The sequence below is a fragment of the Zhengella sp. genome (assembly GCF_041397485.1).
GTDB lineage: Bacteria > Pseudomonadota > Alphaproteobacteria > Rhizobiales > Rhizobiaceae > Zhengella.
On record NZ_JAWKWO010000004.1, the window covers coordinates 1 to 110409 of the forward strand.

Annotated in this window: 112 protein-coding genes, 1 tRNA gene and 1 pseudogene; 55 read left to right on the forward strand and 59 right to left on the reverse strand. The window is 63.8% G+C overall.

The features are described from left to right. Positions 1-274: 274 nt before the first annotated feature. Positions 275-1303 carry an IS110 family transposase gene (locus R3D65_RS12505; RefSeq protein WP_371275578.1) on the reverse strand — a complete coding sequence of 343 codons (1029 nt, stop codon included), beginning with the start codon at positions 1301-1303 and terminating at the stop codon, positions 275-277. 115 nt (positions 1304-1418) lie between these two features. Further along, positions 1419-2291, reverse strand: coding sequence for a LysR family transcriptional regulator (locus tag R3D65_RS12510; RefSeq protein ID WP_371275579.1), 873 nt, complete (start codon positions 2289-2291; stop codon positions 1419-1421). A gap of 160 nt (positions 2292-2451) precedes the next feature. Here R3D65_RS12510 and R3D65_RS12515 point away from each other — a divergent pair, with 160 nt between their 5' ends. The 4 genes from R3D65_RS12515 (at position 2452) to R3D65_RS12530 (ending at position 6318) form a co-directional block, all read left to right on the forward strand. Further along, positions 2452-3171 carry a putative quinol monooxygenase gene (locus R3D65_RS12515; protein ID WP_371275580.1) on the forward strand — a complete coding sequence of 240 codons (720 nt, stop codon included), beginning with the start codon at positions 2452-2454 and terminating at the stop codon, positions 3169-3171. Between the two features lie 546 nt (positions 3172-3717). Further along, on the forward strand, positions 3718-4113 hold the full coding sequence (locus tag R3D65_RS12520) for a DUF3489 domain-containing protein (protein WP_371275581.1): 396 nt from the start codon (positions 3718-3720) through the stop codon (positions 4111-4113). Positions 4114-4117: 4 nt separating this feature from the next. Continuing rightward, on the forward strand, positions 4118-4630 hold the full coding sequence (locus R3D65_RS12525) for a DUF2924 domain-containing protein (RefSeq protein ID WP_371275582.1): 513 nt from the start codon (positions 4118-4120) through the stop codon (positions 4628-4630). Then, on the forward strand, positions 4627-6318 hold the full coding sequence (locus R3D65_RS12530; protein ID WP_371275583.1) for a recombinase family protein: 1692 nt from the start codon (positions 4627-4629) through the stop codon (positions 6316-6318). The genes R3D65_RS12525 and R3D65_RS12530 overlap by 4 nt, the downstream gene beginning before the upstream one ends. A gap of 231 nt (positions 6319-6549) precedes the next feature. Here R3D65_RS12530 and R3D65_RS12535 read toward each other — a convergent pair. Next, a tRNA-Ile gene (locus tag R3D65_RS12535) sits at positions 6550-6626 on the reverse strand. A gap of 110 nt (positions 6627-6736) precedes the next feature. On the opposite strand from R3D65_RS12535, the gene R3D65_RS12540 reads away from it, so the two are divergent. Next, positions 6737-7465 carry an SIMPL domain-containing protein gene (locus tag R3D65_RS12540; RefSeq protein ID WP_371275584.1) on the forward strand — a complete coding sequence of 243 codons (729 nt, stop codon included), beginning with the start codon at positions 6737-6739 and terminating at the stop codon, positions 7463-7465. Positions 7466-7526: 61 nt separating this feature from the next. Here R3D65_RS12540 and R3D65_RS12545 read toward each other — a convergent pair whose 3' ends face one another. The 4 genes from R3D65_RS12545 to R3D65_RS12560 all read right to left on the reverse strand — a co-directional run bounded on the left by R3D65_RS12545 (position 7527) and on the right by R3D65_RS12560 (position 9581). Further along, the gene (locus tag R3D65_RS12545) at positions 7527-7883 is read right to left on the reverse strand and encodes a hypothetical protein (RefSeq protein ID WP_371275585.1); all 357 of its coding nucleotides are present in this window, start codon (positions 7881-7883) and stop codon (positions 7527-7529) included. 162 nt (positions 7884-8045) lie between these two features. Beyond that, the gene (locus R3D65_RS12550) at positions 8046-8636 is read right to left on the reverse strand and encodes a GNAT family N-acetyltransferase (protein ID WP_371275586.1); all 591 of its coding nucleotides are present in this window, start codon (positions 8634-8636) and stop codon (positions 8046-8048) included. Then, a complete protein-coding gene (locus R3D65_RS12555) occupies positions 8626-9042 on the reverse strand; it encodes a ketosteroid isomerase-related protein (protein ID WP_371275587.1) in 417 nt (138 codons plus the stop codon). Before R3D65_RS12555 ends, R3D65_RS12550 begins: the two co-directional genes overlap by 11 nt. 89 nt (positions 9043-9131) lie before the next feature. Further along, positions 9132-9581 carry a YcgN family cysteine cluster protein gene (locus R3D65_RS12560; RefSeq protein ID WP_371275588.1) on the reverse strand — a complete coding sequence of 150 codons (450 nt, stop codon included), beginning with the start codon at positions 9579-9581 and terminating at the stop codon, positions 9132-9134. 158 nt (positions 9582-9739) lie between these two features. Here R3D65_RS12560 and R3D65_RS12565 point away from each other — a divergent pair, with 158 nt between their 5' ends. The 3 genes from R3D65_RS12565 (at position 9740) to R3D65_RS12575 (ending at position 14301) form a co-directional block, all read left to right on the forward strand. Next, positions 9740-11869, forward strand: a complete 2130-nt coding sequence (locus R3D65_RS12565) for a DUF294 nucleotidyltransferase-like domain-containing protein (RefSeq protein WP_371275589.1) — start codon at positions 9740-9742, stop codon at positions 11867-11869. A gap of 100 nt (positions 11870-11969) precedes the next feature. Then, positions 11970-13559 (forward strand): OmpA family protein, encoded by a 1590-nt coding sequence (locus tag R3D65_RS12570; RefSeq protein ID WP_371275590.1) that lies wholly within the window; start codon positions 11970-11972, stop codon positions 13557-13559. A gap of 364 nt (positions 13560-13923) precedes the next feature. After that, complete coding sequence (locus R3D65_RS12575) at positions 13924-14301, forward strand: hypothetical protein (protein WP_371275591.1); 378 nt, start codon at positions 13924-13926, stop codon at positions 14299-14301. A 70-nt stretch (positions 14302-14371) separates the two neighbouring features. Here the strand turns inward: R3D65_RS12575 and R3D65_RS12580 are convergent, their stop codons facing one another. The 6 genes from R3D65_RS12580 to dnaG form a co-directional block, all read right to left on the reverse strand. Beyond that, on the reverse strand, positions 14372-14659 hold the full coding sequence (locus R3D65_RS12580; RefSeq protein ID WP_371275592.1) for a hypothetical protein: 288 nt from the start codon (positions 14657-14659) through the stop codon (positions 14372-14374). Between the two features lie 70 nt (positions 14660-14729). Then, positions 14730-15152, reverse strand: coding sequence for a secondary thiamine-phosphate synthase enzyme YjbQ (locus tag R3D65_RS12585; protein WP_371275593.1), 423 nt, complete (start codon positions 15150-15152; stop codon positions 14730-14732). A gap of 2 nt (positions 15153-15154) precedes the next feature. Beyond that, a complete protein-coding gene (locus R3D65_RS12590; protein ID WP_371275594.1) occupies positions 15155-15433 on the reverse strand; it encodes an HlyU family transcriptional regulator in 279 nt (92 codons plus the stop codon). A 107-nt stretch (positions 15434-15540) separates the two neighbouring features. Next, positions 15541-16128, reverse strand: coding sequence for a hypothetical protein (locus tag R3D65_RS12595; RefSeq protein WP_371275595.1), 588 nt, complete (start codon positions 16126-16128; stop codon positions 15541-15543). A 177-nt stretch (positions 16129-16305) separates the two neighbouring features. Next, on the reverse strand, positions 16306-18336 hold the full coding sequence (rpoD, locus tag R3D65_RS12600; protein ID WP_371275596.1) for an RNA polymerase sigma factor RpoD: 2031 nt from the start codon (positions 18334-18336) through the stop codon (positions 16306-16308). 330 nt (positions 18337-18666) lie between these two features. Next, entirely contained in the window at positions 18667-20592 is a 1926-nt protein-coding gene (dnaG, locus tag R3D65_RS12605; RefSeq protein WP_371276032.1) for a DNA primase, read from the reverse strand. A gap of 242 nt (positions 20593-20834) precedes the next feature. Here dnaG and R3D65_RS12610 point away from each other — a divergent pair, with 242 nt between their 5' ends. After that, entirely contained in the window at positions 20835-21047 is a 213-nt protein-coding gene (locus R3D65_RS12610) for a DUF2061 domain-containing protein (RefSeq protein WP_371275597.1), read from the forward strand. A gap of 69 nt (positions 21048-21116) precedes the next feature. Here the strand turns inward: R3D65_RS12610 and R3D65_RS12615 are convergent, their stop codons facing one another. After that, positions 21117-21566, reverse strand: coding sequence for a GatB/YqeY domain-containing protein (locus R3D65_RS12615; RefSeq protein WP_371275598.1), 450 nt, complete (start codon positions 21564-21566; stop codon positions 21117-21119). A gap of 326 nt (positions 21567-21892) precedes the next feature. On the opposite strand from R3D65_RS12615, the gene carA reads away from it, so the two are divergent. Then, the gene (gene carA, locus R3D65_RS12620) at positions 21893-23095 is read left to right on the forward strand and encodes a glutamine-hydrolyzing carbamoyl-phosphate synthase small subunit (protein ID WP_371275599.1); all 1203 of its coding nucleotides are present in this window, start codon (positions 21893-21895) and stop codon (positions 23093-23095) included. A 92-nt stretch (positions 23096-23187) separates the two neighbouring features. Here the strand turns inward: carA and R3D65_RS12625 are convergent, their stop codons facing one another. The 3 genes from R3D65_RS12625 to R3D65_RS12635 all read right to left on the reverse strand — a co-directional run bounded on the left by R3D65_RS12625 (position 23188) and on the right by R3D65_RS12635 (position 27196). Continuing rightward, on the reverse strand, positions 23188-24753 hold the full coding sequence (locus tag R3D65_RS12625; RefSeq protein ID WP_371275600.1) for a hypothetical protein: 1566 nt from the start codon (positions 24751-24753) through the stop codon (positions 23188-23190). Between the two features lie 348 nt (positions 24754-25101). Next, the gene (locus R3D65_RS12630; RefSeq protein ID WP_371275601.1) at positions 25102-26034 is read right to left on the reverse strand and encodes a neutral zinc metallopeptidase; all 933 of its coding nucleotides are present in this window, start codon (positions 26032-26034) and stop codon (positions 25102-25104) included. A 97-nt stretch (positions 26035-26131) separates the two neighbouring features. Next, positions 26132-27196, reverse strand: a complete 1065-nt coding sequence (locus tag R3D65_RS12635) for a DUF6622 family protein (RefSeq protein ID WP_371275602.1) — start codon at positions 27194-27196, stop codon at positions 26132-26134. Positions 27197-27303: 107 nt separating this feature from the next. On the opposite strand from R3D65_RS12635, the gene R3D65_RS12640 reads away from it, so the two are divergent. The 4 genes from R3D65_RS12640 to R3D65_RS12655 all read left to right on the forward strand — a co-directional run bounded on the left by R3D65_RS12640 (position 27304) and on the right by R3D65_RS12655 (position 32376). Further along, the gene (locus R3D65_RS12640) at positions 27304-28116 is read left to right on the forward strand and encodes a LytTR family DNA-binding domain-containing protein (protein ID WP_371275603.1); all 813 of its coding nucleotides are present in this window, start codon (positions 27304-27306) and stop codon (positions 28114-28116) included. Positions 28117-28290: 174 nt separating this feature from the next. Then, complete coding sequence (carB, locus tag R3D65_RS12645) at positions 28291-31776, forward strand: carbamoyl-phosphate synthase large subunit (RefSeq protein WP_371275604.1); 3486 nt, start codon at positions 28291-28293, stop codon at positions 31774-31776. Positions 31777-31835: 59 nt separating this feature from the next. Next, entirely contained in the window at positions 31836-32090 is a 255-nt protein-coding gene (locus tag R3D65_RS12650) for a type II toxin-antitoxin system CcdA family antitoxin (RefSeq protein ID WP_371275605.1), read from the forward strand. Positions 32091-32142: 52 nt separating this feature from the next. Continuing rightward, a complete protein-coding gene (locus R3D65_RS12655; protein ID WP_371275606.1) occupies positions 32143-32376 on the forward strand; it encodes a CcdB family protein in 234 nt (77 codons plus the stop codon). A 21-nt stretch (positions 32377-32397) separates the two neighbouring features. Here the strand turns inward: R3D65_RS12655 and R3D65_RS12660 are convergent, their stop codons facing one another. The 4 genes from R3D65_RS12660 to R3D65_RS12675 all read right to left on the reverse strand — a co-directional run bounded on the left by R3D65_RS12660 (position 32398) and on the right by R3D65_RS12675 (position 35367). After that, complete coding sequence (locus R3D65_RS12660) at positions 32398-32706, reverse strand: hypothetical protein (protein WP_371275607.1); 309 nt, start codon at positions 32704-32706, stop codon at positions 32398-32400. A gap of 104 nt (positions 32707-32810) precedes the next feature. After that, on the reverse strand, positions 32811-33437 hold the full coding sequence (locus R3D65_RS12665) for a glutathione S-transferase family protein (protein ID WP_371275608.1): 627 nt from the start codon (positions 33435-33437) through the stop codon (positions 32811-32813). Positions 33438-33516: 79 nt separating this feature from the next. Beyond that, positions 33517-34371: a hypothetical protein gene (locus R3D65_RS12670; RefSeq protein WP_371275609.1), complete on the reverse strand. Its 855-nt coding sequence runs from the start codon at positions 34369-34371 to the stop codon at positions 33517-33519. A gap of 30 nt (positions 34372-34401) precedes the next feature. Continuing rightward, entirely contained in the window at positions 34402-35367 is a 966-nt protein-coding gene (locus R3D65_RS12675; protein WP_371275610.1) for an EAL domain-containing protein, read from the reverse strand. Between the two features lie 226 nt (positions 35368-35593). Between R3D65_RS12675 and R3D65_RS12680 the strand changes: the two genes are divergently transcribed. Together R3D65_RS12680 and R3D65_RS12685 are read left to right on the forward strand one after the other, a co-directional pair. Next, on the forward strand, positions 35594-36796 hold the full coding sequence (locus R3D65_RS12680; protein ID WP_371275611.1) for a pyridoxal phosphate-dependent aminotransferase: 1203 nt from the start codon (positions 35594-35596) through the stop codon (positions 36794-36796). Positions 36797-37456: 660 nt separating this feature from the next. Further along, complete coding sequence (locus R3D65_RS12685; protein WP_371275612.1) at positions 37457-39517, forward strand: elongation factor G; 2061 nt, start codon at positions 37457-37459, stop codon at positions 39515-39517. Here R3D65_RS12685 and R3D65_RS12690 read toward each other — a convergent pair. From R3D65_RS12690 to trxB, 3 genes are all read right to left on the reverse strand, one after another. Then, positions 39442-41730 (reverse strand): DegT/DnrJ/EryC1/StrS family aminotransferase, encoded by a 2289-nt coding sequence (locus R3D65_RS12690; RefSeq protein ID WP_371275613.1) that lies wholly within the window; start codon positions 41728-41730, stop codon positions 39442-39444. The genes R3D65_RS12685 and R3D65_RS12690 overlap by 76 nt on opposite strands. Before the next feature lie 579 nt (positions 41731-42309). Further along, the gene (locus tag R3D65_RS12695; RefSeq protein WP_371275614.1) at positions 42310-43206 is read right to left on the reverse strand and encodes a LysR family transcriptional regulator; all 897 of its coding nucleotides are present in this window, start codon (positions 43204-43206) and stop codon (positions 42310-42312) included. A gap of 127 nt (positions 43207-43333) precedes the next feature. Then, positions 43334-44308: a thioredoxin-disulfide reductase gene (gene trxB / locus R3D65_RS12700; protein WP_371275615.1), complete on the reverse strand. Its 975-nt coding sequence runs from the start codon at positions 44306-44308 to the stop codon at positions 43334-43336. A gap of 230 nt (positions 44309-44538) precedes the next feature. Between trxB and R3D65_RS12705 the strand changes: the two genes are divergently transcribed. Next, positions 44539-45024 (forward strand): Lrp/AsnC family transcriptional regulator, encoded by a 486-nt coding sequence (locus R3D65_RS12705; RefSeq protein WP_371275616.1) that lies wholly within the window; start codon positions 44539-44541, stop codon positions 45022-45024. A gap of 34 nt (positions 45025-45058) precedes the next feature. Next, positions 45059-45910: an FkbM family methyltransferase gene (locus R3D65_RS12710; RefSeq protein WP_371275617.1), complete on the forward strand. Its 852-nt coding sequence runs from the start codon at positions 45059-45061 to the stop codon at positions 45908-45910. A gap of 54 nt (positions 45911-45964) precedes the next feature. Here the strand turns inward: R3D65_RS12710 and R3D65_RS12715 are convergent, their stop codons facing one another. Next, positions 45965-46831 carry an FkbM family methyltransferase gene (locus tag R3D65_RS12715; RefSeq protein WP_371275618.1) on the reverse strand — a complete coding sequence of 289 codons (867 nt, stop codon included), beginning with the start codon at positions 46829-46831 and terminating at the stop codon, positions 45965-45967. Positions 46832-46965: 134 nt separating this feature from the next. Between R3D65_RS12715 and R3D65_RS12720 the strand changes: the two genes are divergently transcribed. Then, positions 46966-47805 carry a glycosyltransferase family 2 protein gene (locus R3D65_RS12720; RefSeq protein ID WP_371275619.1) on the forward strand — a complete coding sequence of 280 codons (840 nt, stop codon included), beginning with the start codon at positions 46966-46968 and terminating at the stop codon, positions 47803-47805. Positions 47806-47854: 49 nt separating this feature from the next. Here R3D65_RS12720 and R3D65_RS12725 read toward each other — a convergent pair whose 3' ends face one another. From R3D65_RS12725 to R3D65_RS12745, 5 genes are all read right to left on the reverse strand, one after another. Then, positions 47855-48625, reverse strand: a complete 771-nt coding sequence (locus R3D65_RS12725) for an FkbM family methyltransferase (RefSeq protein ID WP_371275620.1) — start codon at positions 48623-48625, stop codon at positions 47855-47857. A 230-nt stretch (positions 48626-48855) separates the two neighbouring features. Next, positions 48856-49713, reverse strand: coding sequence for a glycosyltransferase family 2 protein (locus R3D65_RS12730; protein WP_371275621.1), 858 nt, complete (start codon positions 49711-49713; stop codon positions 48856-48858). Then, positions 49710-50768 carry a glycosyltransferase family 4 protein gene (locus R3D65_RS12735; protein WP_371275622.1) on the reverse strand — a complete coding sequence of 353 codons (1059 nt, stop codon included), beginning with the start codon at positions 50766-50768 and terminating at the stop codon, positions 49710-49712. Before R3D65_RS12735 ends, R3D65_RS12730 begins: the two co-directional genes overlap by 4 nt. 21 nt (positions 50769-50789) lie before the next feature. Further along, positions 50790-51263 (reverse strand): transcription elongation factor GreA, encoded by a 474-nt coding sequence (gene greA / locus R3D65_RS12740; protein WP_371275623.1) that lies wholly within the window; start codon positions 51261-51263, stop codon positions 50790-50792. Positions 51264-51440: 177 nt separating this feature from the next. Next, on the reverse strand, positions 51441-51989 hold the full coding sequence (locus R3D65_RS12745; protein ID WP_371275624.1) for a hypothetical protein: 549 nt from the start codon (positions 51987-51989) through the stop codon (positions 51441-51443). Between the two features lie 163 nt (positions 51990-52152). On the opposite strand from R3D65_RS12745, the gene R3D65_RS12750 reads away from it, so the two are divergent. From R3D65_RS12750 to R3D65_RS12770, 5 genes are all read left to right on the forward strand, one after another. Beyond that, complete coding sequence (locus R3D65_RS12750) at positions 52153-53271, forward strand: PQQ-dependent sugar dehydrogenase (RefSeq protein ID WP_371275625.1); 1119 nt, start codon at positions 52153-52155, stop codon at positions 53269-53271. Positions 53272-53297: 26 nt separating this feature from the next. Beyond that, positions 53298-53783 (forward strand): DUF1499 domain-containing protein, encoded by a 486-nt coding sequence (locus R3D65_RS12755; RefSeq protein WP_371275626.1) that lies wholly within the window; start codon positions 53298-53300, stop codon positions 53781-53783. 109 nt (positions 53784-53892) lie between these two features. Further along, entirely contained in the window at positions 53893-54777 is an 885-nt protein-coding gene (locus R3D65_RS12760; RefSeq protein WP_371275627.1) for a DMT family transporter, read from the forward strand. 101 nt (positions 54778-54878) lie between these two features. After that, positions 54879-55625 carry an extensin family protein gene (locus R3D65_RS12765; protein ID WP_371275628.1) on the forward strand — a complete coding sequence of 249 codons (747 nt, stop codon included), beginning with the start codon at positions 54879-54881 and terminating at the stop codon, positions 55623-55625. A 39-nt stretch (positions 55626-55664) separates the two neighbouring features. Further along, complete coding sequence (locus R3D65_RS12770; RefSeq protein WP_371275629.1) at positions 55665-56033, forward strand: thiol-disulfide oxidoreductase DCC family protein; 369 nt, start codon at positions 55665-55667, stop codon at positions 56031-56033. Positions 56034-56048: 15 nt separating this feature from the next. Here the strand turns inward: R3D65_RS12770 and R3D65_RS12775 are convergent, their stop codons facing one another. From R3D65_RS12775 to R3D65_RS12785, 3 genes are all read right to left on the reverse strand, one after another. Next, positions 56049-56438 (reverse strand): acyl-CoA thioesterase, encoded by a 390-nt coding sequence (locus R3D65_RS12775; RefSeq protein ID WP_371275630.1) that lies wholly within the window; start codon positions 56436-56438, stop codon positions 56049-56051. Positions 56439-56658: 220 nt separating this feature from the next. Next, on the reverse strand, positions 56659-57054 hold the full coding sequence (locus R3D65_RS12780) for a cytochrome c family protein (RefSeq protein WP_371275631.1): 396 nt from the start codon (positions 57052-57054) through the stop codon (positions 56659-56661). Between the two features lie 162 nt (positions 57055-57216). Further along, positions 57217-57969: an SDR family oxidoreductase gene (locus R3D65_RS12785; protein WP_371275632.1), complete on the reverse strand. Its 753-nt coding sequence runs from the start codon at positions 57967-57969 to the stop codon at positions 57217-57219. Between the two features lie 318 nt (positions 57970-58287). Here R3D65_RS12785 and R3D65_RS12790 point away from each other — a divergent pair, with 318 nt between their 5' ends. After that, complete coding sequence (locus R3D65_RS12790; protein WP_371275633.1) at positions 58288-58515, forward strand: hypothetical protein; 228 nt, start codon at positions 58288-58290, stop codon at positions 58513-58515. Between the two features lie 238 nt (positions 58516-58753). Here R3D65_RS12790 and msrA read toward each other — a convergent pair whose 3' ends face one another. Further along, complete coding sequence (gene msrA, locus R3D65_RS12795) at positions 58754-59266, reverse strand: peptide-methionine (S)-S-oxide reductase MsrA (protein ID WP_371275634.1); 513 nt, start codon at positions 59264-59266, stop codon at positions 58754-58756. Positions 59267-59386: 120 nt separating this feature from the next. Between msrA and R3D65_RS12800 the strand changes: the two genes are divergently transcribed. Next, positions 59387-60184 (forward strand): hypothetical protein, encoded by a 798-nt coding sequence (locus R3D65_RS12800; protein WP_371275635.1) that lies wholly within the window; start codon positions 59387-59389, stop codon positions 60182-60184. A gap of 149 nt (positions 60185-60333) precedes the next feature. Here the strand turns inward: R3D65_RS12800 and R3D65_RS12805 are convergent, their stop codons facing one another. Beyond that, positions 60334-61341, reverse strand: a complete 1008-nt coding sequence (locus R3D65_RS12805) for a hypothetical protein (RefSeq protein WP_371275636.1) — start codon at positions 61339-61341, stop codon at positions 60334-60336. 315 nt (positions 61342-61656) lie between these two features. Between R3D65_RS12805 and istA the strand changes: the two genes are divergently transcribed. From istA to R3D65_RS12840, 7 genes are all read left to right on the forward strand, one after another. Continuing rightward, a complete protein-coding gene (istA, locus tag R3D65_RS12810) occupies positions 61657-63156 on the forward strand; it encodes an IS21 family transposase (RefSeq protein ID WP_371275637.1) in 1500 nt (499 codons plus the stop codon). Continuing rightward, on the forward strand, positions 63153-63929 hold the full coding sequence (gene istB, locus R3D65_RS12815; protein ID WP_371275638.1) for an IS21-like element helper ATPase IstB: 777 nt from the start codon (positions 63153-63155) through the stop codon (positions 63927-63929). Before istA ends, istB begins: the two co-directional genes overlap by 4 nt. A gap of 164 nt (positions 63930-64093) precedes the next feature. Then, on the forward strand, positions 64094-66934 hold the full coding sequence (gene uvrB / locus R3D65_RS12820; RefSeq protein ID WP_371275639.1) for an excinuclease ABC subunit UvrB: 2841 nt from the start codon (positions 64094-64096) through the stop codon (positions 66932-66934). Continuing rightward, positions 66931-67509 carry a DUF922 domain-containing protein gene (locus R3D65_RS12825; RefSeq protein WP_371275640.1) on the forward strand — a complete coding sequence of 193 codons (579 nt, stop codon included), beginning with the start codon at positions 66931-66933 and terminating at the stop codon, positions 67507-67509. The genes uvrB and R3D65_RS12825 overlap by 4 nt, the downstream gene beginning before the upstream one ends. Before the next feature lie 298 nt (positions 67510-67807). Beyond that, positions 67808-68281 (forward strand): hypothetical protein, encoded by a 474-nt coding sequence (locus tag R3D65_RS12830; protein ID WP_371275641.1) that lies wholly within the window; start codon positions 67808-67810, stop codon positions 68279-68281. Further along, positions 68274-69305, forward strand: coding sequence for a serine/threonine-protein kinase (locus R3D65_RS12835; RefSeq protein WP_371275642.1), 1032 nt, complete (start codon positions 68274-68276; stop codon positions 69303-69305). Before R3D65_RS12830 ends, R3D65_RS12835 begins: the two co-directional genes overlap by 8 nt. 959 nt (positions 69306-70264) lie before the next feature. Beyond that, positions 70265-70432: a hypothetical protein gene (locus R3D65_RS12840; protein WP_371275643.1), complete on the forward strand. Its 168-nt coding sequence runs from the start codon at positions 70265-70267 to the stop codon at positions 70430-70432. Positions 70433-70553: 121 nt separating this feature from the next. Here R3D65_RS12840 and R3D65_RS12845 read toward each other — a convergent pair whose 3' ends face one another. The 3 genes from R3D65_RS12845 to lgt form a co-directional block, all read right to left on the reverse strand. Continuing rightward, positions 70554-70823, reverse strand: a complete 270-nt coding sequence (locus R3D65_RS12845; protein WP_371275645.1) for a YARHG domain-containing protein — start codon at positions 70821-70823, stop codon at positions 70554-70556. An 81-nt stretch (positions 70824-70904) separates the two neighbouring features. Continuing rightward, entirely contained in the window at positions 70905-72011 is a 1107-nt protein-coding gene (locus R3D65_RS12850; protein WP_371275647.1) for a class I SAM-dependent methyltransferase, read from the reverse strand. Next, positions 72008-72859 (reverse strand): prolipoprotein diacylglyceryl transferase, encoded by an 852-nt coding sequence (gene lgt / locus R3D65_RS12855; protein WP_371275648.1) that lies wholly within the window; start codon positions 72857-72859, stop codon positions 72008-72010. The genes R3D65_RS12850 and lgt overlap by 4 nt, the downstream gene beginning before the upstream one ends. A 150-nt stretch (positions 72860-73009) precedes the next feature. Here lgt and R3D65_RS12860 point away from each other — a divergent pair, with 150 nt between their 5' ends. The 3 genes from R3D65_RS12860 to R3D65_RS12870 all read left to right on the forward strand — a co-directional run bounded on the left by R3D65_RS12860 (position 73010) and on the right by R3D65_RS12870 (position 74476). Next, positions 73010-73291, forward strand: coding sequence for an accessory factor UbiK family protein (locus R3D65_RS12860; protein ID WP_371275649.1), 282 nt, complete (start codon positions 73010-73012; stop codon positions 73289-73291). 323 nt (positions 73292-73614) lie between these two features. Then, positions 73615-74121, forward strand: a complete 507-nt coding sequence (locus R3D65_RS12865) for a YbjN domain-containing protein (protein WP_371275651.1) — start codon at positions 73615-73617, stop codon at positions 74119-74121. Positions 74122-74125: 4 nt separating this feature from the next. Further along, the gene (locus tag R3D65_RS12870) at positions 74126-74476 is read left to right on the forward strand and encodes a tRNA-binding protein (protein WP_371275652.1); all 351 of its coding nucleotides are present in this window, start codon (positions 74126-74128) and stop codon (positions 74474-74476) included. 64 nt (positions 74477-74540) lie between these two features. Here R3D65_RS12870 and R3D65_RS12875 read toward each other — a convergent pair whose 3' ends face one another. Continuing rightward, complete coding sequence (locus R3D65_RS12875; RefSeq protein ID WP_371275653.1) at positions 74541-76202, reverse strand: phosphoethanolamine transferase; 1662 nt, start codon at positions 76200-76202, stop codon at positions 74541-74543. A 152-nt stretch (positions 76203-76354) separates the two neighbouring features. Here R3D65_RS12875 and R3D65_RS12880 point away from each other — a divergent pair, with 152 nt between their 5' ends. From R3D65_RS12880 to R3D65_RS12890, 3 genes are all read left to right on the forward strand, one after another. Beyond that, the gene (locus tag R3D65_RS12880) at positions 76355-77794 is read left to right on the forward strand and encodes a TrkH family potassium uptake protein (protein WP_371275654.1); all 1440 of its coding nucleotides are present in this window, start codon (positions 76355-76357) and stop codon (positions 77792-77794) included. A 242-nt stretch (positions 77795-78036) separates the two neighbouring features. Further along, positions 78037-78249: a cold-shock protein gene (locus R3D65_RS12885; protein ID WP_099306216.1), complete on the forward strand. Its 213-nt coding sequence runs from the start codon at positions 78037-78039 to the stop codon at positions 78247-78249. 148 nt (positions 78250-78397) lie between these two features. Beyond that, positions 78398-78898: a BA14K family protein gene (locus R3D65_RS12890; protein WP_371275655.1), complete on the forward strand. Its 501-nt coding sequence runs from the start codon at positions 78398-78400 to the stop codon at positions 78896-78898. Positions 78899-78961: 63 nt separating this feature from the next. Here R3D65_RS12890 and R3D65_RS12895 read toward each other — a convergent pair whose 3' ends face one another. After that, positions 78962-79603 carry an MBL fold metallo-hydrolase gene (locus R3D65_RS12895; RefSeq protein WP_371275656.1) on the reverse strand — a complete coding sequence of 214 codons (642 nt, stop codon included), beginning with the start codon at positions 79601-79603 and terminating at the stop codon, positions 78962-78964. 133 nt (positions 79604-79736) lie between these two features. Continuing rightward, on the reverse strand, positions 79737-80627 hold the full coding sequence (locus R3D65_RS12900; RefSeq protein ID WP_371275657.1) for a branched-chain amino acid aminotransferase: 891 nt from the start codon (positions 80625-80627) through the stop codon (positions 79737-79739). Between the two features lie 174 nt (positions 80628-80801). Between R3D65_RS12900 and R3D65_RS12905 the strand changes: the two genes are divergently transcribed. The 3 genes from R3D65_RS12905 to R3D65_RS12915 all read left to right on the forward strand — a co-directional run bounded on the left by R3D65_RS12905 (position 80802) and on the right by R3D65_RS12915 (position 83590). Continuing rightward, the gene (locus R3D65_RS12905) at positions 80802-81341 is read left to right on the forward strand and encodes a MarR family winged helix-turn-helix transcriptional regulator (protein ID WP_371275658.1); all 540 of its coding nucleotides are present in this window, start codon (positions 80802-80804) and stop codon (positions 81339-81341) included. 41 nt (positions 81342-81382) lie between these two features. Continuing rightward, a complete protein-coding gene (locus R3D65_RS12910; protein WP_371275659.1) occupies positions 81383-82099 on the forward strand; it encodes a response regulator in 717 nt (238 codons plus the stop codon). Between the two features lie 90 nt (positions 82100-82189). Then, a complete protein-coding gene (locus tag R3D65_RS12915) occupies positions 82190-83590 on the forward strand; it encodes an ATP-binding protein (protein WP_371275660.1) in 1401 nt (466 codons plus the stop codon). A gap of 18 nt (positions 83591-83608) precedes the next feature. Here the strand turns inward: R3D65_RS12915 and R3D65_RS12920 are convergent, their stop codons facing one another. Then, positions 83609-84013, reverse strand: a complete 405-nt coding sequence (locus R3D65_RS12920) for a cytochrome c (RefSeq protein ID WP_371275661.1) — start codon at positions 84011-84013, stop codon at positions 83609-83611. A gap of 177 nt (positions 84014-84190) precedes the next feature. Next, positions 84191-85666, reverse strand: a complete 1476-nt coding sequence (locus R3D65_RS12925; RefSeq protein WP_371275662.1) for a YdiU family protein — start codon at positions 85664-85666, stop codon at positions 84191-84193. 137 nt (positions 85667-85803) lie between these two features. Between R3D65_RS12925 and pgeF the strand changes: the two genes are divergently transcribed. From pgeF to R3D65_RS12950, 5 genes are all read left to right on the forward strand, one after another. Next, complete coding sequence (pgeF, locus tag R3D65_RS12930) at positions 85804-86601, forward strand: peptidoglycan editing factor PgeF (protein ID WP_371276033.1); 798 nt, start codon at positions 85804-85806, stop codon at positions 86599-86601. Further along, positions 86601-87752, forward strand: coding sequence for a M24 family metallopeptidase (locus tag R3D65_RS12935; RefSeq protein WP_371275664.1), 1152 nt, complete (start codon positions 86601-86603; stop codon positions 87750-87752). Before pgeF ends, R3D65_RS12935 begins: the two co-directional genes overlap by 1 nt. A gap of 51 nt (positions 87753-87803) precedes the next feature. Then, positions 87804-88340: a hypothetical protein gene (locus R3D65_RS12940; RefSeq protein ID WP_371275665.1), complete on the forward strand. Its 537-nt coding sequence runs from the start codon at positions 87804-87806 to the stop codon at positions 88338-88340. Between the two features lie 163 nt (positions 88341-88503). Continuing rightward, entirely contained in the window at positions 88504-89436 is a 933-nt protein-coding gene (locus R3D65_RS12945) for a ribose-phosphate pyrophosphokinase (RefSeq protein WP_371275666.1), read from the forward strand. Positions 89437-89445: 9 nt separating this feature from the next. Further along, a complete protein-coding gene (locus tag R3D65_RS12950; protein ID WP_371275667.1) occupies positions 89446-89931 on the forward strand; it encodes a GNAT family N-acetyltransferase in 486 nt (161 codons plus the stop codon). Between the two features lie 64 nt (positions 89932-89995). Here R3D65_RS12950 and R3D65_RS12955 read toward each other — a convergent pair whose 3' ends face one another. Continuing rightward, entirely contained in the window at positions 89996-90406 is a 411-nt protein-coding gene (locus tag R3D65_RS12955; RefSeq protein ID WP_371275668.1) for a hypothetical protein, read from the reverse strand. A 327-nt stretch (positions 90407-90733) separates the two neighbouring features. Between R3D65_RS12955 and R3D65_RS12960 the strand changes: the two genes are divergently transcribed. The 3 genes from R3D65_RS12960 (at position 90734) to ychF (ending at position 93441) form a co-directional block, all read left to right on the forward strand. Beyond that, positions 90734-91375: a 50S ribosomal protein L25/general stress protein Ctc gene (locus R3D65_RS12960; RefSeq protein ID WP_371275669.1), complete on the forward strand. Its 642-nt coding sequence runs from the start codon at positions 90734-90736 to the stop codon at positions 91373-91375. 42 nt (positions 91376-91417) lie between these two features. After that, positions 91418-92161 carry an aminoacyl-tRNA hydrolase gene (pth, locus tag R3D65_RS12965; protein ID WP_371275670.1) on the forward strand — a complete coding sequence of 248 codons (744 nt, stop codon included), beginning with the start codon at positions 91418-91420 and terminating at the stop codon, positions 92159-92161. A gap of 176 nt (positions 92162-92337) precedes the next feature. Next, complete coding sequence (ychF, locus tag R3D65_RS12970) at positions 92338-93441, forward strand: redox-regulated ATPase YchF (RefSeq protein WP_371275671.1); 1104 nt, start codon at positions 92338-92340, stop codon at positions 93439-93441. Between the two features lie 12 nt (positions 93442-93453). Here ychF and R3D65_RS12975 read toward each other — a convergent pair whose 3' ends face one another. The 3 genes from R3D65_RS12975 to R3D65_RS12985 form a co-directional block, all read right to left on the reverse strand. Continuing rightward, on the reverse strand, positions 93454-94152 hold the full coding sequence (locus R3D65_RS12975) for a DUF599 domain-containing protein (RefSeq protein WP_371275672.1): 699 nt from the start codon (positions 94150-94152) through the stop codon (positions 93454-93456). A 564-nt stretch (positions 94153-94716) separates the two neighbouring features. Further along, positions 94717-94929: a DUF2892 domain-containing protein gene (locus tag R3D65_RS12980; RefSeq protein WP_371275673.1), complete on the reverse strand. Its 213-nt coding sequence runs from the start codon at positions 94927-94929 to the stop codon at positions 94717-94719. Between the two features lie 126 nt (positions 94930-95055). Then, positions 95056-95694 carry a Crp/Fnr family transcriptional regulator gene (locus tag R3D65_RS12985; protein WP_371275674.1) on the reverse strand — a complete coding sequence of 213 codons (639 nt, stop codon included), beginning with the start codon at positions 95692-95694 and terminating at the stop codon, positions 95056-95058. 85 nt (positions 95695-95779) lie between these two features. Between R3D65_RS12985 and R3D65_RS12990 the strand changes: the two genes are divergently transcribed. Together R3D65_RS12990 and R3D65_RS12995 are read left to right on the forward strand one after the other, a co-directional pair. Next, complete coding sequence (locus tag R3D65_RS12990; RefSeq protein WP_371275675.1) at positions 95780-96247, forward strand: MaoC family dehydratase; 468 nt, start codon at positions 95780-95782, stop codon at positions 96245-96247. Continuing rightward, complete coding sequence (locus R3D65_RS12995) at positions 96247-96723, forward strand: MaoC/PaaZ C-terminal domain-containing protein (protein WP_371276034.1); 477 nt, start codon at positions 96247-96249, stop codon at positions 96721-96723. The genes R3D65_RS12990 and R3D65_RS12995 overlap by 1 nt, the downstream gene beginning before the upstream one ends. A gap of 59 nt (positions 96724-96782) precedes the next feature. Here the strand turns inward: R3D65_RS12995 and R3D65_RS13000 are convergent. The 8 genes and pseudogenes from R3D65_RS13000 to R3D65_RS13035 form a co-directional block, all read right to left on the reverse strand. After that, positions 96783-97322: pseudogene (locus R3D65_RS13000) on the reverse strand (adenine phosphoribosyltransferase); the annotation flags it as partial. Between the two features lie 131 nt (positions 97323-97453). Next, a complete protein-coding gene (locus R3D65_RS13005) occupies positions 97454-98317 on the reverse strand; it encodes a cytochrome c1 (protein WP_371276035.1) in 864 nt (287 codons plus the stop codon). Between the two features lie 27 nt (positions 98318-98344). After that, positions 98345-99646 (reverse strand): cytochrome bc complex cytochrome b subunit, encoded by a 1302-nt coding sequence (locus R3D65_RS13010; RefSeq protein ID WP_371275676.1) that lies wholly within the window; start codon positions 99644-99646, stop codon positions 98345-98347. A 20-nt stretch (positions 99647-99666) separates the two neighbouring features. Continuing rightward, the gene (gene petA / locus R3D65_RS13015; RefSeq protein WP_371275677.1) at positions 99667-100230 is read right to left on the reverse strand and encodes a ubiquinol-cytochrome c reductase iron-sulfur subunit; all 564 of its coding nucleotides are present in this window, start codon (positions 100228-100230) and stop codon (positions 99667-99669) included. A 205-nt stretch (positions 100231-100435) separates the two neighbouring features. After that, on the reverse strand, positions 100436-100714 hold the full coding sequence (locus tag R3D65_RS13020) for a DUF6665 family protein (RefSeq protein ID WP_371275678.1): 279 nt from the start codon (positions 100712-100714) through the stop codon (positions 100436-100438). A 42-nt stretch (positions 100715-100756) separates the two neighbouring features. After that, positions 100757-101806, reverse strand: a complete 1050-nt coding sequence (locus tag R3D65_RS13025; RefSeq protein ID WP_371275679.1) for an ATP-dependent carboxylate-amine ligase — start codon at positions 101804-101806, stop codon at positions 100757-100759. A gap of 17 nt (positions 101807-101823) precedes the next feature. Continuing rightward, positions 101824-103707 (reverse strand): ABC transporter ATP-binding protein, encoded by a 1884-nt coding sequence (locus tag R3D65_RS13030; RefSeq protein WP_371275680.1) that lies wholly within the window; start codon positions 103705-103707, stop codon positions 101824-101826. Beyond that, positions 103704-105596 carry an ABC transporter ATP-binding protein gene (locus tag R3D65_RS13035; RefSeq protein ID WP_371275681.1) on the reverse strand — a complete coding sequence of 631 codons (1893 nt, stop codon included), beginning with the start codon at positions 105594-105596 and terminating at the stop codon, positions 103704-103706. The genes R3D65_RS13030 and R3D65_RS13035 overlap by 4 nt, the downstream gene beginning before the upstream one ends. A 104-nt stretch (positions 105597-105700) precedes the next feature. Between R3D65_RS13035 and R3D65_RS13040 the strand changes: the two genes are divergently transcribed. After that, on the forward strand, positions 105701-106159 hold the full coding sequence (locus tag R3D65_RS13040; RefSeq protein ID WP_371275682.1) for a tRNA (cytidine(34)-2'-O)-methyltransferase: 459 nt from the start codon (positions 105701-105703) through the stop codon (positions 106157-106159). A 6-nt stretch (positions 106160-106165) separates the two neighbouring features. Here R3D65_RS13040 and R3D65_RS13045 read toward each other — a convergent pair whose 3' ends face one another. Further along, positions 106166-106423, reverse strand: a complete 258-nt coding sequence (locus tag R3D65_RS13045; RefSeq protein WP_371275683.1) for a hypothetical protein — start codon at positions 106421-106423, stop codon at positions 106166-106168. Between the two features lie 105 nt (positions 106424-106528). Here R3D65_RS13045 and hemF point away from each other — a divergent pair, with 105 nt between their 5' ends. Further along, positions 106529-107443, forward strand: a complete 915-nt coding sequence (gene hemF, locus R3D65_RS13050) for an oxygen-dependent coproporphyrinogen oxidase (RefSeq protein ID WP_371276036.1) — start codon at positions 106529-106531, stop codon at positions 107441-107443. A 106-nt stretch (positions 107444-107549) separates the two neighbouring features. Then, entirely contained in the window at positions 107550-107735 is a 186-nt protein-coding gene (locus R3D65_RS13055) for a DUF1059 domain-containing protein (protein ID WP_371275684.1), read from the forward strand. A 45-nt stretch (positions 107736-107780) separates the two neighbouring features. Here the strand turns inward: R3D65_RS13055 and R3D65_RS13060 are convergent, their stop codons facing one another. From R3D65_RS13060 to R3D65_RS13070, 3 genes are read right to left on the reverse strand one after another with little or no spacing between them, the layout of a single operon-like run. Further along, a complete protein-coding gene (locus tag R3D65_RS13060) occupies positions 107781-109058 on the reverse strand; it encodes a CCA tRNA nucleotidyltransferase (RefSeq protein ID WP_371275685.1) in 1278 nt (425 codons plus the stop codon). Continuing rightward, entirely contained in the window at positions 109055-109690 is a 636-nt protein-coding gene (locus tag R3D65_RS13065) for a CoA pyrophosphatase (RefSeq protein ID WP_371275686.1), read from the reverse strand. The genes R3D65_RS13060 and R3D65_RS13065 overlap by 4 nt, the downstream gene beginning before the upstream one ends. Continuing rightward, positions 109687-110325 carry a DUF1285 domain-containing protein gene (locus R3D65_RS13070; protein ID WP_371276037.1) on the reverse strand — a complete coding sequence of 213 codons (639 nt, stop codon included), beginning with the start codon at positions 110323-110325 and terminating at the stop codon, positions 109687-109689. The genes R3D65_RS13065 and R3D65_RS13070 overlap by 4 nt, the downstream gene beginning before the upstream one ends. Positions 110326-110409: the final 84 nt, after the last annotated feature.

The following is a 110409-nucleotide window of genomic DNA, read 5'->3' on the forward strand; positions in this document are numbered from 1 at the left end:
CGGGTCATGTATGGATGCCCCCGTTCATGCAAGGCTCTCTTCGAACGATTTGGACGTGTGATCGGGTGCGGTCATGTATCAGGCCTTTCGTTGCGGCACGAATACGACCGCTGGCCGGTATGGAGCTACGCGGACCTGGTGCAAATCAGTTCTACGAGCTCGTGGCTCACTGACCCGGATGCATTCCCAGACCCACTCTCACCGATCTTTGTCCTTACCGTTCGCTGACCTCCTCACACGCCGACGATCCGTGCTCACAGCAGCGCAGCGTTTGCTATGCCGCAGCCAGCCCGGATTCCTTGTAGCTCTCGTTCTTCGTCATCATTGCCCAGATCGACCGAGCCATCTTGTTGGCTAGCGCGATCGCAACGAGCATGCGTGGCTTGCGCGCCAACATACGCGCCAGCCATGAGTTCTCGGGAGGGGCTTTGCGGCATGCCCATCGGATCACGGTCATCGCGCCGATGATCAGAAGCCGCCGGATATCGCGTTGGCCCATCTTCGAGGTTCGCCCGTGTTGTTGCTTTCCGCCACTCGAATGCTGCTTGGGCACCAGCCCGAGCCAGGCCGCAAAGTCTCGCCCTTTCCGGAATGTGCTCATGGTTGGGGCGAAAGCTTCGATCGCCATGGCGGTGATCGGCCCCATCCCAGGCATCGACATCAGTCGGGCCGAGGCCTCGGAGCGCTTTGCTTCCGATCTGAGCGTCTTCTCCAAGCCGGCAATACGAGCGGAGAGCACCTCGATCTGCTCAAGATAAAGCCGCGCGGTTTCCACGACGACGAGTTCGAGGCCAAGGTTGCCTTCCTCGATGATCTCCGACAGCAAGGCCAGGTTCGCAATTCCCTGTGGCGCAATAACTCCATGCTCAGCCAGGTGAGCGCGAAGAGCGTTGATAAGCTGCGTTCGCTGGCGGACAAACAGATCGCGCGTCCGGAAGATCATGGAACGGGCTTGCTGGCTCTCGGTCTTTGGAACAACGAACCGCATCGAGGGGCGGAGCGCCGCCTCGACAATGGCCTCGGCGTCTGCCGCATCGTTCTTGTGTCGCTTGACGAAGGGCTTCACGTAGGCCGGTGGGAGCAGGCGAACTTCGTGACCGAACTTGCCGATCTCACGTGCCCAATAGTGCGCTGTCGCGCATGCTTCCATGGCAACAATGCACTTCGGCAGCTCCGTAAAGAAGGCGAGGACCTGTCCACGCGACAGCTTCCGACGCAAGACAACCGCGCCATCGCTTCCAGCGGCGTGCACCTGAAACACTCGCTTTGCCAGGTCCAAGCCGACAATGCTAATTTCCTTCATGGATGCTCTCTCCTCTCAGTGACGTTCAACGCACATCACTCTGGCACATTGCGATGCCGTCGGGAGGGGGCATCCACTCCATCAGTTCTCAGTGGAAATCAACAGACCGACCTCACTACGCCGGCGTGCGCGTCATCTCACGGATCAGATCATTTGTCTCTGGTCTCGTCGTTTGGTGCCGATATCGAAGGGCCAAAACAGTTCTTGATATTTCAAGGCCATCGATGGGTTTCGACACAAGGCCCATGTCCGAAGGAATAGCGGTGGCTGGCAGGATCACCGCACCTGACCCTTGCCGAGCAAGTTCAACTAGCCAATCCACGCGATTTGACCGATAGGCCGCGTAGAGTTCGTTACCATGATCCGCGCAGGTCGCATGCAAAGCATCCCGCATTTCGCAATTTAGTCGGTCAAGCATGTCAGTTTTAGCAAGAGTCGAAAGAGAAATCGCATCTAGTTCAGACAACGGGTGCGACTTTGACACCACTACCTTGTAGTCCTCATCATAGAGATGATCTATGCGATAGAGGTCTTCGCTGACCTTCTCTGTTGTGACGACAACGTCAAATTCACCATCTCGCAACCCAGCAAGAAGCTCGGAAGATGACGCAACGATCAGTTCGATTTCGGCTTGCGGCAATCGCGTACGAGTACGCTCCAAAGCTGCCGAAATCCTGTTGTGGCCAATCGTTTCGCCTATACCGACAGAGATTGGAACCCGCTCCAAGCGCATATGACGGACCGCCTCGGCCTTAGCCTGTCGCGTTTCATCATGAACCGTCTGCAACCTTGGCTGCATGAGTTTTCCGAGTGCCGTAAGCCTGCATCCCGCACGGTCCCTGACAAACAGGTCACCTCCAAGCTCGTCTTCAAGTTTCTTGATCGCAGTCGTCAAGGAAGGTTGGGAGACATTGGAGGCACTGGCCGCATGGGTGAAGTTCCGGTGCTCGCAGACAGCGAGAAAATACCTGATCTGGTTCATTTCCATCGCCGCATTCTCCGTCACATTTCGGCTCAGGTCATCAAAACAACTTCTATAGCCCATGTCTATCAAAGAATAGAATTTCGGAATTGGAGCCCGGCGCATCCGGCATGGGACAAGAGTGCATCGAAACCAAACACGATGCACTTCAAATCAGGGGACGATTATGAAAACGCAAATCCTTCAGACATTCGCCGCACTGGCTCTGATCACAACTTCTGCAACTGCACAGGACAACCCAATGGAAAATCACACTGCCAGCTACATCGCCATGCCCGCCGCCGAAGGCCAGACCGGAGCCTTCGCGGAGTTTCTGGCTGGTGCCGCACCTATCGTGGGAGAAACAGAGCCGGGCACTGTACTTTGGTTTGCTCTGCAAGCCGACGATACGCTCGCAATCTTTGACATCTTCGTAGATGAAGAAGCACGCGACGCTCACTTCTCAGGAGCGGTTGCTGCGGCTTTGAACCAAAACGCCGACACGTTGGTCGACGGAGGATGGGACGACGGTGTTGTCGCGAATATCAACAACTCCGATGTCCTGTCGGCAAAAGCGCCGGTTGATCTCTACACGGCAACGACCGCAACTTACATCAAGCTCGAAGCTGCTCGAGGTAAAGGCCCCGAATTGGCAGCCTTGCTGACCGCCGCCGGCCCCATCGTTGCAGATACCGAACCCAAGACATTGTTCTGGGCGGCGCTGCAGATTGACGAGAACAACTTCGCCATCTTCGACATTTTTGCCGACAACTCTGGCCGCGAAGCGCACTTTGCCGGACAAGTCGCCGGACTCCTGAATGAAAAGGCTTCAGAATTGGTCTCAGGCGGATGGGACGACGGTGTGGTGGCAAACGTTCACAATTTCGACATCCTCGCTACCAAGTAATCTCGAGGTGACTTGAGAAAGAAGTGCCCGGTGAAACCCATCGGGCGCTTTGCTGTTTGAATTTAGATTCACGCCAAAGCGGCCATTCGAGTAACCGCAGCGAAAGCCGCTCCGTCCGCTCTGCAGACCTTCATGTCATCCAAGCCGAACTTCCGCCCTCCTCCCTATCAGGACGTTGCTGCCGAGCGAGGCCAAGGGCTGCTTACGGGAGCTTGGTTCCAAATGGGGAACGACCGGAATGGGGGCGCGAAGCGGAAGTTCGTTGTCACCCCGCCAAACGGCGGTTTCTGGCTTTCAGCAACTCGCAGGCCGCAAATTCGAAAGATCTTCCCCGAACGGCTGTCAGGCGCTTCATTCTCTCCCCGACAAGGGCCAGCTTCTTACACTTTCACGTCTTCGCGACTGGACTTCTGCACACACGCGAGCATTGCTGTCGGTGCGGCGTTCCGCGGTCGATTGACCGTGGCGCCCCCTCCCTGCCCGGTCACGGGCTTTCGTCGGTACGGGCACCGGATGGTCCGGTGTCGGAAGCGAAGGAGAAAGCCCATGGCAAGGATTGCGAGAAAGACCCAGGTCGCCGACGAGAATGCTGCTGAAGGACTGTCCGAACGCCCTGTCTCGGTTATGAAGGCGCCTGGCCGTGTCTCGGCGCCGCGGCAAAGGCGGGTTCAGGGCCGATCCACGGGGTCGCCGAAGCCGTCTTCGAATGCGCCGTCACCAAAACCCGAACGTCTGGCGACCAAGACCGACCAGGTGCTTCAAGCCCTGCGCAGCCGCAAGGGCGCGTCGATTGAAGATCTCATGAAGCTCACCGGATGGCAGCCCCATTCCGTCCGCGGGTTCCTGTCAGGCACCGTCAGGAAGAAGCATGGTCTGGACTTGGTAAAGCAGACGGACAAGGCTGGGGTTGCCCGCTATTCGATTTCATCGGAGCCCGTGTGATCCGATGGCCAGGTCAGACAGGATCGAGAAGGAGGTGGCTGGGATCAGCCGCCTCCAGCGCGATGAGCTGGTCGCACTCTGGATCACCGCTCATGGCCACCCACCACCCAGGGGCGTGAAGCGGGGCTTGCTGGAACGCTCCGCCGCCTGGCACCTGCAGTCCCGTCGCCTCGGCAGCCATTCGAAAGCCGTGCGCCGGTTTCTGAGACAGGGCATCGCTTCCCTTGCCACGACTGATGAGGCGGTGTTGAAGGACACGGACAGCGGTGTGTCCGGGAGCGCGAAACCGGCTGCCTCGGATCCAGTCGCACGCCCTGCCCCGCCGCCTGCCTTGCCGGCGCTGGCCTCCGGCACCCGGCTCGTCCGCACATGGAACGGACGTCCCCATGTCATCGATGTGGTCGAAGACGGCTTTGTCTTTGAAGGCAAGACCTTCCGATCGCTCAGCGCCATCGCCCGGCGCATTACGGGCACAAGGTGGTCAGGGCCGCGCTTCTTCGGGATTGCAGGCCGATGAGCGCCCGACAGCTCCGTTGCGCGGTCTATACCCGCAAGTCGACGGAGGAAGGCCTCGACCAGGACTTCAATTCCCTCGACGCCCAGTTCGAGGCCTGTGCTGCCTTCATTGCATCACAGGCAGGCCTGGGCTGGAAGGGTGTCCGCGAACGCTACGATGACGGTGGCATCTCCGGAGCCACGATGGAACGCCCTGCCCTGCGGCGCTTGCTGGACGATGTCCGTCAGGCCCGTGTCGATGTCATCGTCGTCTACAAGATTGACCGGCTCACCCGGTCGCTGGCTGACTTCGCCCGCATCGTCGAGACCCTCGATCAAGCTGGTGCCTCTTTTGTCTCCGTCACCCAGCAGTTCAACACGACGACCTCCATGGGCCGGCTGACACTGAACGTACTGCTCTCGTTTGCCCAGTTCGAACGGGAGGTCACAGCAGAGCGCATCCGCGACAAGATCGCGGCATCGAAGAAGAAGGGTATGTGGATGGGCGGGACCGTGCCCCTTGGCTACCGCGTCGAGAACCGGAAGCTCCAGGTGAACGAAGAGGAATGCGCGACCGTTCGCTATCTCTTCCATCGCTACCTGGAACTCAAGTCGGTCCGCCTGCTGGTCGAGGATGCACGATCCAGGGGGCTTCATGCGCGACCGGTCAAACGCCGAGATGGATCGGTGAAGGTCACGGCCCCCTTTGGCCGCGGCAATCTCTACCACCTGCTGTCCAACCCGATCTATGTCGGCAGGATCCGTCATCGGGACAAGGTCTATGATGGCGAACACCAGGCCATCATAGACAAGCCCCTGTTCGATCAGGTGCAGGCATCGCTTGCGGCGGGAGCAGGGGAACGGCGGTCGCCGACCAACCGCACCGATAGTCATCTGCTGACCGGTCTGATCTTTGATGAGGACGGCAATCGTATCCGGACAGCTCATACAAACAGGAAGGGCGTGCGCTATCGCTACTATGTCTCGCAGCACCTGGTTGACCAGCGCCGCGATGGATCAGAAGGCTGGCGGCTTCCAGCAGACAGGCTTGATGCGACAGTTGAGCAATGCCTCGTTCAGTTCTTGCAAAACAGTCCGATGCTGTCAGAAGCGATTGAGCTGTTGGCGCCAACCGGGATGGTCCATTCCGGCATCCTCAAAGCCGGAGAGCTGGCATCGACCTGGATCGAACAATCCCGCTCGAAGCGCAAGACACTGGTGCAAACGATCGTGCAGCGCGTCGACATCACACCGGGAGCGCTGCGCATCACGATTCATCCAACAGACCTGGTCGAGCTTCTGCTTGGCCGTCGTGTTGAACCCGTACCGGATCACGGCCCCATCACACTTGAGCGTCCATTTACGCTGCGCCGTCGCGGTGTCGAAACACGCCTGGTGCTGACCGATGGCTCGGCCTCCAATCCGGAACCCGATCCGGCACTGATCAATCTGGTTCTTCGCGCCCAGGCCTACCTGGCCGCACTCACCGATGGCGCCAGCCGATCCATGGCTGATATCGCCAGGGCCCATGGCACGACACCATCAGAGATCAGCCGCATACTTCCCCTCGCCTTTCTGTCGCCAGGCATCACCGCTCAGATCGTCTCTGGCAAGCATCCAGCGGGCCTCACCGCCCAGCGCCTGTCCCGTCTTCCCGACCTGCCGCTTTCCTGGTCGGCCCAGGATGATTTGCTCACGCGGTTCGGCTGAGAAAAATCCTCTTCCCTCACACGTCCCGAACAGTTCTGATCGAATCGTCGATCGCGCCCGCAAACACTTGGGCACGAAACAGGCCCGACAGAGACTTTGGGAGAAATGCCACCGGAAACCGGCTTCGTCGTCGTCTCTCCGCCAGGTGTTTGCCGACACCACCCGCCAACCCACGGAAAACACGACATGATTCCGAGACCGACCAAAAGAGCGCGAAAACGGAAGACTGAGTGGTGGGCCCGGAGGGACTCGAACCCCCAACCAAGCGGTTATGAGCCGCCGGCTCTGACCAATTGAGCTACAGGCCCGCCGAACCGCTGATTAGTGTCTTTTTCCGCCCGGCACAAGCCGCTTGCGCCGCATTCGCGCTACAATTGGCTGGTGCAACCATGTCCGACATGCCGCCAAGGAGGATTCCATGCCACTGCCTGCTTCCCGCCGCCTCGCCCTTGCCCTCGCTGCCGGGCTTTTCCTTGCCGCGCCCGCTTCGGCCATGGCAGACGAACCCGTACCCCGCATCGCCGTGACCGGCCAGGGCGAGGTCTCGCTCGCACCGGACATGGCCACCGTCTCCATGACCGTCCTGCGCGAGGCCGATACGGCGCGCGCCGCGCTGGACGCCAACAACGAGGCCATGGCCGCGGTCATCGAAGCGATGCGCGAAGAGGGAATAGAGGACCGCGACCTGCAAACCTCCGGCTTTTCCATCCAGCCGCGCTATGTTCTTCCGCGCGCATCCGGAAATGGAGACAGCCCGAAAATCATCGGCTACCAGGTTTCCAACACGCTCACCGTGCGCATTCGCGCCATGGCCCGCCTTGGCGCCATCCTCGACAAGTCGGTCTCGCTGGGCGTCAACCAGGGTGGCTCGGTGAGCTTTTCCAATGCCGACCCGCAGGCCGCCTTGACCGAGGCAAGGCGCAAGGCCGTCGAGAATGCCATTGAAAAGGCCCGGACCCTGGCCGACGCCGCGGGCGTTTCCGTCGGCGCGATCCTGGAGATGTCGGAATTGGCCAGCCGCCCTTACCCGCGCCCCCTGATGGCCGCCATGGCCATGCGGTCGGAGGCGGCCGATGCCGTGCCGCTCGCCGGCGGCGAGAACACCTACACGGTCGATGTCAACGTCACCTTCGCCATCGGCAAATAGGCGCGTCAACGGAAAACGCCGGGGCGTCAACCCCGGCGCTTTCGAAAATGGCCTGCCGCGCTCAGCGAATGCGCGGGCAATGGCGGGTGTTTGCGAAGACCAGTGTGCGGTGATGGCCCCACATGCGGCCGGACACGGCGACCACGCGGCGGTTGGCGAAGCGCACATGGGCGCGGTGCAGGCCGATGCGGCGGGCCTTGCGCACGGCACGGTGCGGGCTGCAGAAGCTGCGGCGTCCGCCCTTGTGCCATCCGCCGTGATGACGGCCATGGCCGAAACGGACCTCGACATGGCCATGCTTGCCGCCGAAGGAAAGCGACGCAGCTTCGGCAGATGTCGTCGTGACAGCCGATGCGCCGGCAATGGCGCCGAGGCCGAGCATGGTCGAAAGGGCGATGGTGCGAACGGTCTTGAACATGGGTTTTCTCCGGGTTTGTCAGGGCTCTTCGGGGCTCCAAGCCCGGTTCCTTCCGGGCATGATCGAAGACTAGAAGAGACGGCCTGAACCCGTTCCGAACCTGCCATTCATGTTTCGTTCATATCGTCAACAGCCCCTCCGCGCAGCACGGAAAAGGCAGGGTCAAGAAAGCGTTTTCTGCCAATATTCCATTGGCTTGGCTGTTTGCGCCGGTTCGCCGGTATCGCGCCAGGAAAAATGCGTGGTGAGCCCCTCGATGCGCGCGTAGCCGCGTTTTTTCCAGAAGGCGTCCAGCGGCATGTAATCGGCAGGCCGCATCGGATGGCCGGCCGGGCGCACCACGGCGGAAAAGACGCAAGCCCCGAAACCCTGCGCGCGCGCCGCCTTTTCGCGCTCATCGAAGAAACGCACGCCGATGCCACGGCCGCGATAGTCCGGCATCAGCACCGACTCGCCGAAATAGAAATAGCGCTCCGGCGAAAGGCCCGCTTTGGCAAAGGGTTCGGCGAATTCGCTGAAATGATCGGCCAGCGGCGAAGCGGTCGCCGCACCAACCAGCCTGCCGCCATCGAAAGCACCGATGACCACGGCGCCCGGCGATTTAAGGTATGTCTGCAAATAGCGGCGTTCATAGGCGGGATCGCCGTCATAGAGATAGGGAAAGGCGCGGAAGACGGTGATGCGCAACCGCGCCAGCTCGTCGAGCGCCCGCTCCACCTCATCTGCCGCCAGTCGGCGCACCTCAACGGTCATCGGAAACCTGGGCGATCCAGTCAGCGAGATTGTAATGGGTCGTCACCCGGCTGATCAATCCGTCGTCCACCTCGAACAGGATGGCCGCCGGCAGCGAATAGGTCTGCCCGTTGGCCGGCGGCAGCCCGTCCGCAGTGGCCAGATAGGTGCCGCGCACGGTGAATTCGGCCGCCGCCCGGCTGCCGCTTTCATTGACCATGATCTCGATGTCGCCCAGCGTCTCCTCGTAGTGCCGGCTCATCATCGCGTTGAACCAGCGGAATTTCTCCTTGCCGATCTCGCGCCCGCCCTGGTTGATGTCATGCGCCACGTCCTCGGCGAGCAGCGCCAGCATGGCCTCGTGGTCGGAGGCGTTGAATGCCTCCAGGTAGCGCCGGACAAGCACGCGGGTTTCGTCTGCGGTCATCTCGTTTTCCTTTCCCGGTCAATCGGCGGTCTGACAATGCCGCAGCCCGCCATCCGGTTCAATTGCCCGCGCACGGCATCGAATCGCGCTCAGGGTTCGTCATCCAGCATGTGGGCGAGATAGGCTTCCGCATCGTCCAGATCCTGCTCATGCGCGCTCACCCGCCCGCGCACCGAAATGCCGGCCTGATGCACCGTCTCGCGCGAGCCGGAAACCAGCGGATGCCACCAGCGCAGGTCCTCGCCTGCGGCGATCAATCGGTAGGCGCAGGTAGAGGGAAGCCAGGCGATGGTGCGCACATTGTCCGGCGTCAATTGCACGCAATCGGACACCAGCGCGGCACGGTTGGCATAGTCGGTGCAGCGGCAGGCGCCGGCATCGAACAGGCGGCACCCCACCGAGGTCCAGTAGATCTCGCCGGTATCTTCGTCCTCCAGCTTGGCAAGGCAGCACTTGCCGCAGCCGTCGCAGAGGCTTTCCCACTCCGCACGGCTCATCGCCTCCAGTTGCTTTGTCTTCCAGAACGGTTCGTCATTCATGGCGCGTGTGTGGAAGCACTGTTGGACTTCGTCAAGGCGGGACAGGCTCGAAGATGAAACTTTCGTCGCCTTGCCCGATCATCTGACTCCGATCAAGGTCGCGCCGGTTTCTCCATGACAGTGTGCGCAAAAGGCTGAGGGGCCGGGAGGGGAAGGCAATGAAACACGTCACGGGCGCAACGCCCCTGTCCATGCTCAACGCGGTGGCGCTGGACACCGAAACGACGGGGCTGGACCCCAAGAAGGCCCGTATCGTGCAGATCGGCGCCGTTCGCATTTCCAACGGCAAGGTCACCCCGTCCGACTGCATGGAAAAACTCGTTGACCCCGGGGAGCCGATTCCCGCGCAATCCACGGCGTTTCACGGCATCACGAACGCCATGGTGCGTCTGGCGCGTCCCTTTCCCGAGGTCTGGCGCGATACGCAGGATTTCATCGGCGCGCGCCTTGTCGTCGGCTACGCCATCGGCTTCGACCTGGCGGTTCTGGAACGTGAATGCGTGCGATCCGGGCAGCGCTGGGTCAGGCCGCGCACGCTGTGCATCCGTCTTCTGGCGCAATTGGCCAACCCGTCGCTGCCGGACTATTCGCTGGATATCATCGCCGCATGGCTGGATGTGAGCATTGTCGGCCGCCACACGGCGCTGGGCGATGCCGAGGCAACGGCGGAAATCTTCATCGCCCTGGTGCCGAAACTGGAAGCGGTGGGAATCAGGACCGTCGGCGAGGCCGAGCGCGCCACGCTGCGCCAGACCGGACAGGGCACGAACAGCGATGCAGCCCGCAAGGCCGGATGGGCGGCACCGGTCATCGACGGTGGCGAGATCGAACTCCAGCGCACGTTCAGCCAGTTCGACCCCTATGCCTACCAGCATCGGGTCGGCGACATGATGAGCAAGCCGCCGGTTGTCGTGGATGGCAGCCTGCCGCTGCGCGACCTCGTCACGCTGATGACCGACCGGCGCATCTCCTCCGTCTTCATTCATCCGCAGGCCGCCCAGGGCCGGCCTGTTCCCGAATATGGCATTGTCACCGAGCGTGACGTGATGCGCGAAATCGCCGCGCGCGGCGCGGAAGCCTTTGGCCGCACCGCCGGCGATCTCATCAAGGGGCCGCTGGCATCCATCCGCGAGGCCGCCTTCGCCTATCGCGCCATGAGTCGCATGGACCGCCTGCGCTTCCGCCATCTGGCGGTGCGTGACAATGCGGGGCGGCTGACGGGCATCGTCTCGGCCCGCGACCTGCTGAAGCTGCGCGCCGGCGCCGCCATCAAGCTGGACGACGCCATCGAGACGGCCACATCCTCTGCGGAAATGGCCGCGGCTTGGGCCACATTGCCCTCTGTCGTGGGCCTGCTGGTCAAGGAGGGGCTCGATGCCCGCCTCATCGCCGAGATCACCAGCGAGGAATTGCGCTCGCTGACCCGCCGTGCCGCCCAGCTTGCCGAGCGGGAAATGCAGGAAGAGGGCAAGGGCGGGCCGCCCTGCCCCTATGCCGTTCTCGTCCTCGGCTCTGGCGGACGTGGCGAAAGCCTGCTGGCCGCCGACCAGGACAATGCCATCGTCTATGCCGAGGGCGCACCGGACGGGCCGGAAGACCAATGGTTTGCCGCCATGGCCGAAAAGATGACGATGACCCTGCATGCCGCCGGCGTGCCGCTTTGCAAGGGCAATGTCATGGCAACCAATCCGGAATTCCGCGGCTCGCTGGAGACATGGAAGAAGCGGATCGACGGCTGGACCGGACGCACCACGCCGCAGGACCTGCTCAATGTCGACATTTTCTTTGATCTCCTGCCGGTCCATGGCGATCTGGCGCTTGGCCATGCCCTTTTCGACCATGCCTGGAGCAAGGGCGGCCCGAAGGCGGTCTTGCCGCGCCACATGGCGGCCAACATTGCCGAGCCGCCCGGCGCCTTCACCCTGTTCGGCGGATTGCGCACCGAGAATGGCCGCCTCGATCTCAAGGCCTACGGCCTGTTCGCCGTTGTGGCGGCAGCCCGCGTCATGGCGCTGGCCCACGACATCCCCGTCCATTCCACGCGCGCCCGGATCGAAGGGCTCATCTCGCGCGAGATCGGCAATGCCGGAGACCTGAAATCGGTCCTGTCGGCCCACGCGGTCCTGCTCAATCTCATGCTGCACCAGCAGAGCCGCGATCTCGATGCCGGCCTGAAGCCCACCAACGCGGTCAACGTGAACATGCTGGATGCCAACCAGAAGGAAGCGCTCAAGACGGCGCTCAAGCAGGTGGCGTCGGTGCCCTCCATGGCGCGGGGGCTGATGTAGCCAAAGGCCATCTTCCCGCCATACATCGGCAGTTTGCGGAACAGATGCCCGTGCAATGGATTTCCTTGTCGAAGGGACCGAACCCGCGAAAGGAAATTGCATGAGACGTCTCGTCCTCCTGGCAACGGCCAGCACCCTCACCGGCATCGCGCCGCTCGCAGCAGCACCGCTTGCACCAACGCAGCCGGCGGTGGCCCAGCAATCCCGGACGCTGCTCTTCGCGCAGAACGATACCGCGAAGGAGGAGGAGAAGGTGCTGGAAAAGCTGGAGGAGCAGCAGCCCGCCACCGAGCCCGAAACCGAGGCCGCGCCCGCCGAACAGGCCGAGGAGCAGCAGCCCGCCGCCGAGCCCGAAGCCGAAGCAGCGCCCGCCGAACAGGCCGAGGAGCAGCAGCCCGCTGCCGAGCCCGAAGCCGAGGCCGCGCCCGCCGAACAGGCAGAGGAGCAGCAGCCCGCCGCCGAACCCGAATCCGGGGCCGCGCCCGCCGAACAGGCCGAAGAGGAGCAGCAGCCCGCCGCCGAACCGGAGGCCGAGACCGCGCCCGCCGAACAGGCCGAGGAGCAGCAGCCCGCCACCGAGCCCGAAGCCGACGCCGCGCCTACCGAACAGGCCGAGGAGCGGCAGCAACCGGTACCCACCCCGGAAGCCAGGCCTGAAGAGAGCGAGCTGGCCGGACAGGAAAGGGACCGTCGCCGCCGCGAGGAACGCGTGCGCATCGACGAACCCATCGAGCCGATCGAAAGCGAGCGCGGCGAACGGATCGAGGACGGACGGGATGTCGCGACGCGCCCGCGCTGGCGTGAGCGCCGGGATGCGCGTGAAGTGCGCGAGTTCGACGACAGGGTGGTGATCCGGCTTGGCGATGGCGGCCTCGTGGTCGAGCGCAGGGACGGGCGCGACGAGCGAATCCGCCGCCGCTCCAGAAATGTCGAGGTCGAGCGTCTGCGCGGCGGCCGGATCCGCGAAACCGTGCACAGGCGCAACGTCTCCATCGTGACGATCTACGGGCGGAACGGCGAAATCCTGCGCCGCTCGCGCATCGGTCCGGACGGGCGCGAAACCGTGCTCTTCTACGTTCCCCGCGACCGCTGGGACAACATGCCCATCGGGCGTGAACGCTGGGACCGTGACTATGGCCTGCCTCCGCTTCGCGTGACGGTGCCGCGTGACCGCTATGTCTGGGAGCCCCGGCGGGCTTCGCCCGAGGACTACTACGAGTTCCTCGAACAGCCGCCGGTCGAGCGTGCCGAACGCCTCTACTCGGTCGATGAGGTGCGCTATTCCGAACGCCTGCGCGACAAGCTCCCCCGCATCGATCTGGAGACGGTGAACTTCGCTTTCGGTTCTGCCCGGATTCGCGAGGAAGACATCGGCAAGCTTCAGGACCTGGCAGATGCCATCAAACGCATCGTCGGCAACAATCCGTCCGAATCCTTCCTCATCGAAGGCCATACGGATGCCGTGGGATCGGAAGTGGCCAACCTTGCCCTGTCCGACAGGCGCGCCGAGAATGTCGCCATCGCCCTGACGGACGTGTTCGACGTGCCGCCGGAAAACCTGGTCACACAGGGCTATGGCGAAAGCGATCTCAAGGTCGAGACCGAAGGCCGTTCGGCGGCGAACCGGCGGGTCACCGTGCGCCGGATCACGCCGCTTGTCGCACCGGGCAACAGCGCCCGCGCCCAGTGAGGGAATGCCCGGCGGGCGGGCGGCGGCTCACGCCGCCTGCCACCATATTGCCCCGAAATGGTCCAAGAGCGCCCATCGCATTTCCACTTTCGATGCCTATCTTCAGACCATCCCTGCCTCATCCCGAATGCAGGCCCTGTCCCTTGCCTGATCGCGGGAGCGAAGCCCGGCCGGTTCTCCCCTCTCCGGCCGGGCTTTTTCATGCCGCCAGCCATGCCGGCCCGCATGCTGCCGCTGTTTCAGTCTTTCACGACTTGTGATCCCTGCCCCGGAACCGCGCCCGCCAAAAAGCCGTTCTTCTCTTCGAGCCTTGCCTCTCAGGCAACGCCACGCAGATGACGATTGTTTTGCAAGGAGACCTTCCATGAACGAGAACCAATCCCCCCGCCGCGACTATCGCGAGACCCGCGCCGAAGCCTCTTCCAGCGGCGCTGGCTGGTTGATCGCCGGGGTGGCGATCGCTGCCCTCGTGGCCGTCGGCGCCTGGATCTATTCCGGCACCACGACAGACACGGTGGCGACCGACGGGACACCTGCAGTGACCGACCAGGTTCCCACAGACACGACCGAAACCGGCTCCGTGACCGGCGAGGAACCGGCGCCGATGACCAATGACGCGCCGGCGGCGACCGATACGGCGCCGATGGATGATGCACCGGCCACGCAGGCGGCACCTGAAACCCCGGCGCAAGGCGACGAAGCCCCCGCCGGCGGCACGGACACCACTCCGCCCGCCCAGTAAAAGTCATTCGCCAGCATCGCACAAAGGCGTCGTCCCACGGACGGCGCCTTTTTCCGTGCCAGGGTGTTGCTCAGTACCGGTTGCCCGGAACAGGGACGGCGGGCTCTGTCTGCGCACTCTGCCGCTTTATGGACCCGGTTGCCATCGGATCGACCGTGGTTGCATCATCGCTGCCCGGCAGCACAGCCCGCCCCGCCATCACGACACCCCGTCCGGCCAGTTTTCCCGCGCCCACCGTGGTTTTCACCGCAGCCTTGGTTACCGCATAGGTTGCCCCCGCACCGACGACCGCAGCCGTGCCACAGCCTGCAAGCGGGGCGCAGGCGGCGAGCGTAAAAAGGATGATAGCCTTGCGCATGAAGCGGCCCCCCGGTTTCGCCGCCCGACATTGCAGGCAACGGATTAAGGCCGCGTTAAGGAAACCGCGATCAGGCAGACAGATGCAGCACGATTTCGCGCCGGTGCGGCTGGTCGCGATGCTCGAACAGGTACAACCCCTGCCACGTGCCAAGCAGAAGACGGCTGTCAGCCACCGGAATGCCCAGCGACGTCTGGGTCAGCGCGGCCTTGATATGGGCCGGCATGTCATCCGGCCCCTCGTCGCGATGAACGATCCAGCGCATGGACGGATCGTCGGCTGGCGGCACGACCCGCGAAAAAAAGCCCTTCAGGTCGCGCCGGACATCGGGATCGGCATTTTCCTGGATCAGCAGCGAGCAGGATGTATGCCGAACGAAGATCGTGAGCAGCCCTTCCGCCGGCGCATTCGCTTGCACGAAAGCGGTTGCCTCAGCCGTGAATTCGTAAAGCCCCTGGCCACGGGTCGCGATGGTGAGCCGCGTCTGCGCCATGATCAGCCGAACAGGTCCTCGCCCTGCTGGTCGATCAGCAGCCGCGCCTTGCGCATGAAGGCATCGGCTGCATCGTCGGATGTGGTGAACATGTCCGCGCGGATGAGCATGTGTTCGCGCCGCCCATCGCCCTCGCCCAGCACGATCAGGCCCTGCAACCGGTACATGCCGCCCTCGGCCTTCGGCATCGGCGTCAGGGCATAACCCTGGTACTCCACCGTTTCCGCCTTGATCGGCTGCGCATCCGCGCCACCGCCGAACAGGCGCTTGAGAAAGGACATGCGCTTGCCTCCTTTGACCGTCTGTCCGGAGCCATACACCAACCGGCCGTGTTTGTGAAACCGCCGGTGGCGGAACGGGCCGGCGCGGCCCGCTCCTTTTCCAGCCGTCAGGCTCCGCGCAGCACCTCATTGCAACGCGACAGCGAGAAGCCTTCGCCGGTCGTGTCACGCAGGATGTTGAAGGCGGTGATCCGCCCTTGCGCGTCGGTGGTGATGGTGGCCTCGCAAAACAGCCTGCGCGTCTGCGCCGGACGGACGAGAACTTGCCCGGGCGGTGTCTGAGGCTGTCCGCCGAAAGCGGCCAGTGCAGCATCGGGATTGAAACGCACGCCCGACGAGCGCGTTTCGGTGCGTGTGACCGTGGTGCCGGGCGCGGGATTGGAGACGGTCGTGGTTGTGGTCGTGTTGCGCGAGCCGAAACCGCCCGAAGCGGGGTTCGGCTTCTGCGGCTGCGGCGCCGGGCGATACTGCGCCGGAATCGTCACGGTCGTCTCGCCGCCGCGCCAGGTGTAGTTGACGCCGCCCGATTGCAGCGCGAATTGCTGCATGGGTGCGCCATGGCGGGCAAAGAACAGTTCGGCCGGTTGCCCGATCCATGTCGTCTGCAGGCTCTGGTTCACCTCCTGCGTCGTTTCGCAACCGGCAAGCATTGCCGATGCGGCGAGAATGGAAAGAAGGGATGTGGTTCGTTTCATGCCGGGGGACCCTGAATGCGTTTTCGTAACGGATGCGCATTTATTCAGACCCCCTTATATGCGAACAAGTGAAATATTGATTTTATCCACGATAACGGCGCCGGCGCTTCACGCGAATGAAAAGACCCGGGCGTTTCCACCCGGGTCCTTGTTTCGTCCACTGCCTTGAAATGGCGCTCAGCTGTCGAGGAAGCTCCGGAGCTTGCGGCTGCGGCTGGGATGCTTCAGCTTGCGGAGGGCCTTGGCCTCGATCTGGCGGATACGCTCGCGCGTCACGGAGAACTGCTGGCCGACCTCTTCCAGCGTGTGGTCGGTATTCATGCCGATGCCGAAGCGCATGCGCAGCACGCGCTCCTCGCGCGGTGTCAGCGAGGCCAGCACGCGGGTTGTCGTCTCGCGCAGGTTGGCCTGGATCGCCGCGTCGATCGGCAGGATGGCGTTCTTGTCCTCGATGAAGTCACCCAGATGCGAATCCTCCTCGTCGCCCACCGGCGTCTCGAGGCTGATCGGCTCCTTGGCGATCTTGAGCACCTTGCGCACCTTCTCCAGCGGCATGGCCAGCTTCTCGGCCAGTTCCTCCGGCGTCGGCTCGCGGCCGATCTCGTGCAGCATCTGGCGTGAGGTCCGCACGATCTTGTTGATCGTCTCGATCATGTGGACGGGAATGCGGATCGTGCGGGCCTGGTCGGCAATCGACCGGGTGATCGCCTGCCGGATCCACCATGTCGCATAGGTGGAGAACTTGTAGCCGCGCCGGTACTCGAACTTGTCCACCGCCTTCATCAGGCCGATATTGCCTTCCTGGATCAGATCGAGGAATTGCAGGCCGCGATTGGTGTATTTCTTGGCGATGGAAATGACGAGGCGGAGGTTCGCTTCCACCATTTCCTTCTTGGCGATGGCCGCCTCGCGCTCGCCCTTCTGCACCTGGTTGACGATCTTTCGGAACTCGCCGATGGAAATGCCGGTTTCCTGGGCAAGGTTCTGGATCTCCGCCCGCAGGTCGTTGATCGGGTCCTTTTCGCTCCTGGCGAAATCCTTCCAGCCGCGCGCCGACAGGTTGGCGATGTGCTTCATCCAGTTCGGATCGAGCTCATTGCCTTGGTATTCCTTGAGGAATTCCTCGCGCTTGACGCCATAGCTTTCCGCCAGCCGCAGCAGGCGGCCCTCGTTCTGCACGAGGCGCTTGTTGATGTCGTAAAGCTGCTCGACAAGGGCCTCGATGCGCTGGTTGTTCAGCGACAGCGACTTGACCGCCGTGATGACGGCGTCCTTCAGTTCCTTGTAGCGGCGCTGTTGCGAGGGCGACAGCGTGCCGGCAGCCGCCAGCCGGTTTTCCACCTGCTGATCCTGCAACTTGCGCAGTTTCTTGTAGGTATCGGCGATCAGGTCGAGCGTTTCCATCACCTGCGGGCGCAACTCGCCTTCCATGGCGGCCAGCGACAGGTTCTGCTCGTCCTCGTCCTCTTCCTCTTCCTCCGGCTGCGCCTCGCCGCCGACATTCGTGATGTCGTCATCGCGCCGGCGCGGCTGGCGGGCCAGGCGCTCCTTCTCCTCGCGTTCCTTCTTCGCCGCCTCGATTTCCTCGGGCGTGGGAACGGCCGGCGCCTGCTTGGCCTCGGGACCGGCATAGGTGGTTTCGAGATCGATGATCTCGCGCAGCAGGATCTTGCCTTCGTTCAGCTCGTCGCGCCAGATGATCAGCGCCTGGAAGGTCAGCGGGCTTTCGCACAGGCCCGCGATCATCGTCTCGCGTCCGGCCTCGATGCGCTTGGCGATGGCGATTTCGCCCTCGCGCGAAAGCAGTTCCACCGAACCCATCTCGCGCAGGTACATGCGCACCGGATCGTCGGTGCGGTCGGCCGGTTCGCGCTTCGTGGTCGTGGCAACGGCCGTGCCCTGCTGGGTCGCGACCTCGTTGGACTCTTCCTCGTCGTCGCCGGAATCCTTGGGCGCGTCGTCCTCGCCCTGCTCGTCATCCTCGACCACCGTGATGCCCATGTCCGAAAGCATCGACATGGTATCCTCGATCTGCTCGGAGGTGACCTCTTCGGAGGGCAGGACGGCGTTCAGTTCGTCCATGGTCACGTAGCCGCGCTTCTTGGCGGCCTTGATCATTTTCTTGACTGCGCTGTCGGTAAGGTCGAGCAACGGCCCGTCGGGCGCGTTGGTCTCGGTCTCAACCTCTTCCTTTTCCTTGGTCGCCATGCTTTCTTCTCTCTGCTCGGCGCGAGTCGCGGTCACGCCGGCCTTGTTTGTCCGTTGTCTGTCGCTGCGTCAGGGTCCGGACACGAATCCGTTCTGTAAAGGTAGGTCGGTCCTTGCCAGTAGCAAGACGCCCGTTAATGCGGCCCTAACCCTGTTCGGCTGCGATGCAGACAATCCGCAATCCCGTGTTTCAGGCCGCACGTCGGATATGGGGCCTTGTCCTGCGCTCTGGTCCAAACTTGTCTGATTCCGGTTTATTTCGCCTGCGTCAACCCCGGCAATGCCATGATTCGGGGCGAAAATGCGAATCAGTTGTTCAGGCCCGGTTTTTCAGGACGATCTGCGCGCCGGTCCACGCCCCGAAGCCACACCGAATCCGTCGATGATCGCTTCCGTCGCGCGGGCCTTGCGCATCTGCTCCTGGATGTCGAGCAACCGGCGGTAATTGGCCTCTGTCGGTTCGTTGGCCAGCGCCAGTTCCGCCGCCTTGAGCTCCTTATGTAAGCCGCGCGCCGACCGGTGCAAGTGGAGCGCCTGAAGGAATCCTTCGCGGGCATCCTCGCTGGCCGCATCGCCCAGCGCCGTCCATTGCCGCGCCCGCCGCGCCAGCATGTCTGCCTGGTCGAGCACATCGCCGAGGCCGGCCGCGCGCACCGCCGCCAGCGTTTCCTCCCGGTCGCCCGTGCGCCCATGCGCCATCGCATCGAACAGCACCGACAACAGCCGGCGCAGGTCCGGGCTGTCCAGTTCGAGCTGGTCGCAATCCTCGAAATGCGCATCCAGCAGGAACGGATGATTGGCCAGCGTCAGCACGAGAACGGTTTCGCGCAGCGGCAGGCCGCCTTGGGCCTGGCGCACCAGCGCCGACCGCGCAAGGCTGTCGGAGACGGCAAGCCGGCTGGACGCGCCGCCCAGCCGCGGCCCGCCCTTCTCGCCCCTGCCCCGGCTGTCGCGCTGCCGGTTGCGCGGCCCGGTTCCGAAAAAGGCCTGCGCCCGCTCGCGCATGTCCTGGAGATAGTGATGGCGCACGCTTTCGTCCTGAATGCGGAAGACCGCGTCGCGCAGCCGCTTCTCCAGTTCCGCCCGGCGCTCCGGCGTGTCGAACACACCGGCGGCCGTCTCGCGCATCCAGATCAGGTCGGCCAGCGGCCGCGCCTCGCGCAGCACCGCCTGCATCGCCTCGCCGCCCTGCGCCTTGATCAGGTCATCGGGGTCCTGGCCCTCGGGCAGCAGCGCAAAGCGCGCTGTGTGCCCCGGCTTGACCGATGGCAGGATCAGGTCGGCGGCCCGCCATGCCGCCTTCAACCCGGCCTGGTCGCCGTCGAAGCACAGCACCGGCTCACCGCTGATGCGCCACAGCAGTTCCATCTGCTCCTCGGTCAGCGCCGTGCCGAGCGGCGCCACCGCATGGCGGATGCCGGCCTGCGCCAGCGCGATGACATCCATGTAGCCTTCCACGGCGACAACCGTTCCAGCTTCCTGCGCCGCGCGCCGCGCCGGCCCGTGATTGTAGAGCACCCGCCCCTTGTGAAAGAGGTCCGTCTCCGGCGAATTGAGATATTTCGCCGGCACATCCGGCGACAGCGCCCGCCCGCCAAAGGCGATCACCCGTCCGCGTGTGTCGGTGATGGGAAACATCACGCGGTCGCGGAAACGGTCATAGGAAACGGGAATGTCCGGGCCGTGAACCACCAGGCCGCAGGCCTCCATCTGCTCCTTCGCCACGCCCTTTGCCGAAAGGAATTCCTTGAGCGCATTGCGGCTGTCGGGGGCATAGCCCAGGCGGAACTCGCGCTGGATGGCGGAATTGAGTTCGCGGCCGCGCAGGTAGGCCCGCGCCTTTGCACCTTCGGCCGCCTGGAGCTTTTCCTCGAAGAATCGCGCCGCCATCTCCATCACGTCGCTCAGGGAAGCGCGCGCCTGCTCGCGGCGCTCCGCCTCCGGGTCGCGCGCCGGCATCGGCACGCCCGCCATTTCCGCGATACGCTCGACCGCTTCGGGAAACGGCATACCGTCAAGCTCTGTCAGGAAGCGGAAATGGTCGCCCGACACGCCGCAACCGAAACAGTGATAACGGCCCTTGCGGTCCTCACAGTGAAAGCTCGGCGTCTTCTCGCCATGGAACGGGCAGCAGGCCCAGAAGTCGCCCTTGCCCGGATTGGACTTCCGGCGGTCGAAGGTCACGCGCGATCCCACCACGGCCGAAATCGGCACGCGATCCCTGATTTCGTCAAGGAAGGATTGCGCAAAACGCATATGGCTCACCTTTCCGCCTCATTGTCCAAAGGCCCTGGGCCGCATGCCAGGAAACGGTTCCGCAAACGGCCTGGCCCGGACCCGTCTGCCCGCGAGCCCGGTGCCAGCGCGTTGTATTCCCCGCATTCCGGCGCTGGGCAAGATATTATTTCCCGCCCGCCATCAAACGCGCAAACAGCGCTCCTGCGCAAGGTGGCAGCGGCTGCTAGGGTTCCGCCGACGTCAACCGGAGGGTCAATGCCTTGGAAACCCATGCCCGCAGCCTCGCCAAGGCCATTTCGTGGCGCGTGACAGGCACGCTGGACACCATGCTCATCTCGCTGGTCATCACCGGCAGCCTGCGTCTTGCCGCCGCCATCGGCCTGACGGAGGTGGCGACGAAGTCATTGCTCTATTACCTGCATGAACGCGCCTGGCTGAAGGTCCCCTTCGGCCGCCGCAGCATGCCGCAATGAGCGGGCAAGCAAAAGGGCCCGGTGCCTGTGGCACACCGGGCCCTTCCGTCAACTGCCGGGACAAATCCGCTATTGAAGCATGTTCTTCGCGATGCCGTTTGCCTTGGCGAAGTCCATCTGACCGGGATAGCGCTCCTTGAGCGTGGCCATGCAGCGGCCCATGTCGCGCAGGCCTTCCGCGCCGATGTCGTCGATGACCTGGCGCACGGCCGTCTTCGTGTCTTCCTCGCAAAGCTGGCGCGGCATGAATTCGCGGATGATGGCGATTTCCTGGCGTTCCTGCTCGGCCATGTCCAGCCGCGCGCCATCCTCGAAGGCCTTGGCCGATTCTTCGCGCTGCTTCACCATTTTCGCCAGGATCTGCAGGATATCCTCATCCGTGACAGGATCCTTGCCGGCACCGCGATTGGCGATATCGCGGTCCGTAACGGCCGCCTGGATGAGCCTGAGCGTGCAGACGCGTCGTTTGTCCTGTGCCTTGAGCGCGTTTTTCAGCGCCGCGGCGATTTCTTCGCGCATGGTGGATTGCCTCCTGTAAAGCGCTGCGAATTTACCGCCGACCGGCGCCGGATGCAAATCGTTTCGAGGCGCAGCAAGTCATTGACTTCAAAGCCTCTTTGTCGAAATTCACAACATTTTCCGATTGACGGCATGCACGCGGGAGCGCCCGCCGGGCGATCCGCGGCCACAGTTTCGCGGCATTTTTCTGCCGTTTACGGGCCACTTTTGTCGTGCGGGCCACATATGGCGCTGGTCCTTTGTCCTTTCAAGGTGTATGGGACCGCAGCCGAAACACCCATATCCCCCAGAGATTGCCCGCCGGCGCCTGACGACGGAGTACAGCCATGACCGCAAACACCCTGCCCTGGACGACCGCCCGTCCGACCGCCCTTCTCGTTCTGGCCGACGGAACCGTCATCGAGGGCCGCGGCCTCGGCGCGACCGGTTCGGTCCAGGCCGAAGTCTGCTTCAACACCGCCCTGACCGGCTACGAGGAAATCCTCACCGACCCCTCCTATTCCGGGCAGATCGTCACCTTCACCTTCCCCCATATCGGCAATGTCGGCACCAACGACGAGGATATCGAGGATCTGACGCCGGCCGGCCGGCATGGCGCCGTCGGCGCCGTCTTCAAGGCCGATGTGACCAACCCGTCCAATTATCGCGCGGCCTCGCATCTCGATGAGTGGCTGACGAAACGCGGCATCATCGCCATGGCGGGCGTCGACACCCGCGCGCTGACGATCCTCATCCGCGAAAAGGGCATGCCGAATGCCGTCATCGCCCATGATCCGGACGGCCGCTTCGACCTGGAGGCGCTGAAGACGGCGGCAAAGGCATGGCACGGGCTTGTCGGCCTCGACCTCGCCCGCGACGTGACCTCCGGCCAGTCGGCCGCCTGGTCGCAGACGCCCTGGGTCTGGGATGAGGGCTATGGCAACCTGTCCGGGGAGCGGATGCACATCGTCGCCGTGGATTTTGGCGTCAAGCGCAACATCCTGCGCCTTCTGGCGGGTCTCGGCGCGAAGGTGACCGTCGTTCCGGCCGGCACATCCGCCGCCGACATTCTCGCGCTCGATCCGGACGGCATCTTCCTGTCCAACGGTCCGGGCGACCCTGCGGCCACCGGCGACTATGCCGTGCCGATGATCCGCGACTTGCTGAAGACGGACATTCCGCTCTTCGGTATCTGCCTCGGCCACCAGATGCTGGCGCTGGCGCTGGGCGCGAAGACCTCCAAGATGCATCAGGGCCATCACGGCGCCAATCACCCGGTCAAGGACCACACCACCGGCAAGGTGGAGATCGTGTCCATGAACCACGGCTTCGCGGTGGATGGCGACAGCCTGCCGGAGGGTGTCCAGGAGACCCATGTCTCACTTTTCGACGGCTCCAATTGCGGTCTCATGCTCACCGGCAAGCCGGTCTTTTCGGTCCAGCATCACCCGGAAGCCTCGCCCGGCCCGCAGGACAGCCATTACCTGTTCCAGCGCTTCGCCAACATGATCCGCGCCCGCAAGGGCGAGCCGGAACTTGCCGAACGCTGAGCCTTCCGCTTCGCGGAGCATGCTTCACGGGCGGTCCGCTGGCGGGCCGCCCGTTTCGATTCCGTCAGGTCGCCATGGTGGCCATGCCGGCGTCAGCTTGCCAGGCGCACCACGGTCATCCGGTCGCGAATCTGTTTGAAGACAGGTTCGAGATCCTCGGCGGACGGACTGTCGAAATAGTGGTCGGCATCCGTTGCGCAAGCGGAAAGAAGTTTTCCCGTATCGCTGTCGTCGACTTCCAGCCGGATCGTGTAGATCTCGATGCCATCGGCCTTGGCATTGGTGCAGGCGGCAAGCGTCTTGGCATTCATCGCCTTGCGCGCATCGTCCACGGAACTGGAGATCCTGACCCCGTCCATCCGTCCATCGGCCACATAGCCCACGCTGCCATAGCCCGAATGCAGGTCATTGTTCAGCAGGCCATAGGAATTGGCGCCGTCGGTCAGCAGGATCAGCACCTTCCTGGCGCCACTTGCGCTGCCCTCGGTGAAAGGCGCACGGTTCGAAAGCAGCCGCCAGCCCCACATCACGCCCTCGGTGATATTGGTCGAGCCATTGGCCTTGTTGGCATTGACCTTGGCCTTGACGGCGGCTGCAGAACTGGTCAGCGGCAACAAGGGTTCCACCTCGCAGCCGTAGCCCGGCCCCTTGGGGTCCGATTCATTGCCATAGAACCTGGAGGGTGACGTATCCATCGTCACCGTCAGGGCCGGATCGCGCTCGATGATGCCGCCCACCTTGTGCAAGCCGTATTTGGCCAGCTTCAGGCTCATCCCCACCGGCGTCTTGTCCAGAACGCTGACGTCGGACTTGATGTAATTGTTGGGATAGCGCGGCCAGCCGCCAGGCCAGCGGTCGTCCGGCTCGTCAATGGCGAAGGTCGGCACGAAAAGCGAGCCGGCATCCGATTTCGTCGGCGCTGTGTCCATCACATCGTGGTCGGCCTTTTTCGTCGGGTCGCGGGTTTCGACGCAGCCGGGCCATTTCACGCCGAGCGCATGATAGACCTCGAAGCGCGACAGGTTGGCTGGCAATTCGTGCTGATCGATCTTGACCTGGCCGTAAATGTCCAACCAGTCGGCGCCCGTTCCCTTCACGACCTTGCCCGTCTCGTCGAAGTCGGGCGCATATTGCGGCCCCACATTGACGAAGGCGGCATAGGGCACCACGGCGAAATTGAGGTTTGACTTGACCGACACCTGCGCCGACATGGCATCGACGAGCGAGTTGACCGCGTTCTTCATCGCTGCCAGCTTTGCCCCCTCCATCGACCCGGTCTGGTCGAGCGAGAATGCGATTTCATAGCGCAGCGGCGCATATTCTGCCACGGCATCCCGCGCGATCCGCCATGTCTGCGTGCCCAGCAGTTCCCCGAAAACGAGGTCCGGCTCCACGGTCGCCGCCACGCGCACCGAATAGCCGTTGCGGTTGACGGTGACCTTCCGCACCTTGTCCTGCAGGTTGGCGCCGACAAATTCCCGCGCGATTGCACGGGCCTTCGCATCCGTGATCGTCATTCCTTCCCGGGCAATGGCCAGCGCAGCGCTGTCCACTGCCTGCTGAAGGCTGCTCGCGCGTTTGGCAAGGTTGGAATAATCGATGGAAACGCCCAAGGCCAGCACGAGCGGAATCGCCAGCGCGCCCGTCATGAGCGCCATGTTTCCATCCGTCGATCCGAGAAACCGTTTCCATACAGTCATCGCTGACCACCTCATTTCCCATGCCCGAAAAGGCCATTCTTCCGGACTTCGGCTGGTGACATGGGCAAGTCAGGCGGGCGATGGCATTCACGCCGCCAGGCGCGAAGGCATCGCATGTCCGCAACCGCTCCTCATGAGCGGCAGTTCCTTCCCGGTCGCATGGTGCGCGGCCGGATAAAGGTTTGCCCTGTTTTCACACTAGGGGAAAAACATTGACATGCCGGCAAGAGTGCCTGGCAATGTTTAAGCATCAACTTAATTAGTTGATAATACCCGCCGGACTGCCGGGCGCGGCCGCAAGGGCGGTCAGACCGGATTGTTGAACGTGTCGCAGGCGGCAAGCTGGCCGCTCTGCAAGCCACGGGCAAACCAGGTCGCCCTCTGTTTGGACGTGCCGTGATTGAAGCTGTCGGGCACGACATAGCCCTGGCTGCGCTTCTGCAGCGTATCGTCGCCAATCTGGTGCGCCGCATTCAGCGCTTCCTCGATGTCGCCCTTTTCCAGAAGGCCCTTCTGCGCCGTGTAATGCGCCCAGATGCCGGCATAGCAATCCGCCTGCAACTCCACCCGCACCGACATGCGGTTGGCCTCTGCCGGGCTCATCGTCCGGCGCATCTGGTTGAAGCGCGGCAGGATACCGGTCAGGTTCTGCACGTGGTGGCCCACTTCGTGCGCGATCACGTAGGCCTGGGCGAAATCGCCGGATGCCTTGAAGCGGCGTGCCAGCTCATCGAAAAAGGATGTGTCGAGATAGACCTTGCGGTCGGTCGGACAATAGAACGGGCCGGAAGCGGCGGAGGCGAACCCGCAGGCCGACTGCACCTGTCCGGAGAAAAGCACCAGCGTCGGTTCCCTGTAGCGCTCGCCCGCCGCTTCGAGAATGCCAGGCCAGGTGTCCTCGGTCTCGGCCAGGATCGTGGCCACGAACCGGCCTGTCTCGTCGCTCGGAGCGCCCGTGCCGGGGGCCGGTTGTGTCTGCTGGCCGGCAATCGGCCCCGAACCGCCCTCAAGTCCCTCAAGCACCTGCAACGGGTCGATGCCGAAGGCCCGGAGCGCGAAGAACAGAACGACGAGGATGATGATGCCGGAAATGCCGCCGCCGCGCCGCCCGCCCATGCCGGAGCCGCCCATGGGGATGCGGATGCGCCCGCCGCCTCGCCCGATACCGCCCCCCGAGCGGCCGCCGCGGCCACGCAGATCCTCGACATTGTCCGACTGTCTGCGGCCTTTCCAGCGCATGGTCTGGCTCCATCGTGTTTTCGCCGTTCCTTAATGCCGCAAAGCCCCGCCCGGTTCAACTGGAACGAAGCCGGCGGCAAGGGGCCGAAACACAGGATCAGGCACGATAGCCCGCTTGCACGAGGGCGCGCATGCCTGCCAGTCCGATGGAAAAGCCGGACACGAGGGCAAGCGGCAGTGCGATTGTCAGGCTGTCGGCGAGAGCCGGGTTGATGTCCCGCGCGGCGCCTGCGGCAAACCGTGACAGGAAAATCACCACGATCAGCACCATGGAGACCCATTCGCCCGGCACGTGAACCCGGTCCAGGTCGTCGACGACGGCGGCGTCACCGCGCCCCACCCGCTCGCCGGCCAGCGACCCGGCGGTCAACGCCGCGACCAGCATGGCCGCCGCCGCAAGCGACGCGCCATTGGCGAAGAACGAGGCAAGCCCGATCCCGCACAGCACGACGGGAAGGATCATCAGCCGCGTCTTGCTGACGATGCGCGGTCGCGACCGGCTCCAGCCCAGCCAGAGCGATGCGGCGAGCAGCGGCCACACCCAGAGCGGGGCGTGCGTGGCAATCTGCGTTACGTCCGGCGCCGCCATCGCATCGTGGCCGGCGCCCAGCAGGAACATCGGCGCCAGCAGCACGGCCAGACCGGTTCCGGCCACCCCCGTCTTTCGCCGCGACAGCCAGTCGAACCGCCCGCCGCGCCTGACATGAACCACCACGGCCCCGCAGATCGCGGCCAGCAGGATCACCAGCGGCCAGGCCGCCTTCGATCCGCCCAGCAGAACCTCGTTCATCAGGCGGCCCGGCACCAGCGTGAACGCCCCGGCAAGGCCGATGGCGCTCCAGTACATGCCGACCACGGCCTTGCGGTGAAACGAGATGCGCCGGGTGCGCGCCGACCAGACCACGAGGCCGCTGCTCACCAGCGTCAGGACCGAGAGCAGGTGGATCGGCGAGAATGGCCCGACCATGCGGATGGTGTGGATGAAGAAGGACGTGATCGACGTCATGACCATCAGCGCCAGCCACACGCGGCCGAGCACCTTGTGCAGCCGTGTGCCCTTGCGCCCGAACAGCATCCAGGCGCCGAGCACGGCGGCGGGGACGACGGTCAGGACATGGATCTGGATGGCCAGCGGCGCGTTGAGGAGCGGGTCGAGGGTCATGGTGTATCTCCGTTGGCAAGGCAATTGCCCGTTGCACTTTCGCCGTCAAGACGCCATGGTCGCCGCTCCACTGCAAAAAGCCATGCGCGGACCGGCCGGAGAACTTCGTGAAAGAGACCATTCTGCAATCCACGCTTCGCGAATTGCAGACGATCCTGGCGAGTCCGCGGCTGTGGCTGGTGTTCGCCGCATCTGTCATCCTCTTCACTGCAACCGGCCCGTTCGGCACGCTGGAAGCGCTCGCCCTGCCTGCCCGCCTCGGCTACTGGCTGATCGTGCAGAGCCTGACATGGCTGGTCGCGCTGCTTTTCGTCGTCTTCTTCAATGCCGCGCTCGAACGCCATGTTGCCCATGCCCTGCCGCGCATGCTCGTCGGCGCCGCGCTGTCGGCCCTGCCCATGGGGCTGGTCCTGCTGATCGTCAATGCAGGCCTGCGGAATGCACCCGTGTCGATGGCCGAACTTGTCTCGGACGTCCTTACCGCGCTGCCCATCGCACTGGTCATGTGCCTTCTGTCATGGCTGGCGCTGGACGGAACCCGCCCTGGTGATTCCGCCGCTCCGGAACCGGCGCTGGATGCGCCACACCCGGCGGCACCGGCACGCCCTGCCCTGCTGGACCGCTTGCCGGCGGAAAAGCGTGGCGCGCTGGTTCGCCTTGAAGTGCAGGACCACTACGTCGTCGTCGTCACCACGCGCGGGCGCGAAATGCTGCTGATGCGCCTTGCCGATGCCATGCGCGAGACCGCGCCGGCCGAAGGCCGCCAGGTCCATCGTTCCCACTGGGCCGCGAGGCAGGGCGCTGAAGCCCTGGAGCGCGAATCCGGCAAGAATGGCCGCCTGTTCCTGCGCATGACGGATGGAATGAAGGTGCCAGTCAGCCGTGCGAACGCCGCTGCCGTGAAAGCATGGCTGGAATAGCGCCGCCGGTTCGCGCGCGCGGCCTGTCGATTCCGTGCCGGAAGCGCCATTTCCGGGGTTCCCACGCGTGACCCTCTCCCCTATAAGGCCCACCTAGCCTTGAGAGAACGAGTCCCGCCGCCGGCCGGTTTTCCGCGCCGGCCTTTGCGCGCGAACGAGAGCCGGAAGACACCCATGCCCAAGCGTACAGATATCAAGTCGATCCTCGTCATCGGAGCTGGCCCCATCATCATCGGCCAGGCCTGCGAATTCGACTATTCCGGCACCCAGGCCTGCAAGGCGCTCAAGGCCGAGGGCTATCGCATCATCCTGGTCAATTCCAATCCGGCCACCATCATGACGGACCCGGAACTGGCCGACGCCACCTATGTCGAGCCGATCACGCCGGAAGTCGTGGCCAAGATCATCGCCAAGGAACGCCCGGATGCGCTTCTGCCCACCATGGGCGGACAGACGGCGCTCAACACTGCCCTTTCCCTGCGCCGCATGGGCATTCTGGAGCGCTACGGCGTGGAGATGATCGGCGCCAATGCCGAGGCCATCGACAAGGCCGAGGATCGCGCCCTGTTCCGCGAGGCCATGGCGAAGATCGGGCTGGAAACGCCAAAGTCGATGCTGGCCAATGCCACCGACGTGAAGGATGCCGACCGCAAGGCGCATGAGGCCAAGCGCGCGGAACTGAAGACCCGCCTTTCCGGCGACGATCTCGACAAGGCGCTCGACGATCTCGAAACCGAATGGAATCTCGGCGAAGGCGACCGCAAGCAGCGCTACATGCGCCACGCCATGGGCATCGCCGCCACCGCGATCGACCAGGTCGGCCTGCCGGCCATCATCCGCCCCTCATTCACGCTGGGCGGCACCGGCGGCGGCATCGCCTATAACGAGGCGGAATTCTTCCAGATCGTGCAATCGGGCCTCGATGCCTCGCCGACCACCGAGGTGCTCATCGAGGAGAGCGTGCTCGGCTGGAAGGAATACGAGATGGAGGTCGTCCGCGACAAGGCGGACAACTGCATCATCATCTGCTCCATCGAGAACATCGATCCGATGGGGGTCCATACCGGCGATTCCATTACCGTGGCTCCGGCGCTGACGTTGACGGACAAGGAATACCAGATCATGCGCAACGCCTCCATCGCGGTGCTGCGCGAGATCGGCGTGGAGACCGGCGGCTCCAACGTGCAATTCGCCGTCAATCCGCAAAACGGCCGTCTCGTCGTCATCGAGATGAACCCGCGCGTCTCGCGCTCCTCGGCGCTCGCCTCCAAGGCCACCGGCTTCCCCATTGCCAAGGTCGCCGCGCGCCTCGCCGTCGGCTACACGCTGGATGAACTGGAGAACGACATCACCGGCGGCGCCACGCCGGCCTCCTTCGAGCCGTCGATCGACTATGTCGTCACCAAGATCCCGCGCTTCGCCTTCGAGAAGTTCCCCGGCGCCTCGCCCACCCTGACCACCGCGATGAAATCGGTCGGCGAGGTCATGGCCATTGGCCGCACCTTTGCCGAATCCCTGCAAAAGGCCCTGCGCGGGCTGGAAACCGGCCTGACCGGCCTCGACGAGATCGAGATCCCCGGCCTTGGCGGTGAGGACGACCGCAATGCCATCCGCGCCGCCATCGGCACGCCGACGCCCGACCGCCTGCGCATGGTCGCCCAGGCGATACGGCTGGGTACCTCGCTCGCCGACATCCACGAGATGTGCCGCATCGACATGTGGTTCCTCGAACAGCTCAAGGCGATCATCGACACCGAGGCGCGCATCCGGGAGCACGGTCTGCCGGACGATGCGCAGAACCTGCGCATGCTGAAATCCATGGGCTTTTCCGATTCCCGCCTTGCCTCGCTCACCGGCGCCGAGGAGGCCGAGGTCAAGGCCCTGCGCGATCGGCTGGACGTGCATCCCGTCTTCAAGCGCATCGACACCTGCGCCGCCGAGTTCGCCTCGCCGACCGCCTACATGTACTCGACCTATGAGACACCCTTTGCCGGCGCGCTCGCCGACGAGGCCCAGGTTTCGGACCGCAACAAGGTAGTGATCCTGGGCGGTGGTCCGAACCGCATCGGCCAGGGCATCGAATTCGACTATTGCTGCTGCCATGCCGCCTTTGCGCTGGCCGATGCCGGCTATGAATCGATCATGATCAACTGCAACCCGGAAACCGTGTCGACCGATTACGACACCTCCGATCGGCTCTATTTCGAGCCGCTGACCGCCGAGGACGTGCTGGAGATCCTGCGCGCCGAACAGGCGAAGGGCACGCTGCATGGCGTGATCGTGCAGTTCGGCGGCCAGACGCCGCTGAAACTTGCCGATGCGCTGGAACGTGCCGGCATACCCATCCTCGGCACGTCGCCCGACGCCATCGACCTGGCCGAGGATCGCGACCGCTTCCAGAAACTGCTGACAAGGCTGAACCTGACCCAGCCGAAGAACGGCATTGCCTATTCGGTGGAGCAGGCCCGCCTCGTGGCCGGCGAACTGGGCTTCCCGCTGGTCGTGCGCCCCTCCTACGTGCTGGGCGGCCGCGCCATGCAGATCATCCATGACGACGCGATGTTGTCCAACTACCTGCTTGGCACGGTGCCGGAACTGGTGCCCGAGGACATCAAGGCGCGCTACCCCAACGACAAGACCGGTCAGATCAACACGCTGCTCGGCCGCAACCCGCTGCTTTTCGACACCTATCTGGCCGGCGCCATCGAGGTGGATGTCGATTGCCTGTGCGACGGCGACAAGACCTTCGTTTCCGGCATCATGGAACATATCGAGGAAGCCGGCATCCATTCCGGCGACAGCGCCTGTTCGCTGCCGGTCCATTCGCTCGGCAAGGACATGGTGGCCGAACTGGAAGCGCAGACCGTCGCGCTGGCCCGCGCGCTCAAGGTCGGCGGCCTGATGAACGTGCAGTATGCCATCAAGGACGGAACGGTCTATATCCTGGAGGTCAATCCGCGCGCCTCGCGCACCGTGCCCTTCGTCGCCAAGACGATCGGCCGCCCGATCGCCAAGATCGCCGCCCGCATCATGGCCGGCGAGAACCTCGACAGCGCTTTCGCCCACTATGGCGACAAGCCGGATGTGAACGCACTCGGCCACATCGCGGTGAAGGAAGCCGTCTTCCCCTTCGCCCGCTTCCCCGGCGTCGACACGCTTCTGGGACCGGAAATGCGCTCCACGGGCGAGGTCATCGGCCTCGACCGCGACTATCACCTTGCCTTCGCCAAGGCACAGCTTGGCGCCGGCGTCGACCTGCCGCGCAACGGCACGCTCTTCGTCTCCGTGCGCGACGAGGACAAGGCCGCCGTCCTGCCCAGCGTCAAGCGTCTGGCCGCGGCCGGGTTCCGTGTCCTGGCCACCGGCGGCACGCAGCGCTACCTGGCCGAGAACGGCGTGGAGGCCGAGAAGATCAACAAGGTGCTCGAAGGCCGTCCGCATGTCGAGGACGCCATCCGCAACCGCCAGGTCCAGATCGTCTTCAACACGACCGACAGCCAGAAGGCGGTGTCGGATTCCAAGTCCCTGCGCCGTGCGGCCCTGATGCAGAAAGTGCCCTATTACACCACGATTGCCGGGGCCGATGCCGTGGCCCATGCCATCGTTGCGCTGAAGGCCGGCAATCTGGAGGTTCGCCCGCTACAGGCCTATTTCGCGTAAGGGCTTTTCCGGCACGGCTGGCAATTGACGCAATTTTCTCATGCGCATAATTTATGCGCATGAAACACGAACGCCCGTCCCGCAAGACCGCCACGAACCTCTCCATCAATGCCCACCTGGTGGAGGAAGCCAGGGCGCTTGGCCTCAACCTTTCCGAAATGGCCGAGCGCGGCATTGCCGAAGCGGTGCAGGCGGAAAAGGAACGCCGCTGGAAGGAAGAGAACGCCGAGGCCTTCCGTCAGCACAACGAATGGGTGGAGAAGAACGGATTGCCCCTGGAAGCTTACAGGACATTCCGGATCGGCCCAGTTTGACCTCTTCTGGAACGATGCGGAATCGTTCTGGCTCGTTGACGTACAGCACGACTTGATTTCGAGCCTGGCAACGCGGGTTGTCATCCCGCTACTTCCTGCTGCATCTGCGCCTCGGCCGATAGAGCGGCTCAACCCCGTGATACGGATCGATCATGCGGACCATGTACTGATGACCGATCAACTGTCAGCGGTACAGCGCTCGCTTCTCGGTGAGGCTAGGGGAAACATCGCCGGCCAGCGCGACCGGATCGTCGCGGCCGTCGATCTTCTCGTCACCGGCATCTGAGCGTCGGCCGGGCCGGCGTCCTCAGTCGTCCTTCAGCCAGACCGGATCCTTGCAGGCCTGGACGGGGCATTCCAGCGTGTCAGCGGTGGGGATGAATTCGGTCTTGGGCACCTGCCCGCGCGGGCAAAACCCGCCATGCTCGACAAACCGGTCGTAGCGGGTGATGCCCGAACCCGATGTCGACGTGTAGCGCAGGATGGCCGCGCCCTCGGCATGGATGATGTCCTGCACCTCGCCGCAGGTGCGATGGTCGATGTTGTACCGGTTGATGGCATGGGCCGGTGCGGTGGCCAGAATGGCGGCTGTCAATGCGAGCAACAAGCGTTTCATCACGAGGACTCCTTTGGACCGGGTCGATGCATCACCCCTTTCCATACAGGATGGCACCTTGCCGGCCAAAGACAAGACAAGGCAGGCCCTCCCTGTGACAAGGATCACGCCGGATTGTCTCCAAGCCAGTCCAGCGGCACATGGGGCGCATCCGCCTCGACCCGGGCCAGCCAGGCGACAATGGCCGGAAAGCGCGCAAGGTCGAAGCCGCCACGGGTGCCTGCACTATGCGTATAGGCATAGAGGGCCAGATCGGCCGCGCTGATCGTCCCGCCCACCAGGAAAGGCGTTTTCTCAAGCTGCGTTTCCATCACGGCGAGATTGCGGTGCCCGGCCTCCAGCAGCGGATCGAGAATTTCCGGCCGCCGCTCGCCCGCCCGGTGATCGTAGCAAAGGATCGCGGCGCGCACCGCGATGGTCGCCTCATGTGAGTTCTGCTCCCAGAACATCCACTGATGTACTTTTGCACGCGCAAACCGGTCATCGGGAAGGAACCGCGTCCCCTCGGAAAGATAAAGCAGGATGGCATTGGACTCCGACAGCAGCCGCCCGTCCTCGAATTGCACCAGCGGCACCCGCCCATGCGGGTTGAGTGCGCGGAACCGGGCGCTTGTCGTGACGCCGGAGCCGTATTCGGCGGCCACGTGACGAAACGGCATGCCCAGTTTGGCAAGCAGAAGCCGCACCTTGTAGCTGTTGCCGGAACTGGGCATGGAATAGAGCGTGAGCATGCGGCGGATGTCCTGTTGATCTGGCCCGACTATGGCCGCCCGGCCGCGCGCAAACCAGTCAGCATTTCTGCTCGATGGTTCAATATTGCTGATCGCGCGACGCCTGGTGCCGTTTCAGCACACGGACATTGCCGCCGGGCCGCCTCAGCGCCGCGGCATTGAGCTCCTGCCATCCGGTGGACTGCCCGGCCGCCACCGCCGGCGCCAGATAGCCGCCCTGAACCCATTGCACACCGGCGCCAAGCGCCACATCCAGTTGAGCCGCCGTGCTGATGCCGGTCATGGAGACCCCGCAGCCGGACTGCCGCACCCGCTCCACCAGGCTTCCCAGCAGGCTTTGCGCCTCCGGCACGTTCTCCAGCCACGCCCCGGACCATTCGGCACCCAGATGCAACATCTGCGCGCCGCTTTCGATGGCCCTTTCAACCGTATCGCCCGGATCTGCGCCCGCCAGCCGCAGGGCGATCCGGATTCCGGCCGCGCGGGCCCGCGCGATTGTCTCCCCGGCATCGCAGGCAACCCGAAGCGGAAGCCGCCAGACGATCTGGTCCGGCATCATGAAGGCGTCGCGGACTGCCGCCAGCATCAGGTCCAGCGTCGCCGGTGCCATGGCCGCCGACATCAGGTGGTCCTCGCAGTAGCAGAGCGTCTCCGGATCGAGGAAGACGAGATTGCAGCGCGCCAATGCCGCCGCCTGCCCCGCGCCCGGTCCCTCGGCCAGACTGGCAAGCACGTGTTGTGCCGTTTCCCTGCCCTCCGGCCGCAGCCGCGCCGTGGCGAAATCCGGCCGCAGCATGCCGCCCTCCACACGGTAGGCCGGCTGGAAAACCGTCTCGAACAGGATCGCACCGAAACGCAGGCGCGCCCGGCCAATGCCGTCGCGCACAAGCATGCCCTTTTCGCGGTCAGGGCCGGGATCACTCATATCGGTCAAGACAGTGGGCCTCCTGCCATCGGCGTCCTGTCATCCATTGCGGACCTTTCGTCCGAAAGCCCGTGTCTGCCGGAAGGGCCGCGCAGGCACGGCATCGCGCGTGATCCGCGCATCCATATTAGCGCGCACGGAAGGATCGGGAAAGGCGGGCGTTCCGGTTGCCGCCGCGCCTGCGCGGGTTGCGTTCTCATCGCCCGCGGCCGCCGTGCGGCTGAACATCGCGAAATCCGTCGGCGCCAGCTGCGGCCTGGCAAGCACGAATCCCTGCACCATGCGCACCATGCTGCTTTCGGCCAGATCGAGTTGCCAGGGCTCCTCGATGCCTTCGAACAGGGTGGTGATGCCCCAGCCATTGAACGTGTCCACCATGGCCTTGAGCAGTTCGAAGCCCGGATCGCTGTCCATCAGGCGGGTGATCCACGCGGCATCGAACTTGACGATCTCGGGCTTGAGGTCACGAATGCGCGACATGTCGGAATGATCGGCGCCGTAGTCGTCCACCGCGATACGAAAGCCATGGGCGCGCAGCGCCGCCACGAAGTTCATCAGCGCCTGGTGCGATGCCGCCTTGTGCTCGGTCACCTCCGCCACGATCCGACCCGCTGCGATCCCGGCCTCGTGCATGGTCAGCCGCATGTCCCGGAGCGAGCGGTCCGTCACGCCACGGTCGCAATAGACCGACGGATCGAAATTGACGAACAGCGATGTTCGCGGATCGAGGCAGGCACCGGCATTGATGAGATGCAGGCTGCGCGTCAGGGTTTCCACCTCAAGCCTGTCCTGCCCGGCGATCGCGCTGAAGAAGACGCCCGGTGCAACGGGCTCGCCGTCACGAAACGGCCGTGCCAGGCCCTCGAATGCAGCGATCTCCAGTTTTCCGCCGTTGAACCGGAAGACCGGCTGGAAGGCCGAGCGAAGCACGAACGGTCCCCACACCCCTTCCGAGGTGCCGTCTTCCATACGGATGACATGGGCCAGTCCAACGCTTCGTGTCATGCCACAGGCGCGCGCCTTTCGCTTGTGCCGGTTTCGGTCCCGGCGCCGGCCAGGCCTTGCCGCTCAGGATAGAGGCCAAGGTTTCACGCGCGGTTAATGGATTTCCCAGCCCTGACAGGCCCGGCGCATGGCGGCCAAGCCTTGAAGTGCGGCGCCCATGAGGCTAAGAGCATGCCGCGCCCCAGCCCGGCGCTATCCTGGAGCCACAATCACTGGAGCCCATGCCATGGCCTTTCTTGCCGACGCCCTTTCCCGCGTGAAGCCCTCTGCGACCATCGCCGTTGCGCAGAAAGCCCGTGAACTGAAAGCCAAGGGACGCGATGTGATCTCGCTTGGCGCAGGCGAGCCGGATTTCGACACGCCCGACAACATCAAGAAGGCCGCCATCGAGGCCATCCAGCGCGGCGAGACGAAATACACGCCGGTTTCCGGCATTCCGGAACTGCGTCAGGCCATTGCCGCCAAGTTCAAGCGCGAGAACAACCTCGACTATGACTGGACCCAGACCATTGTCGGCACCGGCGGCAAGCAGATCCTGTTCAATGCCTTCATGGCGACGCTCAATCCGGGCGACGAGGTGATCATCCCCGCGCCCTACTGGGTGTCCTATCCCGAAATGGTGCTGCTGTGCGGCGGCACGCCCGTCCCCGCCGCCACCACGCTGGAGCGCCAGTTCAAGCTGACGCCGGAAGCGCTGGAAGCCGCCATCACGCCGAAGACCAAGTGGCTCATCTTCAACTCGCCGTCCAACCCGTCGGGTGCCGCCTACAGCCATGATGAACTGAAGGCGCTGACCGACGTGCTGATGCGCCACCCCCACGTCTGGGTGCTGACCGACGACATGTACGAGCACCTCGTCTATGGCGACTTCACCTTCTGCACGCCTGCCGAGGTCGAGCCCGGCCTGAAGGACCGCACGCTCACCATGAACGGCGTCTCCAAGGCCTATGCCATGACAGGCTGGCGCATCGGCTATGCCGCCGGCCCGATGGAACTCGTCAAGGCCATGGACATGATCCAGAGCCAGCAGACCTCCGGCGCATGCTCCATCGCGCAATGGGCATCGGTCGAGGCGCTGAACGGCCCGCAGGACTTCATCCAGACCAACAAGACCATCTTCCAGAACCGGCGCGACCTCGTCGTCTCCATGCTCAACCAGGCCGAAGGCATCAATTGCCCGACGCCGGAAGGCGCCTTCTACGTCTACCCCTCCTGCGCCGGCCTCATCGGCAGGACCGCGCCCTCGGGCAAGGTGATCGCCAACGACCAGGATTTCGTGACCGAACTGCTGGAGAGCGAGGGCGTGGCCGTGGTCCATGGCGAGCCCTTCGGCCTTGGTCCGAATTTCCGCATTTCCTATGCCACGTCGGAAGCTCTGCTGGAGGAAAGCTGCAAGCGCATCCAGCGCTTCTGCGGCAATTGCCGCTGAGCCGCCTCCACACATCCGGTTGCCGCGGCGCCGCCCTCCGGGGCGGCGTTTCGCTTGTGGCAAGGTCAAGCCATATCAAGGGCTTGGGCCGCACCGGTGAAGCGGCCAGGCATGGCCCTGAATCAGCTTGTGAAGAAAGACGGCAGGCACGGCCTGGCAGCACCTGCACGATTTCGACAGGAATGTGCGGACCCGACTTCAAGCCAATGTTTCAATTGCCTTTTTCATGAGAAACTGAATCTGTTTGTGAAGGCCTTGCCACAGCGGGCAAAACCGTTTCCCGCCGCGGGGCGACAAAACGCTCGCCCCTGTGTTGAGGTGGGGCCCATGAACAACTTAAAAGTGTTTTATCGTTATTATACAACTCGCTTTGTCGCCGTCCGAAATCATCGCGTCAGCCAGTTGAACCAGCGCTTCAGGCTGGCCGGCCGGTGGTGCCTGGGGCCGCGTCCTTGCCACGACGTGACTTTCGCCCTTGCGCCAGCAAACCTTTGGTGAAACGATGCCGGAACGCCGGGTTCAACGGCGCGCTGAGCGGCGGCCGGACGTGAGGTTCCGGGAGCGAAGCGGAAGTGCCGTCGCGCACTCGCCCTTCCCGAAATTGCCGCGAAAAAACCGGTCCTCCGCTCGCGTTCAACGCGTGAAAAGGAGGATTGTGCCATGGGTGAACGCGCCGGAAGCAGACGCAAGGGGCCGAAATGCATCGCCATTTGCGGTCCCTTCGCAAGCGGAAAGACGACTCTTCTGGAATCCATTCTGGAGCGGACCGGCGCCATCCAGCGCGCTGCCGAAACCGGCTCCGGCCATACCGTTTCCGACCATTCGCCGGAAGCCCAGGCCCACGCCATGAGCGTGGAGGCCGTAGCCGCGACCACCACCTTCCTGGATGAGGATTTCACCTTCATCGACTGCCCCGGCTCCGTCGAATTCTCCCATGAGGCGGATGCGGTTCTGGCCGGTTGCGACGCGGCCATCGTGGTTGCCGAGGCGGACGAGAAGAAGATTCCGGCGTTGCAGCTTGTTCTCAAGCGGCTGGACGAGATGACAATCCCCCGCATCCTTTTCCTCAACAAGATCGACACCGCCTCCATGCGGGTGCGCGACACCGTGGCATTGCTTCAGCCGGCTTCGTCCTTGCCGCTCCTGCTGCGCCAGATCCCCATCTGGAAGAACGGCATCGCCATCGGCGCCATCGACCTTGCGCTGGAGCGCGCCTATGTCTGGCGTGAACACGCCATGAGCGAGCAGACCGACATTCCCACCGAGGAGAAATCCCGCGAGATCGACGCCCGCTTCACCATGCTGGAAACGCTGGCCGACCATGACGACGCCCTCATGGAGCAATTGCTCGAAGAGATCGAACCGCCGCGCGACGAGGTTTTCGACGACCTGACGGCGGACCTGCGGGCGGGCCATGTCGTTCCCGTGATGATCGGCTCCGCGGCCCATGGAAACGGCGTCCATCGCCTGCTCAAGGCACTGCGCCATGATGCGCCTGACATTTCCGACACCATCGCGCGTCTCGGCATCGAGGGTGACGGGCCGCCGCTCGCCCATGTGATGAAGACCATTCACACGCCCCATGGCGGCAAGCTTTCGGTGGCCCGCGTGCTGCGCGGGCCCTTGTCCGACAGCACCGAGGTCATGGCCAGCAATGGCGCCGATGCGCGTATTTCCGGCATGTATCGCATGCTGGGCAAGAACCAGGGCAAGGTCGGCTCCGCCGCCACGGGCGAAACTGTCGCGCTCGGCAAGCTGGAGGGCGTCGCCACCGGTGCCACCGTCGCACCGGGCAAGCAGGCGCCACAGGCTCTTTCCGGCGTGCCCGCCCCGCAACCCTTTCATTCGGTTGCTATCAAGGCCCGCGATCACAAGGACGATGTGAAGCTTTCCGCTGCCCTTACCAGGCTCTGCGAGGAGGACCCGGCCCTCAGGGTGGAGCAGAGCCCGGGCACCGGCGAAACCATCCTTGGCGGCCAGGGGGAAATGCACCTGCGTGTCACGCTGGAACGGCTGGCGGGAAAATACCAGGCCTCGGTCGATGCCGGCGAGCCGCCCGTGCCCTATCAGGAGACCATCCGCAAGCCGGTGCAGGAGCGAGGCCGCCACAAGAAGCAGTCCGGCGGCCATGGGCAGTTCGGCGATGTGGTTCTGGAAATACGGCCGCTGCCGCGCGGCTCCGGCTTTGAGTTCACCGACACCATTTCCGGCGGTGTTGTTCCGAAGCAGTATATTCCCTCCGTGGAATCGGGTGTGCGCGATTATCTGTCGAGCGGCCCGCTCGGCCTGCCCGTGGTCGACATCGCGGTCAACCTGTCGGACGGTTCCTACCATTCGGTGGATTCCTCCGACATGGCTTTCCAGATGGCGGCGAAACTGGCCATGCGCGAAGCCATGCCCAAGGCATCTCCCGTTCTGCTGGAGCCGGTGATGAAGGTGCGGATCTTCACGCCGTCCGATGCCACAGCGAAGATCACCGCGATCATTCCGCAACGGCGCGGTCAGATCCTCGGCTATGACGGCCGCCCGGATTGGGAAGGCTGGGACGTGGTCGAGGCCATGATGCCGCGCTCCGGGCTGACCGGTCTCATCATCGAATTGCGGTCGCTGACGGCAGGCGTTGCCTCCTACGAGGCCGAGTTCGATCACATGGCCGAACTGACCGGCAGGGCCGCAGACGAGGCGCTCGCCTCCATCCGCGAGCGCGCGGACGCCGCCTGAACCTTGCCCGGCCGCGGCCCCGGCTTGTCCGTGCCGCGGCCGGCCCATGCGCGCACCGCGCCGGCCACGCGATGGGCGTCATCGGCATTCATGGCCGTGTGCAGTGGCAGCCGCACGAGCCGGCGCCAGGCGGCTTCCGCCTGCGGCAGGGCATGGCGTGCCACGCCCAGCCTGCGCCCTTCCCCGGAGAGATGCAGCGGCTTGTAATGCGACATCGCCTGGATGTCCCGCGCCGCCAGGAATGCCATCAGGCGCCGGGCAGCATCCGCGTCGCGCATCATCAGTCCGGCAATATGGTGGTTCGACCGGGTTTCGGAATCCGGCATGATCAGGTCGAAGGGCAGGCCGGCATGCTCGCCGAGCTGTTCCGCATAGATCGCGAACAGCGCCGCCCGCCGCGCCAGGATATCGGGCAAGGCAGCCAGGTTGTCGCGCAGAAGGGCCGCCGGCATTTCCGGCGGGCGGAAACTGGATCCGGGCGAGACCCATTCATAATGGCTGACGCGCCCTGCCTTGCAATCGGAAAAATTCGTTCCCCGCTCCATGATCCGGTCGATGCGCCGCAGCAGGGCCGGTTCCTGTGAATTGACCAGCAGCGCGCCGCCCTGACCGCCATGCACGACCTTCGTTTCATGGAAGGAAAGGCAGCCCATCAGGCCGAGCGTACCCAGCGCCTTGTCACCGCGCAAAGCGCCGGCACCCTGCGCCGCATCCTCGACAATCGCGATATCCCGGCCGTCGGTCATGGCGGCAATCGCCGCCACGTCGACGCTGCCGGCACCGTAATGCACCGGAACGATGGCGCGGGTGCGCGCCGTGATGCAACGCTCCAGGCTGGCCATGTCGGTCATCAGGCTGCGCGGATCGACATCGCAGGCCACGATGCGCGCGCCGGTTCGCGCAAAGGCCGTGGCCGTGGCGGCAAAGGTGAAGCTGGGCACGATCACTTCGTCGCCCGGCCCCAGGTCCAGCGCAAGCGCCGCCACTTCCATGGCCGCAGTGCAGGAATGGGTCAGCCAGACATGCTGCGCACCCGTCAGCCGGCGGATATCGGCCTCCGCGCCCGCTGTCTGCGCCCCGCCTCCGGCCTGCCTTCCGGCAAGCAAGGCATCGCGCAGGTGCCTGCCGGGAACGTCCGCCGCGTGATGCGGCACGTGATAGGCGACGGGACGGGCGGCGGATGTGTCGGGACCGGCTTGCGCCGGTGCCAGCGGCGGCGGTGCCGCGATCGCCTTTCGCTCCGGGAGCCCGCTTGCGGCTGCGCGCAGGCGCTCCGCTTCCCCGGCCAGGATACGGGCCAGTTCGGCATCGAAACCGCTTTCCTGGCGAAAGCCAAGCGCCGCCAGCGCGCGCCCGTCGATACGATAGGCCCGGTCCTGAACGACCCTGTCTGGAACATGACGCGGCCTGAGCGGAACGCCCACCGCCCTGGCAACGCGCGATGCCACCTCCAGCACGTTCAGGCTTTCGCGGGCGGCGACATTGTAGGTGCCGTTCCTTGCCCTGTCATGGGACAGCACAAGGCTGGCGGCGCGGGCAAGGTCGCCGACCGGCAGGAACATCCGCTCCTGCTGCCCGTCGCCCTCGATGGGCAGCGCCAGGCCGGCCAGCGCGAAACCCGCGAAACGCGGCAACAGCTTCTCGAAATGCTGGCGCGTGCCCACCGCATTGCTTGGCCGCAGCATGCGAACGTCCAGCCCGCGGGCGCGCATGCGCTCCACCTCGGCCTCGGCGGCGGCCTTCGAACGCGCATAGGGGCTGGAAGGGTTCAGCGCGGCTGTCTCTTCACAGGGGGCGAAGACCGGGCCGTAGACCTCGTCTGTGCTGAAATGGACGACCCGCGCAACGCCGGCCTCATGGGCCGCCTCCAGCACGATGCGTGTTCCGAGCCGGTTCACCGCATCGAAAAGGCCGGGATCGGCAAACGACCGGCAGACATGGCTCTCCGCGGCCAGGTGAAAGACCGCGTCGGCGCCACGAACGGCGTGAACCACGGTATCCCTGTCGCGGACATCGCCTTCAGTGAAGACCACGCGCCCGCTGCCCATCGCGCTGCAAAGATGGTCCATGCGTCCGGCATAGGTCAGAGCGTCGAGCACGCGGATGTTGGCGTCCGGGAACTGCACCAGCAGGTGATCGACCAGATGCGAGCCGATGAACCCGGCTCCGCCCGTCACCACGACATGTCTCGCTTCGAAACGGTTGCCAGTCATCGTTTCCCCCATTCCGTGCCGGCCTGAAACAGCTTCCGCCCAGCGGTTGAACTTGCCGGGAAGGCTGCAAGAGGCGTGCCTGCCGCAAATGAAAAACCCGGCGCATGCCATGCGCCGGGTTTCCTCAGGTCCGCCATTTCCAGAAATCAACCGGCCCGGCGTCCTCGACGATGCAACGGGCTGGCAAAAAAAAATGGCCGGATGGAAATCCGGCCAATAAATGGAGCTGCCACGAGGACAAACCTCCAGAGGGGAACACTCGGAGACGCCAATGGGAGGAGGAATGCGTCTCTGAGATGACCGGGATATGGACCCTTCCAAGCGGCTTGGCAATGGCGGATTGTGCATTGCACATATGCACTTGCTGCATGGCTTTGCAGTCAATGCATAATTTTTCAACGACTTGAACGTGCAGGGCCGGTCCGCATCGCCTCGAAAAAAGGCAATCGCATAGATCGTTTTCAACCGAAAAGCTGTGGATTGCAGGACAAGCCATGCGCCGGCGCAGGAATCCGTGGCGCGTCGCGGCCATGTTCCGGCCGTGCCTTCAGCGGAGGCAGCCGGCCGGGCGCTTGCAGTTCAGTAGTTCCACTTGCGCGCCTTGGACAGCATGAAATCGCGGAAGACGTTGAGCTTCGCCTGGTTTTTCATGGCTTCCGGATAGCAGAAATAGGTTTCGAACGACGGCACTTCGGTCTGCGGCAGCAATTGCACAAGGCCGCTGTCCTTGCTGACGATATAGTCCGGCAGCATGGCAATGCCCGCGCCGCGCTGAACCGCCCGCTTGATGGAATGAAGGTCGTTCATCTGAAGCACCGCTTCCAGCGGATGGTCGTCCGGCCCCCGCAGCGTTTCCAGCCAGTTGAGGTTCTTCAGATAGGGAATGACCGGCTCGCCGAAGGTGATCAGCCGGTGCTTGTGCAGTTCCGACAGGGATTGCGGCTTGCCGAAACGGTTCACATAGTCCGGCGAGGCCCAGAGATGGAAATGGACGGTGAAAAGCTTGCGCTGGATGAGGTCGGGCTGCGATGGCGCACGCAGGCGAATGGCGCAATCCGCCTCGCGCATGGTGAGGTCGAGTTCCTCGTTTGAAAAGATGAGCTGGAGCCGGATGTCCGGGTAAAGTTCAAGGAATTCGTCGACGCGGTTGGAGAGCCATCCCGTGCCGAGCCCCACCGTTGTCGTCACCCGCAACAGCCCGGATGGCTTGTCGGTCGTCTCGGTCAGCCGGTTGCGCACGCTGTCCAGCTTCAGCATCACGTCCTGGGCGGTGGCAAACAGCATCTCGCCCTGTTCGGTCAGCACGAGGCCGCGCGCATGCCGGTTGAACAGCGGCACGCCCAGATCCTGCTCCAGCGCGCTGACCTGGCGCGAAATGGCCGATTGCGACAGGTTGAGCGTATCGGCGGCATGGGTGAACGAGCCGGCCTGCGCGGCGGCATGGAAAACCCTCAGCTTGTCCCAATCAACAGGCATGCACCCCCTCTACGCCCGGTTATTTCTGATTCCAGGCTGCATCTTTTCGTCGAATTGCATGACGCGCAAGTGAAGCACGTCACGCAACGGACATCCATGCCCTTGACCGGACTGCCTACTCCGCTGACTACTCTGCCGCCTCCAGCGCCACATCTTGCGTTGCCAGCCAGCGCTCGGCCTCCAGCGCTGCCATGCAGCCAAGACCGGCCGCCGTGACCGCCTGGCGGAAAACGTCGTCGGTCACGTCGCCGGCCGCAAAGACGCCTTCCACGCTGGTCCGCGTCGAATCGGCCTCGGTCCACAGATAGCCGTTCGGCTTCTGCTTCAACTTGCCCTCGAACAGCGAGACGGCAGGCGCATGGCCGATGGCCACGAAAACGCCATGCACCGGCATCTCGGTCACATCCCCGGTTTTCGCGTTCTTCAGGCGCACCCCGGTGACGGAGGGCGGCATGGGCGGCTTGGGCTTCTCGCCGACGATCTCGTCGATCACCGTGTCCCAGAGAACGGTGACGTTTTCCTTGGCGAACAGCCGTTCCTGAAGGATGCGCTCGGCCCTGAACTCGTCACGGCGATGGACCACGGTCACATGGTTGGCGATATGCGACAGGTAGAGCGCCTCCTCGACCGCGGAATTGCCCCCGCCGACCACCATCACGTCGCGGCCGCGATAGAAGAAGCCATCGCATGTGGCGCAGGCCGAGACGCCAAAGCCCTTGAACGCCTCCTCGCTCTCCATGCCCAGCCACTTGGCCTGGGCGCCGGTGGCGATGATCAGCGCGTCGGCTGTCCAGTCCTGGCCCGAATCGGTCTTGAGGCGGAACGGCCGGCTGTCGACATCGACCTCCGTGACGAGGTCGTTGACGATCTCCGCACCCACGTTTTCGGCCTGTTTCAGCATCGCCGCCATCAGATCCGGACCCATGACGGGATCGGCAAAGCCGGGATAGTTTTCGACGTCCGTCGTGATCATCAGCTGCCCGCCCTGTTCCATGCCGGCGATCAGCACCGGCTTGAGCAGCGCGCGGGCGGCATAGATGGCCGCGGTATAACCGGCCGGGCCGGACCCGATGACGAGAACATGAGCATGACGCGCGGTCATGGCGACCCCCTTCCTTCAGCGGCGCTTTCAGGGCCGTTGACAATCCACAGACGATGTTTGAGCGTCATCTAAGTGTTTGCCACATTCCCTTTCAAGCCCCGGCGCCCCGCCGCCCACCGGTTTTGCGCTCCGGCGGACATCTCAGGCGTCCGAATGGCGGCTGTTGGCGGCAGGCCGGTTTTGCCCTAGGAAGGAATGCAACGCCACCAATCATCAGGCAGCCACCGCTCATGACCACGACGGCCGACCTCGACCAGACGGACTGGAAGATACTCAAGATCCTCCAGGACGAAGGCCGCATCACCAATGTCGAACTGGCCCGCCGGGTCGGCATTTCCGCCCCGCCCTGCCTGCGGCGCGTCAAGCGGCTGGAGGACAGCGGCATCATCAGGAGCTATCGCGCCCTGCTCGACGCCAAGGCACTGGGCCGGCAGGTGGTCGCCTTCTGCCTTGTCGGGCTTCAGCACCAGACGGAAGCCGGCATCAGGGAATTCGCGGCGCGGGTGAAGGACTGGCCGATGGTGCGCCGGGCCTGGACCATGTCGGGTGAAACCGATTTCCTGCTGCACTGCGTGGCACCGGGGCTGACGGAGTTCCAGGATTTCGTCATCGAGACGCTGACCGCCGCGCCCAATGTCGACACCGTGCGCACCGCCCTGACGATCCGCCAGGTCAAGGACGAGGGCCTGGTCAATATCGACCTGAAAACCGCGTGATGCGGCGCCGTCGGACGACCGGGAAAAGACACACATGCTGAGACACGGCCGCTGGTCAGACTTCGAAACACGCCCAAGCGCCGGAGCGGACCTTGCCTCGCCCTTCGGAACCCATGCCCCGGCTGGATGGCGCAAGACGTTGATCGGCCTGGCACGATCAAGCTTCCTGCGCCGCGGAATGTTCCGCAAGCCCCTGTTCCGCATACTCCAGGGCAAGCGGCAGCGCCCGCTTGACATATCCTTCCGCGATTGCTCGTTTCGCCTTCTCGGCGAAAACCTGATCGAATACGGCATATTGCTGCATCCCGGCTACAACGCGCGGGACATGGCCTTCCTGATGGAAGGCGCGTCTCCGGGCGACGACTTCGTCGACATCGGGTCCAACATGGGGCTCTACAGCCTGCCTTTGGCCCGTTTCACCGGCCCATCCGGCCGGGTGGTTGCCATCGATGCCAATGAGACCGTTTGCGCGCAACTGGCCTTCAACGCCGAGGCAAGCGGGTTGCACAACCTGTCGATTTTCGCCGAGGGTGTCAGCGATCACGAAACCCGCGCCCGCCTGAGCCGCCGCAAGGATGACGTGGCCATCGTCTCGATCCGCGAATCCGATGAGGGCGCGATTCCGGTGCGCCGGCTTTCGTCCATCCTCGATGAAGCAGGGATCGAGCGAATCCATGGTCTCAAGATCGACATCGAGGGACATGAGGACAGGGCGCTGGTGCCATTCTTCCGCAGTGAACCGGAAAGCCGTTGGCCTGCCCGCATCGTCATAGAGACGGCCGGAAACGGCGAGGATTACCCGGGCTGTTCAGTCGAATTCGCGCGTTGCGGCTATCGCCTCGTCGAACGGACCCGCCAGAATTCCTTCTACCTGCGTACCGCGTGAGGCATCCGCCTGCCCGGCTTTCCACCGGGCGGCCCGCTGCGGCCCTGACCCGCACTATGGCAGCAGCAGCACGTCGCATTGCTTGCGGATGGCATGCAGGTCGCGGGCCTTCGTTTCCCGCCGCCCACCGCCATCGAAAACGATGCAACGCCCGTAGTACCTGTCGAGCAACGCGAGCATCGCCTGCACCTGCTCATCGGTGTAGAAAGCCGGCGAATATTCCATGAAAAGCGGCACGCTCCGCTCCAGCAATCCGGTCATCGAGCGGATGGCGACCGGTTCGTAGCCCTCGATATCCATCCAGATGAGCGATACATCCGCCTCCGCCACCCCGGCATCCGCAAGAAGGTCGCCAACGGGTTTCTCCTCCACCGCAACCACGTCGCCACAGGCCGATTCAGGGTGAACCAGCCCGGCATTGCCCGAGTTGCCGGCAATCCGGCGCAAGGCCACGGGACCGGCCTTGTCCCCGGCGGCGAAGGGGCATATCACCGTCACGGGCGACAACCCGTTTTGCGCCACGTTCTGCCGCAACAGGGCGACATTGCGCGGATCGGGTTCGATAGCGACAATCCTGCCAAAGCGTTTGCTCATGCCGAAATATACGGTCTGTGTTCCGATATTCGCGCCGATCTCCAGCAGCGTGTTGCCGTCCGGTGCCAGCAGACGCGCCTCGTCGAGGATCCGGCACACCATTTCCACGCTGTCGCGCGCGAAATCGCCATGGGCGAAGACGTGGCGCCCGATCAGGTCGTCGGCCGGCACCGTCAGGCGATGGTCGCCCAGGTCGAGTGTCAGTTCGCTCACGGTCACGGGCAGCAAATCAAGCAGCAGCTTCCGGCCCCTCGGCCGGTCGAAAACCCGCTTCATCGCGGCACGCCTTTTCCGGCGTATCCACGTCTCGATCGATCTGAGCTTCAAGACCTGTCCTCGCGACAAATGGCTGTCTGTGTCGCTACAGATTATTTCGTGGACATCTTGTTCACAAGCCGGATTGAATCCTGTTTGTTTCCAATTCGGCTGATCCCGTCCCGATCAAAATCCGGAGCGATTTCTTGGATACCATCCCTGGCGTAGAGATTTCCTGCTACATCATCTGCAAGAACGAGGAAAAATACATCGAGGCGGCCCTGCGCAGCGTCGCCTTCTGCCAAGAGATCATCGTGGTCGACAGCGGTTCGACCGACGCCACCGCTGCCATCGTTCAGCGGCTGATCGCCGAGGGCATGCCGATCCGCTGGTTCGTCAAGGAATGGCCCGGCTATTCGGCACAGAAGCAGTTCGCGCTTGAGCAATGCACCCGCGAATGGTGCCTGAGCATCGATGCGGATGAACGGATCGACCCCGACGCCCTGCCGGAACTGGCACGGCGGCTGCCTTCGGCCCGCGAAAACGGCTGGCGGCTCAAGTTCTCGCACTATCTCTACGGCTACGGCTATGCGCCGGAAACAACAGCCTCGCCCATTCTCCGGCTGACACGCAACGGCAAGGCCTTCTACAAGCCGGACCTGCTGGTCCATGAAGGCCTGTCGGTGGAGGGGAAGATCGGGCAATTCCGCCAGCGCGCCATTCTGCACCGGGGTGTGCTGGACACGAAGAACAAGATTGCCAAGGAACTGAACTACGCGGAACTGAAAGCGAGGCAACTGCACGCACGCGGGAAGCGTCCACGCTACGTGCGTCTCGTCTTCAATCCGCTCATCTACTTCCTGCGTGTCTATTTCCTGAGGATGTATGCCCTCGCCGGCTGGCCCGGCTTCGTTCATGCCGCACGGCTGGCGGTCTACTCCTTCACCACCGAAGCCATCCTCTTCGAGATGCACCGCCACGAGGTGCCGCCGGGCGAGGACGATCCCGACGCCATCTTTTTCACCGGACGCGGCACCGGGCCATAAGGCCGTGTGGGCCCTGTTCGCAAGCGGCATGGCGCTGCGAGAGGGGCTGTCAGGCGTTGCCGGCGATCTTGCCCGCCCTCTGGCGGGCCAGGACAACCGTGTCCTCCATTCGGTCGATCTCCGCAAGCCCGCGCTTGCGAGCCACCGAAAGCAGCGCTTTTTCAGTTGTTCCCCATGCGCCATAGGCGTCGGGATGCAGTTCAACGATCATCATACCGACATGATCCAGCATCTCGTGCTCTTCCAGGAACAGGGCTGCCTCGGCCCCCTCGATGTCGCAGACCACGGTGACATTGCCGGGATTGCCGATCCGTGACAGGAGGCGTTCAAGCGTCACCGCCGGGACGGTGATACGCCGCCCGTTTCCCTTTCCCGCTTCCAGCGTATTGGAATGAACGTCGGCACCGAGCAGGAAGACCGCATCGCCGCCACCGGGATAGTAGGCCGCATAGACCACGTCCGTATCGCCCGCGCGGGATCCCCGCTGCGCATTCTTCGCGCAGATGTCGAGGATATCGGGATTGGCCTCGACAACGACATGGCGCGTTCCGGGCGCAAGCCGCGACCGGATCAGCGCCGAAATGACACCCAGTGAGCCGCCCAGTTCGATCACCGGACGATCGGGCGGAAGGTGTTTCAGTATCATTGCCGCTTCGGCGCGTTCATACTTGCCGCGCAAAAGGGCATTGGCAGGCCCCACGCCCGCCACAAGCGGCACGATGACATCCTGTCCATGAAAATCATAGCGCTCGCCATGGCGCGCAACATGCCTGCGCACGCGCCGGGCACGGAAGAAATCGCGAACAAAATTCCAGTCCATGGCGCCCCCACTGCGCAATGGCAGCGGATCATTATATATCCCGCCTGCCCGAGAAGCCGCTCCTGCCAAAACGGCCATGTGATATGGGAATATCGCCATGTATTTCAATTTATCAATACGCTGTTCGTATCATTCGGTCTTGTCGTTTCAAAAAACTCCCGGCGTCGTGACAAATTTTTACTATTGGAAAATCAGAATTTTATTGAGAAACCGTGGCGTCGGGAGTTTGATCAGCGAAAAACGCCGCCATCCTTGCGCGCCGACCATACGCCGGCGATCTGGCCGAAATGCTTGGCCCGCCGGCGGGCCGAAAGCAGGTTGTGGGGCGCCAGCAAGCCGCCCACAGCCAGGGCGAGGCTGACCGCCCAGGGCTTGCCCATGCCATGCTTGGCCTGCGCATAAAGGCGCGAACGCGCCATGTGATAGCCCTTGAAGCGGGCGACATTGGCGCTGCGGCCCGCCGAATGGCCGGACTCGTGCCGCACCTCGGCCTTTGCGGCGAAGCGCAACGGCCCGCAATCGCGCGCCATCCGGAGCGAAAGGTCGTCGTCCTCGTGATAGAGGAAGATCGCCGGATCGAAGCCGCCGACGGTCTCGAAGCAGGCGCGCCGGCAAAACAGGGCAGCGCCCGTCAGCACCGGCACGCTGACATCCTGCGCCGGCAGGCCGCGTTCCAGCCAGGCGGAGCGCGGCAGCAGGACCGAACGGCGCTTGAAACCGGAAGCCCCCAACGGCGCGCGGATATGCGGATTGAAGGCGCTGGCCAGCGGGTTTGCGTCGGCTGCCGCCTCCAGCGCATCCAGCGCACCGGGTTCCAGCGCGGCATCCGGGTTGAGAAACAGCAGGAACTCCGTGTCCGCCAGCGCCGCGCCCGCATTGCAGGCCCGCCCGAAGCCTTCGTTGCGGTGCAGGCGTATCACCTGCGCCCCGGCCGCGTCCGCGATCCTTGCGCTGCTGTCGCCGCTGCCATTGTCGACGATGATGACCGGCACACCCTCCGGCACCGAAGCAAGCATGCCGGGCAGGACGGCGGCGCTGTTGAACACCACGGTCACGATGGTTGTCCGCGGCTCTGCCGTCCCGGTCATTGCATTGTCTCCCAAGACCACAGGCTTTCATAGACAGCCTGCAATCCCTCCGCCTCGCGGGCAAGGGCGAAATGCGCCCGCACATGCAGCAGCGCGGCTTCGCCATGCGCCTGCGCCATTGCCGGTTCAGCCAGGTAGGGCCGGATCGCCGCGCGCAGCGCATCGCCGTCGCCGGCCGGCACCACCGCCCCTGTCCTGCCATCGGCAATCATCTCGGCATAGGCCCCGGCATCGCTGGCCACCACGGCCGTGCCCGATGCCATGGCTTCCAGCGGCGTCAGGCCGAAGCCTTCGTTGCGCGACGGCGCGACATATAGACTGACCCGCCTGTACCAGGGCCGGATGTCCTCCACCTCACCCAGGAAGCGGATGCGCCCGGCAAGACCGGCAGCATCGATGCGTGCCTGCAGCCGGTCGGCGAACGCCTTGTGTTCGGGCGTCACCCGCCCGGTGATGACCGCCGTCCATTCCGGAAAATCCGGCAGAAGCGCGATCATGGCATCGACGAAAAGATCGGTGCCCTTCTGCTCGCGCACGCGCCCGAAGCAGCCGATGGCGCGGGCGCCGGGCAGGCCCGTCACCGCGAATTGGTCATCCGGCCCGCGCCCCGGCCGGAACCGGTCGAGGTCGATGCCGTGCATGTTCACCACATGCGGCACATCGAGATAGGATCCCGATCGCAGGCTGGTCGCCACCACACCGTCCATGCGCCGGATCAGCCATTTGGTGAAAGGCTTGTGGCGGCGCTGCGCGGCGGAAGTGAAAAGCAGCTTGAGCGGCATGCGCAACAGGTCGCGCAGAACGATGCCCGCGATCATCTCGACATTGCGCCGTGCATGCCAGATGCGCCAGCGCCGCCGCGCCGGGCGCCGCCACAGCGCCGGCACCTGCCACCATGCCATGCGCGGCATGTCCGCCGGCAGCCCCGGCCCCAGCGTGACGATGCCAATGCCGGAGCGCGCCTGCTCTGGCACAAGCTGAACCACGGTCGAGGTCACGCCCGAGAGCCGCCGCTTGAAATGCGGCGCGATGACCTCGACGTCCCTGATCCGCATCGCCCCGGCCAGCCTGTCCGCTCAGACGTATTTCACCTCGAGGATCTCGTAGCCTCTCGCGCCGCCAGGCGCATTGACCTCGATGGCGTCACCCGCTTCCTTGCCGATCAGCGCGCGGGCGATCGGCGAGGAAATGGAGATGCGCCCCTGCTTCACGTCGGCTTCCTGGTCGCCGACGATCTGGTAGGACTTTTCTTCCTCGGTATCCTCGTCGACGAGCAGCACCGTGGCGCCGAACTTGATCTTTGATCCGCTCAGCTTGGAGACATCGATGACCTCCGCGCGGGCGACGAGATCCTCCAGTTCGCTGACCCGGCCCTCGTTCAGGCTCTGCGCCTCCTTGGCCGCGTGATATTCCGCATTCTCGGAAAGGTCGCCATGGGCACGGGCCTCGGCGATCGCATCAATGATGCGCGGCCGCTCTTCCTGCTGGCGCCAGCGCAATTCTTCCTTCAGCGTATCGAAGCCCCGTTGCGTCATCGGTACCTTGTTCATGGTCTCACCTGTACTTCGCTCCCGGGCCGGGCTTCCGGCCGCCGGGTTTTCGTTGTGCGGATATGCCCGTTCCCCTCGCGAACGCGCAAAAAGAAAACGGTCACCGGTATGAGCCGGCGAACCGTTCAGACTTCGCGCGAATATAACACTGATTTGCGTATTTTCACGCGAAAAATGTCAGCCGCGCACGGCAGCCGCCGGCAACCGGAGGCCCGTCCCGGATGGCTTGCGCCCCGCCGGTTGCCGGTGCCGCGCCATGGCTGTCACCGCATCGCGCGCCCGCACCGCGTCGCGCAGGCCGGAGACGACCACCCGCCCGCCATCGCCAAGTTCGAGCACGAGACTGCCACTGCCGGTCAGCCGGCCGTTCAGGCTCGTGCGGACGGACAGGCCGGTGATGAAACCGTAGCCGAGCGTTTCGCGCCGCGGCGCGGTGACGCCCTGTTCCACGACAAGGGCATGGGAAAGCAGTTGCACACGCTGCGAGGCAGCGGCCAGCATGCCATGGGCCGCCAGCACCGGGCTGGCGAGGCATCCGCCGAGCAGGGCGAGCCGGGCAATGGGGCTGGTTCCCTGCCCTGCGAGCCACAGCAGGAACCATGTTCCGAGGAAGACCACGGCCACGCCGATGGCCGGAGCCAAGAATGCGGTGTGGGACACGGAAAAGGCGGCGCGCCATTGTGCCGGTTCGACAGGCAGGACCGGGTTGTCATTGACACCCTGCATGCGTGATTCTCCGCTTTCCGTTTCCTGAGAATACACCCTGTGGACACGAAAGGACAGGACCGCCCTTTCCGTCGCCGCCGCCATCACCTTGGCGTGATCTGCGGATGCCAATCTTGCCGGAGAAGGCGTTTTGCCTAACTCTGCTTTCATGAAACCGGATCTCTTGCCCCGATTGCTTGCCGCTGCCGCCTTTCTGGCCGCGACACCTGCACTTGCGCAGACGACAACGCATGACACGTCTGCCGGTCAGGTCACGGCGACCGTCATGACCGACGGCCTGTCCCATCCGTGGGGCATGGCATTCCTGCCCGATGGCGCGGTGCTGCTCACCGAACGCGAGGGCCGCCTGCGCCTGTTTTCCGGCGGCTCCCTGTCGGCGCCCATCGCCGGTGTGCCCGATGTGGCCGATACGGGCCAGGGCGGCCTTTTGGATGTGGCGATCGCCAATGACTTTGCCGAAAGCGGCACCATCTTCCTTTCCTTCTCCGAACCTGGCCGCGGTGGCCAGGGCACCGCCATCGCCCGCGCGCGTCTGGTACGCGACGGCCAGGCACCACGGCTGGAAGACATCCGGGTGATCTTTTCCATGGCGCAGAAAACGGGCACGGGCCGGCATTTCGGTTCCCGGATCGTGCCCGCGCCGGATGGCACCCTGTTTTTCACCATCGGCGACAGGGGCGACAGCCAGCGTGCCCAGGACATGACCGACCACGCCGGTGCGGTTCTGCGCATCAACCCGGATGGGTCTGTCCCGCGGGACAATCCGTGGGCCGGTGAGTCAGATGCCCGCCCGGAGCTCTGGTCAAAGGGCCATCGAAACCCGCAGGGCGCCACCTGGGACCCGGTAACGAATTCGCTCTGGATCACCGAGCACGGCGCACGCGGCGGCGATGAACTGAACCACCCGCGGCCGGGCCGCAATTATGGCTGGCCGGTCATCTCCTATGGCGAGCATTATTCCGGCGCCAGGATCGGCGTCGGCACCGGGGCGCCGGGCTACGAACAGCCTGAATTCTACTGGGTTCCGTCCATCGCGCCTTCGGGCCTGACCGTTTACGATGGCGCCATGTTTCCCGCCTGGCAGGGCGACTTCCTGGCCGGCGCGCTGAAATTCCAGCTCGTGACGCGCGTGAAGCGCGGCGAGGACGGATCGATCGGACCGGAAGAACGCATGTTCGAGGGCGCCTTCGGCCGCATTCGTGACATCGAGGTTGCCGACGACGGCGCCATCTGGCTGATCACCGACGAGGACCCCGGTGAACTCATCCGCATTTCCAGATAGATTTCCGCGACCGCATGAGATCCACCATGACCGTCGTCTACATCCTTCTCGCCATCCTTGTCGTCACCGGGCTGGTTTTCGCAGCCAACCGGAATGCCTTCTGGGAGCGCATTGCCGGGCCGGCCGACCTTGGCCGCTATGATTTCGACAGCGCCCCGCGCAGCCGAACCCCCAACGATGCACTCGCCTGCACACCCGGCCTTTGCGGCAGCGATCCCGACATCGTGCTTGGCGAACACGATGAACCGCCGGAGGCCCTCGTTTCCGCCATTGCCCGCCGCGTGGCCGAAGGGCCGCGTCCGGCCGTGCAGGTGGATGACGGGCGCGACACCGCCTATGCCCGCTTCGTTGTCCGTTCACCGCTGATGCATTTCCCCGACACGGTCGATGTCGAGGCCGTGGAACTGGCCAATGGCCGCACCGGCCTGCGCGCCTATGCCCGCGCCCAGCTCGGCCGCGCCGATTTCGGCGCCAACAGGGCCTATCTGCGCTCCATCCTGCCCGTCGACTGAGCGGGCCGTTCAGCGTTTTCGATGGCAGCCATTGACGGAATTTGATTGACCGGCGCGCCACGGCGGAGGAGACGGGGATCGACGATCCACTGACGGAAATCCGCCGCCCATGACCCGCATTCGCGCCAACCTGCTGCTGCTGACCTCCGGCGCCATCTGGGGCATGGGTTTCGTGGCCCAGTCCACGGCCATGGATGCCATCGGTCCATGGGGCTTCATCGGCCTGCGCTTTGCCGTTGCCACGCTGGCCATGCTGCCGCTGGCGCTGCGCGAGGCGCGCCGCGCCGACCGCCCGCTGTCGCGGGCCGACTGGCGCGCCTTCACGCTGACCGGCCTCTTCTTCTTTGCCGGCATGGGCGCGCAGCAGGTGGGCCTGCTGACGACATCGGTGACCAATGCAGGCTTCCTGACTGGGCTCTACGTCGTCTTCACGCCCTTCCTCGCCATCGCCCTGTTCCGGCAATGGCCGCACCCGGTGATCTGGCCCGCCGCGGCCCTGGCCATGTCCGGCATCTGGTATCTTTCCGGCGGCCGGCTGGAAAGCCTCACGCCCGGCGACTGGCTGGTCGTGCTTTGCGCGCTTTTCTGGGCGATGCAGGTCACGCTGACTGGCCGTTATGTGCTTTCCTCCGGACGTCCGGTCGCCCTCGCCGTCTGGCAATTCGCTCTCAGCGCCGTGCTCGGCCTGTCCCTCGCCCTGGCCTTGGAGCCCTGGAACCTGGCGGCGATCCGCCTCGCCGCGCCAGAAATCCTCTATGCCGGCGTCTTCGCGGGCGGCATCGCGTTTACCATACAGGCCGTGGCGCAACGCCACACCACTGCCCCGCAGGCGGCCATTTTCCTGTCTTCCGAGGCGGTCTTCGCTGCCCTGTTCGGCGCGCTGTTTCTTGGCGAACGCCTTGGCCTGCAAGGCTATGCGGGTTGTGCGCTGATGCTGACGGCCATGCTGGCGGTGGAAATCGTGCCGGCGCTCAAGCGCCGCCGTCCCGCCTGACCTGCCACGCAATGACCTTGAGCGTTAACGCCCGCCGCAAGCCTTCCTTTACCCCGTCATATTAGCGTCTTCGCCGATACCACAGCGGCGGAGCAAGGACGATGGCCAACGACAAGCGGCGCAATGGCAGGCGCCACGCACTGCGCGGGTTTGCCCTGGCCACGATGGCACTGGCGCTGACCGCCTGTTTCGGCGATGACGACGTCCTCCGGCCCATGGTCGGCGTCGACCGGCAGGCCCGCACGGCCTCGCTTTACGGCGGCATGATGAGCCCCGACATGTTCGCGGAGCCGGAGACGATGCCCGCTTCGGAAGAGGCCTGCCGCAGGCGCCTGCGCCGCATGGACGTGACCTTCCGTGACCTGCCGCGCATCAGCGAGGGCGGCGGTTGCGGCATAGCCTGGCCGGTCGAGGTTACCGGCCTGCCGCATGGTGTGAAGCTGAAACCGGCCGCCACCGTGACCTGCGCCATGGCCGAGGCCGTGGCGAAATGGACCGACGAGGAACTCGTGCCGGCGGCACGCTTGCGTTACCTGTCCGGCGTCGACACCATCCGCCAGGGTTCGTCCTATTCGTGCCGGCGCATTCGCGGCTCGGGCACCTTGTCGGCCCATGGCACGGGCAATGCGCTCGATATCATGGACATCACGCTCAACAGCGGCCGCAATGTCGACGTGCGCAGGCCTGGCTTCTTCTCTTTCCGCGAAAAAAGCCTGCTCGCCTCTGTCCGCGAGGATGCCTGCCCCTATTTTTCCACCGTGCTCGGCCCGGGTTATGATCGCGACCACCGCGACCACTTCCATTTCGACCTGATGCAACGGTCGTCGAAGCGCCGGGTGTGCAAGTAGCGCCGCCGGACGGCCTGGCGGCAACGCGAAGGGCGGGAAATGGCGATGATCGAGGTCTGGTATGACGGGCAATGCCCGGTCTGCCGCATGGAAGTGGCCTGGTATGGCCGCATGGACCGGGCCGGCGCGATTGCCTGGCACGACATCACCGCCCTGCCGGACCGCTGCCTTCCGCAGGGAAAGACGCGCGACGACCTGCTCAACCGCTTCCATGTCCGCGACTGCGAGGGCCGATGGCATGTCGGCGTCGATGCCTTTGCGCGGATCTGGCGAGAATTGCCGCTCCTGCGCCACACCGCCTTCCTGTTCCGCATACCGGGGCTGCGCCAGATGGCTGGCGCCGGCTACCGGCTGTTTCTCGCCTGGCAACGGGGCCACCGCCGCCGCCGCGCGGCCCGTCCGGGCTGACAGGTTCGCCCCTTCCTAGCCCTCCGGCGGCACCGGCATCGGCCGTCCCTCGGCATCCAGCGCCACCATGATGAAATCGGCATGGGTAACGCGTTCCATGATGTCGGTGAGATAGCGCTGCGCCCAGGCTTCCACCGCCAGAACCATGGAGGTGCGCCCCACCTTCACGATGTCGATGTAGATGGCCAGGGTATCGCCCACCTTCATCGGCTTGGCGAATGACATTTCCTTGACGGCGGCGGTGACCACACGTCCGCGCGCGCGCTCGGCAGCACGGATACCGCAGGCAAGATCCATCTGCGCCATCACCCAGCCGCCGAAAATGTCCCCGGCCGCATTGGCATCGGCCGGCATGGCCAGCGTGCGCAGCGTCAGTTCGCCCTTTGGCGCGGCTGTGGTCGTCATGTGCTCCATCCCCGTTGACTGCTCGACAGTCAAACTGGGTAGGCAACACGGGCAACAAGGTCAACTGCGTTCGCTGGCCGGCCGGGCGGATACAGGCAGGCGACAGGCGGCGCACCCGAAAGTGCGCCGCCCGGCTCCGGCAGCGCGGCTTCGCCACATCCCCTCATGGGCGGGCGCGCCGGAGCCCCTCCACGCCGGGCGTGCCGGCGTCTGGGCCGGCCTATTCGGCCAGCGATTTCAGATAGGCGACGATCATCTCCTGCTCGGCCTTGTCCTCCACGCCGACATGGCGCATGCGCGTGCCCGGCAGCATGCCGTCATTGTCTTCCATCCAGGCTTTCAGTGACGCTTCCGTCCACATGATGCCGGAATTCTTCAATGCATCGGAATAGGCGAAGCCGTCGACGCTGCCGGCCTTGCGGCCCACCACGCCGGCCAGCGGCGGACCGTAGGTCTTGCCGCCCTTCGCTGCCGGATTGTGGCAGATCTGGCAGCGCTGGCCGAAGAAGAGCTTGCCGGCGGCAACCATGGCATCCTCGGCGAAAGCCGGCTGGGAAGCAGCCAGGCCGGACACGGCAGCCAAAGCGGCCACCAGGTGACGTTTCATCAGTTTCATCGGTTTCCCCTCCCTTTCGGGATCGTGAATCGGACCCCCGCAATCGGGGCCGGCCCCTGTTCCAGGGCCGGCGGCATGCTGCGCCCTCACCGCCGGTGCGGGATTGATCCCGGTCAATTCGGCGGGTGTACTTTGGTGCAAATGCACGCGGGCGGAAGCCGTTCAATCCTGACCGAGCGGCAGCACCTGTCCGGTGACAGCACCCCCGTCGACCACGAATTCGCTGCCGGTCGAATAGGTCGCCTCGCACATCAGGAAGCGGACCAGCCGTGCCACCTCGTCCGGTTCGCCGAAGCGCGGAATCGGCTGCGCGGCCGCCACCTCGTCGCCCATGCCATCGGTCATCGGCGTGCGGATCGGCCCCGGATGCACCGAAACGACGCGGATGCCGTCCGGCGCCAGATCAAGTGCCGCCGCCTTGGTCAACCCGCGCACGCCCCACTTGCTGGAGACATAGGCCGCAAGACCGCCATAACCCTGCAGGCCGGCCGTCGACGATGTGTTGACGATCACCCCGCCGCCGGCCCGCTTCAGCGCGGGCGCGCAGCTGTGGAGTCCCAGGAACACGCCGACCAGATTGACGTCGATCACGTGCCGGTAGGTTTCAGGCGGGCAATCGGCGACACCGCCGACGGCCAGGATCCCGGCATTGTTGAACAATGCGTCGAGACCGCCGAACGCCTCTTCAGCCGACGCGACCGCCGCCTGCCAGTCCGCCTCGCTGGTGACATCGAGATGGCGATAGATGGCATTGCTGCCCAATTCGGCGGCCAGCGCCTCGCCTTCGTCGTCAATGACGTCGGCCAGCATCACTTTCGCGCCACCGCTGGCCATCAGGCGCGCCGTGGCGGCGCCGATGCCGCGCGCGGCGCCGGTCATCAGGATACGCAGTTCGGAAGGGGTTCGAACGGTCATGTTGCTTCTCCGGTTTCGGCCATGCATGTCTGTTCTGCCCGCACAGGAAAACAGCCGCGACATGCCCTGTCATTGACAGAAATCAGTCGGCCGGATCGGCAAGCCAGCCGGGCAGCCGCGCGGCATGCGCAGAAGGTTCCATCAATTGATGCAAGTAACTGAAATATTTTGACAATATATGTATCGGGAGGCGGTGGCGAAGTGATTGCGCGGCCGTCAAACCGCCGCAATCGGCTGGCCGGATCAGCCCCGTTCGCGGCGGCTCCCCGCCCTGCGAACCGCACCAACCCCGCCCACGGGAGAAAAAGGAGTATTCCGATGAAGAAACTCGTTCTGGCCCTCGGCCTGTCCACATTTGCCTTCGCGCCCGTTCACGCGCAGGACGCGGATTTCGCCACCACCGACGCCAATGGCGATGGCATGGTGACAATGGAAGAAGCCACGGCGGCCGGCTATACCTGGTCGCAGGAAGAGTTTTCGGCCGCCGACACGGATGGCTCCGGCGCGCTTTCCGAAGAGGAATTCACCGCCGCCACCGCAGGCTGATCTTCCTCCGGCGTCGCACGTTGAGCCCGCCCCTGCGGGCGAAGCGCCAAGACCCGGAGCACCGGAAAACACGGCGTCGCACGTTGAGCCTGCCCTTGCGGGCGAAGCGCCAAGACCCGGAAACAACGGCACACCCGGAGACCGCGTCACCGAAACCCCAATACGCACGGCGCGGAATCCGGCTGCGAGCCCCGGCGGTCATCCACCGCCGGGGTTTCTCACATGCCTGGAACCGCGCTCACACGGCGGCGCGCCTGGGCAGCACCCAGCCCGGCCGCGGGAAGTGGCAGGTATAGCCGTTGGGATAGCGCTCCAGGTAATCCTGATGCTCCGGTTCTGCCTCCCAGAAATCCCCGGCGGGTTCGACCTCGGTGACGACCCGGCCCGGCCAGAGGCCGGATGCCTCGACATCGGCGATGGTGTCCCGCGCGACCGCTTCCTGCTCCGGCGACAGGAAATAGATCGCGGAGCGGTAGGAGCGGCCGATATCGTTGCCCTGCCGGTTCGGCGTCGTGGGATCGTGGATCTGGAAGAAGAACTCCAGCAGGTCGCGATAGCTGATGCGGGCCGGATCGAAGACGATCTCGATGCCTTCGGCATGGTCGCCGTGGTTGCGGTAGGTGGCATGGGGCACATCGCCGCCGGTATAGCCGACACGCGTGGACAGCACGCCCGGAAGCTTGCGGATGAGATCCTGCATGCCCCAGAAACACCCGCCCGCGAGAATGGCGGTCTCGGTCTTGTCAGTCATGGATGGTTCTCCTGCGTTCCGTATGGAGAGAATTTGGGCCGGCGCCGCGCCTGCGGCAAGAGTGGACCTTGAAACAACCCGCCTTCCGGCGTCAGATAGGCCGAACCGGGGGACGGAAACATGCACATTCGCAAGACCTGGAAGACCTATGACCATTACGCCTTCGGCGGTGTGGCCATCCTGGGAACGGTTTTTGCCATCATCCTGATCGAGGCGGTAATGATGACGCCGCGCTGGGCGGCATGGGAGGCGGAACTGGGCCAGGTCTCCGGTCCGTTCATGAATGTGCTGGGTGTCCTGTTCGGCCTGACCCTCGCCTTTCTGGCGAATGACACCTGGACGGCCCACGACCGCGCACGCGGCGCAGTGCTGCGCGAGGCCGATGCCATCCGCCGCCTTGACATTCTCGCGGAAACCACGCCGCCGGAGACACGGCCTGCCCTGCACGCGGCGATCCGGGCCTATGCGGCGGCGGCCGTGGACGAATGGCCAGCGCTTGCGCATTGCGAGACGTCCGGCGCGGCGGCGGCCGCCGCCGATGACCTGTTGCGCCACGTGGCGTTCGACCGGGCGGGGGGCGGCGCGGGTGGACCCGTGCGCCAGGCGATGATCAATGCCGTGACCGAAGTGCGCGAGAACCGGGACGTCAGGATCGGTCTGAGCCGAACCCATGTGAACCCGCTGAAATGGCTCGGCATGGCCTTTCTCGGCTTCCTGACCTTGCTCTCCATCGCCGCCATCCACGCGACCGACCCTGCCGCGGCCCTCGTGGCGATGATCCTGTTCGGACTGGCCGCCGCGCCAACCGCCGCCATCGTGCTTGTCCATGGCAATCCGTTTCAGCAACCCTCCGCGGTCACCCCGGCACATTTGCAAGCGGCCCTGGCGGGGACAACAAGCCAGTCAGAAAACGGATGACGTCCTGCTGGCCAGGAATTCCTGCCCACGGAAGAATGACGCTTTCATACGCGTCTGCCTTTGAGCGATCCCGCCCGAGCCGGACCTAGTCTGGGCAGATGCCCTCCCTCATGGCCGCAGCGCATGTTCCACGCTGAACGCGCGTTCCTTCAGGAACCGCCAATGCCTGTGATGCCTGCCACGGAGGCATGGACGCCGTTGACGATGGTACCGGTATTCACAGCACCCAGCGCAGTGGTGCTGATGTTCGCGACGGTCCCGTTCAGGCCGGTCAGCGCATTGTTGACATCGCCTTGAACAGCGCCGGCATTGTGCGCCACATTCAACATCAACGTCCCGGTGTCGGCGTTGCCACCGACCGCAACCAGGGCGCTTTCCACCGCTTGTGACGATGCCGTGCGGGCATCATCGACAGCCGATTCGATACCCAGCGTGATATCCCCTGTATTCACTGCACCCAATGCTGTGGTTGCCATGTCGCCGAAATCGATGGCAGGCAAATGGTACGCGATACTGCCCGTAGCGCCAGCGGCTTTGTCCTCAGCCGCAACGGTCATGCCACTGACGACGTTGGTGATACTGCCGTCAATCTTGGAGACGGAATGATCAATGAGCGACGTCGTCGTCACGTCCCTGAACACTTGGAGCAATGCCGTACTCTCGGCATCAGCGGGACGAACCAGGTATGAATTTTTTCCATCACTGTAGACAAGTTCATCGCCGGACAGGATCGCCACCGGATCCAAAGACTGAACAAGATACTTAAAACCACCGACAAAGGCGGGATTAAAAACGAAGAACCCTTCGGTCGGATTTGGCACGTCTACAAGTTCCAGAACACCGCTGCGACTAACGATTAAATCCTGAGAAAAACCAGTTCGAGAAGACGGTATGATCGTGCCCAAATCGCTTTTCTTTATGGGATACATATCCCCACCATTGCTGGATAATACATACCCGAATATCGCGCCCGGATCCGCGCCTTCGAGTGCGATCGTCTCTTGTACGGTAATCGAGTCGTAAATGACCTCAGACATGTTCTCGGCGATGTTCGCATAAACACCATTGACCGGCGCAACATTGCTGACACCATCCACCTGATCGAGAACACGCTCCAGCACGGTTTGCGCATGCGCGGGCAAAGCAAAAGCCAGCATGCTGAAAAGGCCACCTGTTGCAATCACGCGACCAAAACCGCACACACCCATCGAACACCTCAAAATCTACCCCTAAAAACACATATCAAACCTGAAACGACCGACCCCTAACGCAAGCGATCACGTGCTGTAAACACATCGACCCACAAGTCGTATTGTCGATCGCCAATACCATGCCCGCGACGAAATCTATGCGACACCGAGGCTGAGAACGCCGGTGCAAAAATCGCCCACGGAAGCGGCCGGATGATCCGGCTGTTGGCCGGAGTAAAACTCCGCCAGTGGTAGCCTTCTCGCCTTTGGCAGAGGGCGGGGATGAAGGGCGTGGAACTTTATGGACGTGTCAGGCGGGCGGTTTTCGTCGAGGGCATGAGCCGGCGCGAGGCGGCCCGTGTTTTCGGGATCGATCGCCGGACGGTGGAGAAGATGCTGCAGTTCTCGGTTCCGCCGGGGTATCGGCGCAGTAAGCCTGTTCGCCGTCCGAAGCTCGACCCGTTTGTCGAGATTATCGACCGGATCCTGGCGGAAGACAGCGACCGGTCGAAGAAGCAGCGCCACACCTCGAAGCGGATCTTCGAGCGTCTGCGTGACGAGCGCGGCTATGTTGGCGGCATCACGATCGTGAAGGACTATGTCCATGCCGCCCGACAGCGCCAGCGCGAGATGTTCGTGCCGCTGGCCCATCCGCCGGGCCACGCCCAGGTCGATTTCGGCGAAGTGCTTGGCGTGATCGGCGGCGTCGAGCGCAAGATTCATTTCCTGGCGATGGACCTGCCGCATTCCGACGGCTGTTTCGTGAAGGCCTACCCGGCAGAGACCAGCGAGGCCTTCTGTGACGGTCACGTCTCGGCCTTTGCATTCTTCGGCGGGGTGCCTGTTTCGATCCTTTATGACAACACCAGGATCGCGGTCGCCCGCATTCTTGGCGACGGCACCCGCAAGCGGACACGCATCTTCTCGGAACTGATCTCCCACTATCTGTTCGAGGATCGCTTCGGACGTCCTGGCAAGGGCAACGACAAAGGCAAGGTCGAGGGGCTGGTCGGCTATTGCCGTCGCAACTTCATGGTGCCGCTGCCGCGGTTCGCCAGCTTCGACGATCTCAATGCCTGGCTGGAAGCCCGGTGCCGCCGGCGCATGAGCGACAGGCTGCGCGGTCATGGCGAGACGATCGGGGAACGCCTCGAACGCGACCGCGCCCACTTCCAGCCTCTTCCGGCCGTTGCCTACGACGCCTGCGACATGCGCACCGCCCGGGTCAGTTCGCTGTCGCTGGTTCGCTATCGCGGCAACGACTATTCCGTCCCAACCACCTACGGCCATCGCGAGGTTCTCGTGCGCGGCTACGTCCACGAGGTGGTGATTGCCTGCGGCGCCGAGATCATCGCCCGCCATCGCCGTTCCTGGGAGACGGAGGACTTCATCTTCGACCCGCTGCACTACCTGGCGCTGATCGAGCAGAAGACCAATGCCCTCGACCAGGCGGCTCCGCTGGCCGGTTGGGACCTGCCGGAAGCCTTCACCACGCTGCGCCGGCTTCTGGAAGCGCGCCTGGGTAAAAAGGGCAAGCGCGAGTTCGTCCAGGTGCTGCGCCTGATGGAGACATTCTCCGTCGACGATGTCCATGCCGGGATCCGATGTGCGCTGGAACGCGGCACGATCGGGTTCGACGCGGTCAAGCATCTCGTCCTGTGCCGGATCGAACGCCGGCCACCACGCCTCGACATGACGGTCTATCCCTATTTGCCGAAAGCCCGCGTCGAGGTGACGTCGGCGCGGAGCTACATGAGCCTTCTGGCCGGAGCCGGGTCATGAACGATACGCCGCAACTGCTGCTGTCCCATCACCTGAAGGCGCTGAAGCTGCCGACCTTCCTGCGCGAATACGACAAGCTCGCCCGGCAGTGCGCCGCCGAAGGCGTCGATCATTCGCGTTATCTCCTGCGGCTTGCCGAACTCGAGCTGATCGATCGCGAACGGCGCATGGTGGAGCGGCGGATCAAGGCGGCCCGCTTCCCCGCCGTCAAGAGCATCGATAGCTTCGACTTCAATGCCATCGCATCGCTGAACAAGATGCTGGTGATGGAACTGGCGCGCTGCGACTACGTCACCCGCAACGAGAATGTCATCGCCGTCGGCAACAGCGGCACCGGCAAGACCCATATCGCTCTCGCCCTCGGTCTGGCCGCCTGCCAGAAGGGGCTGCCTGTCGGCTTCATCACCGCATCGGCCCTGGTGCACGAACTGCTCGAGGCGCGTGACGACAAGCGACTGCTGCGGCTGCAGAAGCAACTGGCCAAGGTTCGACTGCTGATCATCGACGAACTCGGCTACGTGCCGCTGTCGCCGACCGGAGCCGAACTGCTGTTCGAGGTCTTCTCACAGCGCTACGAACGCGGTTCGACCATCGTCACGTCGAACCTGCCCTTCGATGAATGGACCAGCGTCTTCGGCTCCGAGCGACTGACCGGCGCGCTCCTCGACCGGCTCACCCACCATGTCCATATCCTGGAAATGAACGGCGAAAGCTATCGCCTCGCACAATCCCGCAAGGCTGCCGAGCCAAACCGCGATTCCGCAACGGACTGATCCCGACGAAACGGCGCGCCGTCATGCGAAGGGGCCCGATCGGGCCCCTTCGCATGACGTCATCTGGCGCATTTTTGCTCCGGCCAACTGGCGCATTTTTGCTCCGGCGTTGACATCCCCTCCTGCCCCTTCCCTTTCGGCGGAACTCTGCCCATATTGCCGCCATGGCAAGATCATCGAAAAAAACAGGCAAGCCCTCCGGGTTTGGTGAAGCCCCGCAGGCGCCCTTCGAGGGTGCGCCGCTGACCGGCGATATCGCGGATTGGGCAGCGGAAATCGCACGTGAAGCGGAGCAAGGCGAAGCGCCGCGCAAGATTTCCGCCACTGAAATAAGCCTGATCGAAAAGCAGGCCGAGGAAGCAGCACTCCGCGAGGCCAAGCAGGCCCGCAAGGAAGAGATGCGCGAGATCCGCTCAAAAGCCGGAACCCATCGCGTCAAGGCTGGCGCCAAGGCCCCTGCAGACGCCGCGCCCAAAGGGCGCAAGACGACGGAGAAGCGCACCGGCGGCGGCACGCTGATCGGCGGCACCAGCGACCCGAAGGCGCGCGCCGCGGCCGGCCTCAACCCAGTTTCCGGCCTCGACGTCAGCCTTGAGGAGGCGAAGGGCTTGTCTGCCGCCGGCGTCACCGCCACGGTGGAGGCGCTGTCGCGTCTGATCGAGACGGGCGATCCCAACCTGCGCGAGAAGGCCTGGGTGCCGCACCGCCCCGCCCGCCCGGAGAAATCCGAGGGCGGTATTCCGCTGCGCATGGTCACGGACTTCGCGCCCTCCGGCGACCAGCCGACGGCCATCGCCGATCTTGTCGAGGGGGCCAACGAGAATGAACGGACGCAAGTCCTGCTGGGCGTCACCGGCTCCGGCAAGACCTTCACCATGGCCAAGGTGATCGAGGAGACGCAGCGCCCGGCGGTCATTCTGGCGCCCAACAAGACGCTGGCCGCCCAGCTCTATGGCGAGTTCAGGAAGTTCTTTCCCGACAATGCGGTGGAGTATTTCGTTTCCTATTACGACTACTACCAGCCGGAAGCCTATGTGCCGCGCTCCGACACCTATATCGAGAAGGAATCCTCGATCAACGAGCAGATCGACCGCATGCGCCATGCCGCCACGCGCGCACTGCTGGAGCGCGACGACGTCATCATCGTCGCCTCGGTCTCCTGCATCTACGGTATCGGCTCGGTGGAAACCTACACCGCCATGGCCTTCCAGATGTCGGTCGGCGACCGCATCGACCAGCGCGAACTGCTCGCCGACCTCGTCGCCCAGCAATACAAGCGCCAGGACATCAATTTCGTGCGCGGCTCCTTTCGCGTGCGCGGCGACACGATCGAGATCTTCCCCGCCCACCTGGAGGACCAGGCCTGGCGCATCTCGCTGTTCGGCGACGAGATCGATTCCATCACCGAGTTCGACCCGCTGACCGGCCACAAGACCGGCGACCTGAAGACGGTGAAGATCTACGCCAACTCGCATTACGTGACGCCGAAGCCGACGCTCAACCAGGCCGTGAAGTCCATCAAGGAGGAACTCAAGTGGCGGCTGCAAGAGCTTGAAAAGGCGGGCCGGCTGCTGGAGGCCCAGCGGCTGGAGCAGCGCACGCGTTTTGACATCGAGATGCTGGAGGCGACCGGCTCCTGCCAGGGCATCGAGAACTATTCGCGCTACCTCACCGGCCGCGCGCCGGGCGAGCCGCCGCCCACGCTGTTCGAATACATTCCCGACAACGCCATCCTGTTCATCGACGAGAGCCACGTCACCGTGCCGCAGATCGGCGGCATGTACCGGGGCGACTTCCGCCGCAAGGCGACGCTGGCCGAATACGGCTTCCGCCTGCCCTCCTGCATGGACAACCGCCCGCTGCGCTTCGAGGAATGGGACGCCATGCGCCCGGCCACGGTGGCGGTATCGGCCACCCCCGGCGGCTGGGAGATGGAGGAGGCCGGCGGCGTCTTCGCCGAGCAGGTGATCCGCCCGACCGGCCTGATCGACCCGCCGGTGGAGGTGCGCTCCGCCCGCAGCCAGGTGGATGACGTGCTGGGCGAGATCCGCGCCACCGCCGCTGCCGGCTATCGCACCCTGTGCACGGTGCTGACCAAGCGCATGGCCGAGGACCTGACCGAATACCTGCACGAGCAGGGCGTGCGCGTGCGCTACATGCATTCCGACATCGACACGCTGGAGCGCATCGAGATCATCCGCGACCTGCGCCTCGGCGCCTTCGACGTGCTGGTCGGCATCAACCTGCTGCGCGAGGGCCTCGACATTCCCGAATGCGGCTTCGTGGCCATTCTCGATGCCGACAAGGAGGGCTTCCTGCGCTCCGAGACCTCGCTGATCCAGACCATCGGCCGCGCCGCGCGCAATGTCGACGGCAAGGTCATTCTCTATGCCGACAAGGTGACCGGCTCCATGCAGCGCGCCATGGACGAGACCAGCCGCCGCCGCGAGAAGCAGCTTGCCTGGAACGCCGAGCACGGCATCACGCCGGAAAGCGTCAAGTCGCACATCGCCGACATTCTCGACAGCGTCTATGAGGCCGACCACGTGCGCGCCTCCATTTCCGGGCCGGGCGGCCACGCGAAAAGCGAAGGCGCGCTCATGGGCAACAACCTGCAGGCCCATATCGAGGCGCTGGAAAAGCAGATGCGCGACGCCGCCGCCGACCTGGACTTCGAGGCCGCCGCCCGCCTGCGCGACGAGATCAAGCGGCTGAAGGCCACCGAACTGGAAATGATGGACGATCCGATGGCCCGCGACACCGGCATCGAGAACACCCGCGAGAGCCGCAAGCGCGCCGCGACCGGAAAGCGCACGCCGGAGAAGGACGCCGGCCTGTTCCGCAAGCCGACGCTGGACGAGATGACCGTGGGCCGCACGGAAGAGCCGGTCCAGAGCGTCAAGCCGGTGAAGCGCGAGCGGATCGGCGCCGGCTCCTACGAGGATGCGGGCGAGGAAAAGCGCCGCAAGCGCCGCCCCGGCAAGACCGGCCGGCCCGGACGGTGAAGGCGGCCGCCCTCGCCCTGCTGCTCATGGCCCTTCCGGTCCGGGCCGGCGAATGGACCGCGACCGAGCGCGTCGCCACCTATCCGGTGACCGGCGAAACCGGGCTGGCGCTCTACCGCTCCATCGGCGAGAACGGCCCGCGCCTCGGCCCCGGCGCCAGCGCCATCGCGCATACGAGTTTCGATCTGAAATGGCGCCGCGACTACCGCCGGCAGGGCAGCGCCTGCACGCTGCGCGGCGCCCTGCCCTTCCTCACCATCACCACCACAGTGCCGAAACCCGCAACCCCGCTGACAGGCGCGCTCGCACGCCGCTGGCAGGCGTTCATCACCGGCATAAGGGCGCATGAGGCCGTCCACGCCGCCATGATCCACGATCTCGTGCGCGCCATCGTCAGCGACACGGTGGGCACGCGCACGGAGAACGACCCCGGCTGCACGAAAATCCGCCCGCTCATCCTGCAAAAGGTGAAGGCGGCCTATGCCCGCCACCAGGCCCGCTCCCGCGCCTTCGACCGCGACGAGATGGGCCGCGGCGGCACTGTGGAAGGGCTGATCCGGGCATTGGTGGAGTGAGGGGGGGGGCTATGAGCAAACACGTGAAAGGGGCCAGCTTCTCCCTGACCGCATTCAGGTGTTAAACAGCTAAAACTGACATCAGGTCACGTTGAACACTTGGTCAGTACGACCACAAAACGACCGTGTTGTGCTGGATCGCCATATCGCTGCACCGTTCTATTTTCCTTCAATTCGCTCCAGTTCCAGAGAATCTACCTGTGGATTCGCCCATTTTTGATAAGGAACACAACCTTTCACTGTGGCGATTTATTGGGTAAAACCAGAATCGGAAAAACGATAATGAAAGCATAAGCAAATGCCTGAAAGATGGGTTGGAATTGTCGTAACGGGTGACAAGGCCATTGTGGTTGACGCCGAAGTACATGATGAGGGTCAACTCATTCTTCAAAATGACGAAACATGGAAACTGCAAGGCGGTAATCGAGCTTCCGCCTACAACGTAATCGGCCAACAGTGTCGTGACTATCTTCGCGCTAGTACCGTTTCAAAGGTGTTGGTCAAGGGTAGCGCGGTGTCGCTCGGCGGCACCAAGATTGGCCATCTTCGAAGCGCGGAACTGAGAGGCGTCATTATGGGTTCAGCGGCGTCAATTTGCAGTGTCAAGGAGTTTTCGAAGGCTGCGCTCAGCAGGAATTTCGGTGATAGGAAAGTCGACGAATACACAAAAGACGACGACTTCTGGACGACCCACTTCACCGGTAAAGACCTTAGGACGGGCAGCCGAGAGGCTGCAATCATGCTCTTGGCCGAAAGCGGTCGCAATGAATAATCACGTCGCAAATCTTAAGATAGGTCATCACAGTGGAAACGGTCACTTCGGTGATGTCCATGCCGCGGTTGATCAAGTTCATGGCGACGTTGCTGTGAAAATCATTTCTCAAAAGTATGATCAAAGCGATGCAGAATGGGATGCCGCGAAAGCCGAGTTTCTACGAGAGGCACAGCACCTAGCTGCCGCGGAACACCCAAACATCGTGCCAGTTTATCACTTAGGCGAAAGTCCGGACGGGAAAAGCATCCGCTACTGCATGAAGCTATGCGCTGGCGGCTCGCTGCAATCCCGATACGAAGCAGGCCCATTTAGCCTTTCAGATGTGCGGAAAGTGGGTACGGAAGTGTTGCTTGGGCTAGGCAATTTACACGCCCGCGGGATGATCCATCGCGATATCAAGCCGGGAAATATTCTTATAGACGAGAACGGCGTTGCGCGCCTCGGCGATTTCGGTCTTGTTACAGATGAGTTGTTGCACGGATACGCAATGGGTGCCGGATATTCCGATCATTTGGCATTCGAGTATTGGAAGCACGGAATCACGAGTCCGAAGTCAGACATCTGGGCACTCGGCATGACTCTGTATCGCTTGCTACACGGGCATGAATGGTACTCGGAATCTGAACTCCCGCGAGCGGTGATCGCAGATGGTGGTTTTCGCGACAAACTCAAGTGGCTCCCCCATATTCCGCAACGCTGGCGTCGAACAATTCGAGCCATGATGCACGACGACACGGAACTCCGCTGCCAGAATGTGGCGCAGGTGCAGGCGGCATTCGCTGGCTTGCCCACTGAACCTGATTGGGAATGTTCGGTCGGTCGCTCGCAGGTCCGTTGGCGAAGGCCAAAAGGCGGACGCATCGTTAGAGTCGAATGGAATCGCAATTCTCGCCGTCGTCACGACTGGCGAGCTTGGAGTGAACCAATCGGTACGGGACGGACGCGCCATCTCGGTGGTTCAAATGGTCTAGTTGGATCACAGGTTGCGATGAAAGCACTTGAGGCTTTCTTTCGGCTTTAAAATACTCGCTGTTTCGGCGGCAACATATATGGCCCCATATCCGTTGTCCTTACGGGCGGTTTCGCACCAAGGACTTCGATAGCGAGTTTTCGTCGGTCGCTACTACATGCGGAACAAAAGCTTTTTGCGGCTATAATTCCCTCCTGAGGAAGCCAAGTACGACCGCAGAACCTGCACACCGGTAAGCGTAGGGCTCTCATGACTGAGTTGGCATTGTGGTTGATCCTCCCGATTGACTAAGAACATACATGGAACATAAGTCAAATGCAATTGTTATGGCCGGTCACGTCAGCGTATGACCGCGCGGAGGATTCGACCTGCATTTTTTGGCTCATATCTGGTGAGCACATGTTAGAACTCAATAAAGCATTTCTCCTTTGTCGATAAATTGATGATCTATTTCTTTCTCGGACCGCAAACAATCGCTCACGCTCTTTCAAGGCAATTGTTTGAGTTGCAGAAAATGACTGGTTTCAAGACCAAATTCGTAGTTGGTCACCGACCGACTTGAGGGCGCAAAGCGGACATTCCAGTCACCCCCTCTATCCACACCCCCTCGCCCCTCGGCTACCCTTTGTCCACTGCCTTCACCGGGACGCGGGTCATGAACCGGGAAACGCGGAAGGGCAGTTGGCGGCGGAGGCGTGCGGTTGCGTCCTCCGCGTGGCTTGCAATGGGCCTTTGGCCAACGCACGGGGTTTTGGCCGCATTGTCCCGCGCGAAACCGGTTCCCGCTTTCGCTGGAAATGCTCATGCGGGCGGCCCGTCGGCGCCGGTCTCCTCCGGCCCGGCAGATGGGCACGAAGCCCCCGTTCACGGGCCTTTTCGGGGCCTGGAAGGACGGAAGGCGGAGCGGCGGCGGCAAGACATGCGACAGGTGGGTGAGGACCGTCTGGCGCAAGGCCAACGATTTGGCCTTGCCAGGGACGAACGCCCGGAGCCCAGGGCCGGAGGATCGCATGAACAAAAGCAAGTCCAGCGAAAGTGGATACCGGTTTCGCGTCCTCAATTGCGACAATTCCAAGCCACAGACACGCGAAACGGCGACCGCCTGTCGTTCCTGCCTCGCCCTTCATGCGGGCGAGCGCTCTTTTCCCTTCAACGGCCAGACGCGAAAGCGGGCGTGACGCCGGTGGCGGCTGGTTTCACCTGTGCGCCGCGAAACCGGACGGGCGCCGGCCCGCACGCCAAGGTGCAACGCCCTCCCTCCATCCGCCTTGCGGCATCAGGAGGGAGGACGCCGGGGGGCTAACGGTTGACGCGGCAGCCGCGGCGGCGCTCCTGGCGCTGGATCTGCGCCACCCGGCGCTGCTCCCAGCGCGACAGGCGCGGATTGTCGGTCCAGCAGTCATAATTGCGGAACGTTCGCCGTGCCAGGCGCGTCTTGAAGCAATAGCCGTTTTCGGCATAGATCAGGTTGCGCTCATACCACAGATCATAGCAACTCTGGGCGAAGGCGGCAGTGGGCATGGCCGCCGCGGCGGCGGCAAGTCCTGCGGCAAGGATGAACGTCTTCATGGTTTCCTCTCCATCATCTCCGGCGCTTGTGCCGGTTTCAGTATAGATTGGAACCGCGCGAAAAACCCGCCTTGCGTTAAATCAATCCTGCCGGGAAATATTTGCGCCCTGCACTTGCGGCATCCACAGCGTTTGCGCCGGGCCGACGGCCAGCACCTTGAACAGGCGGCCCATCTGCTCCGGCCCGGCCAGCCGCTCCACCGCGTCGTGGATGCGCGCCTGCTCCGCCGCCGACTTGCCCGCACCCAGCGCCCCCGCGCGCTCCAGCAGGCCGAGCGCCAGCAGGAAGTCGCCCTGCGCGCAAAGCCGCGCCGCCAGCCCCGCCGGGGCGGCCGCCCGCGCCAGCGCCGCGAAATCCACATGCGCGGTCAGGTCCGCCGCGCCGGGGTTTGCCAGCACCGGGTCCGGGCGATGGCCCTTCACCGCCTGCAACGTATTGCCGCAGGCCGGCTGCGCGTAGCCGTAATCGGGGAACAGGCCGGCCCCGCCATGGGCCGCGATGCGCGCGGCAATCGCCGCCATCAGCGCGGCGCGCTGCGGCGCCACCTCCGCGATGGCACCCTCCGGGGCGCGGGCCGCATCGGGCGGCAGCAGCGCCGGATCGGCCGGCAGGGCGCCCGCCAGGAAGGCGAGATCGCCGTCCACCGCGCCCACCATGCGCTCGCGCCACGCGCCGCCGGCCTTGACATATTGGCGGATGGGCACGGCATCGAACAATTCGTTGCCCAGCATGACGAGCGGCAGGTCCGGCAACGCCTCCACCCGGTCCACCCAGGCGGGCCGGGCCGGAGCGCCTGCCAGCCGCGCGCGCTGCACGGCGGCAAGGCGGGGGCTCGCCTCGACCAGATGCACTTGCGCCGCGCGCAGCATCGCCCCGCCATCAAGGCGGGCCAGCACGCGCAGCATGTCGGCCATCATCGTGCCGCGTCCCGGCCCGATCTCGGCGAAGACGAAGGGCGACGGGCTGCCCGCCCCCTGCCAGGCGCGATAGGCCCACACGGCCAGCAATTCGCCGAACATCTGGCTGATTTCCGGCGCGGTGGTGAAATCGCCCTCAACACCGAAGGGATCGCGCGTGGTATAGTAGCCATGCGCCGGATCGAACAGGCAGGCGGCGAAATAGTCTGCCACGCTCATCGGCCCGGTCAGCGCGATGCGCGCCAGCAGCCTGTCCTTCAGCGCGCTCACGCGGGAGCGCCCGGCTTGCGCGCCGTTGCCATGGCCCAGAGGCCGGCCAGCACCATCGGGGTGGAAAGCACCATGCCCATGGTCAGCCAGCCGGTGCCGAGCAGGAAACCGAGCTGCGCGTCCGGCTCGCGAAAGAATTCCACCACGATGCGCGCCAGCCCGTAGCCGGCGACGAAGGCACCGGCAATGAAGCGCGGCCGGCGCAGCATTCTTGCCCCCCACACCAGGATCGCCAGTAGAATGAACAGGACAAGGCCTTCCAGCGCCGCCTCGTAAAGCTGGCTGGGATGGCGCGGCACCTGAAGCGGGTCGGTGGGGAAGATCATCGCCACCGGTGCGTCCGTCGGCCGGCCCCACAGTTCGGCGTTGATGAAGTTGGCCACGCGCACCAGCCCGATGGCCGGCGGCACGCCCGCCGCCACCACGTCGAACAGGCTCCAGGTGGCGATGCCGCGGCGGCGCGCGAACAGGATCATCGCCAGCACCGTGCCGATCAGCCCGCCATGAAACGACATGCCGCCTTCCCACACGGCCAGCATGTCGAGCGGATTGGCGAGATAGCGGGCGAGGTCGTAGAACAGGATATAGCCGATCCGCCCGCCCGCCACGATGCCGATGGCCGCCCAGACGACGAGATCGTCGATATCCACCGGTGTCATCGGCGCCTTGCCATGGGCCCAAAGGCGCGGCGTCATCACCAGCCGGCGCGAATACCACCAGCCGAACAGGATGCCCACGACATAGCCGAGGCCGTACCAGCGCACGGCCAGCGGGCCGATGGAAAAGATCACCGGATCGATTTGCGGATAGGTCAGCAGGCTGAGCGGCAGGGTAAGGACGTCGGGCACGGGCGCCAGTCTCCGGAAGCGGCAGCGGGAATGCGCCACGTTTGCAATGGCACCTGCCGCAGGTCAAGGCGCGCGCGCTCTGCACTGGATGCTTGCAATCGCCGCCCGCCCGCCTTAGGTCATGCCTGTGAGACAAGAAAGGACTGTCCCATGACCACAGGCGCCGGACCGAACCGCATCCTTGACGAATTCGCCAAGCTGATGACCGATGCTGCCGGCGCCGCGCAGGGCGTGCGCCGCGAGATGGAGACGGCGATGCGCGCCCAGGCCGAACGTCTGGTGGCGTCCATGGACCTTGTCTCGCGCGAGGATTTCGAGGCGATGCGCGACATGGCGGTCAAGGCGCGCGCGGAAAACCGATCCTTGTCCGAACGCCTCGACAAGTTGGAAGCACGCCTGGCCGAACTGGAAGCCGGCAAGGCCGGCCGATAAGGTTTTCCATAATTTTTTTCGACCTGCGTCATGCAGGCCGGCGCGAGGAAAAAGCCTTTGCGCGGAATCGCTTGGCCCGCACGGCAGACAATGCGATTCAACGGCCATCCACATCTCTTCCTGCTCAACCGGCGAAAAGGGCTGGTCACGGGATTCCCTTTCAATACACTGAATCTACGACATGATTCGGAACCGCCGATCATGGCGGAAAGGCAACGGCCATCCCGGCCGTAAAGCCAGCGGGGCGCGTGATTCAAGCGTATGCGTTCGCACCAGCCAACCCGGGTGGCAGGATCCCTGCCGCCTTGCCGGAGAGGAAAGCAATGAGCCTGATCGACATGGACATGGACGATGCACGAACCGCCCATCCGGTGGATGTCATCGAACAGGTCGCCCTGCATCACGACTGGGCTTTTGAACGTTTCGCCGATGATGAACTGTCGGTCTCGGTCGCCGGCAGCTGGACCGACTATCATGTCTCCTTCTCATGGATGGAGGATTTCGAGGCCCTGCACGTCGCCTGCGCGTTTGACCTGAAGGTGCCGGAGAAGCGGGCATACGAGATCATGCGCCTGCTCTCGCTGATCAATGAACAACTGCTCTTCGGCCATTTCGACCTGTGGCAGCGCGAGGGCGCCATCATGTTCCGTCATACGCTGATCCTTCCCGGCGGTCTGGAGCCGACGGCGCTTCAGGTCCAGGCCATGCTGACGTCTGCGTTGGAATCCTGCGAAGCGTACTTCCAGTGCTTCCAGTATGTCATCTGGGCCGGGCAGACGGCCGAGGAAGCGATGCAGACCGTCAATTTCGAAACCTGTGGAACCGCCTGAAGCCATGGCAGAGCGCAAGCCGGAAATTACCTGGGCCGATTTCGAAAAAGTGGATGTGCGCGCGGGCACGATCGTCGAGGCGGAGCCTTTTCCCGAAGCGCGCAAGCCCGCGATCAAGCTACGGATCGATTTCGGCCAGGAGATCGGCATCAGGAAGAGTTCCGCCCAGATCACCCGGCACTACGCACCGGAAGAGCTTGTCGGCAAGCAGGTCATGGCCGTGGTCAATTTCCCGCCACGCCAGATCGGCAAGTTCATGTCCGAAGTGCTCACCCTCGGCTTTCCAGATGCTGACGGGGATGTCGTGCTTGCCGCCATCGACAAGCCGGTTCCCGACGGCGGCGCACTGTTCTGATCGCCCTGGAGCAATTCCGGTCTCGCTGTCCGGTCCGAATGGACGCCCTCCGGAAAGCTCACATCTAGCGGACCTGCATGTCGGCATCGTCCGCCCGTGCGGCCGAATGAACCGGTTGTGCCTTTGCCCGGCACGTTCCGAACAGGTCGAGTTTCGGGTCCCGGACATTCGTATCGACGTCGACCGCGCCAAGGACGGAATGAAAGAAATTGTCATGGCTGGCCGGAACCCCGGCCTTCGCGTCCAGGCACGCCGCATCGAGCCCGAGGTCGCGCCGGAACGGCTGCGAGAACCAGGCCAGGAAAGGCACACGTGTCTGCGTATCCGGCGCAATGAAATAGGGCGCGCCATGCAGGTAAAGTCCGTTCTCGCCCAGTGACTCGCCATGGTCGGAGGCAAAAACCAGTCCGGTCAGCAGGCGTTCCGACTGCGCCTCTTCCATCCGGATGATCTCTGCCAGGATGTGGTCGGTATAGAGGACGCTGTTGTCATAGGCGTTGCGGATTTCCTCCGCCGTACAGTCGGAGAACTGCGCCGAGCGGCATGCCGGCTTGAATGCCTCGAACTCGGCCGGATAACGCTTGTAATAGGCCGGCCCGTGGCTGCCGATCTGGTGCAGGACAATCACCGTGTTGCGTTTCGCCGCCGCCATGCGGTTCTTCAGGCGGGCGAGAAAGATGCCGTCATTGCATTCGTCATCGTCGCAGAACGCAGGGTCTTTCGAATGGGTAAGCAACTGGCTCGGCACCCGCGCAGCGATATCCTTGTCACCCGTATTGTTGTCCCACCACTCCACATCGAAACCCGCATGGCGCAACACGTCCAGCATGTTTTCATGGTCCAGTCCGCGCAGGTCGGAAAACGCGCTCCTTGGAAACATGGAAAACATGCACGGCATCGAGACGGCCGTTGCCGTGCCGCAGGTCACCGTGTCGGGAAAGTTCAGCACATCGAGCTTTGCCAGTTTCGGCGTCGTCTGGCGTTCATAGCCATCGAGTCCGAAGTCCTGTGCGCGCAGGGTCTCGCCAACGACGAGAACGAGAAACACCGGCTTGTCAGCATTGGCGAGATAGTGTCCGGGCCTGGCATCGAGTCCGACCGGCTGAACGACGATATCGCGCTTGCCCAGCGTATGTTTCACATATTTGACGATGGCATAGCTTGGGCCGATGGGGTTCAGGGAAAACACGAGATCCTTGCGCTCGCGAAAGGCGGACGAAAACGCCGCGTAATCCGAGAAGATGAGCCCGCCCGCCATGACAAGCATGACAGCGATCAGCGGGACGTTGATCGCAACGTCACGCCAGAATCGGGTCTTCTTTCGCCGCACCCAGAACAGCAATGCAACCGGCACGATTCCATACAGCAATGTGTGAAGGATGAAATCCGGCGAGATCAGGTGCTTGGCTTCGGTATGAGTCGTGGTCGCCGCATTGACGATCATGTCCTTGTCGATGATCGTCCCGAAGGCATCCATGAAATAGGACGCCACGGCCGCTCCGGTCACCAGGACGGCTGCAACCGGCTTGAACAGCCAGGGAAAGGTCAGGGAGACAAACAGCGCCGAATGGACGAGGAAAAGGCCTGCCATCAGCCTCCAGACGTCGCCGGGATGCGCCTGGAAGACATCCACGGCAACATGGTGGGCAGACAGGTTGAGAAGGACGGTGACATGGATGGCAAGGAGAAATGCCATTACCCGCGCGTTCAGAACTGGTCTTCTCATGTGGGCCTTTCCATTCGAATGCAGCGCATACTCGTCATAGACGACAAATCCGGCGCCAGCCATACGCCGTCAGAGGATGACAGAACGCTGACATTCTTGTCGCTGACTGAACGCCGTGCTATTGGGAACGCCCTCAATCGGAATTGAATGTCATGGATTTCCGGGCCGTTGTCCTGCCGATTGGCAGATATCTGGTCATCATCGCCGCTGCGATGCTCATTCCTGCCCTCGCTGACCTTGCTGCCGGGAATCCCGATTGGAAGGTCTTCGCGATTTCCGGCCTTTGCGTCGGTGGCGCGGGCGCAATGGTGGAAGCGGCCCTCTCGGGGCCGGGAACCGAACTGAAGCCGAAGGAGACCTTTCTGCTCGTCAATCTGGCCTGGTTCACCTTCTCGGCCGCCTGCGCCATTCCGCTATGGGCATCGGGCCTCGGCATTTCCTACACAGACGCATTTTTCGAAGCCGCCTCGGGCCTCACGACGACCGGATCGACGGTACTCAGCGGTCTCGACGCATTGCCGCCGGGTATCCTGCTCTGGCGTTCGCTGATGCAGTGGATCGGCGGCCTCGGCATCGTTGTCATCGGCATCTGGCTGCTGCCGGCCATGCGCATCGGCGGCCAGCAGCTGTTCTCCATCGAATCATCGGAAAAGCATGTGAAGCCCTATGGCCGGGTGGAACACTTCGTCCGGCGCATTCTCGGCCTCTACGGCGCGATGACGGTCGCCTCCGCATCACTCTATTTCGTCGCCGGCATGACCCCGTTCGAGGCTGTCAACCACGCCTTCACGACCGTGTCGACGGGCGGTTACTCCACGACCGACGCCTCTCTCGGCGGCTTCGACAGCCTCGCGATCTACTGGATCGCAATCACCTTCATGGCCCTTTCCAGCCTGCCCTTCCTCTTTCTCATCAATCTGGTTGAAAACCGGCGCAAGCTGGAACTGCAGCAGGTGACCTGGTTTTTCGCCATTGCCATGATACTCACATTGATCATTTTCGCCGTGACGCGCGCCGATACCGGCCAGGGCGATTTTGCACAGTTCACGCATGCGCTCTTCAACGTGGTTTCAGTCATCTCGACAACCGGCTACGCCACCCAGGATTATCTGCTCTGGGGCAGTTTTGCGCTGTCATTCTTCTTTCTCATTACTTTCATCGGTGGCTGCAACGGCTCAACGGCCGGCGGCTTCAAGATCTTCCGCATCATCATTCTGCTCAGCTTCATTCGCTCGCGCCTTCGCATGGCCGTGCGGCCCAATCGTATTTCGCCGGCCTATTTCGAGGGCGAGATCGTCCGGCCATCCGCGGTCGACAGCCTTCTGATCTTCTCGATCCTCTACGCGGCCACGGCCGCCCTTTTCGGGCTGGTCTATGCGGCATTCGGGCTGGACTTTGAAACCGCGCTTTCCGCATCCGTGACAGCATTGGCCAATGTCGGTCCCGGCATTGGCCCCGTCATCGGGCCGGCCGGCAATTTCGCGACGCTGCCCGATCCGGTCAAATGGCTCCTGTCACTGGAAATGATCCTTGGCCGTCTCGAAATCATTGGTGGAATTCTCATCCTGACGCCGGACTTCTGGAATGAATGATGAAATTCTGTGCAATTCTTTACCCGGACAAGAACTGTACAGAAATACGCCAGTTTTGTCTTGCCGCTGTCATAAAACCGTGCGATAGTTTGCGCCGTTCGGGCAACTTTCGGTCCGGAGAATGGCAGTGGCTTGAGACCAATCCTTCCCCGACACTGTAAGACTCTGACGCACTTCCGCCCGTGTGGGCGGGGCCGCCGGAACGGCGGTTCAACTACCAGGACTTCGGAAAGGACCAAGTCATGAGCCAGACCGGCACGGTCAAATTCTTCAACACCGAGAAGGGATACGGGTTCATCACGCCTGACGACGGCGCGAAGGACGTATTCGTTCACATTTCCGCCGTGCAGGCCTCCGGCATGCAGTCGCTGGGTGAAGGTCAGAAGGTTTCCTTCGACGTCGAGCCCGACAAGCGCGGCAAAGGCCCCAAGGCGGTCAATCTCGTCGCTGAGTAAGGCGCCCCCTTAAACAGCTTCGGACGAGACCGGACGCGGCGTTCAGGCGCCGCGTTTTTTGTTTGAACAACGCGTTCAGCCTGCGTTCAGGCAGACTTGGCAAGTATGGTCTCCAACAAGCCGCTCTTGGCCTCATGGAGAAACACCGATGATCAGCTTTGCCCGCAATGCCCTGCTCGCCGTCGCCGTCACCGCGTCCAGCCTTGCACCGCTCACTGCCGAAGCCCGCGACTGGAAGCGCGGCATCGAGCGGCACGAACGCCATCACGGCGGTGCCGGCCGTCATGATCGCCATCGCCCGGACCGGGTCGTTCGCCGCAGCCACAAGAACCGCGACGCCGCGATCGTGGCCGGCATAGCCGGGCTTGCGATCGGTGCGATGCTGGCAGACAGCTATTCACGCCGCCACGCCGTGCCTCAAGACGGACCATATTATGGCGACGGTCGCCGGGCTTCCAATCCCGATTACTTCCCGCCTGCTCCGGCCCGCAATCCCGATGTCGTCTATGCGCCGCAGAGCAGCGGTGCGGCAGAACCCTGGAGCCGCGAATGGTACCGCCATTGCGAAAATCGCTACCGCTCTTTCGACCCCGATTCAGGAACCTTCATGGGCTATGACGGCAAGCGTCATTTCTGCGTCGCCCGGTAATCCGGCAAGCGAAGACCGCCTCCCCGCCTCACGCCCCGGCCATTTCGCCGGGGCTCGTTCTTGTCAGACGAGGAAGGGATTGGTCCGCCGCTCATCGCCCAGACGTCCGCCAGGTCCATGGCCGCACAGGAAGCCCACATCATCGCCCAGCGGGAACAGCTTCTCCTTGATCGAGCGAATCAGTTGTTCGTGATTTCCGCCCGGCAGATCCGTCCGGCCGATCGAACCGCGGAAAAGAACGTCACCGACATGGGCGAAGCGGGCCTTCTCGTTGTAGAAGACCACATGTCCAGGGGCATGCCCAGGACAGTGCAGCACCTGGAACACGTGTTCGCCGAAGGACACCGTGTCGCCATCCTCAAGCCAGCGGTCCGGGGTGACATTGCGCACCGCACCATCCATGCCGAACATCCGCGCCTGCTGCTCAAGCCCCTGGAGCAGCGGCAGGTCATCGCGATGCGAGCCGACAATCTCGACGCCGAGTGTGTCCTTCAGGTCCATCGCCCCGCCGGCATGGTCGATATGGCCGTGCGTCAGCCAGATCGCCTTGATTTCAAGGCCATTCTCCCGGATCGTCTGGACGATCCGGTCCACATCGCCCCCCGGATCGACCACGACACCCTCCCTGGTCTCGCTGTCGAACAGGATGGTGCAGTTCTGCTGGAACCCGGTGACGGGAATGATGCCGGCGTTCAGTTCGCCCATGGAAAAGCCTCCTGGTAAGTCGCGAAAGGCTTAATGCATTTTGCCCTGTGGTGGAAACACCTGGCGCAGCACAAATGAAAACGGACGGCCAGGGCGGCCGTCCGTATTGGTCTTGGAGCAGGATATGCGCGGTTTACTCGGCCGCCATCGCCTTGGGCTGCACTTCAGCCATGTAGTCGTCAACGAGCGTCCGCGTGATCTCGCCGACCTCGAAACGGTAGGGGCCGACCTCCGATACAGGCGTAACTTCCGCCGCGGTGCCGGTCAGGAAGCACTGCTCGAAACCTTCCATTTCCTCGGGCATGATCACGCGCTCGACAACCTCGTAGCCGCGCGCCCTGGCAAGCCCGATGACCGTGCGCCGGGTGATGCCGTCGAGGAAACAGTCGGGTGTCGGCGTGTGAATCACGCCATCCTTGACGAAGAAGACATTGGCACCGGTCGCTTCGGCCACCTGTCCGCGCCAGTCCAGCATCAGCGCATCGGCATAGCCCTTGGCTTCCGCGGCATGCTTGGAAAGCGTGCAGATCATGTAAAGGCCGGCAGCCTTCGACCTGGATGGCGCCGTGCGCGGATCGGGCCGTCGATACTCGGCCAGATCCAGGCGAATGCCCTTGAGCCGCTGCTCCGGATTGAAATAGCTCGGCCATTGCCAGATGGCGATGGCCAGATTGATCCTGTTCGACTGTGCCGATACGCCCATCATCTCCGATCCGCGCCACGCGATCGGCCGGACATAGGCATCCTGGAAACCCTGCATGGCGAGCAATTGCCGGCAGGCCTCGTCGATCTCTTCCACCGTCCACGGGATGGTGAAGCCGAGGATGCGGCCGGATTCGTGCAGCCGCTCGGTATGCTCGGTCAGCTTGAAAATCTCGCCGCCATAGGCGCGCTCGCCTTCGAAAACGGCGCTGGCATAATGCAGGCCATGGGTCAGCACGTGGATCTTCGCATCTGCCCAGCGAACGAATTCGCCGTTCATCCAGATGTGTCCTTCAAGCTGATCGAACGGAACCGAAGCCATCGTTTGTACCCTCCCGGATTACGTGGTGACGAAGTCGCAAACGCCGGGCGGGGCCATCGGAGCGCCGGGAAATGAAGGAAGAATATTCCTGGAAAACCCGTCCGGTTTGCCTTTTCGTGCACGGTGTGGCGAAAACCTTGCCAAAAATTATCATCGGGCGTAATTTAAGTCAACATGACTGACATAATTTCCGCAACAGGGCCGGCTTCGGCTGGCGACGACCTGCAGGATCCGGTGCGCACACCGCTTGGCGGCGCGCGCGAAGGGATCGACTTCGACCTGATCGAACTCCTCTTCTTCGCCTATCGCGACTTCACCTCCGACCCGGACGCGATCCTCGCACGCCAGGGCTTCGGCCGCGCGCACCACCGCGTCGTCCACTTCGTCAATCGCATGCCCGGACTTACCGTCGCCGAATTGCTGGACGTCCTCAAGATCACCAAGCAAAGCCTGGCCCGTGTCCTCAAGCAGCTCATCGAGACGGGCCATGTGGTCCAGGAGCAGGGGCCGAAGGACCGCCGCCAGCGCGAGATCTACCCCACGGCCAAGGGCCGCGCCCTTGCCTTGGCGCTGGCGCGGCCACAGTCCCGCCGCATCTCCAAGGCACTGGAAGAGGCAGGACCGGACAACCGCGCCGCCGTGGAGGAGTTTCTGCGCGCAATGGTGGAGAAGGAACTGCGTCCGCAATACGACCGCCTTCCCAAGGCGCGATGAACCCGCCGGCCTCTCATGCCGGATGGCCAGGGAGAATGCCGATGAGCCGACCAGACGACAGCTTGACCGGGCCGTTGGCCGATGACGCACCGCACCTGCTCGTGGTCGACGACGACACCCGCATCCGCTCCCTGCTGGAGCAGTTCCTTTCGGCCGAGGGCATGCGCGTCACCACGGCGGCAACCGCCGCGCAAGCTCGCCGCAAGCTGGAGGGGCTCGACTTCGACCTGCTCGTCGTCGACGTGATGATGCCCGGAGAAAGCGGCGTTGACCTGACCCGTTCGCTGCGCCAGACAAAGGATGTTCCCATCCTCATGCTCACCGCGCTTTCGGAAACGGGAAACCGGATCAACGGGCTCGAAGCCGGTGCCGACGACTATCTGGCCAAACCCTTCGAGCCGCGCGAACTCGTGCTGCGCATCAACAATATCCTGCGCCGCGGCGCCCCGCCTCCCCAGCTCAAGCCCGAGATGATCGTCTTCGGCCCCTATGCCTTCTCCATTGCCAGGCGCGAGTTGAAGAAGGGCGGCGAGGCCATCCGCCTGACCGATCGCGAACAGGAAATCCTCTGCCTCTTCGCCGAGCGCCCGGGCGAGACCATCGCCCGCCACGAACTGACCGGCACCGGCGCCGATGTGGGGGAACGGACGGTGGACGTCCAGATCAACCGCCTGCGCCGCAAGATCGAGAAGGACCCGGCAAATCCGGTCTGGTTGCAGACGGTGCGCGGCCTCGGCTACCGCCTGTCGGTGGATTGATGCACTGCGGGACTGCCTGCATGTCGCCTTTGTGTGCTATTCGGTGATCCGGGCAGCAGCAACAGGGAACGGGCCAATCCCGAAAACGCCATGAGCGAGGAGACGGCAGGCAAGGGCAGGACGGCAGCGCGGCGCCATCCCGGGCTTGCAGCAGTGCGCGAGCGCTGGCGCCATTTCTGGCGCCAGGTTTCCCGACGCATGCCCAAGCGCCTCTACGCACGTTCCCTCATCATCGTCATCGCGCCGATGATCCTGCTGCAGTCGGTCATTGCTTTCGTCTTCATGGAACGTCACTGGCAGACCGTGACCCAACGCCTTTCCCAGGCCGTCACCCGCGACATCGCCGCCATCATCGACATGATCGAGACCTGGCCGGAGGAAGGCCATGCCGAGGCCATCCGGATCGCCCAGGAACGGCTGCAATTGAAGGCAGACCTGCTGCCGCCGGACCCGTTGCCGGCGCCGGGGCCGAAGCCCTTCTTTTCCATCCTCGACACCATCCTGTCCGAGGAGATCACGCGCCGCATCAACCGGCCGTTCTGGATCGACACGGTCGGCAATTCCAATGTCGTGGAAATCCGCATCCAGTTGGAGGACCAGGTTCTGCGTGTCTTCGCCCGCCGCAGCCAGGCCTATGCCTCCAACACCCATATCTTCCTGTTGTGGATGGTCGGCACGTCGCTCGTCCTGCTGTTTATCGCCATCCTGTTCCTGCGCAACCAGATCCGTCCGATCCAGCAACTGGCAGAGGCCGCCGAGGGCTTTGGCAAGGGGCGGCCCATGCCGGCCAACTTCCAGCCACGCGGAGCGGAGGAAGTGCGCCGCGCCGGGCTCGCCTTCATCCTCATGCGTGAGCGCATCGAGCGCCAGATCGAGCAGCGCACCGCCATGCTGAACGGTGTCAGCCACGATCTTCGCACCATTCTCACCCGGTTCAAGCTGCAACTGGCAATCGCGTCCCGCAAGATGGATGTCAGCGCCATGGAGCAGGATGTGGAAGACATGCGCTCCATGCTGGAAGGCTACATGGCCTTTGCCCGTGGCGATACGGCAGAGGATTCCGGCGAATTCGATCTGGCTCCCTTCTTCGCCAAGCTGGAAGAGGAAGCCCGGCTGCGCAAGCGCAAGCTGACCACGGAGATCAGGGGCACGCCCCTCATCACGGTAAAGCCGACGGCCTTCACGCGGCTGGTGTCGAACCTGACGGCCAACGCCTTCCGCCACGCCGGAAAGGTGGAGGTCATGGCGGTTCACGCGGCCCGCACGCTGACCATCATGGTGGACGATGACGGCCCCGGCATCCCGGCAGACCGGCGCGAGGACGTCTTCAAACCCTTCTTCCGGCTTGACGAGGCACGCAACCAGGATTCCAGCGGCACCGGACTGGGCCTGTCCATCGCGCGCGACATCGCCCGCAGTCATGGCGGCGACATCATGCTGGAAGACAGCCCGCTTGGCGGACTTCGCGCCATCGTCAAGCTGCCCGCGTGATCTCCAGCCGGCAGAACGCTATTTCTGCTGGATCGACAGAACGAAGAACATCAGTTCCAGAATGCGGACCCGCACGGCCAGATCCCGCTGGAGACCGTCGGCTCCGGATGCGGCAGTGAACCGCGCTCCCCATACCGGCATGTCCCGGGTGCCGTGACCGGCAACTTCGCCACGCCCGTCGATCACCTCCATCACCCGGATGAAGGGAAAGTCGCCGCCATTGTTCTTGGAAATCTGGGTGAGGTCCGAGGGCGCGATTTTCATGTATTGCGCCATGGGTCCGTCGCCCTTCCCTTCGGTGCCATGACATGAAGCACAGGAGAGCCGGTATTCGGTGTCGGTGATACCGAATGTCGTTTCAGCCGCTTGGGCTGCCCCCGCAAAAAGGCCCAGCCCGAGAATCGAGAAAAGCAAGGTCCGCATGACAGTTCCTCCCGTTGTCAGGAAGGAAAACGCTACACGCCCCATGCGAGGACGCGTTGATGGCCGTCAATGGGAACGGGGATCATGCGCATTTGCTGCGCGGGCGGGATCCCGTCTGGAAGGCGCGATGGCGAAAGAAGCCGGCACCGGCGCGCCTCCCCCATCAGCGGAGATGCGTCAGGTTCCGCAGAACGTCGCCTGAACCACCTCGTGCTGCTTTGGCGGATTGGCATAGGCGGACCGGTCCGGCTGCTCCTCATAGGGGCGCACCAGAACTGCGTTGAGCGCGTGAAACGGTTTGAGATCGCCTTCCAATGCAGCCGAGATGACCGCTTCGATACGATGATTGCGGGGAATGAAGGCCGGATTGGCGCGCTTCATTTCGGACTGGCGCGCCGGTTCGTCACGTGTCTCGCGCGCCAGCCGCGAGCGCCATCGCACCGCCCAGGCATCGAAGGCCGTCGGGTCGACGAAAAGCGAGCGGGCTGGTTCGTCCGTCTCTTTTCCACCGGCGCCAGGCAGGCTGGAAAGGGCACGGAAAAGGTTCGTGTGATCGGCCTGGTTCTCTGCCATGGCGGTCAACAGATCCTGCGCAAGCGCGTCATCGCCCTCTTCGCGCCGCTCCAGCCCCAGTTTGAGATGAAGCACATCCGCCATGGCCGCGTTGAACCTGTCGGCAAAGCCGTCGATCACGGCTTGCGCCCGCTCCACCGCGCGTTCCGATTCCGGTGCGATCAGCGGCAACAGCGCCGAGGCCAGTTGGGCCAGGTTCCACTGGGCAATTCCCGGCTGGTTGATGAAGGCGTACCGCCCTTGCCGGTCGATGGACGAATAGACAGTGCGCGGATGATAGGCGTCCATGAAGGCACAGGGTCCGTAGTCAATCGTCTCACCGCAGACCAGCATGTTGTCGGTGTTCATCACGCCATGAATGAAGCCGACCCGCATCCATTGCGCGACAAGCCGCGCCTGCGCGGCGCATACGGCTTCCAGCAGGGCCAGCGGGCGGTTGTCCGCCTCCAGCAGGTGCGGATAGTGCCGCTCCAGTGCATGGTCGACCAGCAGGCGCAGCGCCTCGCCATCCTGACGCACGGCGAAATACTGGAACGTGCCGACACGGACATGGCTGGAAGCCACGCGCGTGAGCACCGCGCCCGGCAACACCGTTTCCCGGATGACCGGTTCACCCGTTGTCACCGCGGCCAATGCCCGTGTCGTGGGTATGTTCAGCGCTTGCATCGCCTCGGACACGATATATTCGCGAAGGACCGGCCCCAGCCAGGCACGGCCGTCGCCGCCGCGCGAGAACGGCGTGCGCCCGGAGCCCTTGAGCTGGATGTCGCGGCGCTTTCCGTCACGCCCGATCACCTCGCCGAGGAGGATGGCACGCCCGTCGCCCAGTTGCGGCACGAAACCGCCGAACTGGTGGCCGGCATAGGCCTGCGCGATGGGCGCTGCGCCTTCCGGCACGCTGTTTCCCGCCAGCATGGCGACACCGTCGGGCGATGACAGCAGGTCCGGATCGAGGCCGAGTTCACCGGCCAGCACCCGGTTCAGGGCCAGCAGTTGCGGGGCGCCGACCGGCTCGGGATCAAGCCGGGCAAAGAAACGATCCGGCAGGCGCGCATAACTGTTGTCAAAAGCGATTGTCATGACTGCAAGATAGGGAGCCTTGCAACAGCGGAAAAGGGGATATGGACACGTTCACCGCGGCAGGGTCTTGCCCGCATTGACACCGGCCGGTTCCCTGCCCCAACATCCGGCCAGACGAAGCGGCATGCAGGACAATGATGACGATGGCAGCGAAAACGGCGCCGGTGACTGCCGCGCCCCTGCGGGAGGCTGCGAATCGCGGCATCCGCCATGGCTTCTTCACACGCTCTGGCGGCGTGTCGCGCGGCATCTATGCCGGGCTCAATGTCGGCATCGGTTCCGCCGACGATCCCGCAGCCGTTCACGAGAACCGAAGCCGCGTCGCAGCCCATTTGGGGGTCGATGCGGCCAGCCTTGTCTCCCCCCATCAGGTCCATTCGCCAGATGTCGTCACGGTCGACGCCCCCTTCACCTCCGAGCGGCCGCGGGCAGACGGCATCGTGACCGCAACGCCGGGCCTTGCAATTGCCGTCGTCACGGCCGATTGCGGCCCCGTCCTCCTCGCCGACCCGAAGGCCGGCGTCATCGGCGCGGCGCATGCCGGCTGGAAGGGCGCGCTGGGCGGCGTCCTGGAAAACACCGTCGCCGCCATGGAACGGCTCGGCGCATGCCGCGAAGCGATCGTCGCGGTTCTCGGGCCGTCGATCAGCCGGCACGCCTATGAGGTCGGTCCCGAATTTGTCGATCGCTTCACGGCAAGCGATCCGGACACTGCGCGCTGGTTCACGGCATCGCCGCGCGACGGCCACGCCATGTTCGATCTTCAGGGCTTTACGGTCGACCGGCTCTTGCGTGCCGGCGTGAACGCATCCATGACCGGCCACTGCACCTATGCAGGCGAAACGGATTTCTATTCCTATCGCCGCAAGACCCATCGTGGGGAAGCCGATTACGGCCGCCAGATGTCGGCCATCGTTCTGGAGGAAAAATCATAATGGCATTGCATTTCGATGAAGCGGAATTCGCCTCCCGCCGCGACAGGCTGGCCGTTGCCATGGCCGACCAGAAGCTGGATGCCGTCCTGCTGTTTGCGCAGGAGAGCATGTACTGGCTGACCGGCTATGACACGTTCGGCTTCTGCTTCTTCCAGTGCCTGGTGGTCAAGGCGGATGGCGAGATGGTGTTGCTCACCCGTTCCGCGGACCTGCGCCAGGCACGCCATACCTCCAATATCGAGAACATCGTCATCTGGACCGACCGCGCAGGCGCGAACCCCGCCGTCAATCTGCGCGACCTGCTCAATGACCTCGATCTGCTCGGCTGTCGCATCGGCGTGGAATTTGATACGCACGGCCTGACGGCGCACAGCGGAAGGCAACTCGATGAACAGTTGCAGACCTTCGGCAGCATTGTCGATGCCTCCGGCCTTGTCTCGGGGCTTCGCCTCATCAAGAGCCCGGCCGAGATCGAGAAGGTGCGCAAGGCCGCCGCACTGGCCGACGACGCCCTCGATGCGGGGCTCAAGCTGATCGGGCGCGGTGCCGATGAAGGCAAGATCCTGGCTGCCATGCAGGGCGCCGTGTTCGAGGGTGGTGGCGACTACCCGGCCAACGAATTCATCATCGGCTCCGGCGAGGACGCGCTTCTTTGCCGCTACAAGTCCGGCCGCCGCAAACTCGCCGCCAATGACCAGCTCACTCTCGAATGGGCTGGCGTCTACAATCGCTATCACGCCGCGATGATGGAGACCGTTCTCACCGGCAAGGTGTCGAAACGCCACCGCGAACTGTTCGAGGCGGCGCAGGCCGCCCTTGCCGCCGTGGAAAACGCCATGGTTCCAGGAAACACATTCGGCGACGTTTTCGATGCCCACGCCCGCGCCATGGAGGCGCATGGGCTGACCAAGCACCGGCTCAACGCCTGCGGATACTCCCTGGGCGCCCGCTACACGCCGTCCTGGATGGAGCGCCAGATGTTCTACACCGGCAATCCCGAACCGGTCGCGCCGGACCAGACCCTCTTTGCCCACATGATCATCATGGATTCCGAAACCGGCACCGCCATGTGTCTCGGCCGCACCTATCTGACCACTGCGGGCGCGCCCGAATGCCTGTCGCGCCACACGCCGGACTTGATCGTTCGCTAGGGCTGATGCAACAACAACGGGTATGAACAAGGGAATCGGGAGAGGCCAGACATGGGGATGACGCGCCGGATAGCAGTCGCGTGTGTCTCAGCCCTGTTGCTGGCCGGCTGCACGGCCCAGGATACGCTGGCCCCGGAAAACCAGTCCGCGGCGGGCACGCCTTCGCTCACGCCGCCGCGCACCGGTCCCCTGACCCCCGGGGAACCGGGTCTCGGCAATGCCCGTGTTCGCTTCGCTCCCATCGTCGGCTCCACGGTCGAGGCGGTCACGCCCATGTCGCGGCGCATTTCCGTGCGGGCAAGGGAAGCCGGCATGGTGATCGTGCCCGCGGACGACCCCGCCCAGACCCATCTGGTCAAGGGATATTTCTCCGCCCTTGCCGATGCCGGTCAGACAACCGTGATCTTCGTCTGGGATATCCTCGACAGCGCAGGCGACCGGCTTCACCGGATCCAGGGCCAGGAGGTTGCCCCTGATGCCGCCGATCCGGAAGACCCCTGGCGCTCGGTTCCGGTGGAAACGATGGAACGCATAGGCGACCGGATGATGAGCGAGCTCACTGCCTGGCTGGCCGCCCATCCGGCATGACGGTCCCGCGGCAACGGCGCCGGCGGCCCCGTCATCGGCGAGCCAGGGGCGAGCCTTGTTAACGTTTTTTGTGGTTCCAGGCGCGAATTCCCCGCTCAAGCCTTGCATTGCAGCGCAACGTGGCTAAAAGGCCGGACATCGCCGATCGTCCCAGGGGCCAGCCATGAAATTGTTCGCCGGCAATTCAAACCGCGTACTTGCCGAAGCTGTGGCACGTTATCTCAACATTCCGCTTGGCAAGGCCTCCGTTCGCCGGTTTGCGGACCAGGAAATCTTCGTCGAGATCAACGAAAACGTCCGCGGCGAGGACGTCTTCGTCCTGCAGTCGACATCCTACCCGGCAAACGATCACCTGATGGAACTCCTCATCATGATCGACGCGCTGCGCCGTTCCTCCGCACGCCGCATCACCGCCGTGATCCCCTATTTCGGTTACGCCCGCCAGGACCGCAAGCCGGCGGCCCGCACGCCGATTTCCGCCAAGCTCGTTGCCAACCTGATCACCGAGGCCGGCGCCAACCGCGTGCTGACGCTCGACCTCCACGCCGGGCAGATCCAGGGTTTCTTCGACATTCCGACAGACAACCTCTACGCCGTTCCGGTGCTGGCGCGCGACGTGAAGGCCCATTACGACATTTCCAACCTGATGGTGGTCTCGCCCGATGTCGGTGGCGTGGTACGCGCCCGCGCGCTGGGCAAACGGCTCGATGCGCTTCTGGCCATTGTCGACAAGCGCCGCGAGCGCCCCGGCGAATCCGAAGTGATGAACGTCATCGGTGACGTCTCCGGCAAGGATTGCATCCTGATCGACGACATCATCGATTCCGGCGGCACGCTGTGCAATGCCGCCGATGCCCTGCTCAACAAGGGCGCCTCTTCGGTCACCGCCTACATTACCCACGGCGTTCTCTCCGGCGGCGCGGTCAATCGCATCACCTCCTCGAAGCTGAAGGAACTGGTGATCACCGATTCCATCCAGCCGACGGCTGCCGTGGAGGCGGCACCCAACATTCGCGTCATCTCGATCGCCGACCTGATGGGCGAGGCCATCTCGCGCACCGCGTCCGAACAGTCGGTCTCCTCGCTCTTCGACTGACGCGGCGCCGTGACCCGGCAAGCCGCGCCGTCAATCCGTTTTGTTCCGCTGCCGGACGCCGATCCCGCCGAGATATTTGCCCACATGCGCGATCCGCGCATACGTCGTCATTTGCCGCTTCTTTCAGGCGAATGGACCCCGCAGGCAAACCGCCGGTTCATGGAATCGAAACGCCGGCGCTGGATGGAGGATGGGCTCGGCCACTGGGCCATCCATGTCAACGATACCTATGCCGGTTGGGGTGGCTTCGAGAGGGAAGGCGGGGTCTGGGACTACGGTCTCGTGCTGAAACCGGACTTCTATGGCCTTGGCCGCCGTATCACCCGGGAAGCCCTGGCCTTCGCGCGCAGCCGCCCGGACATGACCGTTGTGACCTTCCTGCTGGCGCCGTCGCGGCGCAGCCTGCGCGCAATGGAGAGGCTCGGCGCGCGCGCCGACGGCGAGACGATGCATGCCGGGACACGCTTCATCCGCTTCCGGCTGGACCTTGCATGAGGTAACGGAAAAGGGCGGCCCGGCCGGACCGCCCTCTCAAGCCTCGGGAGGACAAGGCTCGCCGTTACATGCCGTTGATGGGCGCAACCACCGGGCTGTCGCCGATCATCACGGGCGTATCCACATCCGTGGACCCGGGCCCGAAATCGTAGGTCAGGTTGTCATTGGTCTCATAGTGCAGCATGACCGTCGGGTTCGGCCCCACTTCGCCGGTCAGGTCGATGGAAAGCGCTTCGGTTTCACCCGGATCGACCTTGATATGGCCAAGCGATGCTGGCGGCGCCCCGGCGCCATCGTCATGCACGACCACGTAACCTGTCCGGTTGATCTCGACACCGACGCCCGTCACGCGGTTGCCCTCGACCTTGGCATTGGCCGTGTCGAGTTTCGGCGCATAATCCGGATCGGACTGGGCGGCGGCCGGAGCGGCATAGAGCAGCGCAATGGCGGCAGCGGAACAAAGCATCTTCATCATTGTGAACACCTTTCATTGCTGTGAGTTCTCGGGAAGACGCGCAATCGCGATTACCGGACGCGTCACACGCATTCGCTGGCCCAACGGCTTTTCTCCGGCGATGTTCCTGAAAAAGGCGAAGGCTTGCTTTTACCGGTACGTTCGGCTATAGGCGCCCGGTCCGCGCAGACACCCTTGGAGGCAACGCGGACGTCGCGGTTTCCGCCCACGGCTGGCCAGTTCACTTCCGCAAATGCCGGAAGACGGGCCCGTCGCGGCGAACGCGGCACGTCTTGGCGGCGGTTCATCGCGGGCAAGGCGCTCCAGAAAACACGAAAAGGACCAGCCATGAGCCACGAAACCTATGAGCTCACGGCCGTCAAGCGCGATCGGGCAGGTAAGGGGTCCTCCCGGGCATTGCGGCGCAACGGCCAGATTCCCGCCGTCATCTACGGCGACAAGAAAGCCCCCGTTTCCATCGCCCTTCCCTACAAGGAAGTGCATCTGAAGATTCACGCTGGCGGTTTCATGACCACCATCGCCACGATCAACGTCGATGGCGAGAAGATCCAGGTACTCCCGAAGGATTACCAGATGGATCCGGTGCGCGGCTTCACCACGCATGTCGATTTCCTGCGCGTTTCGCGCAACACGATGGTCACCGTGGAAGTCCCGGTTCACTTCCTCAATGATGAAGCGGCTCCCGGCATCAAGCGCGGCGGCGTGCTCAATGTCGTGCGCCACGAAGTCGAGGTGGAATGCCCGGCCAACGCCATTCCGGATGCGCTCGAGATCGACCTTACCGGCCTGGATATCGGCGATTCGGTTCACATTTCGGCGGTCAAGCTGCCCAAGGGCGTGACCCCGACCATCACCGATCGCGACTTCACCATCGCCACCATCGCCGCGCCTGCCGCCCTCAGGTCCGAGGAAGGTGAGGAGGCCGAAGAGGCCGCAGCCGAAGAAGCCGGAAACGGCGAAGAGGAATAAACCGGATCCTGACCGATCCGGTCCAGCCCGGGAGGCCGGACCATGCTCATACTCGCTGGTCTCGGCAATCCGGGTGCGAAATACGCGAACAACCGGCACAATGCCGGCTTCATGGCGGCGGACGCGATTGCCCGCCGCCATTCATTTTCCCCATGGACCCGGAAGTTCAAGGCCGAGATTTGCGAAGGCATGCTCGGTGGCGAAAAGGTGCTGCTGATCAAGCCGCAGACCTTCATGAACCTGTCGGGTCAGGCTGTCGGCGAGGCCATGCGCTTCTACAAGCTTGCCCCGGCTGACGTCACGGTCCTCTACGATGAACTTGATCTGGCGCCGGGCAAGGTCCGTGTGAAGACCGGTGGCGGAACCGGCGGCCATAACGGCATCAAGTCCATGGATGCCCATTGCGGCAAGGACTACCGGCGGGTTCGCATCGGCATCGGCCATCCGGGCGACAAGAACCTGGTACACAACTGGGTGCTCGGCGATTTCGCCAAGGCGGACAATGAATGGCTTGAACCTTTGCTGGACGCCATTGCAGATGCCGCGCCCCTGCTCGCCAAGGGAGACGATGCCGGCTTCATGAATCGCGTGGCGGTGCTGACACGGCCTCCGAAAGCCGATGGCGGCAAGGGCGCCGACACCGCCGCGCCCAGCGCCCCTTCGCAGAAGAAGCAGGCAAAGGGCCAGAGCCACATCCGCCAGGCCCGGTCATCAAAACCGCAGGTCAAGATACCGGAAAGCGGCCCGATGGCGGATATGCTCAGGAAACTGCTCGGCCGGGATTGAAGGCAGGCACCTGGCCCGGCATCGAGGGTCCTGACCGTCTTCGGTTACGGATCGGACAGGTCTTTCCGTGCTTTCGGGCGGCGGCCATGGCCGCAGACATCCCCTGCCCTTGACCTTTGGCTGCTCGTCCCGCATAGCCTTGCGAAAATTCAGACACGATCCGGCAGGCACTCCCCATGGGCTTCAAATGCGGCATTGTCGGGCTTCCCAATGTGGGCAAGTCCACCCTTTTCAACGCGCTGACCAAGACGGCAGCGGCGCAGGCGGCGAATTATCCCTTCTGCACCATCGAACCGAACACGGGCGAAGTGGCGGTCCCGGACCCCCGGCTCTACGAGATCGCGAAAATCGCCGGCTCGAAGGAAATCATTCCCACCCGCATCGCCTTCGTCGACATTGCCGGCCTTGTGCGCGGTGCATCGAAAGGGGAAGGCCTCGGCAACCAGTTCCTGGCCAATATCCGCGAGGTGGACGCCATCGTCCACGTGCTGCGTTGCTTCGAGGATGACGATATCACCCATGTGGAAGGCCGGATCGACCCGGTCGCCGATGCCGAGACGGTCGAAACGGAACTGATGCTGTCCGACCTGGAGAGCCTGGAGCGACGGATCGTCAACATCCGCAAGCGTGCCCAGGCCCGGGACAAGGAATCGCTCGCCGTCCTGCCAGTCATGGAAAAGGCACTGACCCTGCTTCAGGACGGCAAGCCCGTTCGCCTGTTGCGCACTGAACTCGACGCCGAGGAGATGAAAGTGCTGGAGGGGCTCAACCTGCTCACCTCGCATCCTGTCCTCTATGTCTGCAACGTGTCGGAGGAGGAAGCGGCCACCGGCAACGCTCATACGAAGGCGGTGGAGGCCATGGCAGCCGCCCAGGGCGCTTCCGTCGTGGTCATATCCGCGGCGATCGAGGCGGAAGTCGCGCAGCTTCCCGACGAGGAGGCTCGCGAATATCTCGATGCGATGGGGCTGGAAGAACCTGGCCTCGACCGCCTGATCCGCGCCGGCTATGACCTGCTGCACCTCATCACCTACTTTACGGTGGGTCCGAAGGAGGCCCGCGCCTGGACCGTGGAGCGCGGCGCGAAGGCACCGGCAGCGGCCGGTGTCATCCATACCGATTTCGAGCGGGGCTTCATCCGGGCCAACACCATCGCCTATCCGGATTTCGTGAGCCTTGGCGGCGAACAGGCGGCCAAGGAGGCGGGCAAGGCCCGTGACGAAGGCAAGGAATATGTCGTCCAGGACGGCGACATCATGCACTTCCGCTTCAACACCTGAGCGGCGCTGAGATCAGCCCTGCTCAAGCAGTGCGCGCCGCGCATTGGAGAAGAACTGCCGGCGCGCCAGGACCGCAATGACGAACGACGTCGATGCCAGCAGGGCTGACGGTCCGGCAAACCAGCCCAGATAGGCGAGCGCCATGAAAAGCCCGCGCTGGCCGGCGGTGAAGTGGCGGCTGGCAAGAATGTTCATCTCGCCGGCCCTCAGCGCCTGCTTGCGCCGCGTTTCGCTGTCGGCTTCGCCCGGTTGCTGCACCCCGCCCACGAGAATGGAGCAATAGTTGAACAGCCGGTAGGACCAGCCGAATTTGAAGAAGGCATAGACATAGATCAGCGTCAGGCCGACCAGCTTGAGCTCGAACAGCGATCGGCTGATCGCGCCGACCAGTGGCAGATCCTGAAACAGGCGCAGCGCCTGTTCCGTCGCGCCCATGGCGGCAAAGCAGCCACCGATCGCCAGCATGGCCACCGTGCCAAAATAGGCCGCGCCCTGCTGCAGCCCGCCCAGGATCGCGGTATCCACCATGCGCATGTCGCGGCCGGCCATTACAAGCATCCATTCCCGCCTGCGATGGGCCATCAGGCCGGACAGGCAGCGGTATTTCAGCCGTGTATGATCAACCACGAGTTCGAAGGCCAGCCACGCACCGATGAAGGCGCTGAGCGCTGCCATGTCGGCAGCGGAAATGACCTGCAACAATCCGCCCATGCGTGGCGCCTTCCTTGCCTGTGCCTGGCCCTTCTTAACGCGCCGGCACCCGCCCCGCCACCACTCTCTCCGGTCCGAACCTTCCTGCCGGGCGGTCACTTCTCGCAGTTGGGACGTGTAGCACATCACGGCTTGATGCAGGCAGTGCCTCGGCTTGCGGAACCGCCTGCATGTCCGGCCCGGTCAGTTTCGCGGATTGCCGCGACAGGAGAACTGAATAACCGATACAGCGGATGCGGAAATTCGTGACCGGTCTTTTTTCATGTGGATCGGCGAAGGCTGCGCGGAATGCCAGGCGCAGATCCATTGGCACAAGGCAGCGGTAGCCGTGCGTCTGCAGGCCGCTCCCGTGGTCGGCACCATCCCGGCCGCGCCAAAGGCTGCCAGAGGCCCGGCCAGGGCAACCGGCACGTCGCGACGGGCGAGCAAGGCCCTGGCGTGACCAACCCATCCGCATGCCCGGTCCCGATGTGACAAGGAACCGGGAACGCGCCAGGGCGAGTCTCGATCATGTGACAGCGATGGCGATGCCGGCGAACCGGTAGCGCGGTATTCTGCCCTGGGTCAGGCCTTCTTGACGCCGCAGGTGTTGATCCCGAGCAGGCTGTAGGGCGGACACCAGCCCAGCACAGCCGTTGCGAGAAGGACAATGCCGACGATGAGCGCGACCCACTGCCACACACCTGTCGCCGTGCCCATGAAGTAAAGGGCAAGGAGAACGACGCCGGCAATGGCGCGGATCGCACGATCCGCCGTACCCATATTGGTCTTGAACATGAGAAACTCCCTTATAGTGCCTTCATCAGCCGATCCGGTTCGTCCGGACAGCAAGACTGCCAAAGCATGATGCCCCTTCTCGTCTGCAATTTCTGTGACAAGGTCACCGAACTGCGCCGCAGGGGATCACTCCTGCCCGGCAAGTGCCTGGAGGGCAGGGACATCGGATAGCCGGATCGCGCCGCGATCAAGCTCCACGAGGCCGCGCATGCGCAACGCTTCCAACCGCCGCGACACGACCTCGCGTGCAGACCCGATCGCAGTTGCAAGCGCTTGGTGGGTGAGGCGAACCAGCCCTTGCGCATCGGCCCGCTCCAGCAGCAGACGCGCCAGCCGCTGCTCCACCTTCACGAAGGCAACCTGCTCAAGAAGCCGTGTCACATCATTCAACCGGCTCGCGAACGAGCGGAAGACGAATGTCCTGAAATCCGCTGATTGATCCATCAGTGCGAGAAAATCGCCACGGGGCAACACGCTGATGGCCACCTGCGTTTCCGCGATCCCCTCGCCCGTATAGGCCTCGCCGCCAAGCAGGCCGAGCGTGGTCTGTATGCAGGTCTGGCCACGTTCGACCGTGTAGAGAAGGATGTCCCGTCCTGTCCGGCCGGTGAGATAGACGCCGACACGCCCTTCATGCACGAGAACGAAACCGCCTGCCTCGGCGCCCGGCCGGAACAGGACAGTGCCCGGCACCAGGCGGGTCACGGGAAGGCGCGCGAGGCGCGATCGCACGGATGGATCAAGAAGGCTGTCTGCTGCGTCCATGGTTCCGGTTCACGCTGGCATGAAGGACTTGCGCGATGCTATCGCACCGCTATTGTGCGCGTCCATTGCATATCGGAACGCATTGATGACTGACACGCTGCTTGCCTATGAGGACTTCCATCCCGGCATGGAACTCCAGCTCGGAACCTATCCCGTATCCATCGAAGAGATCCGCGAATTCGCCAGCCGCTACGATCCTCAGCCCATGCATCTGGACGAGGAAGCGGCGGCAGCCGGAGTGCTTGGTGGCTTGTCCGCTTCAGGCTGGCACACGGTCTCCATCGCCATGCGCCTCATGTGCGACGGCTTCATCCTGAAGTCCACGTCGCAAGGCGCGCCAGGCGTGGACTACCTGAACTGGAAACGTCCCGTGATGGCCGGGGACGTCCTGAGCGGCAGGTCCATCATCCTGTCAAAACGCCGTTCCGCGTCCAGGCCGGCGCTGGGCTTCGTCCAGGTCAAGAGCGAGTTCTACAATCAGCGCGGCGAACTGGTTTGCGAGATGGAAAATGCCGGCATCATGGGTCTGCGCGAACCGGAAAAGGAAGAATGATGACGCTTGAGGAAAAACTGGCGCTGGGCAGCGTGCAGCAACTCGGGTCGCATACCTTCACGGCAGACGAGATCATCGATTTCGCAAGCCGATACGATCCCCAGCGCTTTCACCTGAGCGAGGCGGAAGCCGCAAAGACCCACTTCGGACGCCTGTGCGCCTCCGGCTGGCATACGGCGGCGATCTGGATGAGCCGGAACGTGGCGACCGACCAGGTCCTGACGCAGACCCTCCGCGCCCGCGGTGAGACGCCGGTCGAATTCGGACCCGCACTCGGCCTGAAGAACGTGCGCTGGACGGCCCCGGTCTTTGCCGGCGACACCGTTTCCTTCACCCGCGCCTTCCTGAACCTGCGACCGCTCGACAAGCGTCCCGGCTGGTTCCTCGCCGCCAAGCACTGCGAGGCCCATAACGGTGAAGGAAAAAAGGTGATGGAGTTCGACAGCGCGCAGATGGTGCGGGACGGAAAGGCCTGACGACCGGCACACCGCCAACCGCCGGCGCGCCATGTGCCGGCGGACGACCGGTTCTCAATGCCCTCGAACTCGATCAGCGTCCGGACCGTGACGCCCAGGTTTTCGATTTTCCTGCGTCCGCCAAGTTCCGGCAGGTCGATGACGAAACAGGCTGAAACCACCTCTGCCCCCATCTGCTGCAACAGTTTCACCGCGCCCTCGGCCGTTCCGCCCGTGGCGATCAGATCGTCCACAAGGATGACCTTCTGGCCCGGCAGAACAGCATCCTTGTGCATCTCCATTTCATCGACGCCATATTCCAGACTGTAGGCGATCGATACCGTCTCGTGCGGCAGCTTCCCCTTCTTGCGGATGGGAACGAACCCGGACGACAACTGGTGCGCCATGGCACCGCCCAGGATGAAGCCGCGCGCCTCGATCCCGGCAACATGGTCGATCTTCGAGCCCGCCCATGGATGAACCAGTTCATCGACCGACCGCCGGAAAGCGCGCGCATCGCCAAGCAGTGTCGTGATGTCGCGAAACACGATGCCGGGCTTGGGATAGTCATGGATGGCGCGGATGGAAGCGCGGAGCGTATCTGATAGCGAACGGTTCATGGTGGACCCTTGATCTCGGACCAAACAGCCGACTCGATGACGGCACCTGCCTTTTTTGGCCTGACTGCCGTGAAAAGAAAAGGGCGCCGAAACAGGCGCCCTCCCCGAGGTCATTCGCCAAGGCGAACGCATCAATGATCGATCTTCGACCATACCTTGCGCTTGGTCAGGTAGAGCAGACCACCGAACACCAGCAGGAAGATCATGACGCGGAAGCCGGTCTTCTTGCGGTCTTCCAGCTTGGGCTCTGCGGCCCACATCATGAAGGCCGCGATATCCTTGGAATACTGGTCCAGCGTTTCCGGCGAACCGTCATCGTAAGTCACATAGCCGTCATCGATGGGCTGCGCCATTGCCAGCGACTTGCCGGCGATGAAGTATGGATTGTAGTAGGTGCCTTCCGCGATTTCCATGCCTTCCGGCGGCTCTTCGTTGTAGCCGGTAAGCAGCGCATGAATGTAATCGGGCCCCTGCTCCTGATACATGGTGAACACGTCGAAGACGAAATTCGGGAAACCGCGCTCCACCGCCCGCGCCTTGGCGAGCAGCGAAAAGTCCGGCGGAGCGGCACCGTTGTTCGCTGCCGCGGCTGCCTCGACATTGGGGAACGGCGACGGGAAGTAGTCCGAAGGTATCGCCGCACGGGTGAACATCTCGCCATCGCCGTTCGGGCCGTCCTCGACCTCGTATTCAGCGGCGAAGGACTTCACCTGCTCTTCCGAATAGCCCAGTTCCTCGAGATCGCGGAAAGCGACCCGCTTGAGCGAGTGACAGGCGGCGCAGACTTCCTTGTAGATCTTCAGGCCACGCTGAAGCTGCCCCTTGTCGTAGTGTCCGAACGGCCCGGCAAAGGACCAGTCCATGTATTCCGGTTTCTTGATCGGAAAATGGGTCGGTTCGGCAGCGGAGTGACCGCCGCCTTCTGCACCGAGGGCACCGGTGGCCAGTGCAAGGCCCAGTCCGAGAGCCGCGAAACCCTTGAGGATCGTTTTCATCATTCAGTCCTTTTCAAGCCTTGCGTCTCAGCCCTTGGTTTCCGGGGCCGCGGTCGCGCCGGCAGGCTGGGCATGCGCCCCACCCTTGTTCTTTTGCAGCACGGCCTCGGTGATGGAATTCGGCAACCGCTTCGGCGTCTCGATCAGGCCGAGCACCGGCAGGATGACCAGGAAGAAGGCGAAGTAGTAGAGCGTGGCGACCTGCGCCATGGTCACATAGGTGCCTTCAGCCGGGCGCGACCCGAGCCAGCCGAGGAAGACCGTGTCGATGACAAAAAGCCAGAAGAACAGCTTGTACCAGGGGCGGTAGACGGCCGAGCGAACCTTGGACGTATCCAGCCACGGCAGGACGAAAAGCACCGCGATCGAGCCGAACATGGCCAGCACGCCGCCAAGCTTGGAATCGATCGGTCCGATGTTGAACGTGATCGCGCGAAGGATGGCGTAGAACGGCAGGAAGTACCACTCCGGCACGATGTGTGCCGGTGTCTTCAGCGGATCGGCAACGATGTAGTTGTCCGGATGGCCGAGGAAGTTCGGCATGTAGAACACGAAATAGGCAAAGACCGCCAGGAAGGCGACCATCGCGAACGCGTCCTTGATCGTCGCGTAGGGCGTGAACGGGACCGTGTCGGTCTTGTGCTTCACCTCGATACCCGTCGGATTGGTCTGGCCGGTGACATGCAGCGCCCAGACATGCAGGATCACCACGCCCACCAGCATGAAGGGCAGCAGGTAGTGCAGCGAGAAGAAGCGGTTGAGCGTCGGGTTGTCCACCGCGAAGCCGCCGAGAAGGAACTGCTGGATCGGCTCGCCGATGACCGGGAAGGCGGTGAAGAAGCCGGTGATGACCGTTGCGCCCCAGAAGGACATCTGGCCCCAGGGCAGAACATAGCCCATGAAGGCAGTGGCCATCATCAGGAAGAAGATCAGGACGCCGAGGATCCACAGCAGTTCGCGCGGCGCCTTGTAGGAGCCGTAATAGAGCCCGCGATAGATGTGGATATAGACAGCCACGAAGAAGAAGGACGCGCCATTGGCGTGCATGTAGCGCAGCAGCCAGCCCGAATTGACGTCACGCATGATCTTCTCGACCGACGAGAAGGCAAGCGAAGTGTCGGCTGCGTAGTGCATGGCCAGCACCACACCGGTCAAAATCTGCACGACCAGCATGATCGCCAGAATTCCGCCAAATGTGTAGGCATAATTGAGATTGCGCGGAACCGGGAAGGCGACGAAGGAATCATAGGCGAGCCGCGGCAGCGGCATGCGCGCATCGATCCACTTCTCGATACCGGTTTTCGGTGTGTAGCTGGAATGTCCGCTCATTGGTCTTGTGTCCCTGTCCCTTACCCGATGCGGATCGTCGTATCGGAAATGAATGCATACTCGGGGATATGCAGGTTTTCCGGTGCCGGGCCTTTGCGAATGCGGCCGGCCGTATCGTAATGCGAGCCGTGGCACGGGCAGAACCAGCCACCGAAATCACCCGCCTGGCCAAGCGGCACGCAACCCAGATGGGTGCATGAGCCGATCATGACGATCCAGTTTTCCTTGCCTTCCCCGGCAGAGCGCGCAACGTCGGTTGCCTCTGCGTCACCGGCCAGGTTCGCATTGCGCGCGACCGGATCCTTGAGATCGGCCAGCGGCGTCGCAGTGGCTTCCTCGATCTCCTGTTCCGTACGGTTGCGGATGAAGATCGGTTTGCCGCGCCACTTCGCCGTCAGCGACATGCCCGGCTCAAGCGCCGAGACGTCGACCTCGATGGAGGCCAGCGCCAGCGTCGAGGCATCCGGACGCATCTGGTCAATGAATGGCCACACGGCAAATGCCGTGCCGACGACGCCGGCCATGCCGGTCGCGATGTAAAGAAAATCCCGGCGATTGTGCTCGGAAACTTCATTTGCGCTCATAGGTCTGGCTCCTTGTGCCTGATCGATGCCGGCTGCCCCCGTTTCGGCTCATCATGCCCGAGCCGGGAATGACGGAGCGGCCAGACGGAATCCCCCTGCATTTGGCGAAAGCTTCTATTGAGGATGCCAGCCCTTGTCCAGACTGGAGAAAGGTAGAACGGCCATTTGTCGCGGCTTTTCACGAGAAGCTTGACAAGCGGGGCCTTCAGGACGCCCCGAGCCGGACGAGCACCTCCTTGGGAATATCCATTTCACGGATTATGATGTCGTGGCGGCGCAGGCCGATGAGTTCCCGCTGGATGAAATAGGCATGCACGGCCCGCGCCGCGTCCTTCAGCCGGTCCGGGCGCGCAGGGTCGTTTCTCTTGGCATGGCGCAGCGCCGCGAGCGCCGCCTCGGCTTTCCGGCCTGCCATTCCAAGGGAAACCGCCATGTCGGCGGCGGCCTCATAGTGAAAGGCCGCAGCGAGCGGATCGTCCCTCATGGGATCGGATTTCGAAGGCGGTCTGACTGCCATGGCTGAAATCTAGGCAGTTTCCTTCATCTTTTCCACCAGCGCGCCATAGATCGCCTTCACCCTCTGCCGCGCGACGGGCGACAGGGCGGCATAGTTGCGCAGGCCCGGCGCGGAGTTCACTTCGATGACGCTATACGCATTGGCGGGAGCGCAAATATCCGCCGCCATGATATCCACACCGGCAAAAGCCAGGCCACAGGCGCGCGCGGCCCGTGCCGCAAGTTCCAGGAAATCGCGATGGACAAGCCCGGAAACATCCGCGGACTGCCCTCCCGTGGAAAGGTTGGCATTGGGCATCAGCACGACGCGCTGACCCGCCGCCGGCACGGATGCCGGCTCCAGCCCCTGAGCAGCCAGTTCAGCGGCGATACGCGGATCGTCGGGTGCCAGGCCTGCCGGCCGGTTCGCCTGCCTGAAGGTTTCCAGCGCATGGCCAACGAGATCAGCCACCGATGAAATTCCGTCCCCCGTCACCGTGAAAGGCGCGCGCTCATAGGCCGCCATGACACAGCCGTCGAGCACCACCAGCCGGTAGTCGCGCCCCGTCGCGGGCACTTGCAGCAACGCCTTGTCGGCGCCCTCGAAAATGTCACGGATGCCCTCGAACAGGCGCTCCACCGATGTCACCTTCATCACCCCCTTGCCCGCCGTCCCCTCGTTCGGCTTCAGGAACAGCGGAAAGCCATGGCGGGAGGCAAAGGCGAGCGCCGGCTCGGCGAAGGCGAGACCGGAGGCCATCGCCTTGCTCTTCAGAGCCAGTTCGGCCCGGTAGCGCGGACTGAAAAGAAGGACGCCTTCGGGCGTGGAAATGCCCTCTCCTGCCAGCAATTGCGCGCTGTAAGCCTTGTCGCGGGCAAGCTGGCTGGCGCCCTGGCCGTTGATGTCGAAGGCCGTGCCCATGAAGAAGGCGCGGTGTCCGCCCGGATACGCGATGGCACCGGAATAGCCATAACGCCGGTCGCCATGGAGAACATAGCCGCGTTCGGCGCAGATTTCCTGCAGGATGGAATAGACGAAATGGCCGCGCGCGCTGCCGGCGTCCAGCGGTTGGAAAGTCATGTCCCGTGCTCCGTTCCCTATTCCGCCGCCTCGCTTCGCCGCGCACCATCGGCAAGGAAGCCGCCCGACTGGCGCATCCACAGCCTTGCATAGAGCCCGCCGGCGTCGACCAGTTCGTCATGCGTTCCGGTCTCGACGATCCGGCCCTTGTCCACCACGATCAGCCTGTCCATGGCGGCGATGGTGGAAAGCCGGTGCGCGATGGCAATCACCGTCTTGCCCTCCATCAAGTCGGCCAGCTTGTCCTGGATCGCCGCCTCGATTTCCGAATCCAGCGCCGAGGTGGCCTCATCGAGGATCAGCACCGGCGCGTCCTTCAGCATCATCCGGGCAATGGCGATGCGCTGGCGCTGGCCGCCGGAGAGTTTCACGCCGCGCTCGCCCACATGCGCGTCATAGCCCTTGCGGCCCTTCATGTCGCTGACGGTCTGGATGAAGTCATGCGCGGCCGCCCGCCTTGCCGCCGCCTCGATCTGTTCGGGCGTCGCGCCGGGCCGGCCATAGGCGATATTGTCGCTGATCGAGCGGTGCATGAGCATCGGCTCCTGTGCAACCACGCCGAACTGCGCGCGCAGCGAGGCTTGCGTGAGATCGCGCACGTCCGTGCCATCCAGCGTGATCCGTCCGCCCTCGACGTCGAAAAGGCGCAGGAGAAGATGCATGATCGTCGTCTTGCCCGCGCCCGAGGGCCCCACCAGCGCCACCTTCTCGCCCGGCCGGATCTCAAGGTTCAAGCCGTCGATCACGCCCTCGCCCTTGCCATAGTGAAAGGTGACATCCTCGAAACGCACATGCCCCTTGGCGCGGGTCATCGCCTGGGCCTCGGCACGGTCTGTAATGGCCGGGGCCACGGAGATCGTGGCGGCGGAATCCTGCACCGTCGCATAGTCGCGCACCAGCCCGTTCATGGCGAACATCAGCCAGCCGGACATGTGGGCCAGCCGGAATGTCAGGCCGACAGCGGTCGCCACCGCGCCTGTGGTCAGCGCACCCTCCATCCAGCCGGACACGGCCAGCCAGCCGGTCACGCCCATCATCAGACCGCTCAGGCTCACCACGGACGCGCGCACGGCCGTGATGGCGCGCACCTGCGCCCGCGAGGCGGCCAACTGGTCTTCCATCGCTTCGCGCACATAGGCATGCTCGCGCCGCCCGCTGTCGAACAGCTTGACCGCCATGATGTTGGTGAAGGCATCCACCATGCGCCCGTTGGAAACCGAGCGCATGTCGGCGACCTTCTTGGAGCGCGCGCGAACCTTCGGCATCAGTTTCCAGCCGATCAGCACATAGCCTGCCAGCCACACCGCCACCGCCAGTCCCATCACCGGATCGAGTGTGGTCAGGATGGTGAAGGTGAGCACGATGAAGACGACGAAGTTCCAGAAGGTCTGGAGAATGCCGGTCATGAAATCGCTGACCGACTGTCCTGCCTGCATCACCTTCGTGGCGATCCGGCCCGCGAAATCGTTCTGGTAGAAGCCGTAGGGCTGCTCGATAACCCGGCGGAAGGCCTGCCAGCGCACGCGCGTGTAAAAGCCCGGCGCGATGACCACCTGTTCGACGATCGTGCCGGCGATCAGCACCAGCGTGCGGCCGAACAGCACGAGCGCCAGAAGCCCGAGCAGTTGCGGCCAGTTGTCCTGCAACAGGCTTGAGGGCTCGGCACCGTCGAGAATGTCGATCAGCCAGCCGAGCGCCCAGTAGAGGCTGGCTTCCACCAGGCCGGTCAGCCCGCCGACGACGAAGGCGGCAAGGAACGGCCCCTTGGCCTGCATGGCGAAATGCCGGATGAAGTCCAGCGCCCTGCGCGGCAGCACCTCCCGCTCCGTGTCGCCGAACGGGTTGATGATCCGCTCTGCCCGGTGCAGCAAGCGGGAAACCGGATTGCGTTGTGAGCTCATTCCGCAGCTTCCGTTTCCGTGCCCTCCTCCTCGATGAGGAATCCGCCGGACTGGCGCGCCCACAATTGCGCATAGAGCCCGCCCGCGGCCACCAGTTCGTCATGCGTGCCGGTTTCCACGATGGCGCCCTTGTCCATCACCACAAGCCGGTCCATGGCCGCGATGGTCGACAGCCGGTGCGCGATGGCAATCACCGTCTTGCCCTCCATCAGCCGGTAGAGATTGTCCTGAATGGCGGCTTCCGCCTCCGAATCCAGCGCCGAAGTGGCTTCGTCGAGGATCAGGATCGGCGCATCCTTCAGCATGACACGGGCAATGGCGATGCGCTGGCGCTGGCCGCCGGAGAGTTTCACGCCGCGCTCGCCCACATGAGCATCATAGCCGGTGCGGCCCTTGGCGTCCGCCAGTTCGCAGATGAAGTCATGGGCCTCGGCGCGCCGCGCCGCCTCCTCCATCGCGGACTCAGGCGCGTCCGGCCGGCCATAGAGTATGTTATCGCGAACGGAGCGGTGCAGAAGGGACGTGTCCTGCGTCACCATGCCGATGGCCGCGCGCAGGCTTTCCTGCGTCACGCCGGCAATCGCTTCGCCGTCGATCAGGATGCGCCCGCCCTCCACATCGTGGAACCGCAGCAGCAGGTTGACCAGTGTCGATTTCCCTGCACCGGACCGCCCCACCACGCCGATCTTTTCGCCCGGCTTCACCTCGAGATTCAGCCTTTCGATGACGCCTGTCCCCTTGCCATAGTGAAACGTGACATCCTCGAAGCGCACATGCCCTTGCGGCACGGCAAGCGCCCGCGCGCCGGGCCTGTCGGTCACCGAATGCGGGCGCGACAGGGTCTGCATGCCATCGATGGCCATGCCGATATTCTCGAACAGGCCCGACAGTTCCCACATGATCCAGTGGCTCATGCCATTGAGGCGCAGCACGAGGCCGAGACCGATGGCCACCGCGCCCGCCGAGACGCCGGCGCCGAGCCAGAGCCAGATGCCCACGGCCCCGACGGCGAAGAGCAGCCCGTTGTTGAGCAGCGCCAGGATCACTTCGAGCTTGGTGACAAGGCGCATCTGCGGATGCACGGTCGTCAGGAAATCGCGCATCGACTGGCGCGCATAGGCTTCCTCGGCGCGGGCATGGGAGAACAGCTTGACCGTCATGATATTGGTGTAGCTGTCGACGATGCGCCCGGTCATGGCCGAACGCGCATCGGCTTGCGTCTCGGAAATGTCGCGCATGAGCGGCAGGTAGTGGCGCAATGTCAGCGCGTAGCCGGCAAGCCAGAGAAGAAACGGCACCATCAGCGCCACGTCGAAACTGGCGATCAGCGCCAGCGTGCCGAATACATAGACCCCGACATAGACGAAGACATTGACCGCCTTCATCAGCGTGTCGCGCACACCGAGCGCCGCCTGCAACAGCTTCGTCGCCACGCGGCCGGCGAATTCGTCCTGGTAGAAGGACATCGACTGGCGCAGCAGGTAGCGATGGCCAAGCCAGCGGATGATCATCGGAAAATTGCCGATCACCGACTGATGCAGGATCAGCGAATCGATCAGCGTCAGGACCGGCAGGATGAGCAGGATGACGGCCCCCATCCAGACCAGTTGCCAGAACTCGGTCTCCAGGAACGTGGCGCGATCGGCCGCCGCCAGCCAGTCGACCACGTCGCCGAGAAAGGCGAACAGCGTGACCTCAAAGACTGCGATCAGCGATGAGAAGAAGGCGATCAGCACCAGCCAGCGCCAGATCGGGCGCGAAAAATGCCAGACGAACGGCCACAGCGTGGCCGGCGGCTGTTCCGGCAGCTGTTCGGGGAACGGGTCGATCCGTCCCTCAAACCATCTGAACAAAGCGGCGACCATGCGCGCGGCCTTCCTGTTGGTCATGTGGCTGCGGCCGCGCCGCAGGGCGAGCCGGCACTTATAGGCCTGCAAGGTGGCGCTGTCATGTCGCTTGGCAAGCCTCTGCTGACAAGCTAGGTCATCGCCCCATGAGCCAGGATCTGCGCATCGCCCTGTACCAGCCGGACATTCCCGGAAATACCGGCACCATCATCCGCACCGCCGCCTGCCTCGGCCTTGGCGTCGATATCGTCGCGCCCGCCGGCTTCGACTTTTCCGACCGCGCGCTGAAGCGTTCGGGCATGGATTATGTGGAACTGGCCGCCGTGACCCGGCACGACGACTGGACCGCCTTCGAGGCATGGCGCAAGGCCGAGGGCCGCCGTCTGGCTCTCTTCACGACCCGTGGCGCGACACCCTATGCGGAGTTCGCCTTCCGGCCCGGCGATATCCTGCTGTTCGGCCGTGAAAGCGCCGGCGTGCCGGACCATGTTCACGATGTCGCCGACGCACGCCTGCTCATCCCCATGACCGAAGGCCGGCGCAGCCTCAATCTCGCCGTTTCCGCGGCCATGGCCGCCGGCGAGGCCATCCGGCAACTGCGTTGACCGTCATCAATCCGCGCTTTTCAGCCGCCGCATCGTGAATTCGATCACATCCCCCGGCCACTCGCTCCAGCTTTCGATCTCGGTCCAGTAGGCCTGACGCGGATAGCGGTCGAGGAATTCCCGCGCCTTCTGCCGTGCCTGCGGACGCGGCAGGCGGAAAGTCTCACGCACGAACCCGTCGCGCGGCATGCGGCTCTTGTTGGCACGGCTCTCGTCAAGCCGCCGCTTCAGGCCATCCAGTGGCGGGCGCGTGGGAACACGCATGACAAACACTCCCGGAGCCTCTATGCGTGAGAAATTCTAGGGACGGATGGCGCGCTTGGCGAGTCTTTTGTGGCAGGCGCGGCAATTGCAGATTGAGGAGCCATGATGGAACGCCCCGACATTCCCGCCGGCCTGCCGGACGGCATCGAGGAGAAGAAGGCGCAGGCCAAAGCCTGGTTCGAGGAATTGCGCGACCGGATTTGCGCCGCTTTCGAAGTGCTTGAGGACGAAGTGCCTGAGCCGCACGGTGGCGGCGAACCCGGCCGCTTCGAACGCAAGCCATGGCAGCGCGACGGCGGCAAGGGTGGCGGTGGCGTCATGTCGATGATGCATGGCCGCCTGTTCGAAAAGGTCGGCGTCCATACTTCCACGGTCCACGGAGAGTTCTCGCCCGAGTTCCGCAACCAGATCCCCGGCGCCAACGAGGATCCGCGCTTCTGGGCATCGGGCATTTCGCTCATCTGCCATCCCGTCAATCCGAACGTTCCGGCCGTCCACATGAACACCCGCATGGTCGTGACAACCCGGCAGTGGTTTGGCGGGGGCGCGGACCTGACACCGGTGCTCGACCGCCGCCGCAGCCAGGACGACCCGGATGCCCGGGCTTTTCACGATGCGATGAAGTCGGCCTGCGAAAGGCATGGCGGTGTGGCTGATCATGGCCGCTACAAGGCCTGGTGCGACGAGTATTTCTTCCTGCCGCACCGCAACGAACCGCGCGGCATTGGCGGCATCTTCTATGACTGGCTGCATTCACCGGAAGAAAACGGCGGATGGGAGGCGGATTTCGCCTTTACCCGTGATGTCGGCAGCACCTTCCTCGATATTTATGCCGATCTCGTGCGGCGGAATTTTGCCTCCGCCTGGACCGGCGCCGACCGGGAGGAACAGCTTGTTCGCCGCGGCCGCTATGTCGAGTTCAACCTGCTCTACGATCGCGGCACGATCTTTGGCCTGAAGACGGGCGGAAATATCGATTCCATTCTTTCTTCCATGCCCCCGGTGGTGAAGTGGCCGTGAACGCCCTACGTGGCATGGAAGGGCGTTTCATTGACCGCTGTCACAACAAACGCCTCAATTGCCCCTATACTGAAGCGGTCTGGTAAGCAGCAGAGGAGGAAAAACCATGAAGGAATTCCATTGTGGATCGCTCGTTCCGGGCTGTGACTGGCATACCCGCCACGAGGATGAGGCGGAGGTGATGCGCCGGGCGGTGGAGCATCTGCGCACCACCCATGGCGAGACGATCATCCGCGAAAGCATGCTGGACGCGATCCGCTCCAAGATCACGCGCAGCGGCGAAGCCGCCTGACGCGCACATCTTTTCCGGCCCGGCCGCACGCCGGGCCGGCCATCTTCACGGCCGTGGAAGGCCGGCGTGCTGACGCGCCATGGCGAGCAGGTCGTTTCTGGTAAGCCGGAATCCCGACGATACCCACGCGTCTTCGAGCGCTGACAGGATGCGGCCCATGGCCGGTCCGGCATTCACACCCGCCTCGCCCAGATCCTTGCCGCGCACCGGCAGCACCGGCCGATCGAAGGTGAGCGCCTGTTTCCATTGGTCAAGCCGCAGCGCATGCGCGCGCATCTGCTCGCCGGAAACCGTTGCGGGCGCGCTGGCACTGGCCAGGGCGAGCGCGATCCTGTCGCGCACACCCTGTTCCGGCCCGCGATAGAGCAGCTTGGCAAGCCCTTCCTGCGACACCTGTTCCGGCGGCGTCTCGGCAAACGCCCAGTCACGCAGCCGCTTGCGCTCCTCGCCCGACAGCCGAAGCCGGTCGGCCAGCGTCTCCATGCGCGCGCTGTCCGGCGGCAGCATGGCTTCCAGCCGCAGCATGACATCCTTCGCCAAAGCGGAACCGCGCTCCGCCTCCAGCAGGCCGTGAATGCCGTCGATACCCCACTTCTCGCTTTCCGGCAGGATGGCAGTCAGCACACCGGTCTGGCGCATCCACAGCAACGCGCGCGAGGGATCCGGCGCTCCCAGCAGCTTTTTCAGTTCGGCCCAGACCCGTTCGGCCGACAGCCGGTCCATGCCGCCTTTCAGCCGCGCACAGGCCTTCAGCCCGTCGGCGTCCGGCCGGCCATGCCCGTACCAGGCAAAGAAGCGGAAGAAACGCAGGATCCGCAGGTAATCCTCCCGGATGCGCGTTTCCGCGTCGCCGATGAAACGCAGCGTGCGCGTTTCCAGGTCGGCCAGGCCGCCCACATGATCGATGACCGTGCCATCGGCGTTTGCGTAGAGCGCGTTGATGGTGAAGTCGCGCCGCTCGGCGTCGGCCTTCCAGTCACGGCCGAAATGCACCGTGGCGTGGCGGCCGTGGGTCTCCACATCGCTGCGCAACGTCGTCACTTCATGCGGGATGCCATTGGCGATGACGGTGATCGTGCCGTGCTCGTAGCCGGTCGGTACAGCCTTGAATCCGGCGGCCTGCGCCCGCGCGATCGTTTCGTCGGGCAGCGTCGTGGTGGCGATGTCGATATCGCTCACCGGCTCGCCCAGAAGCGTGTTGCGCACCGCGCCTCCGGCAATCCGCGCTTCCTCCCCGTCCGCGCAAAGGGCAGCCATGAGCGATTGCAGTCCCGGCTCTTCCAGCCATGCCGCCTTGCCTGCCAGCGAAACCGTGTCGCTCACGTATAGAGCCTTTCGTATATTGTCCGGATGATTCCGGCGGTGACGCCCCAGATGTAGCGCTCGCCATGCGGCATCGTCCAGAAGAAGCGCTCCCGCCCTTCCCAGACACGGCTGGCGCGCACATGGTTGTCCGGGTTCATCAGAAAGGCCAGCGGCACCTCGAACACCGCCGCCACTTCGTCCGGATTGGGAATGGCGATGGCATCCGGCGCGACGAGGCCGAAGATCGGCGCGATGCGATAACCGCTGCCGGTCAGATAGTCCGGCATGCGGCCGAACACCTCCACCTGATCGGGCGCGATGCCGATTTCCTCATGCGTTTCGCGCAGCGCCGCCGCCTCCGGCGTGGCGTCGTCCGGGTCGATCCGCCCGCCGGGAAAGGCCACCTGGCCGGAATGGCTGCGCAAGTTTTCGGTGCGCTGGGTCAGGATCACCGACGGCCCGCCGGCCCGCTCCACAACCGGCACCAGAACCGCGGCATCGCGCAATTGAGGCTTGACGATGAGGTGGCGCAGCGCCGGATTGAGATGATGGTCGCCATGATCGTCGGTACCGAAAGGCCCGTCCTCATGGGCAAGGCGCGCGCGCAAATCCGCCACGGAGAAGCCGGGTGCCGTTTCGCTGAGGCTCATTGCGACAGCGCCTCCAGCCGCGCCATCGTCATCATCGGGAAGACCTTGCCATTGGAGCGCAGCGCGAACATCTCTGTCCCGTCCACATCCACCGGCTCGCCCATGGCGACGAGATCATACATCACCGCGCGCGAAACCAGCGCTTCCAGCCGGCCGCGCACATGCACATAGGGTTTCAAGCCGCCCGTGCCGTCCTCGTCGACAAAGCGCATCGGATGCTCCGGCCCGGCCTCGACGAGGTCGCCGACATTCGTGCGAAACGTCACCACCTGATCCTCGCCATCGCCGCTCGCCACGGCTTCCACGGCCACGAAGGGGGCATCCTCGATGCGGATTCGCACCTTTTCCACAGGCGTGACCAGATAGGTCTCGCCGTCCTCGTCCTTGCGCAGGACGGTTGAAAACAGCCGCACCAGCGCCGGCCGGCCGATCGGCGTGCCCATGTAGAACCAGGTACCGTCACGGCGGATTTCCATGTCGAGGTCGCCGCAATGCTCCGGATTCCAGCGCTCCACGGGCGGAAGTCCGCGTTCCTGCCCGACGGCACGGCTGATCAGCGCCTCCAGGCCGGCACTCTCCCGGATCGCGGCAAGTCCGGTTGACGGGATTTCTGCGGGATCGGTTTTGTTTGTCATGGTCACGAAATAGTCACCGTTATTGCGCTTGTCAGCCCTGTAGGCTGGTTTAATTTGAGCGAAGGTGCATTCACGCTTGCTGGC

What these genes read in the sequence shown, in the direction of transcription:
- R3D65_RS12920 (WP_371275661.1), bottom strand. Translation starts at nt 84,013, where the DNA reads ATGCGGACCTTGCTTTTCTCGATTCTCGGGCTGGGCCTTTTTGCGGGG.
- R3D65_RS12540 (WP_371275584.1), top strand. Translation starts at nt 6,737, where the DNA reads ATGCCACTGCCTGCTTCCCGCCGCCTCGCCCTTGCCCTCGCTGCCGGG.
- R3D65_RS13035 (WP_371275681.1), bottom strand. Translation starts at nt 105,596, where the DNA reads ATGACCAACAGGAAGGCCGCGCGCATGGTCGCCGCTTTGTTCAGATGG.
- R3D65_RS12940 (WP_371275665.1), top strand. Translation starts at nt 87,804, where the DNA reads ATGGGGATGACGCGCCGGATAGCAGTCGCGTGTGTCTCAGCCCTGTTG.
- R3D65_RS12775 (WP_371275630.1), bottom strand. Translation starts at nt 56,438, where the DNA reads ATGACGACCACAGCCGCGCCAAAGGGCGAACTGACGCTGCGCACGCTG.
- R3D65_RS12945 (WP_371275666.1), top strand. Translation starts at nt 88,504, where the DNA reads ATGAAATTGTTCGCCGGCAATTCAAACCGCGTACTTGCCGAAGCTGTG.
- R3D65_RS12550 (WP_371275586.1), bottom strand. Translation starts at nt 8,636, where the DNA reads ATGACCGTTGAGGTGCGCCGACTGGCGGCAGATGAGGTGGAGCGGGCG.
- R3D65_RS12985 (WP_371275674.1), bottom strand. Translation starts at nt 95,694, where the DNA reads ATGGACGCAGCAGACAGCCTTCTTGATCCATCCGTGCGATCGCGCCTC.
- R3D65_RS12515 (WP_371275580.1), top strand. Translation starts at nt 2,452, where the DNA reads ATGAAAACGCAAATCCTTCAGACATTCGCCGCACTGGCTCTGATCACA.
- R3D65_RS12590 (WP_371275594.1), bottom strand. Translation starts at nt 15,433, where the DNA reads ATGTCCTTTCTCAAGCGCCTGTTCGGCGGTGGCGCGGATGCGCAGCCG.
- uvrB (WP_371275639.1), top strand. Translation starts at nt 64,094, where the DNA reads ATGGCAAGATCATCGAAAAAAACAGGCAAGCCCTCCGGGTTTGGTGAA.
- R3D65_RS12865 (WP_371275651.1), top strand. Translation starts at nt 73,615, where the DNA reads ATGAGCCTGATCGACATGGACATGGACGATGCACGAACCGCCCATCCG.
- R3D65_RS13005 (WP_371276035.1), bottom strand. Translation starts at nt 98,317, where the DNA reads ATGAAAACGATCCTCAAGGGTTTCGCGGCTCTCGGACTGGGCCTTGCA.
- R3D65_RS12895 (WP_371275656.1), bottom strand. Translation starts at nt 79,603, where the DNA reads ATGGGCGAACTGAACGCCGGCATCATTCCCGTCACCGGGTTCCAGCAG.
- R3D65_RS12905 (WP_371275658.1), top strand. Translation starts at nt 80,802, where the DNA reads ATGACTGACATAATTTCCGCAACAGGGCCGGCTTCGGCTGGCGACGAC.
- R3D65_RS12910 (WP_371275659.1), top strand. Translation starts at nt 81,383, where the DNA reads ATGAGCCGACCAGACGACAGCTTGACCGGGCCGTTGGCCGATGACGCA.
- greA (WP_371275623.1), bottom strand. Translation starts at nt 51,263, where the DNA reads ATGAACAAGGTACCGATGACGCAACGGGGCTTCGATACGCTGAAGGAA.
- R3D65_RS12805 (WP_371275636.1), bottom strand. Translation starts at nt 61,341, where the DNA reads ATGCTGGCTTTTGCTTTGCCCGCGCATGCGCAAACCGTGCTGGAGCGT.
- R3D65_RS12745 (WP_371275624.1), bottom strand. Translation starts at nt 51,989, where the DNA reads ATGCAGGGTGTCAATGACAACCCGGTCCTGCCTGTCGAACCGGCACAA.
- carB (WP_371275604.1), top strand. Translation starts at nt 28,291, where the DNA reads ATGCCCAAGCGTACAGATATCAAGTCGATCCTCGTCATCGGAGCTGGC.
- R3D65_RS12630 (WP_371275601.1), bottom strand. Translation starts at nt 26,034, where the DNA reads ATGCGCTGGAAAGGCCGCAGACAGTCGGACAATGTCGAGGATCTGCGT.
- R3D65_RS12765 (WP_371275628.1), top strand. Translation starts at nt 54,879, where the DNA reads ATGGCCAACGACAAGCGGCGCAATGGCAGGCGCCACGCACTGCGCGGG.
- R3D65_RS12840 (WP_371275643.1), top strand. Translation starts at nt 70,265, where the DNA reads ATGAACAAAAGCAAGTCCAGCGAAAGTGGATACCGGTTTCGCGTCCTC.
- R3D65_RS12665 (WP_371275608.1), bottom strand. Translation starts at nt 33,437, where the DNA reads ATGCTCACGCTCTATTCCATGCCCAGTTCCGGCAACAGCTACAAGGTG.
- R3D65_RS12545 (WP_371275585.1), bottom strand. Translation starts at nt 7,883, where the DNA reads ATGTTCAAGACCGTTCGCACCATCGCCCTTTCGACCATGCTCGGCCTC.
- R3D65_RS12975 (WP_371275672.1), bottom strand. Translation starts at nt 94,152, where the DNA reads ATGGGCGGATTGTTGCAGGTCATTTCCGCTGCCGACATGGCAGCGCTC.
- R3D65_RS12870 (WP_371275652.1), top strand. Translation starts at nt 74,126, where the DNA reads ATGGCAGAGCGCAAGCCGGAAATTACCTGGGCCGATTTCGAAAAAGTG.
- R3D65_RS12755 (WP_371275626.1), top strand. Translation starts at nt 53,298, where the DNA reads ATGACCGTCGTCTACATCCTTCTCGCCATCCTTGTCGTCACCGGGCTG.
- R3D65_RS12660 (WP_371275607.1), bottom strand. Translation starts at nt 32,706, where the DNA reads ATGAAACGCTTGTTGCTCGCATTGACAGCCGCCATTCTGGCCACCGCA.
- R3D65_RS12690 (WP_371275613.1), bottom strand. Translation starts at nt 41,730, where the DNA reads ATGACTGGCAACCGTTTCGAAGCGAGACATGTCGTGGTGACGGGCGGA.
- R3D65_RS12885 (WP_099306216.1), top strand. Translation starts at nt 78,037, where the DNA reads ATGAGCCAGACCGGCACGGTCAAATTCTTCAACACCGAGAAGGGATAC.
- msrA (WP_371275634.1), bottom strand. Translation starts at nt 59,266, where the DNA reads ATGACTGACAAGACCGAGACCGCCATTCTCGCGGGCGGGTGTTTCTGG.
- R3D65_RS12875 (WP_371275653.1), bottom strand. Translation starts at nt 76,202, where the DNA reads ATGAGAAGACCAGTTCTGAACGCGCGGGTAATGGCATTTCTCCTTGCC.
- R3D65_RS13030 (WP_371275680.1), bottom strand. Translation starts at nt 103,707, where the DNA reads ATGAGCTCACAACGCAATCCGGTTTCCCGCTTGCTGCACCGGGCAGAG.
- R3D65_RS12830 (WP_371275641.1), top strand. Translation starts at nt 67,808, where the DNA reads ATGCCTGAAAGATGGGTTGGAATTGTCGTAACGGGTGACAAGGCCATT.
- R3D65_RS12525 (WP_371275582.1), top strand. Translation starts at nt 4,118, where the DNA reads ATGGCCAGGTCAGACAGGATCGAGAAGGAGGTGGCTGGGATCAGCCGC.
- R3D65_RS12935 (WP_371275664.1), top strand. Translation starts at nt 86,601, where the DNA reads ATGGCATTGCATTTCGATGAAGCGGAATTCGCCTCCCGCCGCGACAGG.
- R3D65_RS12860 (WP_371275649.1), top strand. Translation starts at nt 73,010, where the DNA reads ATGACCACAGGCGCCGGACCGAACCGCATCCTTGACGAATTCGCCAAG.
- R3D65_RS12995 (WP_371276034.1), top strand. Translation starts at nt 96,247, where the DNA reads ATGACGCTTGAGGAAAAACTGGCGCTGGGCAGCGTGCAGCAACTCGGG.
- hemF (WP_371276036.1), top strand. Translation starts at nt 106,529, where the DNA reads ATGGAACGCCCCGACATTCCCGCCGGCCTGCCGGACGGCATCGAGGAG.
- pgeF (WP_371276033.1), top strand. Translation starts at nt 85,804, where the DNA reads ATGACGATGGCAGCGAAAACGGCGCCGGTGACTGCCGCGCCCCTGCGG.
- R3D65_RS12570 (WP_371275590.1), top strand. Translation starts at nt 11,970, where the DNA reads ATGAGACGTCTCGTCCTCCTGGCAACGGCCAGCACCCTCACCGGCATC.
- rpoD (WP_371275596.1), bottom strand. Translation starts at nt 18,336, where the DNA reads ATGGCGACCAAGGAAAAGGAAGAGGTTGAGACCGAGACCAACGCGCCC.
- R3D65_RS13040 (WP_371275682.1), top strand. Translation starts at nt 105,701, where the DNA reads ATGAGCCAGGATCTGCGCATCGCCCTGTACCAGCCGGACATTCCCGGA.
- R3D65_RS13065 (WP_371275686.1), bottom strand. Translation starts at nt 109,690, where the DNA reads ATGAGCCTCAGCGAAACGGCACCCGGCTTCTCCGTGGCGGATTTGCGC.
- R3D65_RS12915 (WP_371275660.1), top strand. Translation starts at nt 82,190, where the DNA reads ATGAGCGAGGAGACGGCAGGCAAGGGCAGGACGGCAGCGCGGCGCCAT.
- R3D65_RS12900 (WP_371275657.1), bottom strand. Translation starts at nt 80,627, where the DNA reads ATGGCTTCGGTTCCGTTCGATCAGCTTGAAGGACACATCTGGATGAAC.
- R3D65_RS13055 (WP_371275684.1), top strand. Translation starts at nt 107,550, where the DNA reads ATGAAGGAATTCCATTGTGGATCGCTCGTTCCGGGCTGTGACTGGCAT.
- ychF (WP_371275671.1), top strand. Translation starts at nt 92,338, where the DNA reads ATGGGCTTCAAATGCGGCATTGTCGGGCTTCCCAATGTGGGCAAGTCC.
- R3D65_RS12530 (WP_371275583.1), top strand. Translation starts at nt 4,627, where the DNA reads ATGAGCGCCCGACAGCTCCGTTGCGCGGTCTATACCCGCAAGTCGACG.
- R3D65_RS12560 (WP_371275588.1), bottom strand. Translation starts at nt 9,581, where the DNA reads ATGAATGACGAACCGTTCTGGAAGACAAAGCAACTGGAGGCGATGAGC.
- R3D65_RS12635 (WP_371275602.1), bottom strand. Translation starts at nt 27,196, where the DNA reads ATGACCCTCGACCCGCTCCTCAACGCGCCGCTGGCCATCCAGATCCAT.
- R3D65_RS12520 (WP_371275581.1), top strand. Translation starts at nt 3,718, where the DNA reads ATGGCAAGGATTGCGAGAAAGACCCAGGTCGCCGACGAGAATGCTGCT.
- dnaG (WP_371276032.1), bottom strand. Translation starts at nt 20,592, where the DNA reads ATGCGTTTTGCGCAATCCTTCCTTGACGAAATCAGGGATCGCGTGCCG.
- R3D65_RS12980 (WP_371275673.1), bottom strand. Translation starts at nt 94,929, where the DNA reads ATGTTCAAGACCAATATGGGTACGGCGGATCGTGCGATCCGCGCCATT.
- R3D65_RS12675 (WP_371275610.1), bottom strand. Translation starts at nt 35,367, where the DNA reads ATGACACGAAGCGTTGGACTGGCCCATGTCATCCGTATGGAAGACGGC.
- R3D65_RS12595 (WP_371275595.1), bottom strand. Translation starts at nt 16,128, where the DNA reads ATGAAACGAACCACATCCCTTCTTTCCATTCTCGCCGCATCGGCAATG.
- R3D65_RS12575 (WP_371275591.1), top strand. Translation starts at nt 13,924, where the DNA reads ATGAACGAGAACCAATCCCCCCGCCGCGACTATCGCGAGACCCGCGCC.
- R3D65_RS12680 (WP_371275611.1), top strand. Translation starts at nt 35,594, where the DNA reads ATGGCCTTTCTTGCCGACGCCCTTTCCCGCGTGAAGCCCTCTGCGACC.
- R3D65_RS12705 (WP_371275616.1), top strand. Translation starts at nt 44,539, where the DNA reads ATGACCACGACGGCCGACCTCGACCAGACGGACTGGAAGATACTCAAG.
- R3D65_RS12695 (WP_371275614.1), bottom strand. Translation starts at nt 43,206, where the DNA reads ATGCCTGTTGATTGGGACAAGCTGAGGGTTTTCCATGCCGCCGCGCAG.
- R3D65_RS12780 (WP_371275631.1), bottom strand. Translation starts at nt 57,054, where the DNA reads ATGAAACTGATGAAACGTCACCTGGTGGCCGCTTTGGCTGCCGTGTCC.
- R3D65_RS13020 (WP_371275678.1), bottom strand. Translation starts at nt 100,714, where the DNA reads ATGAGGGACGATCCGCTCGCTGCGGCCTTTCACTATGAGGCCGCCGCC.
- R3D65_RS12735 (WP_371275622.1), bottom strand. Translation starts at nt 50,768, where the DNA reads ATGCGGATCAGGGACGTCGAGGTCATCGCGCCGCATTTCAAGCGGCGG.
- R3D65_RS12880 (WP_371275654.1), top strand. Translation starts at nt 76,355, where the DNA reads ATGGATTTCCGGGCCGTTGTCCTGCCGATTGGCAGATATCTGGTCATC.
- R3D65_RS13045 (WP_371275683.1), bottom strand. Translation starts at nt 106,423, where the DNA reads ATGCGTGTTCCCACGCGCCCGCCACTGGATGGCCTGAAGCGGCGGCTT.
- R3D65_RS13010 (WP_371275676.1), bottom strand. Translation starts at nt 99,646, where the DNA reads ATGAGCGGACATTCCAGCTACACACCGAAAACCGGTATCGAGAAGTGG.
- R3D65_RS12990 (WP_371275675.1), top strand. Translation starts at nt 95,780, where the DNA reads ATGACTGACACGCTGCTTGCCTATGAGGACTTCCATCCCGGCATGGAA.
- R3D65_RS12685 (WP_371275612.1), top strand. Translation starts at nt 37,457, where the DNA reads ATGGGTGAACGCGCCGGAAGCAGACGCAAGGGGCCGAAATGCATCGCC.
- R3D65_RS12760 (WP_371275627.1), top strand. Translation starts at nt 53,893, where the DNA reads ATGACCCGCATTCGCGCCAACCTGCTGCTGCTGACCTCCGGCGCCATC.
- carA (WP_371275599.1), top strand. Translation starts at nt 21,893, where the DNA reads ATGACCGCAAACACCCTGCCCTGGACGACCGCCCGTCCGACCGCCCTT.
- trxB (WP_371275615.1), bottom strand. Translation starts at nt 44,308, where the DNA reads ATGACCGCGCGTCATGCTCATGTTCTCGTCATCGGGTCCGGCCCGGCC.
- R3D65_RS12845 (WP_371275645.1), bottom strand. Translation starts at nt 70,823, where the DNA reads ATGAAGACGTTCATCCTTGCCGCAGGACTTGCCGCCGCCGCGGCGGCC.
- R3D65_RS12770 (WP_371275629.1), top strand. Translation starts at nt 55,665, where the DNA reads ATGGCGATGATCGAGGTCTGGTATGACGGGCAATGCCCGGTCTGCCGC.
- R3D65_RS12505 (WP_371275578.1), bottom strand. Translation starts at nt 1,303, where the DNA reads ATGAAGGAAATTAGCATTGTCGGCTTGGACCTGGCAAAGCGAGTGTTT.
- R3D65_RS12955 (WP_371275668.1), bottom strand. Translation starts at nt 90,406, where the DNA reads ATGATGAAGATGCTTTGTTCCGCTGCCGCCATTGCGCTGCTCTATGCC.
- R3D65_RS12925 (WP_371275662.1), bottom strand. Translation starts at nt 85,666, where the DNA reads ATGACAATCGCTTTTGACAACAGTTATGCGCGCCTGCCGGATCGTTTC.
- R3D65_RS12725 (WP_371275620.1), bottom strand. Translation starts at nt 48,625, where the DNA reads ATGGACTGGAATTTTGTTCGCGATTTCTTCCGTGCCCGGCGCGTGCGC.
- R3D65_RS12890 (WP_371275655.1), top strand. Translation starts at nt 78,398, where the DNA reads ATGATCAGCTTTGCCCGCAATGCCCTGCTCGCCGTCGCCGTCACCGCG.
- petA (WP_371275677.1), bottom strand. Translation starts at nt 100,230, where the DNA reads ATGAGCGCAAATGAAGTTTCCGAGCACAATCGCCGGGATTTTCTTTAC.
- R3D65_RS12580 (WP_371275592.1), bottom strand. Translation starts at nt 14,659, where the DNA reads ATGCGCAAGGCTATCATCCTTTTTACGCTCGCCGCCTGCGCCCCGCTT.
- R3D65_RS12710 (WP_371275617.1), top strand. Translation starts at nt 45,059, where the DNA reads ATGCTGAGACACGGCCGCTGGTCAGACTTCGAAACACGCCCAAGCGCC.
- R3D65_RS12835 (WP_371275642.1), top strand. Translation starts at nt 68,274, where the DNA reads ATGAATAATCACGTCGCAAATCTTAAGATAGGTCATCACAGTGGAAAC.
- R3D65_RS12650 (WP_371275605.1), top strand. Translation starts at nt 31,836, where the DNA reads ATGAAACACGAACGCCCGTCCCGCAAGACCGCCACGAACCTCTCCATC.
- R3D65_RS12800 (WP_371275635.1), top strand. Translation starts at nt 59,387, where the DNA reads ATGCACATTCGCAAGACCTGGAAGACCTATGACCATTACGCCTTCGGC.
- R3D65_RS12960 (WP_371275669.1), top strand. Translation starts at nt 90,734, where the DNA reads ATGAGCCACGAAACCTATGAGCTCACGGCCGTCAAGCGCGATCGGGCA.
- R3D65_RS12565 (WP_371275589.1), top strand. Translation starts at nt 9,740, where the DNA reads ATGAAACACGTCACGGGCGCAACGCCCCTGTCCATGCTCAACGCGGTG.
- R3D65_RS12625 (WP_371275600.1), bottom strand. Translation starts at nt 24,753, where the DNA reads ATGGCGCTCATGACGGGCGCGCTGGCGATTCCGCTCGTGCTGGCCTTG.
- R3D65_RS12730 (WP_371275621.1), bottom strand. Translation starts at nt 49,713, where the DNA reads ATGACCGGGACGGCAGAGCCGCGGACAACCATCGTGACCGTGGTGTTC.
- R3D65_RS12585 (WP_371275593.1), bottom strand. Translation starts at nt 15,152, where the DNA reads ATGGCGCAGACGCGGCTCACCATCGCGACCCGTGGCCAGGGGCTTTAC.
- istB (WP_371275638.1), top strand. Translation starts at nt 63,153, where the DNA reads ATGAACGATACGCCGCAACTGCTGCTGTCCCATCACCTGAAGGCGCTG.
- pth (WP_371275670.1), top strand. Translation starts at nt 91,418, where the DNA reads ATGCTCATACTCGCTGGTCTCGGCAATCCGGGTGCGAAATACGCGAAC.
- R3D65_RS13025 (WP_371275679.1), bottom strand. Translation starts at nt 101,806, where the DNA reads ATGACTTTCCAACCGCTGGACGCCGGCAGCGCGCGCGGCCATTTCGTC.
- istA (WP_371275637.1), top strand. Translation starts at nt 61,657, where the DNA reads ATGAAGGGCGTGGAACTTTATGGACGTGTCAGGCGGGCGGTTTTCGTC.
- R3D65_RS12785 (WP_371275632.1), bottom strand. Translation starts at nt 57,969, where the DNA reads ATGACCGTTCGAACCCCTTCCGAACTGCGTATCCTGATGACCGGCGCC.
- R3D65_RS12615 (WP_371275598.1), bottom strand. Translation starts at nt 21,566, where the DNA reads ATGCGCGAAGAAATCGCCGCGGCGCTGAAAAACGCGCTCAAGGCACAG.
- R3D65_RS12555 (WP_371275587.1), bottom strand. Translation starts at nt 9,042, where the DNA reads ATGACCGCAGACGAAACCCGCGTGCTTGTCCGGCGCTACCTGGAGGCA.
- R3D65_RS12790 (WP_371275633.1), top strand. Translation starts at nt 58,288, where the DNA reads ATGAAGAAACTCGTTCTGGCCCTCGGCCTGTCCACATTTGCCTTCGCG.
- R3D65_RS12510 (WP_371275579.1), bottom strand. Translation starts at nt 2,291, where the DNA reads ATGGAAATGAACCAGATCAGGTATTTTCTCGCTGTCTGCGAGCACCGG.
- R3D65_RS13070 (WP_371276037.1), bottom strand. Translation starts at nt 110,325, where the DNA reads ATGACAAACAAAACCGATCCCGCAGAAATCCCGTCAACCGGACTTGCC.